Here is a 115,343-nt window from a genome sequence, read left to right on the forward strand (position 1 = left end):
TTGCTTGGCGACGTGTCGCTTGCGCTGCGCTGGCCGAGCAGCAAGTAGGGACCGGACAAGGTGTCTGGCGAGAACTCGAAAGGCTCGTTCGCCGAAAAGCCGGCTTCCTGCAATTGCTGTAGCCAGAAATGGCTGGGCCGTTGACTCGACTGCCAGCGACCGCTTTCCGCTTGCGACCAGCCCGCCCGTTGCGCGCCGAATACGAAGTCGATCCAGCGCGACGGGTGCTGGCCGACGACGATCAGCGAAGCGTCCGCAGCGAGGCGGCTACGCGCGTAATCAATGGCCTGGAGGGCCTGCTCGACGCTGTCGAAATCAAGCACGACGATGGCCAGTGCGCAGCTTCCGGCTCCCCCCGTGCCATTGCCAGCGGCTTCCGAGGCGCCGCCAATGAGCTGCGTGGCGATGGCTGGCGAGCATTCCTTGAGTTTGGCGGCCACCTCGTCCAGAGTGCTCGCCGAGGTAGTGGCGAAGCAATAGTCGGCACGGTTGAAGTCGAGGGCGGTGCACGCATCCATGACAAACGCTGGCCCGCCGGCGCTGATCTCGACGATGCCCAGGCGCCGCCCGGCGGGCAAATCCTGCAATCCCCGGCCAATCAGCTCGCGCAGCGCGTGGCCAATCTTCTGTTTGCCGTTGCTTCCGAGTACCTGCCGCAACAGCGTTGCCAGCGACGACTCTTGCGGGCAGAGGTCGCGCAGCGTCCGCTGGCCGGCCAGGAGTTCGCCGAGATGCATCCCGACCAGCCCGACCGAATGCACGATCTGAAAATAGTCCGGATCGTCGGCGACCAGGCTGTTCCAGATATCCTGCGCTGAGGACTGGTCGCGCTGATCCGGCACGATCTTCCAGCCATCGGCGGTAGCGGCCAGAGAGCGATCGTCCTCGGCCAGCGACAGCAGTTGCGCCAGATACGGTTCGAGCTCCGGGGTGGCGGTCGCGCAGGCGCGGAGGGTATGCGCTGGCAGGCTCTGCCCATCGGGCGAAAGTGCTTGCAGGGCCAGCCGGCTGAAGCGGCTGCACAGACTGTCGAGCAGCGGATCGACCTCTTCCGAATAGCGGCGATGGCTTCCCTTCAGCGCCGCCCGTCTGACCAGATCAGAGAGCGCAGCCCTGACGCTGGCGTAAGCGATGCTCGGGCTGGCAGCGGGCGTCAGCGGGTGTGGCCTGGGGGTGGCGTGGTAAGCGAGACAGCGTAGTTGGTCGGCAGCATTGCGGCTCAGACGCACACTGCGGAAGCGGACGTCGCTGACGACGGCGATGGTGCTCCCATCGGCCGCGAAAATCGCGAACTCCGCTTGCAGCGAACGTGCGCTCCGCCTGAGCAATGTCGCCCGCGCATGGCTCGGCCTGGCCAAGCCGCTGCGCACGGCGATGCGGCCCATGCGCACGGGCACGAAGGCCAGTCCCGCGTGGGTTTCGACGGCGTTTTTCAGCAGCTGGAAAATGAGTTGGAAAGCGCAATCCAGGAGCGCTGGATGGAGGTGGTGCGAGGCTAGTTGCCTGTCGACGCTGGCCGCGATGCGATACACCGCCAGGACCGAGCTCCCTTGTACCCAGCCGTGCTCGATGCACTGGAAGGCCGGGCCATAGGCGATACCAACGGCGCGCGTCAGTGCCGCGTGGCTGCGGGCATCGAAATCCGGGGTCCGGCTGGGCAGGGCGGGCCCTCTCTCGCGCAGCAGGATGTCGTCGGTGTCGTGCAGCAAGCGTGCCGTCGTGTGCAAGGTCCAGGGATCGCTGGCGAGTTGCTCCCGGCTGCTAATGGTCAGACTGCCGTCCTGCGCATCGATCGTCGTGCGCACGCTTGTCGAGCGCTCGTCGCTGAGCAACAGCGGCGTGCGGATTTCGAGATTCTCGATGACCGCGACCGCGTCTGGATGCCACGCCGCAGCGGCCGCCAGAGCAATCTCGGCGAAAGCGGAACCTGGGAAAACGGTGGCCTCACCAACGACATGGTCGGCGAGCACCGGATACAGTTGCGTATCGAGCTCATTTTCCCAGGTAAGTTCGTGCTGCGGCAGCGGATAGCCGAGCAGCGGGTGCAGCTTGCGCCGATAAATCAGTCCGCCCGATGCCGCAGTGACCGGATGCCAGTGGCGTTCTCGCTGCCAGGGATAGCTGGGTAGCTGCACGAAGCGACCCGGTTGCGGGAAGAACTGCTGCCAATCAGGGTCGCATCCGGCGATGATCGCCTGGCTGGCGGCACCCCAGACGCTTTGTGGCGAGTCGTCGGCAGGGCGGACGGTGCCGATCACGCGGCCCTCGATCGCCCGTTCTTTCAGGCAGTCGTTGAGGTAGCTGCGCAGGATCGGATTGGGGCCGATTTCGACGAAGATGTTTGCGCCGTCGTCCAGGATGGCGTTGATCGCCGACTCGAAGAGAACCGGTTTGCGGATGTTCTGCCACCAGTATTCGGCATCGAGCTGGCGGCCACTGAGCCGCTTGCCGCTGACCGTGGAGCAGAAGGGCAATTCACCTTCCCGTGGTTCGAGCTCTGCCAGTACGTCCTTGAGTTCGACTTCGATGCCGTCCATGGCCGCGCTGTGAAACGCGTAATCGAGGTCCAGTCGCTTGTAAAAGAGGTTTCGCCCTTCCAGGGCAGCTTCCAGAATGGTGAGCTGCTCGGGGTCACCGGCGATGGTCACGCCGCGCGCGCTGTTGACACCGGCGATGGCGAGCCGCGCTGCGAGGCCCAATTCGGCGAGCAGGGCCTGGGCGGCCTCTTGCCCGAGGGCGATGGCGCACATCTGTCCCTGGCCCTTGGTCGTTCCCTGCAGGCGGCTGCGCTGGTAGATGACGTGCACGGCTTCGGCGAGGCTCAGCGCGCCTGATGCCCAGGCGGCAGCGACTTCACCGACACTGTGGCCGGCGACGACGGTCGGCGCGAGTCCGCGCTGGGTGAGCATGCGCGTGATTCCCACCTGCATGGCGAACAGCACTGGCTGGGCGATTTCAGTCCGCTCGTAGCGGTTTTCTTCGCCGTTGACGCCGGCAAGTTCGTCTTCCAGCGAATAGTCCGCATGACGACGGAAGAAGGCGTCGACCTCGCGGACCGCGGCGCGGAACACGGGTTCTTCGCCCAGCAGGCGCTTGCCCATACCCGCCCACTGCGAGCCGTTTCCCGTGTAGATGAAGGCCAGGCCCACCGGCTTCGCCAAGCTGCTGCCGGTCTCCAGCGTAGCTGCTGCTGTGCTCGCGCTCACCGTGTGCGCTGGCGTCGCCGTGGTGATCTCCTTCCTTCCCTCGGCGAAGTCCAGCAAAGCCTCGGCGATGGTCGTCGCGTCCTGGCCGAAAACGAGGGCCTGCTGCGGGTGCCGCTCACGACGGAACGCCGCGCTATAGGCAAGGTCGTAGAGCGCGTGTTCCGGCTGTTCTGTCAGGAAAGCGGCGAGCTCGCGTGCCGCTGCCTGCAGCGCCGCGCTGTCCCGTGCCGAGACGATCAGCGGTAGCAGGCCTGCGGCCGATGTTTGCGGGGTCTTGGCGTCGGCCGGCTGATGGCTTTCGAGAATGACGTGCGCGTTCGATCCGCCAAAACCGAAGGAGTTGACGCCGATGATCAACCTGCCGGACTGCTTCAGCGCAAGCGGCCTGGTGACCACTTCGATGTTCCACTCGGCAAGCTTGATGTGCGGATTGGGGGTTTCGACGCCGATGGTCGCCGGGACCACTCGATGCTTGATGCAGTGCAGGGCTTTGACCAGGCCGGCAACGCCGGAGGCGGTTTCAAGATGGCCCAGATTGCTCTTCACCGAGCCGATCGGCAGTGGCTTGCCGAGGGCGCGGCGCTTGCCCAGGGCCTCGCCGATGGCCAGGGACTCAATCGGGTCGCCGACCGCCGTGCCGGTGCCATGCGCTTCGAGGTAATCGATCGCCTGCGGATCAATGCCCGCCTGCGCGTAGATCTGTTCGAGCAGCGCTGCCTGTACGCGTGGGTTGGGAACCGTCAGGCCCGATTTGCGGCCATCGGTATTGACCGCCGAGCCGGCCACGACGGCCAGGATCGGGTCGCCATCGGCGAGCGCCTGATCATAGTCCTTGAGAAAGAAGACGCCGCCGCCTTCCGAACGCACGTAACCGTCGCCGGAAGCATCGAAGACGCTGCAGCGGCCGCGCGGGGAAAGCATCGTGGCCTTGGCAAAAACCAGGAAGCCGTAGGGATGGAGATGCAGGCTGATGCCGCCGGCAAGCGCCTGCGTGCTTTCCCCGGAAAGAATCGAGCGACAGGCCTGGTGGAAGGCGACCATCGACGACGAGCAGGCGGTGTCGATGGCCATGCTCGGCCCGCGCAGATCGAAGACGTAGGAGATACGGTTGGCGGCAATGCTGGCGGTGTTGCCGGTGGCCGTCATCGAGTCGATGACGGCGAGATCGTCAGCCAGGCGATAGGAGTAGTCCGCGCTGGCGATTCCGATGTAGACGCCGCAACGGCTAGCGCGCAAGGAGGAGGGCTTGATTCCCGAGTTCTCGATCGCTTCCCAGCTCATTTCGAGCAGCAAGCGTTGCTGCGGGTCCATCAGCGCGGCTTCGCGCGGCGAAATGCCAAAGAAGGACGCGTCGAAAGTCGCGATGTCGCCCAATGAGCCGGCGGCAAAGGTGTAGCTGGTCCCCGGATGGTTGCGGCGCGGATGCAGGAAGCTGTCCTGCGCCCAACGCCCGGGATCGACCTCGCTTACCAGGTCGCGACAGTCGAGCAGGTCTTGCCAGTACTGGCTGGTGCTTGTACCCGGCATTCGGAAGGAATAGCCGGTGATGGCCACGCGCCCGGTCATTGGTGGTCTCTTCTCCGTTGCTGTCGGCGATGCCCGAAGTGCCCATTCTGGCCGCTCCGAGAGTCGGGGTGGGGACGGTCAGTGCTGGCGAGCTTCACACGCCCGGTTTGCCGGCAGAAGCGCCATACGCTCGGGGTGACCGGAGGACGGGCGCGAGCGACGAAGGCGTGCGGCGCTTCTCGGCAGAGTCGGAAATCCGGCCATGAGCGTTACCGCCATGACTTCCCGTATAAGCGTGAGGTGCGAAAGCGAAACCAAGTCCCGGCAAAGGAGTTGTCCGTAGTCAAGTGCCGTGCCTTCTGTTTGTCGCTGTGCCGAAAGCGGTGCCGCGAAAGGAGACGAGAATTGGCGACAAGTAACGATTCCCTGCTGGTTTCGACGTTTCGAGTTTTTGGGGCGATGTACGGGGCTCGAACCCGTGACCACTGGAATCACAATCCAGTGCTCTACCAACTGAGCTAACACCGCCACTGATCTGGCGCGCCCGGCGAGACTCGAACTCACGACCCCCGGCTTAGAAGGCCGGTGCTCTATCCGGTTGAGCTACGGGCGCCTGTACGAGGGTTCCTTTGCAGGACTTCCCGCGGGTACTGCCTTTTTTGACACTTGTACCACTGGTCGGGGCGGTGGGATTCGAACTCACGACCCTCTGCTCCCAAAGCAGATGCGCTACCAGGCTGCGCTACGCCCCGAGGAAGCGCGCATTCTACAAGCTGACATCACGGCGGTCAATGAGGTCCGGCATGAATTTGATGACTGTACAAGCCGCCAGGATTTTCGGCGTGCAGGCGCAGGATCTGTGCTGCTGGCTTTTCTCCTGGGCAGGTCGGCGTGGGCTTTGACAGTGCCCAGTTGGCGAAGATGATTTCGGCGAAGAGGCGGTCAAAACTTGACCCCGCTTCCCGGCTGCGGTATATCCCTGAAGCGGTGTCGATCGATGGGTGTTCAGCGCGAGCACCCTCTCTTTACTGGTGTGCCGGCAGACGGCGACCTATGAAAACTGAGAAACCTTGGGGAGCGGCAATGGAACGTGAAGCGATGGAGTATGACGTAGTGATTGTCGGTGCGGGGCCGGCAGGCTTGAGTGCGGCGATTCGTCTCAAGCAGCTCAATGCCGAGCTGTCGGTCATGGTGCTGGAGAAAGGCTCGGAGGTCGGTGCGCACATCCTCTCCGGCGCCCTGTTCGAGAGCCGCGCGCTTGACGAATTGCTACCCGACTGGCAGGCCCTGGGTGCGCCGCTGCAGACCCCGGTCAGCGAAGATCAGGTGTATCTGTATCGCAGTGCAACCGCGGCCGTCAAGCTGCCCGCGTTTGCCGTGCCGGCACCGATGCACAACACCGGCAATTACATCATCAGCCTGGGCAGCCTGTGCCGTTGGCTGGGCGAACAGGCGGAAGCCCTGGGCGTCGAGATCTTCCCGGGTTTCGCAGCTGCCGAGTTGCTCTATCACGACGACGCCTCGGTGAAGGGTGTGGCCACCGGTGATCTGGGACGTGACAAGCATGGCGAGCCAAAGGACAATTTCCAGCCGGGCCTCGAACTGCACGCCAAGTACACGCTGTTCGCCGAAGGCGCGCGCGGACAGCTGGGCAAGGAACTGATCGCCAGATTCGATTTGGCGGCTGGCGCTACCGCCCAACACTACGGTCTCGGGATCAAGGAGCTGTGGGAGATCGAAGCGGCGAAACACCAGGCTGGCCTGGTCGTACATGGCGCTGGCTGGCCGCTTAGCGAACATGGCGCTACCGGCGGCTCCTTCCTCTATCACCTGGCCGACAATCAGGTCGCCGTGGGGCTGATCGCCGATCTCAACTACGCCAATCCCTATCTATCGCCGTTCGAGGAATTTCAGCGTTTCAAGTCGCAGGCTCAGATCAAGAAGTATCTGGAAGGCGGCAAACGCTTGTGCTACGGGGCGCGCGCCATCACCAAGGGGGGGCTCAACAGCCTGCCCAAGCAGAGTTTCCCTGGCGGGCTGTTGATCGGCTGTGACGCCGGGACGCTGAATTTCGCCAAGATCAAGGGTATTCATACAGCCATGAAGTCGGCCATGCTGGCCGCCGAAACCGTGCACACCGCGCTGCAGGCGGACCCTGAAGGGCGCAGTGATCTGGTCGCCTACGAGCAGAACTTCAAGGCTTCCTGGTTGTACGCCGAACTCCACCAGGCGCGCAATTTCGGGCCGGCGCTGCACAAGTTCGGCACTTTTGCCGGCGGTGCCTTCAACTGGATTGAGCACAATCTCTTTGGCGGTCGCATGTTCTTCACCCTCAAGGACGAAAGCAGCGACCACGAACAATTACAGCCCGCGGCGAGTCATCAGCCGATCCAGTACGCGCGGCCAGACGGCGTCTTGAGCTTCGATCGCCTGTCGTCGGTATTCATTTCCAATACGGCGCACGAGGAGGAGCAACCGGTTCATCTGCAGTTGCTCGACAGCAGCAAGGCGATTTCTGTCAACTTCAATGAATACGCTTCGCCCGAGCAGCGTTATTGCCCGGCGGGGGTCTATGAAATCGTCGAAGAGGCCGCCGGCCCGCGTCTGCAGATCAATGCCTCGAACTGCGTTCACTGCAAGACCTGCGACATCAAGGATCCGACCCAGAACATCCGTTGGGTAGCGCCCGAGGGAGGCGGTGGGCCGAACTATCCGAACATGTAAGCGCTCTGTGCTCTGGTTGCTGCCAATCAGCTCGCTGGCAAGCGCTGCTGCGCGAGTGCCCAGGCAACATGCTCTCGCAGCAGCAGCGAGGGGTCGTCCTGCCGCGAGCACAGCGCCGCGATGATGGCCGGCGAGCGCGGTGCGTTGCCAAGGGCGACGGCGATATTGCGCAGCCAGCGCAGGTGGCCGATGCGGCGGATCGGGCTGCCGGCCAGGCGGCTGTTGAAGTCCTCCTCGCTCCAGGCGAAGAGGGTCGTCAACGGCGTCGCGTCAAGACCGTTGCGTACCGCGAAGTCGGGGTCGCCGATCTGCGCGAAGCGATTCCAGGGGCAGCACAGCTGACAGTCGTCGCAGCCGTAGATGCGCGTGCCGATCAGCGGTCGCAGGGCGATCGGGATGGCGCCGTGCAGCTCGATCGTCAGATACGAAATGCATAGCCGGGCGTCCACTTCGTAGGGGGCGACGATGGCTGCGGTCGGGCAGGCGTCGAGGCAGCGACGGCAGTCGCCGCAATGGTCGGCGATCGGCGTATCGGCGGGCAGCGGCAGGGTGCTGTAGATCTCGCCGAGGAAATGCCAGGAACCCTCGCGGGTCAGCGACAGCGTGTGTTTGCCGCGCCAGGCGATGCCTGCCTGTCGGGCGAAGTCGGTTTCCATGACCGGCGCCGAATCGGAAAAAACGCGGCAGGCAAAGGGCTCTGCCAAGTCCAGTGTCGCCACCTCCTGGCGGAGACGATCGGCGAGTTTCTGCAGCCGCTGGCGGACGGTCTTGTGATAGTCGCGGCCGAGTGCGTAGCGCGAGATGTAGGCCAGTTCGGCATCGTCGAGCACCTGCTGTGCATCGACAGCCGCGGGCCAGTAAGCCAGCCGTACCGAAATGACCGACAGGGCGCCCGGCAGGAGCAACGGTGGTGCCGCGCGCAGCGCCGCATGTTTGGCCATATAATCCATTTCGCCGTGCCGGCCCAGCGCAAGCCAGCGCATCAGCCACGGCGCTGCGGCTGATACATCGGCCCTGGCGATGCCGATCGCGGCAAAGCCCAGTTCCTGACCCCAGTTCTTGATTTTTTTCGCTACTGCGGCGTAAGCGCCTTGGCCATCGGCCAGGCCGCTGGCGGCGCCTGTTTGGGAGTTCACTTCTTGCATAGCAGCGATGATAACCAGTCGGCAGTCCGTCTGCATCTCTCAGACGAGGCCGCGACCGCCGAGCTTGGCCACCAACTGGCGCCCCTGCTCGCTCCGGGGATGGTGGTCTGGCTCGACGGCGACCTTGGCGCCGGGAAGACTTCACTGGTGCGCGCCATGTTGCGCGCGCTCGGCCATGTCGGTCCGGTAAAAAGCCCCACCTACACATTGGTTGAAATTTATGTGATTTCGAGGATATACTGGTATCACTTTGATTTCTATCGGTTCAACTTTCCAGAAGAGTTCGTTGATGCAGGGCTTGGCGAATATTTCCGAGACGATGCCGTTTGCTTGGTTGAGTGGCCCGAAAAGGCTGCCGGGCAGGTACCTGCGGCTGACATCGTCCTTATGTTCCATATCTGCGGGAACGGTCGGATGCTGGACGTCGTTGCGAGTACCGAGGAGGGACAAAAATGTTTGAACGCGCTGAAGAGAGGTTGGCAGGACGCCGGAGACTGATCAAGTTTGCCGGTGCTTCGCTGTTTCTAACAGTCAGTCAGGTATCGCAAGCGTCTGCCAGGAGAAGTCCAGCTGTTCTTGCCGTTCGCGTCTGGCCGGCAGCAGAGTACACGCGCGTGACGATCGAACTCAGCGCACCTTTGAAATACACCCAATTCACGGTCAAAGATCCTGACCGCCTGGTCGTCGACCTGGAAGGCATCGAGCTGACCAGCGTGCTCGACAGCCTTTCCAGCAAGGTGCTTCCCGACGATCCGAATATCAAGCTGTTGCGCGCCGGGCGCTACAAGCCGGGCGTCGTTCGTCTGGTGATGGAGCTCAAGACCGAGGTCGCACCGCAGGTTTTTGAACTGGCACCGGTGGGTAGTTACGGGCATCGTCTGGTTCTCGACGTTTATCCGTCGACGCAGCCGGATCCACTGCTCTCGCTGCTCGACAGCAAGGACTGGAAAGTCGCACCCGGTGAGAGCCGGCCGGAGATCATCGCCGAAAGCCGGCCCGAACCAGGCGCCGATGCCAGGATCGACGCCAAGCCCGAGCAACTCGCCGAGCACCGGCCAGTGAGCAAACAGCGGGGCCGGTCGGTCATCGATCGCCTGGTGACGATCACCCTCGATCCGGGGCACGGAGGCGAGGATCCTGGTGCGATCGGGAGCGGTGGCAGCTACGAAAAGCACGTCACGCTGGCGGTGGCAAAGCGTTTGCGTGCGAAAATTGCGGCCGACCCGAACATGCGTGTAGTCCTGACTCGTGACTCGGACTTCTTCGTGCCCCTGCGCGCACGCGTGGATAAAGCGCGTCGAATCCAGTCCGACCTCTTCGTTTCGATCCATGCCGACGCCTTTGTCAGGCCGGACGCCAATGGGTCGTCAGTGTTCGTTCTTTCCGAGAGCGGGGCCACGAGTTCGGCAGCGCGTTATCTGGCCCAGAAAGAGAACGCCTCCGACCTGATTGGTGGCGTCAATATCGCCGTCAACGACCCCGTCCTGGCTCGTACGCTGCTCGATCTCTCGCAGACGGCAACGATCAGCGATAGCCTGAAGCTCGGCAAAGCGGTCCTCGGCGAGATTGGCGGTATCAACCGGCTGCACAAGGCGCATGTCGAACAGGCCGGTTTTGCCGTTCTCAAGGCGCCCGATATTCCGTCGATCCTGATCGAAACCGCCTTCATCTCCAATCCTGAGGAGGAGAAGCGCCTGAACGACGACGCCTATCAGGACAAACTGGCCTCGGCCATCTTTGCGGGGATAAAAAAGTACCTGGCCCTGAATCCGCCGCTGGCCAAGTCGACCCTGGCCAGGCTCGATTAGCTTTCTCGCTTGCGCTCGCGGCGAGTACGCCGACGAGCAAGCGACAGCTTTTTGGGCCGCAAATAGAGGTTCCAAATATCCGCTGGCGCTGCTAGAATGCCGACCCTGCACGTGCTTCAAGAATCACCGTGCCGCTGTAGCTCAGTCGGTAGAGCAGCGCATTCGTAATGCGAAGGTCGGCAGTTCGATTCCGCCCAGCGGCACCAGTAAATCAATCACTTAGCCTCGGTCAAAAGCCGGGGCTTTTTGCTTTCTGGGTTTCTGGGAACGACTGGGGAACGACCAGATTGCAAGTGTCCCCGCACTCCGTCGGTGCCCCCGCCAAAGTGGAGCGCTACGCGCCGGCTGAAGTGGTCCAGGCGGTTCAGTCTGGTGCCTGTCACAACGCCATGTCGATGCCCGGCTTAACCGTCTTCCTCGACCGCTTCCGGGTTCGCCATTGGCCTGATCACGTTACCAGACAAATTCTTCATCACGTCGTCCAGCAGGCTCTTGTTGCCTAGCTTGGAGGGAAGCATCGACGTCTTGACCAGCAGCGCGTCCAGTTCCGTGCCGCAGTAGGTCACGCCCTTCTTGGTTCTCGGCCTCTCTGCCGGCTTCATCGGCACCAGCAGGATGAGAAAATCTCCACGAGCTTTCGCTTGATCAACCTGCCGCCGGTGTTCCGTCCATGCCGCGGCCGGGGCATCGCTCGCCGGCTCACTCAGCATGCAGACCGGTGGCCTGGGCTTCGGCAGCAGCACGTCTTCCAGTTTCTTCAGACGACGTTCCAGAACCATGCTCATCGTCTCCCGCCTTTGCCCAACAGAATCATGCGGCAAGGGCGGCGGACAGTGCCGGCCAGCGCTTCGACCTTCGACCGTTCCATGAAGGCGGCTTCGGCTTCGCCGGCGCGTCGGTCGACAACGGTGTTGCCGATGACGACGCGGACAACTTCATTGCCGATGACGCGACGGATGATGAAGTTGATCTGGTTCGCGTCCGGACGTGACGCCTCCAGCTTGGCCGTGCGACGTTCAAGTACGCTCATTCCAGTTACCTCTTCGGGTAGGAAAATCACGCGCCAGTGTCGGCGGTCTGTAGCGCCTCGTGCTGGTCAAAAATCGAGTCCCATTTCACGGACACCGCGCTATCGCCTTGCCACTTTCGATGGTGCGCGGATATTGGCACTCCAGCCTGATGGTCGGTCGCAGCGCTTCGCGTGGCCAGCCAGTCACGGAATGCAGTCAGTGTGCCGAAATCGGCCAGCATGGCGGCGCGGCTCGTTCCCATCTTTTCGAGCGCGTTGTCCACTTCTCTCCCCACGTCGTTGCGGTCCCTGTTCCCTTCCAGTTTGTTCAGCCGGCGTTGGATTGTGCTCATTGGTTTGCCTCCAGGGCGATGATGCGCGCTTCGATCTCGTTGACGTCTTCATCGACTTTCAAAGCGCCACCGCCAGTAATCAAGCGAAGGCGTGAAGTCACCTGCATGGTGCCAGGCTCAATTAGCTGGATGATGATGTCGATCTTTTCGCCCGCCTCGATCGGGCCTTCCAGCTTGCTGACCCGTTTTTGCAATGCGCTCATTTCTTCCCCTCCAGCGCGGTGATGCGTTGCTCAAGCTCCAGCGTCTCCACCGCCTTGCGTCGCGCTTCGACGATGCCGGCCAGAGTCGCGGCCTCGCCGGGCAGAAGGTCGCCGGCCGCCACCGCTTGCAGGATGGCAGCCTGAGCCTGAGCGACGCCCTCGGCCGATCCGGTATCCGGCAAGGCGAGGAAGATCGGGCGCTCCTTGGCCACTGGAACCAAGCGCTCGATCACCAGCCGTGCGGCGCTTATGTCACCTTCCTTCGCCATGTCCACCACCTTGCGGGCGATGGCGTCGGCGCCTTCCTCCATCGCGGCCAGGGCGACCAGGGTAACCCGGTTGCGGCTTCCCCTGGGTCGGCCCTTCGGGTTGCCGGACTGGCCAGGCTTCCAACCGGGGCGCAGGTGTTCGCCTTTCGTCATTTCGCTCATGCTCTGTTCCTCGACGGTGTATCTTCAGTGCTGCCTCGTTCTGTGACACTCACGAAACCATAGCGCCGTCCGATTTCTGCCCAAGCGCGCTGCGCAGAAGGCCGGGCTGGTTCCGATGCTTCGATCCGCCCCAGAACCGCAAGCAGCACCCGCAGTGGTGCGTTCTGCTCATCGCCGATGGCATTGATGGCCGCCCGCTTGTCGCGCGCCCGCTGGGCGCGCTTGCGCTCGGCAGCAGTCATTGGCCCCTCGCTCTTGGGCGGCCTTCCTCGTTTCGCAACTGTCACGATTTCGCCGCTCATCGTGCTCGTTTCTGTTTTACGTGATGGTCACAATAATACCAGGCGAAGCCCCATTTAGCACGCGGTTCCTCACTGAAGGCCTGTTGTCGTTGCCGATGTGGCACTGGCCCCAAGAAGCCTCGGTAAGAGAGTAGCTCAGAATTTAGCGTGACATTTGAGGGCGATGGCCAGTGCGCAATTACACTGTACGGCGTCCTGAAGCGGTAGGCGCCGTGAGACAGTCCGGAACTGCAACAAGAAGTCCAGCCGAGCGCTGGAGCGGGAACTGACACGCTAGACGGAGTGAGTCGAAGCTCAGCGAGAAGCAGCGTCGTGGTCGCCCAACGCAAGTGCGACGTACTCGTCGCGGACGGCATCAATGTCGTTCGCGTGACACCGGATACCTGACAGAGCCGCTGCGGCAAGCCGCGACTCGCCGAAGAGAACACCGCCAATTTCACCACTCGACCGCCCGAGGCACACGCCATCGGCGGTCTTTTTTCGTTCAGTTATTCATCATTCCAGAACCAACCAGTAGTGGAGTCGCCGGGATTGGCGGCCGGGCCATTGTGGTCCAGTACCTCCGCTGTAGTCTGCCGGGCTCGGAGATCGTGCGCTGAGTCTTCAACCTTATCGAGAACAACTGCAACGTCAGAATCGATGAGGTCGCACAAGAAGTGAAGGCGGTGTTGTGATGGGGCTCGGGCGCCGCGCATCTCCCTTGAACGTCACTGACGGAAGATATCCACCTTGGTCTCCAGGCACCGTCGCAAACTCAAGTCATTCGCGCCCACCTCGAACCAGCTGCAGGGCTTCTGGTAGAAATCCAGTCCCCGACCGATCTTGATGACCCAGCCGGTGTCGAGCCTGATTTCTCGGTCGTGCATGTTCGGGTTCAGCTTCACTTCCAGTTCGACATCCAGTTCCAGCAGGCTCTGCTTCAACTCCTCCAGCTTTTCCGCAATTTCGGCGAGTTGCGTCTTGTCGTCGTAGCCGGTGATCAGCCGGATCTTCTTGACGCTACCTACCTTCAGCAGCGTCTCGCAGAAACGGACGAAATTCTGGATCTGATGCTGCATTCGGATGTACGGGTCTTCGACGATTACCGCCTTCGCGCCTTTCAGATAGGGTGCCATGATCGACTCGTAGCTGTAACCGGTGTCTCCGTAGAGGATCGTGAAGTGCTGCTCCCTGAGTTCGGGAGGCGCGGGCGCCTCCGTGATGGCGGGCTGATCTTCTGTAGAGGCTTCCACCACCTTCACTTGGGCCGGCGCCGCAGTTGCCGTCGCGGCACTCTCTTTAGCCTCGCCCTCCATCTGACGCAAGCGGCGCCGTGGCGGCTGCTGCGTTGCCACGGCGTCCTTCGACTCCGGACAGAACACCACCACCTCCTCGCCGCCAACCTTGAAGTAGGAGAGGTCGATGCGTGCAAACTCGTCATCGGGTTTGCGCTTGTTCATCTGCTCCTTGACCCGGCGACGACATTCGGTGGCGTAGGCCACGTACTCTTCGAACTCTGCCTCGGTCGGCGTGCCACCGGGGTGGAGGATCTTCAGGAAGGCGCAGACGGTCTTCTTGATCCCTTTTTCATCACGCCCCTCGATCGACTTGCCGAGACGGATGCGCTTGCTGACTTCTTCATACCGGTTGTTGTGCTTGAACTGGTAATGGAAAGCCTCGGCCAGGTAGTCGGTGATAAAGCCATAGTGGCTGGTCAGGAACTCGCTGCTGTTCTTCGGCATTTCCCAGCCCGGGATGTAGGCGGCGAAGCGGTCCATCACCGCCAGGTCGAGTTCCTGTGGTAGGGGCTGGAACAGGTCGTATTCGGTCGAGTTGACGACCTGGCTGATCGACAGGTCGATGTTGCCGACAAAACTCAGGCTGGCGTCGGCAATCACCTCCGCACCTCGCGAAAATCGACCGTTGGCCATGAAGTCCTTCATGATCTGGATGGTGTCCGGATCACGGACCTTGATCCCCCCAACTTCGTCGAAGGCAACGGTATCCCAGTAGCCGACCAGGCCCACTTTGCGGCGCGCGTTGTTGTAGAACAGGGTCGCCTTGGTCGCCTGGCCGCCGGAGATCAGCGTTGCGTAGGGCGAGAACTCGCTGAAGAAGTACGACTTGCCCGTGCCGCGCGGGCCGAGTTCGATGTAGTTATAGTTGGGCTCGACCAGAGCCGCCAGACGCGCGATGAAGTGCATCCGGACCCGGTGCGTCAGCTTGCCCGGCTCCAGGCCCACCGACCGCATGATGGCGTCCAGCCACTCGTCACGCGTGAAGGCGGCACGTCCCTCGGTGTAGCGCCCAAAATCGAACCTTGAGAGCTGGATCGGTCGCATGTCTTCGATGTAGAACGCGTAATCGTCCTCTTCGATGTCGTTATGCGCCACCGTCACTTCGGCCCAGATACCGCCCTCCAGCAGGCGATCGTTGTCGCGGTAGAACTTCTCGCCGATCGCGATACGCTGCGAGTTGAAGTTTTCCAGTGAGGCCCAGTGGCGCTTTTCCTTCTCGACATAGCGAACGTGCACCTTGTCGATGAAGCGGTGCTTGCCTTTGGTCGCCACCCTGGATTGGGCCGCGTTGGCTTCGTCCGGGCGCACGTAGTTGTCCTGGAGCGTCGCCAGCACGGCTTCCATGCCCGCGTCCATTTCCGCTTGGTCGTCACTGGCGCAGAAGCGCGCCAGGAGAAACTCCAGGACGAAGGTGGGAACGTTGGTACCCTTTTTGATCCGATGCAGGAGGTCCTTGCGCAGCACTTTGCCATCGAAGCTTGCATTCAGCTTCTTATCGAGTTCGTCCATCGCGCTCATACCGTGTAGTCCGTTTCCAGGTTAAGCGCGCAGAAGCTTGCCAAGGTGGTCGGGTTCAGCGCCTTAACGGTGAACTTGCCCTCGAATTCCGGGTCCATGCGCAATGCTAGTTGCTTCAGCTGACCCGGCATCAAGGTCACGAGGCGCGTTGCGGGGTCCACATCCCCACCGGGCCGCGGTTCGCCTACCACGTTGCCCTTCTTGTCCTGGGCCTCCACGAGAATTTCCACACTCACTTCTCGTGAAAAGAGGTCATTGTCGAGCAGAGTGACCTCAACCACAGGAACCCTGGTCGTGATGCGCTTGGCCCCACTCTTGTACGATAGCTCGACCACCACCTTGCGCAATGCAGGTTCTGTCGCCGCGCCAAGCCGACACACCAGTATTGGCACGACAGCCTCGGCCAGCGAGGCGCCGCCATGAAAATACAAATGCCCGGCGCGATACGGAGCCATGCTGCGCGGTATCGCTGCCTGCGCGAAGTCGCCTCGAATGCCAACCCTATCAGCGCCAACCACCAGGCTGTGGCCATCGGTCGTACCGTTGCCCAGCATCATTCGGTCATGTGCAGTGATCGGCCAACTACCCTGCGGTTTGGTGCAGACATCACCGGCTTCGGCCTGGGCATTGAGGAAGAATCCGTGGTCAGTCACGATCACAGCCTCCTTGAAACCCATGCCACGCAACTTGTGCAGCGCCACCCGAATGAGCTTGAGCGTGCCGGGGATCAAGCCCAGTGTCGTCTCTGGATTGCTTTCCAGTTGGCTGTCGATCTCGGTTGAGCGCAACACCAACAGATCCACCGTTTCAGGAATCCTGGGTTTGCCGCGCACGAAGTCGTTCAACGGCATCTCTTCAAAGCGGTCGCCGAGACGTTTGCGCATCACCTCCATACGCTGGGCAACGTTGCCGACCGAAGCGCCGGCCATCTTCGGCATGATCGCGCCATTTTCGAGCGCCAAGCTCAAGCTGCCCCGCGCACCAGGGAGTAGACTCGCCATGCCGACTAGGGTGATGGTGGGAAGCTGTGCGTAGGCAGCCTGAAGTTCAACTGGCCCATCTTCGGACAACAACTTTTCCAGTGCCACGCCCAACTCATAGCGCAGGGCATCCACCATCAAGTAAGCCACCTTGCGACCGCTTTCCTTCAACCGGTCTGTCACCAAGCGATCAAATGCATCGGCGTTGGCCATGCGACCCGTTGGCGGCCATCCGGCAGTCTCGACGTATTTCACAAATACGCCCTGTACCTTCTCCGCCAGACGGCGATATCGGTCGCGGGCCTGGTGAATGATTTCGTTCATCAGGCCGTGCGGATCAAGAAAATCGCCTACCGCCTGTTCAAACTCACGCTGTAGTCGATCGGCCTCACGCAAGCTACCCAGATAAAAGTCCAGAAGATCGGCTTGCGAACGCGAATGCTCGGGTAGTTGGCGCTCGAAGTCTTCGCAGGATTCCACCAGACTCAGACCGGCACGGACCAATTCCCACTGCGCCTGGCTTTCGCCCATACCGAGCCACACAGAATTCTTGCGCCGAGACAGAATGGAACGAACAACATCTGTATCCCCGATAGAAATCCCCTTGATGGCTGTACGCAGGAAGGTACGTTCCTCAAATGGGAAGGTGTCACGCTCGCCCAAGTCGTCAATGTCACCACACAGCTGGGCCAGATTGAGTTCCGTCTCGACGATCTCCGCGCGCTCGATGTAGCTGGAACGAGTCTTCGGATCACTGCGCAAGCGGTCACAAACGTCCTCGACGATCGGCCTGGCTTCCATCGGCGCGTGCGGCACACCCTTGAGGGTTTCCGGCAACGCTACTGGCAAGTCGAAGACAAATTCGCTGAACAGCACGTAACGCCACAGCTCGTCGGCCAGACTCGTCCACGTCTTGCCCCGGGTCTTGACCGTCATGGCCAGTGTTGCCCGGAGGAAGTCACGGGCTTCTTGTACCCACCCTTCTTGCGCTTTCAGCGCCTCGGTCTGGTGTGCGTTGGGTGCTAGTAGTGCTGCCAAAATCTCACGGCCCGATACGGCATCCAGCGTGGCGCGCAATTGCGGCCAACTGACGCCACCACCGATTGCGTCGATCACCGCAAATACAGGGCCAGACGGAGTCTCGGAAAATACCCGGCGAATATCCGTAGCGTGATCGGGCTTGGCGCGCAAGCACAGGCTCAAGTACTCGTCGCCATCGTCTTGGGGAAATACTGCGCCGCACTCGGCATACAGAGCGAATGGGTCAATCTGCTTTTGCTCGTCGGTCTGTGGCCGCTTGCCGGGCACATAAATCAGCACCGCTTCGGTCGGTGCTTTGGGCTGGCCCACCTCGCGTAGTGCTTGCAAGGCAGCCTCGCGGCTTTCGATGCTGCTTTCGGCCGTATCGACCACGCGCACCTTCTCGGCGCCTAAGTCAAAACACTGCTCGCGATAGCGCTTGTCGGCGTCGTACACCACCAAGCAGCCCCACTGCTTCAAACGTGGTCGCAGCACACTTTCACGAATGAACTCTGCAATGCTCATGCTTCAGCCTCCACCTTGTCTTTGTTGGCATCGGCGAGGTGCGCTGACCACAAGGTTTCCAACGACGGGCTATTGCCTGCCGTGAGCGAGGCCATTGCAGCCACAACCAGCTTCGCCCGATCACGCAAAAAGCCGTTGAAGTCTTCGGCCAGCTTTCGCTTGAGTGACGGCCCGTCGAGGTTGGCGTAATGCGCCTTTGACAATAGATCGAAAGAGATCAAGTGGGATTTCAAGCGCTCGCGAACAACGCCTTCATCGGCCCATTGAACACGCTCCTGTAAGTATTCCAGCGGATCCTTTCGACCAATCATGCGATTGGTCTTACAGGTGATGAGGGCACAGTTCAACGCCAAGTAACTCGGAATCTCCACCTCGGAAAGCAGCGCATCTGGGAAGACGTGGTGGTACTCGCGTTTCTGGATGCTGTCGTAAGTTGCAGTCTTGTGGTCAGCAAAATCAATCGCACCAAGATAGGTGGTTACCGCAAGAATCGCTCGCGCCTCTATGCCTGCCGCTTTCGGCCAACCGGCTGCCATTAACGAATCAACATCCGCCAATGGGAATTCAGAGCGATTTAGTGCCGGCACCGTGGCCACGTCAACTTCTGTGAACCCCGGATTTTTGAGCAGCGCTTTGATTGCCTTGAAGTCGGCAAAGGCACGGGAGGCAGCGGTGTTCTCATAACGGTCAGTAAAGAACGCAGACCAAAGGTAGCGGCGCAACAGCTTCTCTGCCTTGGCCAGAAAATCCCCGTTATCCGGGATCAACTCATACGCGGCGGCAATGACGGCCAAGACAGCGTTCGTCGGCAATCGGGTTTCGTCGAAAACTCGCTGCCCCTCAAGGAATGAGGCCATGCGCTCCAGACCACGTTCCAGCTTCGGCCAGTTGGTAAGCAACTGCTTCTTGTCCATCTCGATCATGCCGCGCGTGTTGGGTAACTTCTCTTGAAGCAGGGCGGAGGTGGACAGAATGAGGTCGGACACGTTGCCAAACCGACTGGCAGCCGGGCATTTGTCGGTCAGGCTGGCTTCAAGCGCATGAAGTGACTTCTCGGCGACGTTTTCCACCTCGGCAACGATAATGTCGTAAAGCGACAGCGGCTTGCTGTTGGTGTTCATGTTGATGAACACTTGCAGCGCCACATCCTTGCTGGTTTCGGCGGGCAGAGAGAGATAAGGCAAGTTGAAAAACTTCACTCGCTCACGAAGGATGGTGACTTCCTTTTTGATCCTCTCCTTGGTTTCGTTAAACGCTTCGAGCTTGGCAAATGCATCCGGGTCTGTCGACAACGGCTTCAATGGTTTGGTGGCTTCGTTCACCCAGTCATCGACTTCATGCGAAATATCCTCCGGTCTCAGCAAAGAGACCGGAAGCAGGCCGCGCTCCAGACACTTGGCAGGCCCCTCAACCCAAAGCGGCATACGCAGTTGATTTTTGTTGACCCAGCGCGGAATGCAACGAATTTCCGCATCAGTCCCAGACTTGGTTTCTCCTCGATCAAGCTGCGGCAGATAGACGAAGAACGTTTCCCATTCGTAGTTGTTGTGCACCGAGCGCCAGAATGCTGTCAAGCGCTGCTGACCGTCCAGCAAATGCTGTGTCACAGGACCTGTCGATTTTGGCTCAGACGTGGCGATGTAACGAGACTCGAATTTCTCAGCGCCAGCGACCTCAAGGGCAAGTGTTACGCCAACGGGCAGGTTGTTAATGATGGTGTTGAGAAAGCTGGCGATGCGGCCACGATCCCATGCCTCAAAACGTTGGAAGCGCGGAAGCTTGATTCTTCCCTGCTGGATGTCCTGAAACCAAACACCCAAGGTGCGATCCTGGGCCTTGCTCGATTGATTCATGATGCTCATTTATTTTCTCCCCACGCCCATCTATTCTTGTTGGCCGGTGACGGTGGTTGATTGACTGCTATAAATGCACGATCTCTAGATCGCCCCAACGAGACTTCAGGTATTCCGCGACCAAGCGCCGGTGGCAATGCTCTGGCGTCGGCTCGCTACAGAGTAGGCAGCCCCCGTTGATGGTGTCCTTCGAGACCTTGTCCTCGACACGCCGCTTTTCCATCAGCACAAGAAACTTGCGCTCATAGGTCGCCCAGTCACCGCCGTTTTTCTTGTAGTCATCCAAGATGTCCTGGGATGGCGCAAGCTCGGGCATATGCAGGTAGTCGATATTTCTGATCTGACGCAGGAAGAAGCGAAGATCGTCTTTCTTGGTAAAGCCAGCCAATTGCGAAATGTTGTTCAAGCGAGCATCGACCAGTCGCACCAGGCCCGGCTGCTTCAAGCGACCAAAAAACTGTTCGGCATTCTTCTTCGTAAAGCCAATTGTAAATACCTTCATTGTTTGGGCCCTTCGCTGGTTTCTTCCCTGAGCATCGCGTCATCCTGATAGGCGATCCTCTCCCCATGAATCAGGTACGCATCGGCGACAACTTCGTCTCTGGATCGAAACATATCGGTCTCAGACATCTTGTGAAGCTGCAGCATGCGTGACTCCATCGCCGGATGCTCCTCAAGGTGGCCGTCAGCATGGATGTGCTGCACCGGTGTTCCCGCCTCGTACATTCTCCGCGCCACGAGTACGGCGCGGTGACATTCCAGCGGGTCTTTCTCAGCGCACATCAATGCGATCTGGAATTTCTGCATCCCCTGGCGCAGGCGTTCCAGGCCTTGTGCAAACAATTGCTCCTTGGCCAGCAATTCATATTGAACCTTGCCCTGTCGGTAGCACGCCGGGTTTCCACTTCGCGCGCCGAGTTCCTTCCCGAGAAACACATAGGTGATGCCGCTCTCTTGAAGAGCATCCTTCAGCGCATTCTTGGAATACTGGGGAAAGCGCCTGCTGTATGGGTGCGAGCGAACATCAACCAATGCTGTCACACCATGCATCTGTAGCAGGCTGACAAAGGCTTCAATGGGGTGGGTCGAATGCCCGATGGAGTACAACACGGTCATGAACTAGCTCTCTGCTGGGTAATGATTGATGCGACTACTTTGTAGGCATATCCATCGGTGTGCAATTCGGCGAGACTGATGCAAGCAAGTACCGATTTCAACTCGTAATCGCCATTGCCCTTGTTGAGGCACTCTTTTTCCAACTCGGGATCAGTTAGGTCCAGTTTGTAATGCTGGCCCGCGTAGTCAAAGCTGGCCCGAACTATTAATTTCATGTTTCCGAAATCAGGCGCCTTGGGGCCGGCATGCAATACGATCCGATCAAGCGGGATGAGTTTCAGCGACCCACCATTGAGATCCAGAAGACCCTCGGGCACGCGATTGTTCTGGTTGTAATAGGCGCTATACCCGTTTGCCCACAAAGGTCCAGGGGCGTCGACCATCGCCTGCAACTGCTTCCACGTTGGCCGACCTTTTAATTCCCAATAGAAGCGATCGTCAATCAGGGCGTTTTCCGTCTGGTGCAGCGTCGGACGAGGTTCGATGCAGGGGATCTCAATGATGTCCAGAAACTGCGCCGTGTGCCCGTCCAGACAGCGACGATCGTCTTCCGATATCGCGTGGCTCTGCTGGGAACTGATGGGGCGAATCCAGGTTCCGACTTTCGAATTGGAATCGATCCGTTTGCCGGCGATGCACCGGCCCAGCGGCTTCCTGGAATTGGCTAGGCAAACAATGCGCTCGATAAACTTTGGTTGAACCTCGGTCATTTTCCCACTCCCTTGGCAGCTCGAGTTTTCTTCGGTTTAGCCTCGGGCTCGACGTACAACGCTTCCATGTCGTGGGCGATAGCCAGTGATTTGTCGGTTTTGCACTTCTCCCGAACGCGGGCTGGCCAGTAGCTCATGGCCAAGTGTGCCCAGTCGTAGTCGCCTTTTTCGAGCTTGGCCCAGGTGTCCTTGAGCACTTTCTGCCACGGCTTGTGGCGGAACAGCGGCCACAATGGCGCGGCGGTGATTTGCACGCCGTCGTCGTGGTTCGGTTGGTAGCCTTGGGCGATCCCCAATAGCGTGTCGCGCAGTTCGATGAGTTCCAGCTCGAATGCTTGGAGGGTCTCGAACTGCTTTTCGTCATCTCGCGAACGAGCGGTGCCTTTGTTGCGAAGTGCGGCTACGTCGCCAACGACCTGCTTCAGCTTTGGTTCGACAAAGTCGTTAATCGCCGTGTAGAGCGTTTGACTAGAGAGGCTGGGGTAATAAAGCCAAAGTGCATAGCGGTTTGAGGATGTAGCAATAGGCCAATAGATCGGTGCCTGGCGACGACTTAGTGAGTATTGCGTAAGGTGGGCATCAAAAAATCCACTATCTCGGCGAAGGTATTCTCTAATGGACTGTGTCCCTAGCGCTTGGTTTATGTGATGTTCTTTTTCTGATGAAAATGAGCCGAAGATATTGTCAAGATAAGATGAAACCATTCGACAGATGTCGTTAGGGTGATCTTCATCCAGCGGAATAATTCCGGGCCACTCACGAGCGATGGACGAACTTGATACCAATTCTTGATGGCGCCCAGCACTATCGAAAAAGCTGGGGATTTTCTCAAATGGCGACAATTCCAGACCTAGGAGCATTTGTCCTGCTTCCGAAATGGGCCATAGAGGCCACCTTCCAAATGCACATCCAACAAGAAACGCTATTAGGTCGTGAGGTCTATCTGGTTCCAATTCTTTTAGATCGTCATAACCCGTAGCCAGCCAAGCTAAGTAATCCGGGCCTCTGAATCCATATATTTTTTCAAGTGCTGAATCCAGCTGCTTTCTCATTTGACGGATTTCGGATACTAGTACGCTCTTGTATTGCCCCCCCAACAATCCCGAAAATGTCCTCTTTGTCTCACATCCGCTATCAAGCTCTCTAAGCTTTCCGATAATTCTCGAAGCAATATTTTCGACTTCTTTGGGAACATCATCCAAATTTGGGGCTGGAGTTTGCGCAACTGCTTTTTCTCTATATGACTTCCGCATTGTGTCGCCACTTGTCGTGGTCAAATTCACCAATGCTCTGAAAGAGCTACTTGATATTATTGCCAATAACCGCAGGTATCGCTCTTCGGTAAACTGCTCGGAGGAGAGCAGCACAATTGGGCCCTTGCAGCCTATTACATTCCCGCTTGGAACGATGCGAGGACTGAATTCAACACGCGATGCTGGATAAACAATTCCAGGCTTCCCGTAATGATCTGAATTTGTGATCTGCTTAGTCCAAGTACCATAAATAGACGCACTGAAGGCTTTGACTTCACCCCCTTCGTTTTTCCAATTTACCGACACGTCAATGTCGCGCCACTGGGGGCCAAAGGAACCGCCCTTTGAATATGGCTTCCAGTAAGTCGCAAGTGGTGACGGTTCCCACCAAAGTCTTACAAACCTAAAATTATCTGAAGACTCCATTCCCTGTTTTACGATTACACCTTGCGATTCTAATGTTGGGAATTCGCTATAAGCAGCAAGCCATTTCTCTGGAATCCAATAGGAGAAGGGAAATCCAGGCAATTGAGAAAATGAGCGAACATCTATCTTGTATGTGGAATCAGTAGGTCTTGCTGCCCTATATGCTTCAATATGATGACCTACAGTCTCTGGAGCGTCAGATTCTTTGATAAAGACTGTCGGGGTTATGCCGTCGGACTTTCGGCTAACGCTGGCCATCGCTTCCACCATAGCTGAATCAAGGACGCCAAGTCCAAGATCAAGACAAACATCTAAGGTGCCATTCTCGATAAAAAGTGCTTTTCTCCAGTTCTCAAGCATTTGCCCGAAGAATATCGTCCGATTTGCTAGGCAACCAACGAGACCATTCTTGTTGAGAACTTGAGTTGCACGCTCCCAAAAAGTGGCAGCAAGATCGTATTTTGAAACCGGATACTTTTCGAAAACGTAGTCTTTGCTGTTTTCAGAAGGTTCGCCAAACGGCGGATTCATTACAACAACATCGAATCGCTCGCGGGTTAGATCAATGAGTCGCAAACCTTCTAGTGCGTCTTGTGCAAAGAGACGCCCTTGATAGTTAGATCTGGCAGCCTGAGTGAACTCAGTTAGCGCCATGCGTAAGCGTGCTTCGGCTTTCTGCCACTGCTCCAAGTCAGCTTCTTTGAATAGGCTGCCATGCTCACCAAAAACCTGCCGAATCAAATTCCGCAGTTCGCGCTCGATCTGTAGCAAGACCCCAAGCTCTGGCAGCCCCTTGAGCAGTTGCAGCGTTTTCTCGAACAACTCTGCGTCCAAGTGGTCAAGATCACCCACAAACTGCTGCCGCAACTCGCGTTCGGCGGGTGGGGCAATGGCTGCCACCACATGGCCGCGACCGATCAGCGGACGATCTTTGGCTTTGACATCCTCTTGATGCCAGGCGCGTTGAGCACGTAGCCACAAAGCCAGTGACGCGATCTGCGCGGCGCGCGGGTCAATGTCCACGCCGTAGATGTTGTGTTCGATGATGAGGCGCGGCACATCGCGCAGGAAGCTTGCATGGTCGGCGTAGGTCTGATTCAGCGGTTTGAAGTGGGCGGATGGCTGCGTCGAGATGTCCAGTGATCCGGGGCCGTGTTCCTGCTCCCAATCCCATGCCTCACGATAGATCTCCAAAAACAGGTCGAAGGCATAGAGGCCGAAATGCATCGAACCGCAAGCTGGGTCGAGCAGCTTCAGTGTTCGCGGATCACGCAGACGGCTCGCCGCAACAGGCTGTTCGTCCGGTTTCATCAGGAGACAGTGGCACCGTCCCGCCAGCGCCGACTTTCCGCCGGTGGCGTTGAACCACAGCCGCCCCAGCGTGTTGTCGACCAGGAACTCCACGACATAGCGCGGCGTGAAGAACTGATTGCGCACGGCCAGCTCGCGACTGTTGCGCGGCGCCTGTGACGCATCGCGCATCGCTTTGCGCTCTTCCTTGGAGTTGAAGTATTGGTAGATCCAGCCAATGGTTTCGTCTTCTGCCCACAGAGGCTCGATCTCGGCATCGTTGATCAGCGCCAGCAATTGCAATAGTGACGATTCACGAGGAAACAACCGGCCCTGCGGCGAATAGCGATCGAAAAGTCCCGGCAGGTCCTGGGCGAGTTCGTCAAAGACGCTGAACAAGTAGACGCGGTAGGCATCGCCGGTTTCCCCGAGACCCGTGCCGGCCAGTCGGGCATAGAGTTGAAAACCCTTGGCCTGGTAGCCATTCCCAACCGACTCGATCAGCAGCCCACGCGCTTCGGCCATGCGCAGTGCAGCCAAGCGGTTGAGCACTGTGAAGGCCTGCTCGCGCACGATGCGCTCAAGGCCCGTTTGGGCGTCGACTTCTTGGCTGGCACAGTAGTGGGCCAGTGTGTCGCGCAAAATCCGCGCGGTTTCACGCTGCGCGTCGTTGAGGTGGCGCAGGTTTTCTAGCGGCGTGATCGTACCGGAGGTTGGGTCCAGTCCGTAGTCGTTCTGGAGTTGCCGCGTGAATTCTTCTTCCTGCACCTGGCGCGCATCGTTGACGAAGCGCTGCAGGCGATTTCTTGTTGATTGATCAAAGGCCATTGTGAGCGTCCAGGAAAATATTCATGGGGCCACCCAGTCGGCGACGAACATCGGCCGCAGCGTTGAAATGGCGCTCGGCAACGCATCGTCGCAGGTCACCCCTAAATAAGTTGCTGCGCGCGTCGTGCCGACATAAAGGTACTTGTCGAAAAGCTGTGGGTGCAGGCTGGCCAGGCGGTCGATGCCAATGAAGAAAACCGCTTCGAACTCCAGCCCCTTGATGTGCTCGACATCAAACACTCGCACATCATTGTCTTGACCCATCACCTGCCCTTTGGGGCAGGCCACTACCTGGGTATTCTCGTCAGCTAGGGCGGCATTTAGCGCGTCGGCGATTGGCTGTACCTCAGCTTCGCTTTCGACAAAGATGGCAATCGACGGCAATTGACCGACGAATCGTTCTATCTCGCGAATGCGTTGCGCCAGCCAATCGACAACCGCAGCCGGGTCCGATGCACCTTCCAGCAGAGCAGGCGCGACGCCGTCGCTGTCTACATACTCTGGCAAGGTTGCGCCCTGGCCTGTGCCCCCTGCGGCCTGGATGAGGGCTTGCGCCAGCTCGTTGAGTTGCCGGCTCTGGCGGTAGGAGACCGTGATTTCCTTGACTTCGATCTCGGGAAATACCCATTTCATCTGGTCGACCGAGCGGCTCCCCCAGGTCGTCAAGCGCTGATTGAAGTCACCGCAAGCAAAGAAGGAGCGAATGCGCGGGTGCGATAAGGCCGCCATGCAGGCAATTTGTACCGGCGAGAAGTCCGTGGCCTCGTCCACCAGAATCTGGTTTTTGTAGAGATCAAACACGGGCCTGAGTGACGACCATACGGGCGCGTCGACATCTCGGACAATATTCGGCTTGCTGAGCAGGTCATTGGCGGCTCTAAGAATACCCAAGAGAATGACATCCAACTCCAGCGGATGCAGGTCTGTGGGGCTGAAGCCCTCTTTGCGATACCACTGACCTTCTTCCTGGCGCAGGCGACGGAAGGCCCGGTAGCGGCGGGGAATGCCATCGACGAAGCGCTTGACGGGATTCACGAAGCGCCGAGCGCTGGCCTGAACCAGAAGGCTGGCACCGACTTCGGCGCGATCCGCCTCGCCGAGGCCGCGATCACCCAACCACTCGATCACTTTACCGTTGCGAGTGTTTTTGCCGATGCTTCGCTTACTGGCTTGTGACCTGGCCTGAGCACGCGCGGCCTGCATATAGGCGGAGGCGGCGGCAGCCCGGCCGGTACGGGGAATATTGGCTTCCTCTTCGTCGCCGTCTTGATCGTCCAGCTCATCCGCTTCCGCGTCGGGTGCTTGCTGCAAGCCATCGATGAACTTCGCCAGCTCGTCAATGAACGTCTTGTTGCGGTTGAGCTGGAGGTTGAGTGCGCCGTGAATTTTCTTGTCAGTGATCTCCTTCATGCCAGCGACGAGGGTCTGAATACCTGCGACTTCAGCAGCGAGTGATGAGAACGTGGCAGAAAGCGAGCCGCTGCCAGCGCGTTGGATAATCGCCAGGAGGCGCTGACCAAGCGTGCTGATATTGGATGCTGAGTTTTCACTCAAACCTTGGGCAGCCTGACGAATCTCATTGATAAACGTTGACCGCTGCCATTCATTGAAGTCAGTAAACCAGGGAATCGGGTTGTCGATTGCGGCGGCGATCAAAATTTCGACTGCGTCCTTCAGTACATAGGAGCCACCACCGGTCGCGGTCCTGAGTACGCCGAAAGTATTTCTCGCCAGTTCTCGACGATAGTCGAACCAAGTGCGGATGCGCAGATCGGATGCTGGCACGCCCTCACGGGCGAATGCTTCCTTGAGATACTGTTTCAGTAGCTCAGTGGGCGTGAACATCAACCAGCTATTGGTGTGTGCCGAGCCGTTGGTGGTGCCAACGCTCTCGACAGTGCGCTGTTCATCCTCGTCCAGAAATGCGGTATCCAGCTTCTGGCCAAGGCGACGAATCAAGGTGGTGGTCTTGCCCGTACCGGGTGGGCCGAGTATCAACAAGCGCTTGTCGAGCGGTAGGCGAAAGATTTCGTCTTGGTATTGGTCAAGAACCGGCTGATCCCTGAGCCCCATCTTGGTGATGACGCTGCGACGCACGCCTTCGATGACGTTGGCTGTTTCGCTTTCTTCGGCGAGCAGTTGCTCAAGCAAGTCCTCGGTGATTTCCGCGCCCGCGACCTTGCTGAGAAACGCGCGCAAGGACTCGACGGTGATCGGCCCAAAGTGATCGCCTTCGACGACGGTGTTGCGCGAGTCCCAGCCCCGATCTGCCTGGCTTGGATGGAGTTGGGCTCGTTCAAGAACCTCAACTATCCTGCCGTTGGGTAGCGAAAATTCGGATCCGATCGGTAGGGACGCCAAACGACCAACTGGCGCACGATAACTGGCGAGATTGGAAACGCCCGAAATAGGCATCGTGCGGCAAATATAGTAGGTGCGTTGTTCGCCATCCTCATCGGCAACTACAACGCGCGCAATTGCGGGCTCATGCGCGAGTATTTGGTAGCTTTCTCTATTCGCCTGGCTGATTTGGTCGAGTTTCTGAATCGCCGAATTAGACGTCATGGTGTTGACGCTTGCGAGCGAGGCAGTGCCCAAAACAGATCCCGCACGAAGCGCGCTCTGTGCCACGGCAGCCACCTTCTCAAATTGACTGAGCGTATCGTCGGCAATCAGATCGATATGTCGCTTGGTGTCTTGTGCTAGATCCATAGTCACCTCCCATCCGATGTCTGTTCTTCGCCGACGACAAACGACACTTCAATTTCTGCATAGTGGCCGATCTGGGCCCTGATCTCGTGAAGCTGCTGGATCAGTGCATCAAGGTCTGCTGCGGTGGTGAGTTTGGCAGGCACGGCGACCGACTTGGAGAGCTTGGCGGAACCCTTTTCCCCCTTCTTGGCGCGTTCTTCTTCGATGCGCTGACGCAGCCGTTCTTGCCCCTGGCGCTGGATGGATCGCTTAAGATCATCGATCGTGCCGTTGATGTCGTAGTCGCGTGCCAGGAGCCTTTTCAGCCCAGCCAAATCTTGCGTTGTGGTCAGTGCCAAACCATCCAACTGGCTCACTGCGTTGCCGCGTTCTTCTTGGGTGAGTTCTTCCCACTCGGGAATGCGCTGCATGTCTTCAACGCCTTCTCTCAACCGCAGCTTTTGCTGTTCTGACAGCGTGATGACCGCATCGCGGACGCGACCTTTGAGGTGCGTGAGCTGCGAGTTGAAGTCAGCGGTGTGCTTGTAGAAGTCTTCCTTGCCCAGGCGCTCCGAGAGCTGAGTCAGGTTTTCCGCGACTTCGTGGCGAAGATTGCCCGGTATGCCAGTGTCCGGCAGGGCCCGGATGTCGCGACGGTGTGCTTGTAGCTCGCGCAGCGTGGCGTCGAGGCCGTTGTCGAGCACCCGCTTTACTTCGAGCGCCCATTTGAGGTTGTCGTAGATGGACGATGTCTCCGCACCCAAGCGTTGCGGCGCGTCCGACGCATCGATGAACAGCACGTCGGCAATATCCTGGTTCAAGGTGCGGACGCGATCACTGCCTGCCAACCCGAGGCCACTGAGCTTTTCCGCCAACGAGCCATAGTCATGCTGGAAGCGCGGGAAATTTTTCGCAGCGGCCTTGCTGATCTCTTGCTCCAGCGGGATGACCATGTCGCCCACCAACTCGGTCAGCCGTTCGGCGGCGCGTCCCAGAGTCTCGATGGACGGGCGCTCGTCGCGCAGGGCAACACCGATCTGCTTGAAGGAGTTGTTGGTCTTCAGCGCATCAATGGCCTGTTGGCCAGCGGCGGTGACTGCGCGGCCTGAAACCTTCAGTTTGATTTCGCCCGCCATCAGCATGGCAGCGATGATGTAGCGCGTGGTATCCGGCGACCAACCGAACGGGTCGCCGCTGAAGTCATCGAGCAGGCGTTTGCCATCAACGGTACCGCGCTTGTCGATGTAGTCGCGAATGCTGATCATCGCTTTGTGGTCGGTTTTGAACGATGCGCGACCAGCGACCGTCTGCACCAAGCCGAGGGGATCGAGGGCGCTGCCAATGGCCGCTGGGTTGGCAACCTTCAAGAATTTCTCGGCGGTATCCGTCGCTGCGCGAACAGGCGCTTCGACATAGCGATCGAACACCTGATCGGCAACATCGGCGAGCAGCTTTTTTGCAGCTTGCAGCAATTCGGCATCAAGCGCGGATACCGCGGTGGCTTGACCCCGGAAAACAAACGATCCCGACTGCAGGGTCTGCTTGATCTTGCTTTGGAGTTGGGTGGCGAGCTTGGCCGCACGGTCAATTTGTCCGGTGCAGTAATCCTTCACCTCCTGATCCGGCTCGTTGCGGTGAAGCTCGGCAATGCGCTGGCAGCGGTAGATTTCGTTCGCAATGTCGTCGAGTTCGGGGTTTGTCCTGGCGAGCAAGCCAATCACATTGCGCCCGGCGCGGCTGCGGGAGTCGTCCAGCATGCGGTTACGAGCGGTGTCGTAGTCGCTGGCGGCCACCAGTTCGACGATGGTCTGGATGGTGCTCTGATCGCCAGCAAGGCTGGTGATGGTGCTGCCCGCTTGAACCTTTAGGCCAGCGGCAACCGCCATCGTACCGTGGAGACTGACGCGTGGCAGTGGATCGAACGATTCGCGCAGGGCATCGTTGAAAATGCGTTTCACATCCACAGTACGCAGAGCAATGGAACCGCGCTCTTGCTCGATATCCCGCAGCTTTTCACTCAAGAAGACCAGGTTGCCGTCCTTCTCGCCGAGCGGAACATGCACATCGTTCAGCATTTCGTCGACGGCTTTGCGGATCGTCTCGAGCTGCGAGGACGCGGTGACGGACGGGTGCATCAAGCTGGTGACATTTTGCAGCGTCACCGGGAGGTTGCCGAGGATCTGCAGCACCGCGACCGACTTGGCGATGTTTTGATGGAGTTGTGAGTCAGGGAAGCGAATTTGAACCTTGCCGACGGCTTGGTGAATCGAGGTGAAGGCGCGGCTAATGTCCTTTTCCAACTCGTCGTAAAGCGTTACGGTGGTGGCAAGCCAACCCACGGGCTGGTCGGCCATCGCCTTGGAGCCGCCTTCGCCCTTGAGTACGTCCTGGATCACCTTGATTGCAGAGCGCAGGCCAATGCCGCCGGTCGACTTGGCCAGCGCACCAAGTAAATGCAGCAGGATGTCGAAGTGCGCCGGCAGGAATGGATACAGATTGGTGAAGCTCTGACGGCTGAAATCAGCGTCGTAGTACCTGGCGTCTTGCAGCTTGGTGTTGTGGCGTAGCGCCTGGCCCTGGGCATCGAAGAGTTTGCCGAGTTCCGTTTCACCCGCCGGCGATTTTCCGAGCAGACGCCGATAGCAGATTTCTTTGATGTCGCTCGATTCCAGGTCGATCTGGATCGGGAAGCGGTCTTTCAGCTTGTACAGCTTGTCGGAATTGAGTGCCGCGCGTGGGTCGTCTTCGGTGAGGGTCTGCTGGGCCGTGGAAATGATCCAGGCCTTGCCGTCACCCAGGCGCTTAAGGTTCTTGGCGAGCCCATCGAGGTTGAGAATCAAGTTGTCACGCGAGGCGACATACTGGCCGACTTCGTCAATGATAAAGATGATGTTCTGCTTGCCGCTCTTTTCGCGGACGATATCGATCATCTCCTGGACGCGCTGGTCTTCGAACTGGAAGAAGCCATCCGTGCTGGAGGAGAAGGACTTGGCTTCCGGGAACAGCGCCGGATACATCTCGTGGGCGATTTTTGGAATCAGCCCGTCAATGGCCAATGGATTGTTCTGTATGCGAACCCAGGTCGCACCAGGTAGTGCCGAAGCCACCCGCTCATGCAGCTCGGGCGTGCGCCCATCTTCTTCGATCATCCGCTCGAAGGCGGCGACCTTCAGGTTTCTGGAGTACCCAGCCCATTGGAGCACCTTGAAATACAGGACGGTGGAAACGTCTTCCATCGTGGCCCCGGCAAGCATTTCGCTGGCCAGGTCGAGCATGACCACGGCCGCCGGGAAGCGTTGCGCCACGGCACCCAGGAGCGCTTTGGTCTGCGGCTTGTGCAGACGATCCTGCAGATGCTTGATGAAAGGCGTGCCATCGATCGTGCGCTGGTCGTCAAAGGCCAGGCCGAGATACTTGGTAAACGAGCTCTTGCCGGAACCGTAGAAGCCCGATACCCAGACACCGACTTCGCTGGGGTTGCCACCGGGACCACCGGTCTCCATCGCAAGCTGCATCCGGTCGAGGAGCTTGCGGAATTGCTCCTCGATGCTCTCGGTAACCACGTACTCCGAGATCTCAGCCTTCAGGCGGCCTTCCTGAGACGCACCATAGCTGATGACCTTCTCAATGGTCCGGTAGATGTCTTTGTTTGGGTCGAAGAGAGATCGGATGGTCATCGTGTTATCCCCGGGTTCCTTGATTTTGCTTATTGGCTAATTAGCCGCCGACGTGGACGGAGCGATAGTTGCCGTCCTCGGGGTAGAAGCCGAGAAACTTCAAACGTGTCTTCCCGGTACGCACGCCCGGGTATAGGAAAACGGTCGGCACATGAAATTTGCCTTGAAGCTGGCTCTCGATGGCACCGATGCGCAAGAACGGATGCAATGCTTCAAGATCGGTGACCAAAAGCAATGCGTTTTGCCTTCCTTCCAGCGGCGCAAGTTCATCTTCGAGCCGCTTCAACAGGGCGTTGTCGGCTAGCAAAATGTCGGCCAATGCTTTGTTCGTTCTCGCCCAGTCCATCGGTGCGGATTTGTCCTCCAGCACGCAAAGGGTCCAAAGCGGGTCTTCCTTGAGCAGCGACCAGATGTGCTCGGCGATGGAGAAGGTGTGCACATCCCATCCCTCTTGATGAAGTTTGGATGCCCATGCGGGCGTCTGCCGCTTCACCGCAAGGATTTGATCGGGCGAAAAGACGAGGTAGTAAATTGGCTCGAAGCTCGCATGACCGAGCTCTCGCCCATGGCGAATACGCTCGCGCAATTCGTCAAAGTCAGCTTTGAGTGAGGACATCGCAGAGCGCCTCCATGTCTTGTAGTTTCCAGCTAATCCGGATGACGTCCCCGGCCGCCTGTACGATGAGCAGCCCCTTCAACGAAAGCCGCTTGATCTCTTCCAGTACATCTTCACGCGCCAGCCCGAATAGCTGCCAGTCTCCGTGTGTCAGCAGGGCGTTATCGCCAGCACCGGCAAAGTGAAGTTCGTAGGCAAGGTATGCCGCCACGGACGGAGAAACCCGGAAGGGGATGATTTTGCGGCTGGTTTTCTGCCCTCGTTCGAGCATGCCGTAGTCAGCGCAGCAGCCGGTCAGATACGCAGAGACGCGCCGCACCGTAGTTTCCGACCAGCGCTTGACCGTTTTGCCGTCGTCAATCCCTCGCTCAACAAAGGCTCGGGCATCGTCATTGCTGATTTGCGAATATCCGCCTGCGTAACGTGCCCAATAAACGTGTCGGACGAAATCGCCGAGAATCGGATTGGCCCGACTCGTAAATAACAGCATGATCTGAGTCAGGTCAGCCGTGGACATCTGCACCGATAGTCGCTTGAGGTGCGCAACAGGCGCTCCTCCTGAAACGAGATACCGTGGAGCAAAACATTCGACGACGATGTTGCGCAGGCGACGCGCCGTAACGGTAGGGAATCGGCCCGATTCGAGAGCGACCTGGTGCAACTGAACCGCTGACATGCCAGGCGACCACAAGTCGAGCAGGGCCTTGGTCTCATTCACGAGCCCAAGGCCGGCCTGCAACTGTGTCGTGTAAGGCTTGTTTTCCGCCACAGTTAACTCACCAGATACGGGTATGTTCTTGTGCTCTGGGAGAAAGCTGACCAGTAGGCGGATGCGATCGCCGTCAATACATCGTCGGAATCGAGTTCCTTGATGTTTCCGACAGCTGTCGGGCCCACGCTGTTAGGCGAACATGTGCCGGCCAAGCGCCTCAACGAATCCAGCGCGGGCTCTTTGCTCGTGGGAACCTGGCTAACAAGTCCGTCGGCAGCGCTGCTCTGCAACATCGTGTGCAGATCTTGCTCGGTCTCTTCGGGCAGACGGAACAGGTGGTAGGTCCCGACGCTCAAGTGTTCGTCGTGAAGCCGTCGGGCGGCTTCAAGGACGCCATGATACTGAGCCAGCCGAGAGGTCTTCGAGAAAACGGGTTCCAGGAAGAGGCGGCTTGACGGCTCGTAGAACGCTGTTGGCCACCAAGCAAACTGGGCGCGTTCACCGAGAAAGCCGACGAGCAGTCTTAACCGTAGCAGGGTAGGTAAGTAGGATTCTTTCAGATGGTCGCTCATCGTTCAGTCTTTGTTCGTTGAGGCTGAGGGCATCTGCGTGCTCGCCTTCGTTGTTGTATATCAGCGCAGTCGTGTGAATTGCGGGCGAAGGTCGCTGGCGATTGCTCAAAGCTTTCATGGGACAGAAGACAAAGCCATCTTGACGCGCTTCAACCCGCTGGCAACTACCTCCGCCAATTTGACCACATCGGGGTTGTCAAACACGTTCTCCATCGTCCATGCGCAGAACGCAGCAATGATGGCAGCGCGTTCTACCGTGAGTTTTGAGTCGGCCAAGCAAGACTCGATCAGCGGTTGGAGGAGGAATCTGCTTCGACATCTCAGCATTCTAGCGAGGACTAACGCCCCGGGATACAGCACCGCAGGATTGCTCCGTACCACCGATCCCGATTTGCGCTCTGAGCCTTCTACTCTTCAGCAACAAAGACTGATCACGGCCGAAGTAGAGCGTTTCCTGCAGCGCGCCGCTCGACCTGGAGGTGGCAGCCACGGCGCGTCGGCGTCAGTTCTCCAGTGACGACAGGCGAAGATGCCAGCGTCGCCGGGTCGCCGCCCTTCGCCGCTTGCAGTCCGCCGTTACCACGTCCCGCCAATCGTCCAGACTCACGGTATGAAGCAGCACGCTCATGTAATCGCTGTCGGTGCGCCGACGCGCGGCTGGACCGTGAATGAACGTTTCTTGCTTGCGCTTCGTCGTTATTTCTCCCTCTCGTGTGATTGGTCAGTCCCGGCCCTGCCGTTGATCGGTGTCACTGGCATTCGGTGAAAAGCCCGCGCATCGTTGCGGGATTTCCACCAGCGACGGCCTGTACCCGCTGTTCGCCAAGACGATACCGCCCGGCTTGGCGACGACGCAGGTGCCAGACCGCAGATTGCCACACTCGGTACAGCGCCTCCGGTCATCAAGATCATCGCGGGTGGTGCACTCGCGGGCCCGGCCAAGAAAGTATTGCCGCGCATCCTCATCGTGCCGACACTGCGCGAGTACCTCGCCGACAATGCCTTCGTCGAATTCGCCGACCTGTGTCAGCCAGCCGACGACCATAGCTTCCTGCTTGCCAGTCAGCATCGTTGCGGGATGTCGTCGGCCAGCTTCGATCGGTTCAGGCGCTAGCGCACTGGGGTAGCTGGCGAGCACCTTGCCATGAGTCACAGGGGGCGAGAAAACCACCGTCAGTGGCTTGCGGTCGGAGAAAAATAGCAGCCAGCGTGACGCCGCCTGGCAGGGCTTCCTGCTGGCTGCTTCCGACAGTAGCGTAATGATGTCGACCTTGTTCTCTTTGATCGTCGCCAGCCAAAGACCCACCGCGGCCTTTTCGCCCGTCGCCTTGATCATTCCGGCGGCCGACAGAGAGAGAGTTACTCCCGCGGCCGCCAACTCTCTGAGGATTGCCGCCGCGGTCATATCTCTACTTCCACCTGATCAACCGGCGTTTCCATCGCAGGACGCGAACTTGGCGAAAGTGGCGAACTTGGCCTATCTGCGGGCTTTCCGGCAGATTCGCACGCTTGCGAAGTTGGCGAAGTTGGATTCTTCGCAGCAATTCCAACTTCGCCAGTTTCGCAACTTCGCGGACTTGGCCGATTCCTTGCCGAATGGGCAACTTCGCCAGATTCGCCAGTTTCGCAGCAGCGATAGAATTTCGGCCGCTTGCCGTTTTTCTCGTCCTTTTCGCCCTCCAGCACCTCAATGGTTGGCGGGGTGTTCATCAGAAGGCTGTCTAGCGCCTCATCTATCCGACTGGCCGACAAGTGCCCTGAGAAGCATTTTTTCGACAGATCGGAGCGCGTGGTCTGGCCGTTCTGCTTCAGGTAGTCGAGAATCTTTGCAGCGCCGTCCGAAGATTCTCGCGCGGCCAATTCGCCGGCAGCGTCGTTGAAAATGAACCTCACCGAATCTCGGTGAAAGCGCACCCAGGCCAGCGCCGCGTGGATGTGGGGCAGATCGATCGTCAGCGTTTTGTCGGTCAGCGCGAAAATCATCGCCAGCCGGAGCAGCATCGGCGCGCGGCGCTCGATCAGCGCGGCAACTTTTTCGCCGTCCGCCAGTCGCGACAACTCGCCGCGATACAGCCGCGCATATTCCGTTCTGGCGTCAGCCGATAATTCCATCGGCCTGCTGTCCTTGTTTTCCGGGTAGCCTTCCGTCGCGAAGCGAATCACTGCCTTTGTACGCTCCGCCAGGTCAGTGACTACCGGTCTCGGTGTCGGCTTGGGGAATGGCTCGATGCGCTCGCGCTCTGCCCAGAAGATCAGGAAGCGATTCGCGAAACCATTGGACATCTCACGCGACTCCATCAGCCCAAGCAACTCGGATGGCGTGATATTGCCCGTCAGCGAAATGTGCGGATTGCTCGCCCATAGCCGAGAAGTCTTTGTTGCCGGCCTGATGCTAACGCCATCCCACGAATCACGCAGAGCAGAACTCAGCGTGTTCCCGTCCCGCTTGGCCTGGTGCAGCACGTTGGCAAACTCAGATTCGATGACCCACAACCGTTTATCCTCAATCGGTAGAACGTCTTCCTTGCCCACTCTGTAGCCGTCGTGGATCAGCAGCGCCAGCCCTTCCCGCGTACTCAAACCACCGTCGTGCATCTGTCCGCAGAGGGGGTCAGCAAGATTTCCGGTGTCTTCGCTGTGATGCTCTTCGATTTCCCACCTGATACGCTTCGTCAGCGAAACTGCCTCACCTTTGCGGCCTCGCCCACTGCGCCCAACGTGCAGCATGAAGATCCGCGCATGGTGTTTGACGTTGCCGACAGGCAGGTAGACGTTTCGACCTACCCCCGCAGACAGCAACGCAATATGTGCCGCTGCGACCGCGTAGCGGTTTGCCTCGGTAGTTTGGGCCGCCGCCCGTGCAACGTCACCGATCAACCCGTACAGCATGGTCGTGTCGGGCTTTGGTGCATTGCGATGAGGGTCGACAGAATCATCCGTCGATTCTTGCTCTCCCTTCCATCCGTGCGTCTTGGCCAGATCAAAGACGCTCGCTATCGTCACTGGTTTTGTGGCGCAGTATTCAGGGTCGGAAGTCTTGAATACCGTCAGCGACGCGCCGCCGGTCCGCTTGTCCCATCCAGCACACAGCGTCGCGCCTTCGGCCTCTTCAAGCCCGGAAGTCGAATGCCGCAGCGCCCAACCAATAACACGCTCTGCCGGGTGCTTGTCGTGCGTCACGTTGCGGGGAATGGCCGCCAGTGCGTGGGCCAGCTTGCGCCCGTCGTCGCTCAATGCAGCTTGATCGACTGGCTGATGCGTTCCCTCCGCCGGTGCTCTTGCTCTCGCTGTAGAGCCTCGCATGGATTCTGCCGCGCCGTCGAGAAACGATGTTCCGCGTGCCTCTCTCCTATCCATGACTCACCCCCGCTGCCGTCATTGCGGCCTGGATTCTCGATACGGCCAGTATCAGGCGATCACGGTCAATATCGTTGAACGGCTCACCGGCCAGCATCGCCACCGCAGCCGCCGCGACGACAAGCGCCTCAAAGCCAATGGCACGCAGCACGTCAGCCGCGGGAAACGGTCGCCGCTCCGGCTTGTGCCTGAGATCGACGGCACGAGGAGGGAAGAGGTCGGAAACATTCAGATCCACGGCGGCCAGAACGTCGTGCACATCGCATCCGGCAAAGCAATGAAGCAGAATGCGTCCATCATCAAGTTCCCGGACGGCGAGACTTGGTCCCCGGTCGTCGTGAGCAGAACAGCGTGCTGACCACGTGCCAGGCCCGGTACGCTTCACTTTGTCGAGGCGGGAGAGAAGGACGTCAACTGCCGAGTGCGTGATAATATGTGCCTTGTCGCGGGCGCTCTCGATTGTGGTTTGGTCGGGGGCGCTTTTCATTTAGCCACCTCGCCAGCGGTCACTGTCTGAACTTCGACGGATTTGACGGTCAGGCGCCTGGCCTTGGCAGCAGCCTTGCCGGCAGCCAGTCGTGCGGCAGAATCGCCGACTTCGGCGGGCGGCGGCATCTCGCCGGCCAGTAGGCGATTGACTTCATCCGCGGGCCACATCAGGCGGCCATTCGGAAGCTTGACGGGCTTGATTCCGCAGAACTCGCCACGGCGATAAACGCTCGTGTTTAGGCTCGCTCGCTTCCCGCCAAGCAAGCGGGCAAAATCTGCGTTTGGGATTAGTGCTTGTTGTTTCATGGCAACCTCCGTCTATGGAAGTCGCCAGTTCAAATTACGGCACTTGCTCTAGGCATTACCGCCGGTATTCAATCCCAGCAATGACAAGGGTTTCCGGCGTGCTTGCCGGTACTGGTGCCGGTACGTTGTGCCGGTATTGAGGCCGGAAGGAGGCTTACCGATACTCTTGGAGCCTCTCCCACTCGGGCAGCCACTCGGCAAAGTGCCGGCCAAGGAATAGGCCTATCGCTTTCTGATTGGCATATCGTTTACTGACAAGGCAATCCGCAAGTTTGGCGGGGTTCCAGAGTGCAGACGCCTTGCCAGGCGAGCCTAGTGCGGTGCGGGCAGGCTTCAGCCATTCGCGCACGTCAGACAGGGCAGCGGAAAGACTCTCTTGGTTGAACTGTCCATGTAGCGGCCAATCGACAGCGAGAACCTCCCTTTTGGATATGCCGGTAGGTGTTACCTCTGTCGCGATCTTCCCCTGCGATTCGGCCGATACCAGCGGGAGGGTATCGGTCGTCTGCTCGCTCTCGGTCATCGCCTGTCGAAAGACATCCGGTAGGCTGAAGCTATGACTTCCGGGCGGTGCTGCGTCGATGAACTGTATGAGATCCACTGGCGTGCAGGGGAATTTCAGGGGTATTGCCTCGTTATCGCGGTGCATATCGACTTGTTGGTCGACAGACGCTTCCGTGATTTCGGGCTCAGTCCAATTTCTAAAGGCGACTCCCTCGGTGGTGACGAGATGCGACCAATGCACGCCGATACCTATTCCGGTCAGCGAGGTCCAGTCCGCAATGCGCAGTTCATGCGAATGTGCAAGCTCAATGCACCTCGCGTCGGTCAGCTTGACGGCGGCAACTCTCGCCTCAAAGTTCCGTTCGCCGGCCTTCTCTCTCGTAACCTTGTTGAAGCCGCCTTCAATATGGCGTTGCGCAAATCGATCTGTCGCTGCATCTTCCCCGGCACTCAATAGCAGCCTCGGTTGGTCATTTCGTATCTTGTCCACCAGCAGATCGTCCGCCGAATCCTCAAACCCCTCCATGACCACGCCTCGCATTTCTGGCGGGGAAATTAGCGGCGAAAATCGCAACGTTAGGTCGCCGGGGCGCTCATCAAGCAAGCTAAAGCGCGGCGGAGAGTAGCTTCGGTGGAATGCCTGCTCGAATTCGTCGCGCCAGAGAAAAACTCCCGCGGGCAGTTGCTTTGTCGACTCGGTCAGCCAGACCGGGCGAGTCAGCTTGCGGTCATCGCTTATAGCATTGAGGCTGCTGTCGAGCCCCTGCAAAAGATCGTCAACAACATCCCAGTCTCCAGGCAAAACTTGAGAATATCCCCCATCCGCCAGCAGTTGGTAGGCATATATTCCCTCAAATCTGTTCATTGAATCAGTGTAGGCGAGTGATTTCGCAACAACATCGGGCGACATCCACCTACCGGTCACGTAAGGAATGGCGCGCACTGGAATAGCCTCGCGACCATTGATGAGAACTACGACATTCATGCTGGCGCTCCTTCAAGGGGTGTGCCGCGCCAGTCATGGGAAGGTGTCCCGGTTTTCTCTCCGTGTGGATAGGCGTGGCAAAAGTCGGTCAGGCCGCCGGATGTTCATTCCTTCGGGCCACTGCTAGGCGCAGGCCAGCGGCGGTTACACTCGGTCAGGCGGCGATTCGTGCCACCGGCGCCCGTCCCTTGGCGCGCTCGCCAGCGGTCCACAAGTCGCGCTGAGCTTGCAGGCGCAGCCAGTACCCAGGTGAGGTGCCCAGGGCTTCATGCAAGCGCAGGTCCATGTCGGCGGTGACGGCGGCGTGTCCGTGCAGGATGCGCGACAGCATGACGCGGCTGATGCCCACGTGGGCAGCAAACGCGGTCACGCTTATGTTGAGGTCTTCCAGCCAGCCGGCAAGCAACTCGTCGGGTGGCGCAGGGTCGTGCATGTCCATGAATCGGGCCTCAGTGATAGTCGATGTGGCCAAGTAGTTCCACGCTCGTTTCGTCAAACCGGAAGACCAGCCGCCAGTTCGCCTATACCGTCATGGCAAGAAAGCCCACGCGATCGCCGAACAATCCATGCAGCCGCCAGGATGGACGGGCCAAGTCGTCGCGGCTGGCGGCGGCATGCAGGGCAGTCAGCATTTCCCGCAGGCGCTTGGCGTGAATCGGCTGGATTCCGGCTTGCGTGCCAGAGCAAAAGAAGGCTTCAAGCCCCTTGTGTCGGAACGAGACAATCGTAGGCTGTATATCTGCGATTTACAATCCACTGCTCACGACTCTCAGGCGCGCGTCGGACTCGGCAGGCTGCTCGATACTTGCCTCGTTGAGAATCCAGCCTTCAATCTTGGTGTGCCACATGCGCAGCAGATCGAGAGGACGAACTCGATAATGCTTCTCGGCGGTCGCGCTCGGCTTGTGGCCCATGATCTGCGCCGAAACTCCGGCAGGGCACTCCACCCATTCCGCCAGAGTGCCAAAGGAACGACGCAGGCCGTGGATAGACAGCGCAGGCAGGCCGGCAGCGATCAGGGCCTTGTTGTGCATGATGCGCGGCTCCTGAAGCCTGCCAGATGCCGCGGTCGGGCTGCTGAATACCCACTCGTTACGACGCGGCAGGGCGGACAGCAAGGAAGCAACGTAGGGCGTCAGCGGAATAGTGCGCTCGCCGTCGACCTTGTCCTTGATGGTGATGGCCTTCCACCGAAAGTCGAGGTCTTCCCAGCGGATGCCAGCGACCTCTTCCCGGCGGGCGCCAGTCAGCAGCGCAGTTTGCAGATAGGCAGCGATGACGGGATTCTGAATCTGGTGAACGGCTGCGAACCACGCCAGCAACTGCTCGCGTTGCAAGCAATCGTCCTTGGCGATCTTCTTCGGTAGTTCGTCGCGGGCCGTGCGGGTAATGCAGGCGTCGGCGTGTGCTTGGCCGCGGTACTCGGGGCGATCTGAGCACCAGTTCAGGAAGGCGCGCAGGCGAACGAAGGCGTTATTGGCCTGGGTCGGGCGGCGCGTGGCTTCACCCTGCAGCCAGACACGAACCCGGTCGGCGTCGATCTGTTCCAGAGGAAGCGCCAGCAGCGGCAGGAGGATGCCGGCTTGCGTCGTGTCGCCTTCACCAGGTTTTCCGCCTCGCGTCTTGGGTATCCCGCCAGCGTCAGACAGTCTTTGATGGTCCAGCAGACTGCGCGGACTCCAGCGGGCGGCGCGCGCGACCAGATACGCTTGCCACGCTTCCGTTGCCGGCGCAGCGAAGCGCTCCGACTCGATCCGCTTTGCTTCGGCTTCGGCCTCTCGCCGGCTGAGTTCGGCGGCGCGGTCGGCCTCTTCCTGTTTCAGCACTGCGCGCGGATCTAGTCCCTCATCAATCATCCGCTGAAATCGGTTCGCCTCCTCGCGGGCCTTAGCGATCGGGCACGATTCGACGCTGCCAATGGTGACGCGGATGTCGCGGTAGTTCAAGGTGCCTTTGAAGATGAACGTCTTCGCACCAGAGGGCCGGGCACGAACTGCCAGTCGCGGTGCGACATCGTCCCAAAGGAAGCTTTCGGTCGCCGGCTTGAAGGCTGCAATGCTGGTCGGTGACAAGTGTTTGCGGGGCATATCCGAAGGTCTCCTTGGAAAACTCGGGGAACGACTGGGGAACGAATAAAAAGGATTCTAGTCGTTTCATGTCTATCGTGCAATTCCTGTGCATAGAAGACAAACTGCGTAAGTTCAATTAGTTAAACGTATTTTGCGTTTGTTGTCTATGCTTCAAAACCCCGTATTTTCCGCATTCGTAATGCGAAGGTCGGCAGTTCGATTCCGCCCAGCGGCACCAGTAAATCAGACATTTAGCCCGACTTGCAAGGTCGGGCTTTTTGTTGGGCTATCACCGGGCCAGCACTCGCCGGTTTTTCTTGGATTTGCAGCATGTCTTGCACTTCCGATCGGCAAATCCCGCCGGTCGCCGGCTGAGCCTTCGCCCAATCCTGGGCGCTGGCCGCCAATGCCTCGGTAATGGCAACCAAGCACCGCCACCGCAAAGCGCCGCACGTCGATTTCCACGCCCGCCGCCGCTGCCTGCTCGGCCTGCTTCAGCAGAGCAGCATTAACGGCGTCGTCATGTGCGCGCCTCGTCGCGGTCGGTGTTGGTTTCTTGGCGCCGGACGATCTGGGTGAGATTGGCCTCGGCCAGAAAGCGAAGCGGGGCACCCGGCTTGTCGTCGAGATACGCCGAGTCGGTTGCGAAGCGTTTGCGTGCGTCGTCAATGAATGCGACATCTGTTCCCGGACTCAGGATGGCGTAGCGAAGTTCCTCGGCGTTGAGTCCGCGCAAGATGTCTTTGAACGCCAGGGTATGAATGAATGCGCAGCGGGCAACGTACGATCCGTACTTCGGAAGGCCCCTGAACGGCCGTGCAGCGAGTTGTTCAGCCAGCGACGGCGTGGTTTCGACGGCAGCGATTTCGGCCTTGATGGCCGGCACGTAGATGTCCTGCTTGAGGCGGGTGACGAGTTGGAGACGGTTCGGCTCGAACCCGAGGTCGATGTGATGGGTGTGAATTGCGTAGGCGTCGGCGGAACGTGTCTGCCAAACGCGTGCAACCGTCCGGGCAAGCAGTGAGTGAAAGTCAGGCCTGCTTGTCGGCAAGCGCCGGGGCTGTGGCGAAGCTGACACCGTGTCGCAGCAGGGCCGCTTTGCCGCGAACGGTGAGGTCGCTGATGAAGCGAAACTGCTGGCGCGCATCGATCGGATAAGCCTTCAAGCGGTAGTGGGTGCCCCAGGGTTTCTCGTGCACGACGACCATGATCGGGTCGTCGAAATAGGGATAGGGGCTGGTCAGCGCGACGTCCTGAAGTACCGCTTTGGCCGCCGCCGCGTCGTGCGCGGGATGGAGATAGAAATCGGCAGCACACTGGAGCTGCGGGCGACCGCAGTTGGCATTGAAAATCGGATCGCTCCAGAGGCGCAGGTGGGGGATGCTGACCAGGGTATCGTCGGCGGTGACGATCTGCACCGTACGCATGCCGATATGCGTCACCTCGCCGTAGATTCCGTTGACTTCGATCCAGTCGCCGTTGCGATAGGGCATTTCGCCAACGGCGACGATGCCGGCGATCAGGCTGCTGGCGTAGTCCTTCATCGCGAAACCGAGCGCCAGTCCGATGGTGCCGAACAGGGCCACCATGTTCTGCAGCGAAGGCTTGACGATCAGCGGCACGATCCACAGGAAAGCGACCACCAGGATGCCGAGCCGTAGCAGCGGCACGATGGCCAGCAAGTAGAGACGGTGCTTTCCATGCATTTGCTCGGCAAGCCATGGCAGCAGTCTCTGCACGCTGACGATCAGCGTCGTCGTGAGAACAACGATCAGCAGTAATTCCAGCAGCGTACCGGTACCGAGGTCTTTGAAGAGTTGTTGCAGTGGTGGCACTTCCATGTTCGAGACCTCAGAAGTTATCCCGCAGAAAACCGCGCCGCCGCAAGAATTCGCGCACCACGGCGTAGGCCGATGCGCTGATCTGCCAGCGACCATCGGCCAGGGCGATGACGCCCTGGGTCTGCAACTGCAGCACGCTGGACGCGATGCGGTGCTCGGGTTGTGGCAGCAACTCGGGCAGTAGTGTTGCCGGCAAGCCGTTGTGCAACAGCAGCGCGTGCAGGATGAAAGCCAGGCCTTCGCCTTTTTCGGCCGGCAGGACGGGTTCTTGGCGGACAGCGGACACCCAGACAATTTCGGCGCCCCGATCCGCGCCAGCTTGGGTCTCGCCGGCCTGTTCCGTGCCGTCCTCGCCCTGATCCGGCGTTGCCCTTAGTGACGCCCGCCAGGAGTTCCAGGCACAGCCGATATTGCCGCGGCTGTAAACGGCAAGCTGATTGACTTCCGGGCTGAGCGCAGTGTTGTTTTCGCCGAGTTCCAGGTGTACTTCGTTGCCCGTCCTGGCGTTACAGAAGCGCAGGCGATCACGCACCGGGCACGGCATCAACTCGGCGAGAAAGTGCGACAGGCGCTGCCCATCGAAAGCCTGCAGGGTCAGCGCGCCCGGCTGCGGGAGCGGCCAGACTTCCTGCAAATATGCCCAGGCCCAACTGTCACAAGCAATCACGCCGCGTCCCAGAGCACCACTCGCCGCCCGTTCAAGGAGGCGCCGAACGAGTCCCAGGCCGTTGGCGTGACGCAGATAGCAATGTTCCAGATTCGCCAGTACCCACAGGCGATCGGTCGCTGGCCAGGCTTCCAGCCAGCGACCGTCGTCGCCGAGAATCTGCTCGCTGCTGGGCGCCTCGATCCGGAGCGCGTCGTGGCTGGCGGCCCAATGCGCAAGGATTTCCGGGTGGCCGCAATGCGGCTGCCCGATGACGAACTTGACCGCCGTGTCCGCATTGCTGGCCTGCAGCCAATCGGCCAGTGCCGCGTCCAGCGCTGCCGCCGCGCCGCGCCAGTCGATCGGCCGTGCCAGATCGTGCAAGCGCGACTGCGACAAGAGGCGCAATTCGTCCTCGGACTTGACCGGCGCCTGTTCGTCCCGTTGGTCGACTTCGTCGCGCCGGAAAAGCTGTCTCAGTGATGTCCATTTTTCCAGCGCCGCGCTCGCGCGGGCAGGGCTGGGAACACGATAGTCGGCGAGCTTGACAAACTCCCACAGCATCGGCGGCGATTCGCGATCCGGCTCGTGCAAGGGTGGGTTTTGTTCCATGCTCATGCAGCGATGGTACGCGAATGGACTCGCCACCGCGAGACCCCTTTGGCACGACGGGGGCAGGTCTTAACATTTGCCCAAGGTACGGGGAAAGACCTGAGCCGGGAAAGTGCGAGTCCGGGTCGGCAATTGATGCTGCCCTTTGAACTGCTCGCGTCGGATGAGGGGAAACTCTCACGTCCGGCTCCTTGCGGGCTGGGCGCGGGCCAGTTCGCCTGGCGACCATGTGAGCCGAAAATACCCGCTGTGATGCAGGGCCAATGGCTCCACTTGGGGGGTAGAATTCTCCTGTCGAATTGCACTTTCTGCTCTGAGCGGGGGCATCTGCCTGACCGCTCCTGCGAAGAAGCGCAGTTGCGACGCCAATCAAACGCGTGAAGGGGGCGATTATGCAGAGTTTCTTTGTCTATACGCAGCGCCGGCGGCCTGGGTTGCACGTTTGGCGGGTCGGGACCTCCACCAGGTTTTTCTTGTATCCGGTCGTCGCACCTGCAGGGCCGGGATGGGTAGAGTTCCAGTGCGATCTCGAAACATCGATCGGCAATCCCGTTCGATTCATGCTGTTCTCCTTCGACGATCGCGGCTCGCCTGAAGATTTCGAGAGCGACGTGTTTCAGCGGGTACTTCCACAGTTGCACTCGGGAGGCTTTCACCCCGCCGTTTGGTTCGTGTCCGAAGCGTCGCGGGTGGTCACGAAAGATCCCCGGGGTAAGACTGAGTCCAGCCTGCGGGTGCACTTGATATCCCAGTCCAGGTATCGACCTGGCGAAATGTACCTTTGGGATTCAGTCCAGGGTGTCAGCCGACGCATCTCCCAATCGGGACTCGATTCCTTGGGACCGTACTTTGATTTGAACTTGGCGCCTCACGAAAGCTCCTTTTTCAACTTCAAGTTCATCCGCGCAAATGATGGACAGTTCGTTGACTTCGAGCCGGATGCTGCCAACCGGTGGTGGGTCGCGGACGACGGCACCGAGATCTGGACGCATAGCGGTACCCCGGCAATCGCACAGCTGGTGCCAAAGAGCTGCACGCTGACACTGCATTGTCGTCAGGAGTTCAACGCTCCTGCGAAGCTGCACCTGTGGGCCGAGAACGGCGATTACGTCACCGAGGTCGATGGCGTCGATGCGAATGGCTGGACCACGTTTACCAGCCAGATTTTCACGCAACTGCCGTACAGCTGCCAGATTCACAACCCCGGTATCGCTGACGAGTGGGAACACGACGAAGCCAGGCGTGAGCACATCACCATCACAGACGACAAAGAATACTGGACGCTCGAAGGGGACAAGACCTTGTTTTCGTCCGCTCCCAAAGCCAATGTGCAACTCGACCTTTCGATTGCGAACTCGGACTTGAGCACATTGCAGGGTTCGCCGCTGGCTCATGTGTGGGTCAATCGGGCGCGCGGGCCGCTCGCCGTCAATGTCCCCGTCACTGCCAGCGGCGATGTCTCGCTACAGGTCTATCCTGAAGTGACCACGTCGTTCAAGTTCCATGATACTCAAGGTAACTGGGAGCGTTTTCGGCATGCGATCCAAGTACATGGCGTTGGTTCACCGGTACACCGATATGTCGTACTCGACCGTCCACCGCTGCTTTCCGCCAAGCCGCCGACCGATCTTGTAAGGGATCCGCCATTTCGGATCCGCCGTCCCGGCGCCTACGCCGAAGGGGACGAAATGCGCTTTGTAGTGCACACGCCTCACGCAGCCGATGTCAGCCTGATTGGCGAGTGGACCGACTGGACGACCAACCCTGTTCAAATGCGGATCACTCGCGACGGCACGTACTGGTGGGGCAGCGTTAAGATTGCGGATCTGCTTTCCGGCCTGGCCTGCGGACAAAGCGATTACCACGGCGTCAAGTACCAGTTCCTGTTTAACCAGGGCGATCGCAGGCAAGACCCGGCGGCGAATTGGGTGGAAACTTCCCGCATCGATGCGGCGTCACGGCTGGTGAATCACGCACGTTTCGATTGGGGAAGCCAGTCTTGGGAGCGACCCAATCTCGATCATTACGTCATTTATCAGCTGCACCCGAGCCGCTTCACCAATCGCTTTCAACAGGAAGCACCGTTGCGTCGCGTTGCTCAGGAAATCGCAGACAACGCCGCCTATTTCAAGGAACTGGGTGTGACGGCGATTCAGCTGCTGCCCGTCAACGAAGTGAGTAGCTCGAATTCCTGGGGTTACGATCCAGCCTATTTTTATGCCGTGGAGAACGGTTATTGCGGAGCCAATGGTCCCGACGATCTTAAACACTTAGTCCGTACAGCGCACGAACATGGCTTGGCGGTGGTGCTCGACGTCGTGTTCAACCATGCCGGCGGCGACAACATTTTGTGGGCCGTGGCGCGAGACAGCTTCTTTGACGGTGACACGCAGTGGGGCGCGCTGGTCAACTTCGACCATCCGCAGTGTCTTCATTTCTTTGCTCAAAACCTGGTATATCTAGCCAACGAGTTTCGCGTCGATGCCTTCCGGCTGGATCATACCGCGACGATTGTGCACTCTGCCGCTTGGGATGGCTGGAGCGGGTCGGTGCGGAAGTTGGGTTCCGGCGGCGGTTGGGAATTTCTGCACGGACTCCGGCATGCCGTGCGCACGCAAGTCGGCGGCAACTGTATCCTGATGGCCGAGCATTTGCCAAACGAGTGGAGCATGACGAACTACGGCGGGCCGATGGACTCACAGTGGGGCGATGATTTTCATGATCGCTTGATTGACGCTTGTCGCCGGCAGTTCGGCATGTCCCGTCTAGCAGACGCAATGAGGCTTACCCATACTCAGTGTGACCGCTGGTATAAGATCGTCAATTATCCAGAGAGCCATGACGAGGTTGGCAATGTGCCCGATCGAGTGGCGCGCGTGGCGGGTTATGGACAAGGCTGGCGGATGTCGAAAGTCGCGGCGGCAGCGACGCTCCTTTCGCGTGGCATACCGCTGTATTTCATGGGAGCGGAATCGGGTGAAGACAAGCAGTTCAGCTTCGGTAGCGATGAAAAGCTGGATATCGAGGAATACCTTGCCAACGCCGACCGCGGCCGCATCCGCGCTTGGTGGCGAGAGCTTGGCTGCCTGCGTAAAGATCAGTGCATTCAAGGGCCATCCCGCATCGACGTCTGCTTTACGGAAGAACAGCTGTTGGCCTTTACGCGCGGAGATAATGGGGACTACTTTGTCTTGCTTAACTTCGGCGCTTGGTCAGGCCACAGGAAACTCGCTGAACTCAATCTGCCTTGGGGACAGTATCGTGAACTTTGGAATTCGACTTGGCCAGCATTCGCGATTCATGAAGAACACGAGGGCGAGCACAGCAACGGCGGTCGCGACGCTCGCCTGCATGGTGGACACGCCCTGAATATTCCGGCTTACGGTGCAGTGATCTTGCAGAAGACCTGAAGTGATGTGGGCAAGGTCGACCAAAGGTTGAGTTTCCGACGAAGGATAGCTAACGGTCATGACAATCGAGACACCACAGATCATGAAAGTCATGACCGTTTTCCCCTCTTCCCCGACCCTTCTCCCGCGAGGGGAAAAGGGAGATTCGTGAGTCGCTTGCGCGACTTTCACATTAACGGTCATGACACGTGGAGACACCCCAAATCATGAAAGTCATGACCGTTTCCCTCTTCCCCTGCCCCTTCTCCCGCGAGGGGAGAAGGGAGTTTCGTGAGTCGCTTGCGCGACTTTCACATTAAGCCAAGACCTCCACGACGGGGTCACCCGACGGGGGCTGGCTTTGACTTTTTCCCAAGGCACGGGAAAGGCCTGGCCTGCGTTTCGCTTGATGATGAAGTGATGTAGGCTCAGTCCATTTCGTCATTTCTCGGCGCGGAAGGTGGACACTACTGAGACTTGCCAAGTGAAGCCGATGAAGGTCCATGCCGATTGTCCCGCCGTGCCGCTTGCCAGCTTCTCGCTGGCGGTCGTCTTGTCCTGGCTGGCTGTCGGCGTTTGCCGTGCCGACGTGCCGACTCCCGAGCAGGAATGCCGCCTGCGCAACGCGGCGATCTGCGAGCTGAACGGTGTGCAGTTCATGGTTGACGGAGCTTGCCCGCCGCCGGCGCGGACGTTCCGGCCGCCGGGTAGCGAGCGTTGCGACGAAGCTGGGCGGACCGAAACCCGCAGCCGACAGCCGTCCCCGGCGCGCATGCCTGCAGCGCAAGCGGCTGCGGCGCCCACCGTCGTGGCAGCAGCGCCAACACCAACTGGCGCCGCCGCGTCGCCGGCCCCGGTTCGCGATCTGGCGTGGGTCGGGCGGGCCGAGCGCTGGCTCTTGCCGCTGCTGCTGGCGTTAGGCGGCCTTCTGCTTGCCGCTCTGTGCCTGCTCCTCGTGCGCGCGTGGCGTGCGGCTCGCAAGCATGGGCCTACTGGTGAAGCGGCGCCTGAACTTGCTCGCCCGCTGCTGCAAGGGGTGGTCGCTGCCGTCTGCGCGCTGCCACTCGGCTACCAGGCGGCAGCGCTCACTTTTGAGCGTGTTTTCTCGAGTGCCAACAACCATGATACGGCGCTGCCCTGGCTGCTCGCCGCTCCGCTCGCCGTGCTGGTGTTCCTGCTGGTCACCGCTCTTTCCTTGGCACTGCTTGCATTGCTGCTCGGCTGCCTGTTCAAGGGAGCCGGAAAGCGCTCGCAGTAAGCGGGGGCAGGCGGCAAGTTGAGGTACCGCGCAAGTCATTGCAGGCACTTCGGCCGCTGTGTCATCTGCCGTCGAGGCTTGGCCAAGCGCCCGCGATTTGTCGGAGTTTCTTACATCTGCTGCGCGGGGATGTCTGCGCGATTCAATTAACTGTCGATTAAACAAGAGTGTGCGATTTCGTACACACTCAGGAATAGGAATTGCTTATAGTTCTAAAACCCGTCTTCCGCGATAAGCAGTCTTGCTTCCTGCTGCGAGAGCTGTGTTGCTGACGTCAAGATTGAGTGTTGGAACCGTAGGCTCAAGCATCGCGCGCCAAGGCCGAACCGTGGCCAGGGACGCGATGCCCCCAGCCGTGTTCGTGCCAGCTGGCCTGGAGGAGTGGAACAATGGATACCGAGATCGCACTACGGTCGTACTGCTGATGGATAGCAAAGCGCGCCCGGAGATTTTGCCGTCGCCGACCGGCGGGTCGGCAGCGAGGAAAGCACAGCGCAGTCATCGTGGTCGTGGTTTGGCGTGGCTGAGCGGGTTTCTGGCCAAGGCCTTCAGGCCAGCGGCCGGCGAGCTGCCGACAAGCGCCGGGCGCCTGAACTTCGAGGCGCTCGAACCGCGCATCCTGCTCGACGGCGCGCCGAGCATACCGGTCACCCAGATCGATGGCTCGATCGACGTCGCCGGCGAGACCGATCGCTACGGTTTCACGCTGAACGAAACGGTTCGCGTGGTGTTCGATTCGCTGACCAACGATGCCAGCATGCACTGGTCGCTCGAAGGACCGCGCGGCACGGTGGTCAGCGAGCGTGGCTTCAACGCTTCGGATTCCTACGAGCGGAGCGGCGATGTCGCCCTCGATCTGGGGGCGGGCGACTACACCTTGAGCGTCGATGGTGTCGCCGACAACATCGGCGCCTACAGTTTCCGCTTGATCGATATCGCGCAGGCGCAGGAGTTGACACCGGGAACGACGGTCGACGCACAGCTCGATCCAGGCAACAAGACCAACGCCTACCGCTTCAGTGTCGCGGCTGGTCAGCGCTTCTTCATTGACCGCTTTGCGAATACCGGCGACATCTATTGGCGGCTGCTCGATCCCTACGGTCGCACGGTCGTCGATCGTACGCACATGAGCAATGATCTCGGCGAGTTGACGCTCGCCGTGGACGGTAGTTACACGCTGTTGATCGAGGGCCGTGCCGCCAGCACAGCTCCCGCCAGCTACAGCTTTAACGTCGCCTTGCTCGACGAAACCGTGCCGCAAGCGATGGCCGTGGGTTCGCTGGTCACCGGTCGTATCGCGCAGGCTGGGCAGCGCGACATCCACAGCTTCACGCTGGCTGCGGATACCCGTGTCGTCTTCGACTCGCTGACATCCGACTACCAACTGCTGTGGTCGCTCACCGGCCCCAACGGCACGCTGCTTGCCGACCGCCGATTCCAGTATTCGGACTCCTCCGAGCTGGCCGGCAATACCAGCATCCTGCTGCGCGCCGGTAGCTACACGCTGAGCGTCGATGGTGACCGCGACCGCGTTGGGGACTACGCGTTTCGCGTGCTTGACCTGGCGGCAGCCTCGGCGATCGCGTTGAACACGACGGTGACCGGGAGCTTGAGCGACGCCGGTGCCGGCGGCGGCACGGCGAGCAATGCACCGGCCACGGAGACGCGGCTGTACAAGTTCACTGCGCTTGCCGGCGAGCGCTTCTTCTTCGACAGCCAGGGGCTGTCCGGCGACAACTTCTCGCTGCGCATCTTCGATCCCAAGGGCGGCCTGGTCTCCGGGCCGCAGTTCTCCACGGGTGACGTCGAGGTGTTCACTGCGCTCTACGATGGCGATTACGTGCTGGCGCTGGAAGGTCACATCTACAACACCCGTTCCAGCGACTACCAGTTCAAACTGCAGCGGGTCGTCGATGGCAGCGCGCCGCTGACGCTGGATTCTCGCGTCGACGGCACTCTCGACCATCCCGGTCAGCGACAGGCCTACACTTTCACGCTGGCGGCGCCGGCGCAGTTGCTCTTCGACTCGCTGACTTACGACAACGATTTCAACTGGAGCCTGGTCGGGCCACGCGGCAGCGAGGTCGCCGGGCGCAGCTTCGTGTACTCGGACGCCGCCGAATTCGGCGGCAATCCGCTGCTGAGCCTGGCCGCCGGGGCCTATACCCTGACCGTCGACGGCAATCTCGATAGCCTTGGTGCCTACGCTTTCCGTCTGCTGAACGTGGCCACTGCGAGCAGTGTCGTCGCTTACGACAGCGACGTCAGCGGCACGCTCAGCCCGGGCGGCATGACTCGGGTCTACCAGTTCACCGCCAGCGCAGGCGACCAGGTGCTGTTCGACCGTATCGCGCTCAGCGCCGGCAGCCCGTACTGGCGGCTGCTCGACGAGACCGGCTTGCAGCTCTTCGGGCCGGAGCCTTTCGCCGACCGGGAGAGTGCCAGCCTGCGCCTTGGCGGCACCTACACCCTGCTGGTCGAAGGCCGCAGCTGGGAAAGCAGCGCTATCGATTACAGCTTCAAGATTGCCCTCGAGGGCAATACCCCGGTCGCCGCGCTGACCGGAACGGCCATCACGCTGGGTGCCGCGGTCAGCGGCACGCTGAGCGCCGCGGGCGAGGTGGACGACTACGTCTTTGCCGTCGCCGGTCCGACGCGACTCTACTTCGACAGCTTGGCGCCCAGCAGCAGTGGCGAGTTTCACTGGTCGCTGCGCGGTCCGCGCGGTACCGAGATCGCCGATCGCAGCACCTATTACTCGGACTCCTACGAGTTCGGCAACGGCAACCCGGTGATCGACGTGCCGCTGGCCGGAAGCTATCAGCTACGCGTCTGGGGCAATGGCAACACCACCGGCAACTACAGCTTCCGCGTCCTGAACCTCGCCGACGGCGTGGCGGTGACACCCGGCACGCCGCTCACCGCGAGCCTCGACCCAAGCAACGAAACCGACGTTTACCGCTTCACCGTCAACGCCGGCGACCGGCTGTTCTTCGACCGCCAGACGTTCAGCCCGGCCAACTCGGGCTGGGTCAGCTGGCGCTTGCTCGACCCCTACGGCCGCCAGGTCTGGGGACCGGCGAATTTTTACGACGACGTCGACGTCAGCACGCTGGCATTTACCGGTGTTTATACGCTGCTCATCGAGGGGCGGATCTGGAGCACGGGATCGTCGGTTGCCCGCTTCGACTACAGCTTCAACATCCAGCCGGTCGCCGATGATCCGGTGAGTGCGCTGGCCATCGGCGAAGCCGTCAACGGCAACATCGACCACGCCGGACAGCAGGACAGCTACAGCTTCTCGCTAAGCGACGAAACCCTGGTCTATTTCGACAGCCTGAGCAACAGCAACATCGCCTGGACCTTGCGGGGCCCGGACGGCTACCTCCTGAGTCGCCATCTGCAGAACTCGGATTCCTACGAACTGGGCCAGACCAACCCGCTGCTGCGGCTGGCGGCCGGCGCTTACACGCTGACTCTCGACGGCAGTGGCGATACCACTGGAAATTATAGCTTCCGGCTTGTGGACGTGGTCAGTGAAGCCGCCGCGTTGATCCCCGGCACGGCGCTCAACGACAGTCTGAGCAGCGCACGCGTCACCGATTTCTATCAGTTCGACGCCCTTGCCGGCGAGCGTTACTACTTCGACCGCATCAGCTATGACAACTACTACAACACCACCTACCGCCTGATCGATCCGCAAGGCAGGCAGGTCTGGGGCGGTTACGTCTGGCCGGAAGACCAGGAGATGAGCGCCTTCACCCTGTCGGGCACCTATTACCTGCTGGTTGAAGGCCGGGTCGGAAACACGGCGGCGGCCAACGCCTACGGCTTCAACATCCACAAGGTCGTCGATATCAGCGACAGCCTTACCTTGGGTCAGGCGGTGAGCGGCAGCTTCGGCACACCCGGCCAGCGCGCCAGCTATCGTTTCACGCTCAGCGACGCGCGGCAATTGCTCTTCGACGGCCTGACGCCGAACAGCACCAATCCTGATATCTACTGGACGCTGACCGGGCCACGCGGCACCGAGATCAGCAATCGCCGTTTCTACGGCTCCGAATCGCACGAGTTGGGCGCCACCAGTCCACTGCTCGATCTCGTCGCCGGTGACTACACCCTGACCCTCGACCCGCAGGGTGATCAGACCGGCGATTTCAGCTTCCGGCTCCTCGACCTTGCCGCGGCGACCGCGTTTACCAGCAACAGCGTCGTCAGTGGTCAGCTCGACCCGGCCAACGAAACCGACGTTTACCGCTTCGACGCCACGGCCGGTACGCGCTACTACCTCGATCGCCAGAACCTGAGCAGCAGTGCCGACCGCCTGACCTGGCGCCTGTTCGATCCCTACGGTCGGCAGGTCTTCGGCCCCACCTACCTGAACGACGTCGACATTTTCACGCTCGCTGAAAGCGGCACCTACACGCTGATCATCGAGGGCCGTATCTGGCAGACGCAATACAGCGCCAAGATCGACTACAGCTTCAAGCTGCTGGAGATCACCGACGACATTGTCGACATCGTCCCCGGCGTCAGCCACGGCCTCGACCAGTTCAGTACCGATGGTCAGCTCGGTGGCGCCCTGAATGTCAACGGCCTGCGCTACGCACAGGTGGCCAGTAATGGCGACATTGATCTGACCGGCTCGCTGACACTTGAAGCCTGGATCAAGGTCGACGCCTACGCCAGCACCTGGCAGCCGCTCTTCTACAAGGGCAACGGCAACAGCAACCAGCGGACCTACACCCTGTGGCTCAATTCCGCGGGTTACCTGCACCTGTCGACCGGCAACGATTCCAACAACAACATCAACACCGCCGCCGGCAGCGTGGTCACCGGTCAGTGGCACCACGTCGCCGTGGTGCTTGATCGCGACAGTGCAAGCGGGGTGATGAAAATCTACCTGGACGGCGTCGAGGCCGCCAGCGGCGCTCTCGCCAAAGACGCGGCAAGTTCCAATACCAATCCGCTGCTGATCGGCAGCAGCCTGGAAAATTACCCGATGTTCCAGGGTGCGGTCGACGAGGTCCGTTTGTGGAACAGCGTGCGCAGCGCGCAGCAGATCGCCGATAACAAGGACCAGGCGCTGGTCGGCGATGAGGCCGGCCTGCTGATGTACCTGAAGGCCGACGAGACCAGCGGCGGGACGCTGGCCGACGCCAGCGGCCGGGGCAATGCGGGACAGATGGTTCATCCCTGGTCGAGCGTGCCCGGCGTCGTCGCCGGACGCATCGATTTCGGTCAGCAGGACTACTACCGATTCACGCTTGCCGATACGACGCGTCTGTATTTTGATTCGCTGACCGACCACAACAATCTGCGCTGGTACCTGAGCGGCCCGCGTGGCACGGTGGTTTCCGATCGTCCCTTCCAGAGCAGCGATTCGCAGAACGGACTGAGCGTCTTCGACCTGGTGGCCGGCGACTACACCTTGCGTATCGACGGCGTCGGCGACGCTACCGGCGACTATGGCTTCCGTCTGCTCGACCTTGCCGGCGCCCTGGAGCTGGACTTCGATACCGTGGTCAACGGTCAGCATACGCCGGCCACGGCCACCACCGCCTACCGTTTCACCGCCGAGGCGGGCGAGCGCCTGTACTTCGACGAGGTCTCGGCCAGCGGCGGCTATCCTTACTGGCGCCTGCTGGACCCCTGGGGTCGCAACCTGTGGGGACCCAACTACCTGCCCTCGGACGACGTGCGCTTGCAGACCCTGCCGTTTGCCGGCGTCTACACACTGCTCGTCGAGGGCCGCCGGGATGGTGGCAGTGGTAGCAGCAACTTCAGTTTCCGGGTGCAGCGGGTCCGGGACCTGACCCAGGCCATCACGCTGGACGGCGTGTACGGCATGCCAGCGCCCTGGGCCAATGGCCACTTTGGCGGCGCGCTGCACTTCAACGGCGTGCAGTCGGCCCAGATCGACCATGCTGCGGCTCTCGACCTGACCGACACCCTGACCCTGGAGACCTGGGTCAAGGTGGACCGTTTCGACAATACCTGGACCACGCTCTTCTACAAGGGCAACCCGGAGAACCCTGGCGAGCGCAGCTATAGCCTCTGGCTACACTCCAACGGTAGCGTCGCTTTCGATACCGGTGACGGCAGCAACCAGTCCACCCAGACCGGCAGCGGCCTGATCACCACCGGGCAGTGGCATCACATCGCGGCGGTCATGGATCGCACTGCCGGAACGGTACGCATCCTGGTGGATGGCGTGTTGCAGAAGAGCGGCACCAATATCCGCAAGAATCCGGCCAGCAGCAACAGCAAGCCCCTGTACCTGGGTAGCGCGCTGGAGCCTGGCAGCAGCTACGCCAGCCTGGTGGGCAGCATGGACGACATCCGGGTCTGGAACGTGGCGCGTAGCGACGCCGAGATCCTGGCCTCGATGAATGCCCCGCTGGTCGGCAACGCGGCCGGGCTGGTGGCTTACATCAAGGCTGACGAGGGCGTCGGCAACAGCGCTGCCGATGCTACTGGCCACGGTCATGTCGTCCGCCTGAGCGAAGCCACTGCCCCGGTCATCGTGGGCGCCATCGAACATGTCGGTCAGCTGGTCAACTACACCTTCACCCTCAGCGAAGCCAGCACGCGCGTCTACTTCGACGCCATGACCGATAGCTCCAATGTGCGCTGGAGCCTCACCGGTCCCCGCGGTACCCTGGTCAGCGGCCGTCACTTTCAGCAGAGCGATTCCGTCGACGCTCTGTCCTTGTTCGATTTGCCGGCCGGCGACTACCAGCTCAGCATCGCCGGCTATCAGGACTACACCGGCGAATTCCGTTTTCGCCTGCTCGATCTGGCCGCTGCCAGCATCCTCGCCCCCGGCACTCCGGTCAGCGGCCGCCTGACCCCGGCCAACCAGACCGATGCCTATCAGTTCACCGCCAATGCCGGTGAGCGCTATTTCTTCGAGCGCATCAGCGAGGTGGCCGGCGATATCTATTGGCGCCTGCTCGACCCCTGGGGCCGGACCGTTTGGGGCGCCAGTAACTTCAATGCCGACGCCGGCCTGTTTACGCTGGCCTACGACGGCATTTATACCTTGCTGATGGAAGGCCTAAAGTGGTCCCCTGAGTCAAGACAAATATCGATTCATTTTAAGTTGTGCATTTGACTTCGCTAGCAGCTGGACGGCGCTGCCCCGGTGTTGCCTTTGACTCTGCTTTTGATGCTGTCGTTGACTTTGCTTCTGCGGGTGGGGAATCGCCTGTGGAGCGTAGCGGAACAGGCGATTCCCCACCCGCGCGGCCAAACTTGTCGAGGATCAACGCTCCGCCACCTATGCCATTGCGATAGACGACCGCGGGTGCCGTGTTGCCCAGCGACTGGTGCGGACGCTCGCCGTTATAGAAGGCAAAGTACTCGGCGAGGCCGACCATCAATTCGCCCATGGTGGCATATCCCTTCAGGTACACGTCCTCGTACTTGACGCTGCGCCAGAGCCGTTCGACGAAGATGTTGTCGAACACGCGCCCCCGCCCATCCATGCTGATGACCACGCCTTCCCGCTTCAGCACTCCCGTGAAGGCTTCACTGGTGAACTGCGCGCCCTGATCGCTGTTGAAGATTTCTGGCGTGCCGTGGCTACGCAGGGCCTCCTCCAGGCAGTCGACACAGAACACCGCTTCCATGCTGTTGCTGATCCGCCAGCTGAGCACCTTGCGGCTGTACCAGTCGATCACTGCGACCAGGTAGGCGAAGCCGTGCGCCAGCCGGATGTAGGTAATGTCCGTGCTCCACACCTGATTGGGTCTGACCACAGCAACGCCACGCAGTAGATACGGATAGACCGGGTGCTCAGGGCGCGGACGGCTAGTGTTCGGCCCCGGCGCCATGCCCGACAGCCCCATCAGTCGCATCAGGCGTCGTACCCGCTTGCGATTGACCGTGTGCCCCGCTTGCGCAAGAAAAATCACCATCCGGCGGGTGCCGTAAAACGGGTGCCGCGTGTACTCCTCGTCGATCAGCCGACTGTGGACGAGATCGCTGGCATCGACCACCGGCGGCCGGCGCTGCGCATAGACCGTGGCTCGGCATAACCCTGCCAGAGCGCATTGCTGCACCACGGCGACGGGCTCGCCTGGGTCGATCCACCCATGCCGTATCACGGCAGGCTGATCCCAGACTTTTTTTTGAGCCAGTCGAGTTCCATCTTCAACTTGCCGATCTCGCTGTACAACAGCTCTGGCTCACGGTGCGCCGCCGCTGGCTTGGGGCCGCGCTTACCTTCAAACAGCGTCTTGGCATTCTCCTGGATGGCCTTCTTCCATTGCCCAACCTGGACAGGATGCACGCCGTACTCCCGCCCAATCTCGTTGATCGTCTTGACCCCACGTACAGCTTCCAGACCAACCTTGGCCTTGAACTCCGGCGTATGTACCTTCCGCGTCGCTACTTCACTCATCGCTTCTTGCTCCCTATGACCGAGCACAGCTTAAACCACTGTCTGATTTCCAGGGACCACTATAGCCGGCGCAGTGTCGCCGGAAATGCCTCCTACTCCTTCAATGTCCAGCCGGTGGCTGATGATGTGGTCAATCTGACCCTGGGCGCTGCGGTCAGCGGCAGTATCGAGCACGCTGCCCAGCAGGACTACTACGACTTCCGCCTGGAGGCCGGTAGTGCGCTGTATTTCGATTCCCTCACCAACAGCACCGACTTCACCTGGACGCTCAGTGGTCCGCGCGGCCCGGTGGTGTCGGCCCGGCAGTTCGCCGACAGCGACTCCAACGATTACAAAAGCAACCCGGTGCTCAGCCTGGAGGCCGGCGATTACACCCTGATCGTAGGCGGCAAGGATGCCACGACCGGCGCTTACGGCTTCCGACTGGTGGATCTGGCTGCGGCCACGCTCATCGACGTCGGCGATACGGTCACCGACACCCTGAACCCCGGCAACGCGACGCATCTGTTCCGCTTCGCTGCCAGCGCCCGCGACCGTTTTAATTTCGAGCTGCTCAGCGAGAGCGCAAACAGCCCGTACTGGCGGCTCATCAGTCCCGATTACGGGGTGCTATTTGGCCCCGGCGCCACTGATGACGTGGTGTCAACCATGCCCTTCACCGGCACCTACTACCTGCTGCTCGAAGGGCGGGTCAGCGAGAGCAAGGCCGTCGACTACAGTTTCCGGATAGCCGACACCGCCTTGCCGAATAGCGGCGGTCACAGCAGTCAGGATTTCGACGCCGACGGCCTGCCGTGGGTAGCCGCCAGCTTCAGCAACTCGGCGCCGGTGGTGATCCCCGGTGGGCCGTCGGGCAACTTCCTGCGCCTGCTGCCGGGCAGCGTTACCGGCTACAACACGATTGCCTTCAACAATGCCGGTGTTGGTGTGATTCCGGCGACGGTGAGCGTCGATTTCGACTTCCGCATCGGCAAAGTCAGCAATCAGGGTGACGGCATTGGCTTCGCCTGGTTGAACGCGGACGTCTGGGGCATCAGTGGCCCGGCACCACAGTTTGGCGAAGAGGTTAACCTGGCCGGCAGCTTCGGCGTCGGCTTCGACCCGGTGAACAACGGCGAACTCAGCGACAACCACGTCTCACTGCATTTCAACGGTAGCAAGCTCGCCGAGTTCAACCTCCCTGGCTTCCGCCTCGACAGCGGTGATTTTCAGCACGCGCGCGTCGTCATTGCCGCGGTCACCGGCGGCAGCAAGGTTTCCGTCTACCTGACACCCAATGCCGGCAGCGAAGTGGCGGTCGTCGAGGACTATTTCATCAGTGGTATGCAGGCCTACGACGGGCGCATGGCTTTCGGTGCGCGCAACGGCGGTTGGCGCGCCGACAACGACCTCGACAATATCCGCGTCGCCGTCGTCGCCGGTACGGCCGAGACCCTGCCGGTCCTGACCCTGGGTACCGTGGCGGTGAGCGGCACGCTGTCCGCCAGCGGCGAGATAGACCGCTACCGCTTCAGCGTCACCGACGCTACGCGCACCTATTTCGACTCACTGACCAACAACAGCAGCCTGCGCTGGAGTCTGAGCGGGCCGCACGGCAGCGTCGTTGCCGACCGCAGCTTCACCGCTTCGGATGGCTACCAGGGCCTGTCCCTGCTGGACCTGACAGCGGGTGACTACCTGTTGTCCGTTTTCGGTAGCACCGGCGCCTACAGCTTCAAGCTGATGGACATGGATCAGGGCGAAGTGCTGACTCCGGATACCCCTACCAGCGGTACGCTCAGCCCGGGCAACGAGACCGACATCTACCGTTTTGATGCCCTTGCCGGCGAGCAATTCTACTTCGACCGCGTCAGCTTCAGCGGCGGCTACTACATCGATTGGCGCTTGATCGATCCCTTCGGCCGCCCGCTGTGGGGGCCGACGCACATGTACACCAACGACGTCGACCTGACGACGCTGCCGTACTCGGGGACCTACTACCTGCTGCTCGAGGGCCGCTATCACGAGGATACGGCGTCGAGCTACACGATCAACGTGCGCAAGATCGACAACAGCGTCAGCACGCCGATCGTCGTCGGCGACCGCGTCGATGCCGAACTGAGCAAGCCGGGCGAGGTCGACAGCTTCAGCTTCGAAATCGCCGGCAGCGAGTCGAAACGCGTCTACTTCGATGTTCTTACCAACACCAGCCAACTCAGCTGGACCTTGAGCGGGCCGCGCGGCAGCCTTGTCTCCGGGCGCTTGTTCAGCGCCACCGACGCCGCCAACGGGCGCTCGATCATGGATCTGGCGCCGGGCAGTTACACGCTGATCGTCGACGGCAGTGGCGATGCCACCGGCGCTTACGCTTTCCGCCTGCTCGATCTGGCGGCCGGGACGCAGATCGTCCCCGGAACGCCGCTGCTCGAGCGGACGCTGACGCCCGGCAACGAGACCGACGTCTACTGGTTTGACGCCGTCGCCGGCGAGCGTTTCTACTTCGATCGCGTCAGCTTCAGCGGCGGTTATTACACCGACTGGCAGTTGCTCGACCCGGCGGGGAACACGCTGTGGGGCTCCACCCACATGTACTACAGCGACGTGGACGTCACGACGCTGCCGCGCAGCGGTCGCTACACCTTGCTGGTCGAAGGTCGCTACCACGAAGACGCGGCCACTTCGACTTACACCATCAACGTCCAGCCGGTGGTCGACCATGTCACGCCGATGACGCTCGACAGCGAGGTCGCCGGCTCGATCGACAGCGTCGGCCAGCGCGGCCTGCATACCTTCACGCTCAGCGAGACCAGGCAGGTCTACGTCGACGTTCTGACCAACAACGGCAATTTCTCGTGGAGCCTCAGCGGTCCGCGCGGCAGCGAGGTGGCGAACCACTCCTTCAGCAGCACCGACGGCGTGCATGGGCTGTCGCTGCTCGAACTGCTGCCGGGCGATTACACGCTGAGCATCGACGGTAGCGGCGAGGCAACCGGCGCTTACGCCTTGCGCCTCCTCGACCTCGCCGCTGCGCCGCTGATCACCCCGGGTACGCCGGTCAGCAGCCAGCTCAATCCGGCCAATTCGACCGATATCTTCCGCTTCAACGCTGCCGCCGGCGATCGTTTCTACTTCGACCGGGTCAGCTTCAGCGGCGCCTACTACACCGAATGGCGCTTGCTCGATCCCTGGGGCAAGACGGTGTGGGGGCCGACGCATTTCTACACCAATGACGTCGACGTAACGACACTGGAATTCGACGGCCTGTACACGCTGCTCGTCGAGGGGCGCTACCATGAGAGCGGCATCTCGAACTACACGCTCAACGTCTCGCCGTCGCCGCTTGCGCAAAAAATCATCCTCACCGGGCTCGGCAGCGTTCCGGGTGCCGACCTCAAGGTCGAGAATCTGGTGTTGACGCCGGTCGGCGGCGGCCTCACCGCCGGCGGCCAGGTGCTGGTCAGCTGGGAAGTGAGCAATACCGGCAATTTACCAGCCGATGCGCCGTGGAAAGATCGCATCCTGGTGCGCAACATGGACCGTGGCGGCGAGTTGGTCGTCAACCTGCTGGTCGACTACAGCGACCTCGGTGGCGCAGCGACCGATCCGCTGGCCGTCGGCGCGCGTCGCGCCCGGCAGGTGACGGTGAGCTTGCCGCCCGGCAACAGCGGTGCCGGCAACCTGCGTTTCGAAGTCGCCGCCGACGTCACCAACGTCGTCGCCGAACCCGGCGTCGCCGAGCTGAACAATGCTGCCAGCGTGAACGCGCTTGCCGCGTCGACCCCGTATCCCGACCTGCAGGTCGATAGCGTCGTCGTGACGCCGAGCAGCGGCTGGGCGGCGGGTAGCAGCGTGACCGTCAGCTGGCGGGTTAATAACGGCGGCAGTGTTGGCGTCGACGACGCCTGGAACGATCGCCTCAGGGTGCGCAATCTGAGCACCGGCGCGATCCTGCTCAACGCCAGCAGCCGCTACCTGCCGGCGGTCGGTGGCGCGCTCGCCGCCGGCGGCTCGATCGACCGCCGCTTCACCTTTAACTGGCCGGCCGGCGCCGTCGGCAGCGGCCAGTTCGAATTCCTGGTGAGCACCGACGACGATGGCGAGATTTTCGAGAGCAACGCCAGCGACAGCGCGGAGACCAACAACGCGGCGACTGTGGTCGTCGCCTCGGCGCCTGATCTGCTCGTCCAGAGGCTGCGCGTCGACGCGTTCACGGCCACTGCCGGCGACAGCGTCACCGTCTTCTGGGACGATCGCAACGACGGCCTGATCGCCACCCCGGCGAGTTGGCACGACCGCCTGATCGTGCGCAACCTGAGCAGCGGCGAAACGCTGCTCGACGTCGCTCTGCCCTACAACATCGCGCTGATCGGCAACGCCGCGCTGGCGCCCGATGCCAGCGTCGCGCGTTCGTACACCTTCCAGTTGCCGGAGGGCCTGCGCGGCAGTGGCCAGATCGAAGTCGAGGTGCGTGCCGACCAGAACGCCGCCGGCCAGGGGAGCCTGGTCGAATATACCGCCGCCGGCGACGGCGGCGAGAGCAACAACAGCGCCCGCCTGGCGTTCACCGCGGCGGCCAGACCCTACGCCGACCTCGCGGTCGGCAGCTTGAGCGCACCGAGCAGCGGCCGCGGCGGCGAGACGATCACGCTCGAGTGGACGGTGCTCAACCAGGGATCGATTGCCAGCGGCCCGCAGTGGAGCGACCTCGTCGTGCTCAGCAGGGACGACGTGATCGGCAACGCCGACGACGTGACCCTGGCCAGCGTCGGGCACTACGGCGTGCTGGCGCCCGGTGCCTCCTATCAGCAGAGCCGGCAGCTGCTCCTTCCCGAGCGCCTGGATGGCGCTTTCCGCGTGGCGGTCGTCGCCGACGCGTTTGGCGAGCTCAGCGAGCCCGACACGCGCGCCAACAACAGCGCGCTGGTGACGATCGACCTGTCGACGCCGCACGCCGACCTGCAGGTCGAGGTCGTCGCCGCGCCGGCCAGCGCGCGCAGCGGTGAAGCGACGCCCGTCAGCTGGCGGGTGCGCAATGCCGGCGACCGGCCGACCGACGTGACGCAATGGCAGGACCGCATCTACCTGTCAAGCGACGCCGCGCTCGACGCTGGCGATACGCTGCTGGCGCAGATCCTGCACAGCGGTGGGCTCGGCGCTGGTGAAAGCTACAGCGGCCAGAGCAATGTCTTCCTGCCCTTCGGGATCACTGGCGACTACCGCATTCTGGTTAGGACCGACGCTGCCAGCCAGGTTTTCGAGAGCATTTTCGAGGACAACAACGTCACTGCCAGCCATGCGGCAGTGCAGGTGCTGGCGCCGACACTGGCCGATCTGAGCGTCAGCGAGATCGTCGTGCCGGTGCCGGGTGCTCCGGGGCAGACGCGGATCGTTGCGTGGACCGTCGCCAATAGCGGCAGCGGCGCCGCGCGTGGCAGCTGGAGCGACCGCGTGTACCTCAGCGCCGACGGCAGTCTCGGCAGCGCGCGTCTGCTGGCGACCGTGCCGCACAGCAGCGAACTGTTGGCGCTGGCCAGCTACACGGCGAGCACCGAGATCACGCTGCCCGACGTCGCCGACGGCGATTATTTCATTGTCGTCAGCAGCGACGTCGGCGATACGGTTTTCGAAGGCAGCCAGGAGGGCAACAACAGCAGCGTTTCGACGGCGACTCTGGGCGTCGTCCATCCGGATCTGCGGCCGGTGTTGGTGAGCGCGCCGGCCGGCGCGTTGTCCAGCGAGGCCATCGTCGTCGCCTGGCAGATGCGCAACGCCGGCAGCAGCGACGCTTTCGGCGCGTGGACCGATCGCCTCTACCTGTCGCGCGATGCGACGCTTGGTGCCGACGACACACTGCTCGGCGAACTGGCGCATGGCGGCCCACTCGCCACCGGCGCCAGCTACGACGCGCAACTGCAGGTCAATTTGCCGCTGGCGGCCAGCGGCGACTACTTCCTGCTGTTGGTCGGCGACGCGCTCGGGCAGGTGCACGAGCTCGGTGCCGAAAACAACAACGTCGGTTCGACGCCGTTCGCCGCTGCGCTGGCGCCCTACGCCAACCTGGTCGTCAGCGCCGTCAGCGCCGAAGCCAGCGTGCCGTATGCGCCGGCACCCGAGGTGGTCGTCGGCGACCCGGCGCAGATCACCGTCAGCTGGACGGTCGGCAACGACGGCAACGGCGTCGGCCAGACGACGCAGTGGACCGATACCCTGCTGGTGTCCACCGATAGCATCGTCGGCAACGGCGACGACCGCGTCCTTGCCAGCTACGAGCACCTCGGCGCGCTGGCGGTCGGCGAGAGCTACACGCGCAGCGAGACTTTCCTGCTGCCGGCCTACTTCCAGGGGCGCTACCATTTCTTCGTACGCAGCGACGCTGGCAACCAGGTCTTCGAGAACGGTCTCGAGGCCGACAATGCCGCCGAGGCGGCGCGCATCTTCGATGTCGTGCGCATTCCCTACGCCGACCTGATCGTCAGCCAGGCCAGCGTACCGGCCACCGCCCGTTCGGGGCAGAGCATGAGCGTTTCCTGGCAGGTGACCAACCACGGCATTGGTCCGACCGATATTCCCGGCTGGAACGACGTGGTCACCCTCGCCGACGCTGCGGGCAAGCCGGTTGCCGTGCTTGGCAGCTTCACGCACCTCGGCGTGCTCGCCGCCGGCGACAGCTACAGCCGCACGCAGGAAGTAACGATTCCCAACGGGCTCTCCGGCAGCTACTTCGTGAGCGTGCGCACCGCTGGCCCCGAAGAATTCATCTACGTCGACAACAACAGCCGCGTCGCCGGGCTGGTGGACATCGTCCTGTCGGACTCGCCGGACCTGCAGGTAAGCGACATCATGACGCCGGAGACGGCGTCCGAAGGCGATACCATCGACGTTCGCTGGACGGTCACCAACAAGGGACTGGCCAAGGCCGATGGCGCGTGGACCGACGTCGTTTCGATGCGCAAGGTCGGCCAGCCCAATGACCCCGGCATTTACCTCGGCACTTTCACCTACGACGCCGGCGGCCTCGAAGCCGGCATTTCCTACACCCGCACCGAGCGCTTCCGCCTGCCGGCGCGCACCGAAGGCGTCTATCAGCTGGTCGTGCTGACCAATTCCAGCCGGCAGGTGTACGAGTACGGTGGTGCGGCCGCCAACAACAGCGCTGCCGACGACCAGGTGCTGCAGGTCGCGCTGTTGCCGCGCTCCGACCTGCAGGTGGCCAATGTCGTTGCCCCGGCGCGGGCCTCGGCCGGCGCGACGGTGTCGCTGCGCTTCTCGATCATCAACCAGGGGACCGTGCCGACGACGACGCCACGCTGGCAGGACCGCGTGTACCTGTCGCTCGACAACAAGCTCAGCGGCGACGACCTGCTGATCGGCTCTTACGACAATGGTGCGGCGCTCAACCCCGGTGAGCAGTACGCCACCGACAGTGGCAGCCTGCAGATCCCGATCCGTTTCCGCGGCGACGTTTTCCTGATCGTTCAGGCTGACGGCAGCGGCTCGGTCGACGAGTACCCCAACGACGCCAACAATATCGCCGCCGTGCCGCTCTTCGTCGAGCCGTACCCACTCGCCGACCTGGTCGCCGGCAGCGTCGTGGCGCCGGCGCAGGCCGTCGAGGGCGCCAGCATCGAGGTCCGCTACACGGTCGCCAACCGCGGCAGCGGCACCACTGCCGGAGCCAACTGGACGGACACCATCTGGCTGTCGCGCGACAAGACGCGGCCCAACGCCAGCGGCAACAGCGCCATCCTGCTCGGCGCGCTGCAGCACCAGGGCGCGCTGGCGGTGGGCAGCAGCTACGACGTCGTCACTCAGGTCGCGCTGCCGGCGCACGTCGCCTCGGGCTCTTACTACATCACCGTCTGGAGCGATTCCTACGATGTCATCCTCGAGGATACGCTGGCCAGCAACCTCAATCCGGACGACATCAACGAGCTCGACAACAACAACTACAAGGCACGGGCGATCGACGTCATCGGCGGCTTCGCACCGCCGCCGCCGGACCTGCGCATCAGCGCTCTCGCGGCTTCGCCTCTGGCCTCGACCAGCAGTGCGCTGAGCGTCACCTGGACGGTGGCCAACAGCGGTGCCGGGGAAGCGGCCGGTAGCTGGAACGATGTCTTCTGGCTGTCCGACAAGCCGACCCTCAACGCCGCCGGTGCCAAGCAGTGGTACCTCGGCGCGGTGGCGCACGACGGCGGTGCCGCGCCCGGCGCCAGCTATACCCAGAGCACCAGCTTTGCGCTCAACCCGGCGGCCAGCGGCCAGTACCTGATCGCCTACACCGACTACAACCCTGCCAAGGGGAAACCCTACGACGTCGCCGAAGGCGACGAGGAGAACAACCCCCGCGTGCAGGACACCGGCGTCGTGCCGAGTCCGGCCGACCTGCAGGTGCTCACCATCGCCGCGCCGGGCGAGAACTTCTCGGGTGAGAAGACGACCATCAGCTGGACCGTCAAGAACTTCGGCGCAGCGGTCTGGGAGGGCACGCGCTACTGGCTGGACAGCGTCTATCTGTCGCCCGACCCGGTCTTCCTGCCCGAGCGGGCGACCAGCCTCGGCACTTTCGTGCACAATAATGCTGGCGGTCTGGCGGCGGGAGCGAGCTACACCGAGAGCGCCGAGGTCACGCTGCCGCGCGGCATCGGCGGCAATTTCTATATCTACGTGATTACCGACGCCAACCGCTACGACCCGCGCTATCCGGCCGGTGAGGCCGACGTTGGCGTCAACGCCTATTATCGCGATGACTACTACCCGACGTCGGTGTACGAGGGCGTCGGCGGGCAGGACAACAACCGCGGCGTCGGCAGCATCCCGGTCACCTACCGCGAACCCGATCTGAAAGTCACCTCCTTGCTGGTGCCGCCGCTGGGCGGGCAGTCGGGCGGCACGGTCACCGTCAATTACACGGTGACCAATATCGGTAACCGCGACACCCGCGAGATCAGCTGGTGGGACCGGCTGTTCCTGTCCAAAGACGTTTCGCTCGATACCTTCGACCTGCAGGTCGCCGAGGCCCGCCATTACGGCGTACTGAACGCCGGCGACAGCTATACCGGTACGGCGACCGTCAAGTTGCCCGACGGCATCGCCGGCGTTTTCAGCCTGCTGGCGTTCACCGATTCGGAAGCCGACAGTCGGCTGGCGTGGTGGAACAGCAACATCGTTCCCGAGTATCGCGGCGTCGGCATCGACGCCAACAACGACGCCGTGCCGGAGTTCCGCGGCGAGGGCAACAACATCACCGTTGCGCCACTGCCGGTGACGGCGGCGCCGCTCGCCGACCTGCAGGTCACCGCGGTCAGCGCGCCGAACCACATCACCGTTGGCAACGACTTCACCGTCACCTACACCGTCGGCAACCTCGGTGGCGCCGACACGCTGCCCGAGCAGGAACGCTGGGACGACCTGATCTACCTCTCACGCGACCCGCTGCTCGACCTCGACAGCGATCGCTACCTGCTGACCGTCGAGCACCGCGGCGGCCTGGCGCAGGGCGACAGTTACACGGTCAGCAGGACGCTGCGCGCGCCGCTCGACATCAGCGGCGCCTACTACGTCTTCGTGGTCACCGATCCGGCGCGCGGTAGTGGCCGCGGCAAGGTTTTCGAAGGTGGCTTCGAGCGCAACAACGCGACGCCGAACGCGCCACCGTCGATCTTCGAAGTGCCGCCGCCGGCCGACGTCCAGGTCGACGCGATCACTTTTGCCGGCACCGGCGCGGCCGGCGAAACGTTGCGTGTCGAGTGGACCGTTGCCAACCACAGCAGCAATGTCACTTCGGCGGCCTGGACCGACGCCGTCTATCTCTCCGACGATAACCTCTGGGACATCGGCGACCGCCTGCTCGGCAAGCTCGCACACAGTGGCGTGCTCGCCGAGAACGACAGCTACACGGCGAGCCTGGAGGCACTGGTGCCGCCGATCAAGATCGGCCAGTATCGCGTCATCGTCCGCCCCGACATCTACAACGAAGTTTTCGAAGGGCCTTACCGCTCGACGGGCGAAGCCAACAACTTCAGCACCTCGGCCAACGCGCTGAGCATCGCCGTCGACGAACTGCATCTGGGCGTCGCCTTGAGCACCACTTTGTCCACCGGCCAGAGCCGGGTCTACAAGCTCACCGTCGGCCAGGGCGAGACGCTCAGGCTGAGCCTGAGCGCTGTCGACCACGACGCGGCCAACGAGATCTTCGTTCGTTACGGCGATGTTCCCGACGGCTTCAACTACGACGCGACCTACGAGAATCCGCTGCAGGCCAATCAGACGGCGGTGATTCCCTTCACCAGGCCGGGCGATTACTACGTCCTGATTCGTGGCCACAGCGAACCGAAAGAGAACGCGCAGGTCAAGCTGCTCGCCGAGGTGGTGCCTTTCGCGATCACCGGCGTGCAGGTCGACCAGGGCGGCGACAGCCGCTGGGTGACCATCGACGTGCGCGGCGCCAAGTTCGCCGACAACGCGATCCTCAAACTGGTGCGCCCGGGAGTCGCCGAGTACGAGCCGGTCAAGTGGGAGGTCATCGATTCGACCTGGATCCGCGCCACCTTCGATTTCCGCGACGCGCCGCTCGGCCTCTACGACCTCAAGGTCATCAATCCGGATGGCCAGCAGGCGGTGGTCGCCTACCGTTTCCTGATCGAGCGCGCGCTGGAGACCGACGTGACCATTGGTCTGGGCGGTCCGCGCGTCCTCGCTGCCGGCGAGACCGGCACCTACGGCGTCGCGCTGCAGAGCCTGAGCAACGTCGACACGCCTTACGTGCGCTTCAGCTTCGGTGTTCCCGAGATGGGCGCCAACACCTACGTCTACGATCTGCCTTTCCTCAAGTATTACAACAACCTGCGTGGCCAGCCCGAGAGCGGCGGCGAGGACGTGCCGTGGGCCAGCCTCGATTCGGCGACCAACAGCAACGGCCAGATCCTCTCATCGGGCTACGCCTATGACGTCATCGCCGGCGGTTACGTCGGTGCCACTTTCAATGTCCAGACCTACCCGCTGCTGAAAGCGCTGTCGACGCTCAACTGGGACGCGTTGCGCGTTGGCCTGTACGAAATGTACCCCGATCTGGAGCCGATCCAGGCGCTCGCCGGCGGTCCGCAGGCGATGATCACGGTGCTGCCCGAGTTCTGGGAGCTGTGGCTGCTGGCCGGCTCGGAAGAAGGTTTGCCCGACAAGTGCGTGATCCCCTTCATCCCCTACCGCTTCAACGTCGTCGGCGCGGCGACGGCAATGACCCGTGACGAGTTCATTGCTGACCAGACTGCCGAAGCGCTCAAGTTGCGCGCGGCGATCCTTGCCGACGCCGATCTCGACGCGCAGATCGCAGACACGCGTAGCGACGACACGTCGCTCGCCGAAAAGCGCGCGGCGATCGCGCTGCGCGTCCTCGCCGCCGACGCCACGACCTGGAGCCAGGCCTACCTGGCGGCGCTCGAAGAGGTCGGTATCCTGCGTCCGGTCGACGAAGCGCCGCCGATCCGCCAGGACATCAAGGTGATGAGCCTGATGAGTACGCTGGCGACCGGGATCCTGATCGGCCCTGCCGGTGAGCAAATCCGGACCACTGCCGACCTCGCCGATTTCTTCGCCAAGATCAAGGAATGGTACGGTGACGAGCCGGGCACCAAGGCCGCCATCGACCACTACGAGGCGCGCGAGAGCGATTGCTTCGAAGGGGGGATTCCCGTGCCGGCCCTGCCGGTATTCGACGACTACGATCTCGGTCTGTCGCATCCGACCTACTTCCAGACTTTCAATATCTTCGTTCCCTACGTCGGCTTCGACAAGGATGGCGCGTCGGCGGCAACGATTGCCTTGCCCGACTACGCCTCGGTCGCGGCGTCCAACGAGCTGACCGCGCTCGATTTCTCGCGTCTCTACGAGCAGGCGATCGGCGACGGCCAGCTGGCGTCGATCGCCGGTCCGCAGGGTTACGGCGTCGATCAGTTCCTGCCGGTGGCTCAGGCGCTGCCGTACACCATCAAGTTCGAGAACCCGTCGGCGGCAGCGACTTCGGTAACCGAAATCCGCGTCGTCAGCGAACTCGATCCGGCGCTCGATCCGAGTACCTTCCGCCTCGGCGACATCAAGCTCGCCGACCTGACGGTGCACATTCCGACCGGTCGCGCGCTGTTCCAGGGCGACTTCGACCTGCGCAATGCAAAAGGCTTCATCCTGCGCGTCTCGGCGGGGATCGACCCGAGCACGAATACCGCTTCCTGGGTTTTCCAGGCCATCGACCCGGAGACCGGCGAGGTGCTGGTGGACGCCACGCGCGGCCTGCTGCTGCCCAACGCCGCCGACGGTCGCGGCGTCGGCCAGCTCGGCTACACGGTACAGGCGAAGGACGGACTGGCCTCGGGAACGCTGGTCAAGGCGCGGGCGGTGGTGCGCTTCAACGCCATTGCGCCGCAGGAGACGCAGGAACTGGTGCAGACGCTCGACAGCGGCGCGCCGCTGACGACGCTCACCGCCACGCCTGTACAGGCCGGGGGTTCCGACTATGAAGTGCGCTGGACGGCCGTCGACGAAGACGGCGGTTCGGGCGTCGCTCACGTCACCGTCTATGTCGCCAAAGATGGTGGCGATTTCCGGATCTGGAAGCGGCAGACGAGCGACAGCTTCGACATCTACTCCGGCGAAGCCGGTCACCGCTACGAATTCCTCGCTTTGGCGACCGATCGGGCCGGCAATCGTGAAGCGGCCCCCGGTGGTGTGCAAGCCCCGGACGACGGCTCCGGCGCCAATCTCGGCGGTCTGCCGAGCTTCGGCCAGACTTCGCAGGATCTGCCGCCGCCACCGGCGCCAGTGCTGCCGCCGACCAATCCCTTGTTCGTCGCCGCACAGCAGCAGATTCCGGCGGCGACGCCGCTGGCCAAGCTGCCCGAGTTCACCGAGACCCTGCGCCCGTTCACCGCGCAGTCCTACGCCACCGACTTCGTCGAGAGCCACGCGGCGATCGGTCCGTTGGCGATCGTCGAGATGCCGGATGGTTCGACCATCATCAGCGGCGGTCCGAACCGTGGCTGGCTGTACCGCATCGCGCACGATGGCGGTCGTGCGCTGCAGCCTTTCGTCGAACTCGACGAACCGATCTTCGACCTGGCGCTGGACGAGCAGGGACAGCTGTGGGCGACCACCGGCGGTGGCGCCTTGCTGCGCCTGGACGCCGACAGCGGCGAAATCCTGGCGCGCTTCGGCACGGGTATTACGCAGGCGCTGGCGATCAAGCCGTCGACCGGCGAGATCTACCTGTCGTCGGGCGATGGGATCGAGATTTTCGACCCGAGCAGCGGCAACTTCCGGCATTTCAGCGACCTGCGCGTCGACGACCTCGCTTTCGCGCCCAACGAGACGCTGTGGGCGACCTCTTGGCCGGCGCGTGGCGACGTCGTCAGTTTCGACCAGCGCGGTCGCGCGACGGTCATGGTGCGTCTCGACGGCGAAGTCGACTCGCTGGCTTTCGGCCGCGCCGGCACGGATCTGGCGGGGCTACTGTTCGTTTCCAGCAACTCGACGCATGGTGAAGTCGGCTCGGCGCTGACCATGGTCGACTTGACGACGCTACGCAGCGTCGAGATCGCTCGCGGCGGCTCGCGCGGCGAGGCGGTGGTGGCGACCAGCGACGGCCGCATCCTGCTCGGCCAGTCGCAGCAGGTCGACGTGATCAGTCCGATCGTCGCGCCGCATGTGCTTGCCACCAATCCGCCCAACCGGGCGGTGGTGTTGCTGCCGCTGAGCGAACTGACGATCACTTTCGACCAGGACATGTTTGCCGGGCCGGCTTCGGCTTCGGCTTCGGTGCTCAATCCGTTGAACTACCAGGTGGTGCGTCAGAACGGCGGCCTGGCGACGATCAGCGGCGTCAGCTACGACGCGCCGGCGCGTACCGTCACCCTGACCGTCAGCGACCTGGAAGCCGACCTCTACGACCTGCGCGTCCTCGGCAGCGTCGGCAGCAGCGCCGGCATGGCGCTCGGCTCGGCCTTCATATCGAGCTTCGTCGCCGCCCAGGACTTCTCGTCGGTGGTCCGCCTGGACTTCGATCGCGTGCGCAGCGACCGCGGTAGCGGCATCGTTTCCTACGACGTCACGATCACCAACGAAGCCGACTACGACCTGCTCCTGCCGGCGTCGCTGATCATCGACCCGGCGCGCTACTTCCAGGGCCGGCCGCTCGCTGGCGTCGCCCCGCAGGGCGCCGGCAGCCTCTGGTACATCGACCTTTCCGGCAAACTGCCGAACGGCAAGCTGCAGGCCGGCGCGTCGCTGGCCACTTTCAGCGTCTCGATCAGCAACGGCGCGGCGCAACAGATCGGTATTGGCCACGGTATCTATGCAGTGCCGTATGCAAACCAGCGGCCGAGCTTCACCTCGACGCCGCTGAGCGTCGCTGCTGCTGGCCAGGCCTACAGCTACCAGGCACTGGCCGTCGACCCTGACGGTAGTGCGCTGGCCTACCTGCTGCTCGATGGACCGGAGGGCCTGCAGCTCGATAGCCACAGCGGCGTCCTCAGCTGGCTGCCGGCGGCGCTCAGTCCGGCCACTGCTTCAGTGCTGTTGCGGGTCTACGATACGCGCGGCGGTTTCGACAGCCAGGCCTTCGTCATCGAAGTCGCCGGCGCCAATCGTCCGCCGGTGGTTTCCGAACTGCCGGGCGAGATCGAGGGCCAGGAAGGCCAGTCGCTGCTGGTCGGTCTGTCGGCGCAGGACCCCGACGAAGACTTCCTGCAGTATTTTGCCAACAATCTGCCGCCGGGAGCCGTTTTCGATCCCGAACTCAAGGCCTTGCTGTGGACGCCCGATTACCAGTCCGCCGGCACCTATCACAACGTCGAGCTGGTGGTCAGCGACGGCAAGACCTCGGTGACCCGCTCGTTCACGCTGCTCATCAAGCCCGACAACGCGCCGCCCGAAGTCAAGCCGCTGGCCGAGCGGACGATCCGCGAAGGCGATTCGCTGCGCCTGCAGCTGCAGGCTTCCGACGTGGACGGGCAGCAGCTGGTCTTCTTCGCCAACATCCTGCCGGTCGGTGCCTTCCTCGATCCGCATACCGGCGTCTTCGAATGGACATCCGGCTTCACGCAGGCCGGCGATTACCTGCTCAAGCTCGGCGCCAGCGACGGCGCCAAAGCGACCGAAACCGAGTTGCGCGTGCATGTCCTGAACGTCAACGCCGCACCGCGTTTCGACGAACTCGGGTCGTGGATCAGCTTCGAGGGACAGGTGCTGAGCTTCCGCGCCTTCGCTTTCGATGCCGACAATCCCGGTTTCATCCCGCAGGATCGCCAGAGTAGCGGCACGCTCACCTTGCAGGAAGGTGCCGACGCCAGCGTCAGCTACGTGGTCAGCGGCCTGCCCGCTGGGGCCAGCTTCGATGCGGTGACGGCGATGTTTAGCTGGACGCCCGACTTCAGCCAGGCCGGCGACTACAACGTGCGCTTCACCGCCACCGACGACGGTGACGGCGGCGTGCCGCTGACTTCCGAGATTGTCGTGCCGATCAGCATCCGCAATGCCAACCGCACGCCGGAAATCGCCGCGATCCTGCCGCAGAGCGTGCAACGCGACAGCGTCTTCGAACTGCCGGTGAGTGCCAGCGACGCCGATGGCAATCTGCTGCAGCTCACCGTCAGTGGCTTGCCGGCCTTTGCGAGTTTTGTCGACTACGGCGACGGCAGCGGCAAATTCGTTTTCGCACCGCACTCCGGCGACCGCGGCGACTACGAGATCGCGCTCACCGCGACGGATGACGGCGACGGCGGCGGCGCGCTGCTGGCGCAGTCGTTTACGCGGCGCTTCATCCTCAGCGCGCTGTCCGCCTCCGAATCGCCGCTGCTGGCACCGCTCGGCGACAAGCTGGCGCTGGTCGGCCAGCGCCTGAGTTTCACCATCGACGCCCGCGATCTCGATCAGGATGCGCTCGCTTTTGCCATGCTCAACGCACCGGCCGGAATGACCCTCACGCCGCAGCCGACCTACGGCCGGGCGCTGGTCGAATGGACGCCGACCGCGGCCAGCCTCGGTCAGAGCTTCGACGTGCGTTTCGAAGTCAGCGACAACGGCAACCAGGGCGCGACGGCACCGAACAAAGTCTCGCAGGTGGTGCGCATCAAGGTCCGCAACGCCAACAGCGCGCCGGTGCTGGCGCCGGTCGGCGACCTGACGCTGCTCGAGGGTCAGGCTTTCCGCCTGCAGCTGGCAGCCATCGACGCCGATGGCGATGTGCTCAGCTACGCGGTCAGCAATCTGCCGGCAGGTGCCAGTTTCGATACTGTCAATGGCGTCCTCAACTGGACGCCGCATCTCTTCAGCGCCGGCGACTACCCGGATGTGCGCTTCTCGGTCAGCGACGGCAGCGCCGAGAGTTCTGAGAGCGTGCGTCTCACGGTTCAGAACAGCAATCAGGCGCCGATCGTCGTTGCCCTGCTGCCGCAGAGCGGCCGCGAGGGTGCCCAGCTGCAGTTCCAGCTGTCCGTCGGCGACGTCGACGGCGACCCGGTGGTGTTCAGCGCCTTGACGCCGTTACCGGCGGGTTCGCGCTTCGACGCGCGCACAGGTGAGTTCCGCTGGACGCCGAGTTACGAGCAGGCGGGTGACTACAGCTTCAGCTTCTCGGCGCGTGACCCGCAGGGCGCGAGCAGCGAGACGACGGTCAGCGTGGCGATTGCCAACGTCAACCGGGCACCGCAGTTGAGCGTCTCCAATCACGCGGCGCTGCTCGGTCGGCCACTCGCCTTCCAGATCGTCGCACAGGACGCCGATCAGAACTCCCAGCTCAGCTACAGTGCGAGCGGTCTGCCCGACGGAGCGACGCTCGACGCGGCGACCGGCTTGCTGCAATGGACACCCGGCGCCGGCCAGGCGGGCGACTACCTGATCATGGCGCAGGTCTCGGATGGTCTCGCCAGCACGACGCTGCCGCTGCTGATCCGGGCCGCGCTGACAGCGCCGGCACCAAACGTGATCATCGAGAACACACCGAGCTTCCCGGTCATACCAGGCCAGCAGGTGTTGGTGCACGTGATCGCCGAGAGCTTTGGCGCGATCGCCCATCTGCGCCTCTACGCCGATGGCGTCGAAGTGTCGCTCGACCAGGATGGACGAGCGCTGCTGACCACCGCCACGGTCGGCAAGATCGCCCTGCGCGCCGAGGCCAGCGATGTAGACGGTTTCGTCGGCAGCAGCACGTCGGTCATCCGCGTCCGCGATCCGCTCGACAAGAGCGCGCCGACACCGTCCTTCGCCAGTCAGCTGGCGTTTGCCCGGATCACTGCGCCGACGGCGCTGATCGGCAGCACCGGCGAGGACAACGTCGACTCGTGGACCCTGGAAATCGCCCGTTACGGCGAGGAACACTACTCCTTGCTGGCCAGCGGCGACGGCGCGGTCGATGTCGCTGCTTTCGCACAGCTCGACCCGAGCAGCCTGGCCAATGGCTTTTATTCGCTGCGCCTGCGGGTCGTCGACCTGGCCGGCCGACGCGGCGAAGCGAGCATCGCGATCGAGGTCGATGTGGCGAGCAAGCAGCCGCAGCTGCTGCGCTCGGAGACCGACTTCGTGCTGACCGTCGCCGGCCACGACCTGGCCTTCGCACGCCGCTACGATTCGCTGGCGCGCTCGATTCCGGGCAGCTTCGGCGAGGGCTGGCGGCTGGCCTTCCGGGACGTCGATCTGCAAACCGACGTGTCGCTGACCGGTCGCGAGACGGCTGGCGTGCTCGGCACTTTTGCCGATGGTCAGCGGGTCTTCCTGACGCTGCCAGATGGCCAGCGCGTGGCTTTCAGCTTCGCCCCGCAGAAACACTCGATTCCGGGTCAGACCTGGTACCTGCCGGCCTTCGCTGACAATGGCAGCGGCTGGTCGCTGGAGGCGCCAGCGACGCTGCTGCAGCGCGCCGGATCCAGCTATTTCGACCTGCTTACCGGGAAGGGCTACAACCCGGCCAACGCCACAGGTACCGACTACGTTCTGGTCGCTCCCGACGGCACGCGCTACCACATCGGTGATGGCGAAGTGCGCGAGATTGTTTTCACCGATGGCGTTCGCCTGCTGCTCAGCGACAGCGGCATTGTCGCCAGCAACGGCCAGCGCGTGCAGTTTTCGCTCAACGGCGATGGTTTCATCGAACGCGTCGTCGCCGACGACGGCCGCCAGTTCCTCTACGAGTACGACGCGCAGGGTCGCCTGCGTGCCGTTCGCGATCTCGAAGTAGCGCGTTCGCTCCGCTACGGCTACGAGGAGGGCGCCCTTGGACGCCTGGCGATGGTCGCTACTGCCGGAGGTGGCAGCCTGTTCGATTACCGCGGCACGGGCGTCGCAGAGCAGGCGATCACCGCCGACCTGGGTTCGTCGCTGGGCTATCTGGCGACGCCGGTCGCCGGCCATCTCGCCGCCGGCGAGAAAGCCAGCTTCGCGTTCACCCTGCGCGAGTCCGAACTGGCGTCGACGGCCAGCGGCTCGGTATACCTGGGGCTGATCGTCGAGGGCAGCGGCGGGCTGTTACCGCTGCTGCCGGTGCTGCCGGGACTGACAGCGGTGGCCTCGTCAGTGCAGGGCAACCGCGCTTTCGCGCTCTACAAACTTGATCGCGCCGGCCTGAAGCTGATCGAGGTTGGCGGTGGCAGCGCCGCCAGTGCCGGCAGCTACCAGCTGTCGCTGTTCGTTGCCGGCGACGCCAACCGCGATGGCAAGGTCGACGGCAGCGATGCCGTGCTGATCGCTGCTGCCGCCGGGCTGCGCAGCGGCGACGCTGGCTACGCGCTGGCGCTCGACGCCGACACCAATGGCGTGATCGACAGTCTCGACCTGCAGCTGCTGATGCAAAACACCGGCTTTACCCCGAACCAGGCGCCGGTGGTGGTCGCGTCGACGGTTACCACGCACGAGGATCTGGATGTCAGCGCACCGGTAGCGAGCTTTGTCACCGATCCGGAAGGCGACCGCAGCTTCTTCTCCATCGTCGGCGCCAGTCATGGCACCGCGCGCCTGTCGGGCGACGGCCGGGCGGTGATCTTTGCGCCCGAAATGGGCTTCGTCGGCAGCGCCGACTTCACCATCCGCGCCGACGACGGCTTCGGCCACACCCTCCAGACCATCGCCGTGACGATCAGCAACGCGGCGCTGACGCGTATCGACTTCGTCGAGCGCGTCTTGCGACTGGACGTCGGCGAAGGGCGGCAGATCAGCCTGATCGGTGATTTCGCCGACCAGAGCGGCGTCGAATTGCCGGTTTCGTACGTCAGCCTGAGCAGTAGCAACGTTGGCAGTGGCACGATCGCCAGCGGCGGGCGGATCAGCGCCGTCGGCAAGGGCTCCGGCGTGCTCGTCGCCGAACGTGGCGAACTGCGCGCGGCGACATCGTTCACCGTCGGTACGCCGACCGAGACGGTTGCCGCCTACGTTTTCGCGATGGGCCTCGACGTCTATCCGGGGGCCGTCGCGCTGACCGAGAACGGTGGCCGTCGCCAGATCGTCGCCAGCCTTGCCGGCCAGATCGACCTGGCGCCGGCGAGCAGCGGCACGCGCTACTTCGTCAGCGATGATCGTGTCCTGAGTGTGTCGGCCGACGGCCTGATCACCGGCAAGGCGGCGGGAAGCGCCACGGTCACCGTGATCAACGGCGGCGGCGAGGTCGTTCTGTCAGCGATGGTTGAGGCGCCGATCAGCGGGCCGGCGGTGCTCGGCAGCCGCGGTGGCATCGTCGAAGGCGCCGACGGGTCGCTCGTGGCGGTGGCGGCGGCGGCCTTGACCGACAATACGCCGGTCTCGATCGCCGCCCTCACGGCGGCGGAACTGCCGCTGGCGATGCCCGAGGAGATGCTCATGGCCGGCGCCTTCCGGCTCGACATCGGCGACGGCAAGCTGGCGACGCCGGTACAGCTGGCGATTCCGACCACTGGTCTGGCGGCCGGCACGACGGTGGTCTTCATGCGCTACGCGGAAATACCGACCCCCGAGGGGACGCTGCTGCCGGTCTGGCTGCAGGAGGAGACCGGCATCGTCGGCGAGGACGGCATGGCGCGTACGTCGTCGCCGCCTTATGCCGGGGTCGCGATCTCGGGCGTCTATATTGCCGGTGTCGCCGGGGAAGCCGAGTTCGGGCAGGTGCGCGGGCGGACCTACGCCACTTTCCCGTCGGGGATCAACGACGGCGGCTCGTCGTTCGCGATGCTTTCGTCACTCGGCGGCGGCTCCGCCATCGGCGCGGCTTTTTCGCTGACCTCGGGTTTCATCATGACCGCGCTTTTTGGCGCACGTGAACTGCAGATCATTTCGGTGCCGGCGCAGGGTCTGCCGCAACGGACGACGCTCGGCGTCGAAATAGCCGCCGGCAAGGTCAGCGACTACGTCATCCAGGTGGTCAATCCCTACACCCCGAGCACGTCGCCGGCCAGCGAGCCCTTCATCTCGGAAGCGCGGCTGCTCTTTCGGGCGGCAGGCGCTGACCTCTTGGCGCCCTTCGTCGAGATCCAGGGCGATCGCTTCATTTACGACAACCCGTCGGCGCCCGCCTCGGCCAAGGACGGCAGCGTCATCGCCGACCTGTTCGTCATCTTCGAGACGCCCGACGGTCGTCGCTACGAGGTCCATCCCGATGCCTCGAGTACCCCGGAGCAGGTCTTTGTACAGGTGCCGCAGTCGGTGGCCATCGGTACCGCCAAGGTCTTTGTCAGACGGCCGCAATATCTGAGCAACGATGGCGCCTGGGATCTGTTGGTCGGCAAGGAGAGCAACCGCGTGCAGCTGTCCTACGACGCGCGTTACATCTTCGGCGGCCTCAGCGGCAACCAGTTGCTGGTGATCGACAGCCAGAGCAAGTATCTGGCCGCGCGCATCCCGATCGGCGGCGACTACCCGGCGCCGCGCTCGGTGGCGATCAGCCCCGACAACACGCGCGCCTACGCGACGCTGCGTTACGAAAGCGCGGTCGCCGTCATCGATACAGTCGCCTTGCAGCAGCTCGACGCCGATGGCAATCTGGCCAACGGCGTCAGCAATATCGAGCTGCTGCCGGGTGCCAGGCCGTTCTGGATCGCGGTCAGCAAGAATGGCAACAAGGCCTACGTTTCGGACGAGGTCGCCGGGCGAATCTACGTGCTCGACATCGATCCGTCATCGGGCAGCTACAACAAGCTGGTGCGCACCATCGATGTGGGGCCGGCACCGTCCGGTCTGCGCGGCATGGCGATCAACGCCAACGGCACGCGCTTGTTCGTCGCCGCGCCGGAAAAGATGCTCTTTGGCAGCGGCAGCGGCGATGGCCGGGTCTTCGTGATCGACGTGGCCGAAGGCAGCGAGACTTACGGTGAGATCGTGGAAGTCCTGCTGGCGGGCGGCGAACCCTACGGCGTGTCGGCGACCAACGACGCCAACGTGATGCTGTACACCAACCGCCTGTCGGATTCCAAGGGCGTGGTGATCGTCAAGGGTGACGTCGGCAGCTACACGCAGACCGCCGTCGGCATGCATCTGGGTTCGTTCACCGATTACTTCGACGTCAACAATGCGATCTCCGTGGTGCTCTCGAAGGACGGCGAGTACGCCTTCGTCTCGGGCTTCAACGTCTTCATTCAGGACAATCCGTCGCACGACCCGAACTACGATCCCTTCCATCCGGCGGGCGGCAACGTCGGCATCATCCGCGACCCGCTGGGTGCGGCGCCGACTCTGGTCGCGGCCACCCGCCCGGTGCCGATGTCCTGGCCTGACAATCTGGTCCTCTCGCCGGACGGCGACACTCTCTACGCCGCTTACCGCGGCCAGCGGGTGGTGATGGGCTTCGACGTGCAGGCGATGATTACCGCGGTCAATAACCCGGACTTTGCCGGGCAACTCGAGCGCAAGCCGATCGACGACCTCGCGCCGTCGATCAACGTCCGCTCGAACTTCAAGATCATCAAGCCCGGCAGCTTCCACTCGGACCCGGTCTTCGGCGTGCCACCGGGCGAGGAGTTCACCGGCCCGATCGGTGTCGGCGGGCAGGCCAACGGCCTGGTCGCGCAGGGCGGCGCGTCGCTCGAACTGCTGGCGCCCGGCAAACTGAGCAGTGAGCTGCTACCGACGTTCTCATGGCTGGTAAAGGGCTTCGAGAATGCCAAGAGCCGGCTCTACGTGAGCACCTACCGGGGCAGTGAAGGCCTTTTCCCGAGCGACCTCGGGAAGCCGGATCTGAACGCCGACCGGATCTTCTCGTCCGCGCTGCTCGATGCGAACAGCATCGACGCGGACGGATCGCTGATCTTCATCAAGGCGCTGACCGAGAAACTCAAGCTCACCGCCGGCCAGCAGTATTTCTGGGGCGTCGAGGTGGTGTCGCCGTCGGGCACGGTGATCGCCCGCGACTGGCGCGTGTTCAAGACCGAAGCCTACCGCGATGCTTCGCAGCCGTTCAGCAGCGTGACGCTGCTGACGCATGGCTTCCAGCTTTCGCCGACGGCGCCGGCCAACGTCGCCGACAGCATTGCCGCATTCATCGAAATGGCCGAGAACATCGCCCGTGCCGGCGGTGAGGGCGTCGCCGCGCTGTACCAGAAGACGACCGGCCGCTGGCTGGTCTTCTATAACGGCGCCACTTTCGAAACCAGCGTCGATCTGGAATCGGTGCTCGCCTCGCCGGCGATGGCCGGCAAGCCGGTGGTGTTGGTCAGCGACTGGTTCAACGAGTCGGATTTTCCGACCAACGGCTTCAGCGAGGCGGCCGCCGACGCGCTCTATTCGGCGCTGGCCAGGCTCAACTTCAACCTCGGCGACAACAAGCTGTTCGACTCGCCGATCCACCTGATCGGTCACAGCCGTGGCACGGTGGTGAACAGTGAAATCGCCCAGCGTTTTGGCATTTACGCCAAGGCCGTGCGGCTGACGATGACCTCGCTGGACGTCCATGATTTCAATCAGCCGTCCCTCGACATTCCCGTTGGCGAGTACATCGACTTGTTTGGCAGTAGCCTCAGCGCGCTGGGTCTGGGCGCGCTTGGCACGCTGACGCAGTTATGGGGGATGTTGCCGACCAACGAGATCATTCCGACCGGCAACTTCCTCGATCCGGACGTCCAGCGCTGGAGCAACATTGATTTCGCCGAGCACTATTACCAGACTCTGGCCAGTCCGACGGCTCTGCCGCTCGGTGGCGGCATCGTGTCCACACCGAATGGCCGCTTTGTGCCGAATTTCGATGTCAGCATCAACCTCAACGGCCGCGCCGGTTTCACCGTCGACGACGGGCTGGCGACGCTGACCGCCCTTAGCGATGGCTCGCTCAGGCCGGGCGGTCCGCACAGCCGCGTCTGGCGCTGGTACGGCGCGACCACGGATCTGTCGGCGGTGAACTTCGACAAGGCCGGCGAGCCGGTCTACCGTCGCCTGGCCGACAAGGAAGCGATCGAGTTTCAGGGCGTTAGCATCCCCTGGTACAACGCGCAGTCGTTTGCCCTTGGCGTCGGTCCGTCGGAGGGTATCGGCACCGGCTGGGCGTTCTCGCCGCAGGGTGGCGTGCCGTACGCCGGCACGCCGAGCACGATTCGCATCCCGGTGAGCTTCGACAACAGCGAGACGATCAATCCGTCGGGCCTGCCGGTACCCTCGGTGTTCAACGGCGACTTCGAGGAAGGCGCGCTTAACCGCAGCTGGCTGCTCGAATACTCGGCGGGCGGTCTGGCGACGAACCTCACCGGCGATCTGCCGGGCTGGTCCTTCCATGGTGGTAACTTCGCGGCACTCTACGCTCCCGGCGACCGACTGGTTACGCTGACCGAGGGCCAGCACGCAGCGATGCTCGACAACGACAATTCGTGGATCCAGCACAATCGGATGGTCGTCCCGGATTGGGCGGAGTACCTGAGTTTCGACGTCCAGGTAGTCGACGCAGGCGATGGCGAGACGCTGCGGGTGTCTGGCTACCTGCCCGACTCGGACAGCTGGATCTTCCTTGGTGCGGTCGCGGTCGACAGTGAGGGGAGCGGTTTCGTCAACCGCTTGCTGGAAGTCCCGGTCGAGTTCCGGGGCGCCGAACGGATGTTGAAGTTCTCGCTCAGCGCTGGCGGCTCGGCGGACGCCGAGATCCTGCTCGACCATGTCCAGTTCTCGCACGGGCTGATTACCGACAGCACGACCGACGAAAGCGACCGGGGCGTCTTCTTTACCGATACGGCGGGCGGCTTCGATAGTCAGTGGGTCGAATTGACCAATGGCTTCACGGAATCGTTCACGGTCACCGTGACCACCGACCCGAACGACTTCCTGGTGTTCGTCGACGGCGCCTTCGAAAAGGCGCTAAACGACAACCTGGCCCACGCGCCGCTTTATGAAAACCTGCTGCTCAATCCCGGCGACAGCCTGCACCTCGACCTGAAAGCGAGGTTCAGCGACGATTTCGTCAAGACCTACGCCGATGCCGACCTGCCGATCGAGAAGACCGCCTTGTACTTCACGATTACGCTGAGCAACGGCAGCGTCCGCGACGAGGTGGTCGACCTCTTCTACCTGCCGGACTTCGCCGACGGCGACGCGGGCGACGGCGTGTGGACGATGATGGACACGCTCGACGGCAAGACGCGAACGCTGGCTTTCGACAATGCCGCGCAGGTAGAGGTCAAGCCGCTGTTGAATCCGAGCGGGCAGTTCTCGGTCGAGATCAGCGGCGACATCGCGCAGGGAATCAAGTACCAGGCGGTGAATCCCAGTGCGATCGACGACTTTGCCGATTATCAGGTCGAGGAGGGTGGCCGCAATCTGGGCCAGATCAGGGTCTCGGCGCGCGCGGTCGAGAAGCAGACCGTCGGCGTTTCGCTGTCGACCCTGCGCACCATGGTGCAGGCGATTCGTACCGAATACGAGCAGTGGCTCGCCGACCCGACGACGCCGGTGCACGACGCGAACGGTTTCGCCACCGGCAACTACGGCACTTTCGTCAGCCTGTTCTCGCCGCTGATCACCGACGCCGAATGGGCCGAGGTGCTGACCGGTTTCCACAATGTCTTCGGCAAGGATCCGGCTGCCCTGGGGCCGGTGTACCCGGCGTCGATCTACCTGCCCAGTATCGAGCGGAGCGAGTTCGCCTACGGCGAAATTGGTCTCAATCCGATCGTGATGATCAACCGGCCGTGGCTCGACGTCGCCGACAACGAGTCGCGCAGCTTCGCCGGGATCGACTTTGCCTACAGCAGCTTCGAGAGCAATCTCACCGAAGCCGGCGGCGGGGCCGGAAGCTTCGGCGGCAAGCTCCTGCGCGACGACATTTCGATTCCTGCCAAGCGCTTCCTGCTCTCGCAGGTGGTCAATCCGCTGCGTAGCGGTGCGATGGCTGGCGGTAAGCCGATGACTTTGGTCGTCGATGGCATCCTGCGTGCCTATTTGAACGTCGGCGACACGCGCCAGGATGTCGGCGAGTCTTTCGGCTGGGTGGTCGGCCACGAACTGGCGCACAACCTCGGCCTGTTCGACGAGTACATCTACAGCCCCTTCCAGTCGGTGCCGCGCAATGGCGGCGACAACTTCATGTCCACCGCCAACACGATCACCGTCGCCGATCGCCAACGCGAAGCGCTGCACCTGGCGATGGACAATCCCGAGACGACGGTGTCGCTGGCCGGCACCAACGCCCTGGCGACCTGGTATCTGGACCTCGACGCGCTCGATGCCTCGAACCGCCCCACCCGCATTGCTCTGGCCTTGGCTCCCGGCGCCGGTGACGGCGACCCCGAAGCCGATCCACTCACCGCCTTGCTGGCTTTCGTCGGCATGCAGGGCGCGGCAACAGCCGACGTGATTTCGCAATCGCTGCTGCTCAACGGTGAGGTCCATGCCGGTATCGTCAATGGCGCTTTCGACGTTGCCGACGTGACGGCGACCGATTACGGCTGGATGGCTGTCGGTCAGGCTGGCGTCGCCAACGGCCAGGGCGTTCTCGGCGAGGACCCGCGGCTGGCGTCGCGGCTGGTACAGACCTTCACCGTTCCTGAGCAGGCGCAGTTGCTGCGTTTCGAACTGCTCGGCGCCGATTTTGTCGCCAATGACGGCGGTCCGTCCGACGCCTTCGAGGTGGCGCTGCTCGATATGGCCGGCAACGCCGTCGCCGGAAGCATCCCGGTGGCCAACAGCGACGCGCTGTTCAACCTGCAGGCCGGCGGCAAGGTGTTTGCCGCGGCGTCGGTCAGCGCCAGCGGCCTTAGCGACCGCAACGGCGGCACGCTAGCGGTTGATCAGCCGGTGACCGTCAGCATCGACCTCAGCGGTATCGCCGCCGGCACCGTGCTGACGCTCTACTTCGACCTGCTCGGTTTTTCCGGCGCGGCGAGTCGGCTGCGGATCGACAACGTCAACATCGTGAGCGCCGCTGACAGCGGCAATCTGCCGCCGGTCGCCAGCAGCCGCGCGATTGCCGCCAGCGAAGAGGGCGCGGCGGTGGCGCTCGGTCTGAGCGCGCCGACCGACGTCGATAGTCCGCTGCTGTCGATCCTGGTCAGCACTCTGCCGACGATTGGCGAGGTGCAGTACGCGGACGGCAGCACGGTCGGCGTCGGGGACTCGCTGAGCAGCGCCCAGCTGCTCGGCTTGAAGTATCTGCCACCGGCCGAATACAAGGCCAGCGATGCCGTCGGCCGCTTCTCCTACAGCGTCAGCGATGGCGTCAGCACGGTCAGCGGTGAGACAGTGATCACGCTGACGGCGGTCAACGACGCGCCGCTCGCCAGCAGCAGCGCGATCGTCGCCAGCGAAGAGGGCGCCGCCGTGGCGCTTGGGCTGAGCGCGCCGACCGACGTTGATAGCAGCGCGCTGAGCATCGTCGTCAGCGCTTTGCCGACCATTGGCGAGCTGCAATACGCCGATGGCAGCGCGCTTGGCGACACCGCTACCCTGAGCAGTGCACAGCTGCTTGGCTTGAAGTATCTGCCACCGGCCGAGTACAACGGCAGCGATGCCGTCGGTCGCTTCAGTTACCGCGTCAGCGACGGCAGCCGCACGGCGAGCGGCGCGACGACGATTGTCGTGACGCCGGTTAATGATGCGCCGCTCGTCAGCAGCAGCGCGATCACCACCGCCGACGGCGCCGCCGCCGTGGCTCTCGGTTTGAGCGCACCGAGCGACGTCGATAGCCCGCTGCTGACGATCGTTGTCAGCGCCTTGCCGACGCTGGGCGTCGTTCAGTACGCCGACGGCAGCACTGTCGGTGCCAACGACACGCTGAGCAGTGCACAGCTGCTCGGACTGAAGTACCTGCCGCCAGCGCTAAGCGACGGCAAGGATGCGGTCAGCCGCTTCAGCTACGGCGTCAGCGACGGGAATCGTTCGGTGATCGGCCAGACAACGATCACCGTGACCCCGAGCAACTACGCGCCGCTCGCCAGCAGCAGCGCAATCAGCGCCAGCGAAGAGGGCGCCGCGGTGGCGCTCGGCCTGAGCGCGCCGAGCGACGTCGACAGTGCCGTATTGAGCATCGTCGTCACCGCCCTGCCGACGCTGGGCGTCGTTCAATATGCCGACGGTAGCGCAGTCGGTGCAAACGACACCCTGAGCAGCCTGCAACTACTCGGCTTGAAGTATCTGCCACCCGTCGAGTACAAGGGCGGCGATGTGGTCGGTCGCTTCAGCTACCGCGTCAGCGATGGCCAGCGCTCGGTGAGCGGCGAGACGACGATCAGCGTGACGCCGGTCAATGACGCGCCGGTCGCCGTTGCCGACAGCGCCAGCGTCGATGTGCGCGGGTCGCTGCTGATCGACGTCCTGGCCAACGACACCGACGCCGAGCATCAGGCCTTGACGCTGATCAGTGTCGGTGGGGAAGCGCGCGGCGGGGTGCTCATCGAGAACGGCAAGCTACGCTATACGCCGGTGGCCAACGGTTTCGGTGCCGACCGCTTCAGCTACCTGCTGGCCGATAGCGAAGGCGCTACCGCCCGCGGCACGGTCGACGTGCTGGTCACCGGCAACCACGCCCCGACTCTGGCGGCGATGGCCGACGTCAGTGTCTCGGAAGGCCAGAGCTTGACCGTCAGTGCGCTGGGCAGCGATGTCGATCCGGGCGACGCCCTGAGCTATTCGCTGGTTGCCGCGCCGGCAGGCGCGAGTATCGACCCGAGCAGCGGGGTCATTGTTTGGCAGGCGCTCGACGGCGGCAGCTACGATTTCAGCATCCGTGTCACCGACCGGGCCGGCGAGGTGGCCAACCGCAGCTTTACGGCGAAGGTGCTCAACGTCGCACCGACCTTGCGTCTTTCCGGATCGCCGTCGATCGTCGTCGGCGAGGTGTACAAGCTTGTGCTGAGCAGCAGCGACCCGGGTCACGACAGCATCAGCAACTGGCGAATCGACTGGGGCGACGGGCAGGTCATCGACTATGCGGGCCAGCCGCGTCAGCTTGAGCATCGCTATAGCGGCGTGACGGGCGCGTTGCAGATTCGCGCCACGGCGACCGACGAGGATGGTAGTTACCTGCTTGATCCACTACCGCTTACGGTGCTTGGGAGAGCGCTGCCGGTGATGCCTTCCAGTGCCGACGGCAATGGCTTGGCGGTGCGTTTCAATGACATTCTTGATACCTTCGCCGGTTTCGACGGTTTCGATGTCTTCGCCAGCGGTGTGACCAACGCCTACGCTTCGCTTGCTGGCAGCGCAGGGTCCGCGCCACAGCCACGCGCCATCGATCTGCCGTTCTCTCTGAGCACGCTTGGCAGCTTGCCGCCGACCTTGCTCGCCGAGCAGCTGCGGCCAGCGGCCGACGACGCCGCCCGGGCGCTGCCGCAGATCGACTTTCGTCCGCGGCCGGCTGGCTTCCGCTTCCCGGTGGGCCATGCGCGCGGCGCGGCTGACGACTGGCGGAAGTCCTTCGTGACCAATATGGCGAGGAAATCGCATGATCCGAACCATGACCTGCGGGTGAGAGTGAGGGTGAATGTGGAGCCGCCAGGCCAGCTTCTGCCTCTACCTGAAGAACTCCTGGACGATCTGCCGGACTCTGCGCAGGAGGGTTCGCCGAATCGCGCTCGCCAGGGTGTGCCGAGCGGCAAGCCAGTGATTCGGCCGGAAGATGCGCAGGAGCTTTCTCTGGAGGACGCGCAGGACGCCAACAAGGATCTAGAAAGCGACGAAAACCGGGAAAGCCGCGGGGCACTGGAGCGCTTGATGTTGGCGCTGCCACTTTTTCCCTTCGGGCCGACGGTGTCTCGGCGTAGTCCAAGAACGCGGAGGTCGCAGACAAAGGGTCGCTAAGCGCAGAAAATGGCCGCTGATGGTCTTCAGGTTTATAGTGTGGCGATGACCTTCAGGCTGGGCCTGGTCGTTCGCTGATCGTCAGCTGTTTTATGAGCTTGGCCAAGGGCCAGCGTAGTCCGTGCTTTCGCCCCGACTCTGGAGAGAATTGTCGATGAACAGCCCGCCCGCTTCAGCGCCAAAAGCCAAGGCAGAAGCTCCTGCCAGGCGCACGAGGAAGAAAACGCCGGCGTCAGCAAAGACAGTGGCGACGCCGGCTGTGGTCGCGTCCGGCGCGACCGGTCTGGTCGGTCAGGTGCGTGCCGTGGCTGACAGGCTGCTCGCCGTCAGCTCGGCGGCCGGCGTTGCCGGGCGGACGCTGGAAGCAGCGGGAAAGGTCTCGCGAGCGCTCCTGGACGGGCAGGCCATGGAAGCCGCTACTGAGGTCTTGCGCGTGCTTCTGCCGAGTGCGGCTGATTCTGCCGCCTGGGCCAGGACCGGCGCTGCGGTGCGCAAGCTGCGTGAGAGCGCGGGCCTGACGATCACTGAGCTCGGCGTCGCCATCGACCTCCAGGACCCGTCGCTGGTCGAAGCGCTGGAGAATGGTCGCCTGGCGGTGTCCTTTGAGCTGATTCTTCGTCTGGCGGCGGTTTTTGGTCGCAAGGACCCGGTCGGTTTCGTCATGGGCCTGACGCGCACCGCCAACCCGGAGCTGTGGAAGAGCCTTGAAGACCTCGGCGTCGGCAAGCTGGTGCTGCAGTCGGTGCGCGAGCACCAGTTCGTCAATATCTACCGTAGTAACGACGACGCGCGCAGCCTCAGTGACGAGGAGTTCACCGAGATCCTGAGCTTCACCCAGGCTGCGTTTGCCATGGCGATGGCCCAGCGGGCACGCTACAAGCAGCACTCTGGCGGCTCCGTGCCGCCTGTAACTGAGTGATCCTGTGGGCTGTAGTGCGCATTCTGGTGAACTGCCGGCTTGCCAGAAAGCGGCATTTCTGATATCTAGTCGTCTCTTTTGAAATCAGGGTCTTTGAAAACATGGCTGACGACTTGACGTACAAGCATTTCACCCCTTACGCGGTGCAAGCGGGCGAGGAGTATATGGACAGCGGTCAGCTGGCTCATTTTCGCGCCATCCTCGAGGCGCTGAAGCACCAGTTGATCGACGACATCGAGCGTACCGTGCATACCATGAAGGATGAGGCGACGGTCTTTGCCGACCCCAATGACCGCGCCAGCCAGGAGACGGACATCGCCATCGAACTGCGCAACCGCGACCGGGAGCGCAAGCTGATCAAGAAGATCGAGGAGACGCTGGAATTGATCAACAGCGGTGACTATGGCTTCTGCGCCGCTTGCGGGGTAGAGATTGGCATCAAGCGCCTCGAAGCGCGTCCGACGGCGACGATGTGCATCGATTGCAAGACCCTGGAAGAAGTTCGCGAGAAGCAGATGGCCAAGTAGCTGGCGGCTTGGGGGCGTGCTGCGGGGCTTCGCGAGGGGGCACACGGTCGGCAGCTGCGCAGTCGCACGCTTGGCCCACCAAGCGACAAAAAAGGACGCCGTGGCGTCCTTTTTGCTGTCCCCTCAAGAGCGGCTTGACTGCCGCTGCCCGGAGAGGATGGAGGGTTATCAGGCGGCCGGTGGCACGCCGCCTTCTTCGACGGTCAGCGCCTTCATCGACAAGCGGACGCGTCCCTTCTCATCGGCTTCGAGGACCTTGACGCGAACTTTCTGGCCTTCCTTGAGGTAGTCGGCAACGGCATTGACGCGTTCGTTGGCAATCTGCGAAATATGCAGCAGGCCGTCGCGGCCAGGCAGGATGCTGACGATGGCGCCAAAGTCGAGCAGTTTCAGCACCGTGCCGTCATAGACCTTGCCGACTTCGACATCAGCGGTGATCGACTCGATACGCGCCTTGGCGGCGTCGGCGGCCTCGCCGCTGACCGAGGCGATGGTAATCGTGCCGTCGTCCTTGATGTCGATAGTGGTGCCGGTTTCCTCGGTGATGGCACGAATGACAGCGCCGCCCTTGCCAATCACGTCGCGGATTTTCTCCGGATTGATCTTCATCGTGTACAGGCGAGGGGCGTAGGTCGATACCTCCTCGCGATGGCCGGACATCGAGTCCTGCATCTGCTTGAGAATGTGCAGACGGGCTTCGCTGGCCTGGGCCAGAGCAATCTGCATGATCTCCTGGGTAATCCCCTGAATCTTGATGTCCATCTGCAGTGCGGTGACGCCGTTTTCGGTACCCGCGACCTTGAAATCCATGTCGCCAAGGTGATCCTCATCGCCGAGGATGTCGGTCAGGACGGCGACCCGATTGCCCTCCTTGATCAGGCCCATGGCGATGCCGGCGACGTGTGCCTTGAGCGGTACGCCCGCGTCCATCAGTGCCAGCGAGGCGCCGCAGACCGAGGCCATCGAGCTCGATCCGTTCGACTCGGTGATTTCGGAGACGACGCGGATGGTGTACGAGAAGTCTGCCGGCGACGGCAGCACGGCGAGGATGGCACGCTTGGCCAGGCGGCCATGGCCGATCTCACGACGCTTCGGCGTGCCGACGCGGCCGCATTCACCGGTCGCGTAGGGCGGGAAGTTGTAGTGCATCATGAAGCGCTCGCGATACTCGCCGGCCAGCGCGTCGATGATCTGTTCGTCACGACCGGTACCCAGGGTGGCGACGACGATGGCCTGCGTTTCGCCGCGCGTGAACAAGGACGAGCCGTGCGCACGTGGCAGTACGCCGGAACGGATGGCGATCGGCCTGACTGTGCGCGTGTCGCGACCGTCGATGCGCGGCTCACCGGCAAGGATGCGGCCACGTACGATGCGCGCTTCGGCGTCGGAAACCATCCGGCGGACGGCGCTGGCGTCGGGGGCGTTGTCATCGGCGCTCATCGCTTCGACGGCGTAGGCGGTGATCTCCTTGAGGCGCTGGCTGCGCAAGCCCTTGCTGGTGATCCCATAGGCTTCCTTCAGCTCGCCTTCGACGAGTTGGTCGAGCTTGGCGTGCACGGCTTCGTTGCGGGCCGCGGCTGACCAGTCCCATTCCGGCTTACCGGCTTCTTCAACCAGCTCGTTGATGGCGGTGATCACCGCCTGCAGCTGCTGGTGTCCGAACATCACGGCACCGAGCATCACTTCTTCAGACAACTCCTGGGCTTCCGATTCGACCATCAGCACCGCGGCCTCCGTCCCGGCGACAATCAGGTTGAGCTGGCTTTTTTCCAACTGGCTGGTGCCCGGGTTAAGCACATAGTCACCGTTGAGGTAGCCGACGCGGGCGGCACCGATCGGCCCGTCGAAGGGGATGCCGGAGATCGCCAGCGCGGCCGAGGCGCCGATCATCGCCGGGATGTCGGGGTCGATTTCCGGGTTCAGCGACATCACCATGGCGACGATCTGGACTTCGTGGTAGAAGCCTTCGGGGAAGAGCGGCCGCAGCGGCCGGTCGATCAGGCGCGAGGTCAGCGTTTCCTTCTCGGAGGGGCGACCCTCGCGCTTGAAGAAACCGCCGGGGATCTTGCCGGCGGCATAGGTTTTTTCGATGTAATCGACAGTCAGCGGGAAGAAGTCCTGCCCGGGTTTGGCGGTCTTGTTGCCGACCGCGCTAACCAGGACGACGGTGTCGTCCACCGAAACGATGACGGCGCCACCGGCCTGGCGGGCGATTTCGCCGGTTTCCAGGGTCACCTGATGGGCGCCGTAGGCGAAGCTTTTCTTGACGATATTAAACATGGTTGCCTCTCTCAATAGTCTGCTACGTGCCTGCCCACAACTCTGGCAGGGAATTCAACAATTCAACAATTCAATACTTCAATATTCAACGCCCCGACTGACCTGGCAATTGGTCAGCTGCGGGTCAGCTGCGGGTCAGCCACGGCAGCAAAAACAGCGGCGCAGCCCGGTGGGCTGGCCGCTGCTGGCTCTGGGAATGGCCGGCGCCTGAGCGCAGGTCAGTTCGGCGAGCAGGCCTATTTGCGCAGGCCGAGGCGTTGCAGCAGGTTGCGGTAGGAATCAGCGTTGGTGCGCTTGAGGTAATCCAGCAACTTGCGGCGCCGGCTGACCATGCGCAAGAGACCGCGGCGCGAGTGGTTGTCTTTTTTGTGTTCTTTGAAGTGACCGGTGAGGTCGTTGATGCGGGCGGTAAGCAGCGCTACCTGGACTTCGGAAGAACCGGAGTCGCCAGCGGCACGCTGGTACTCGGTCATGATTTGAGCTTTCTGCTCAACAGTGATCGCCATGTCAAACTCTCTTTCGTAAAAACGGCGCAGCCCCAGTTTGATAGAGCCGACACCAGATGGATGAAGGGATGGATTCGCTCGGCGAAGCGAACTCGGGATTCTAACGGCTGAGCAATCCGGGGGCAAGCGACAGTTACCCTCGCCAAGCTCTCCCCAGTCCTGAAGCACGAACCCGTGATCCCGGGAAGTGCCGTCGTCGGCTCATCGCGCTGCCGCTCCACGGGCCCTTGTGAAACACAAAAACCCCCGCGCCTCGGCGCGGGGGTTTTTCGCAGCGCGTCGGTCTCAGGAGCGGCGGCGGGTGCCAAGCATGGCGGCGAGTCCAATGCCCAGCAGCGCGAGCGTAGCCGGAACGGGAACAGGGCTGGTGGCGATGGCAGCGGACCACTCACCGGTGACGGCGTTCGTGCACTCGCCGGCAGAGCCCTCACAGAAGCCATTGGCAGTCCAGCTTCCCACGAATGGGGTAGCGTCAAAACCAGGGTGGGATACGACGCCGGCAATGCTCAGACCGATGGCGTCCTCGCACCGGCCCTGGTCGCAGCTTAGCGGCTTGTTGAAGCTCTGGGTCGCACTGACGAGCGTGAAGATGAAGTCAGTCGTCGTGAAGATAGCCTGAAAAGGTTCTTGCAGGGCGGTGATGTCAAAGGTAAAGGCATTCGCGAGGAGCGGTAATTTTTCGAAAGCGCCGGTCCCGCTGTTTTGGGTATCGGCGACTGCTTTTACGCCAAACGTGGTCAGGCCGCTCACAATGGAGTGGGTCGGTGCGCTGGGCAAGGCTGAGAGAGTGAAGCCGTCGAAGAAGGCAACGGTCCCATCGATAAAGGCCGCACTTGCGGCGCCAGCGTGCACTGCCAAGCCGACAGCGACGACCCCCGACAATAGCGAAACTTTTTTCATTATTGTGACTCCTCTTGAGCTTGTCAGGAAAACTGGCTTTATCGATCTCGCAGTATTCAGGCTCACCTGACCGTGCCTGTATGCCCTCTATGCATGAAGTATAGAAAATTAAGCGCAGATTTACAAAACAGCTGCTTGCTGAAATATTTGATACTTGGGTCGTGCGAGTGGTGCGGATGTAAAAAAACCGCCAATGTCGTGGCTGCGAAAGCGGCTCGCTTCCTCCGTCGCTGTGCAGGAAGCCTGCAGGCGGCTGCCGGCCTGCGCTGATCAGCGCTGATCAGCGCCGAGCGCTGCTCCGGGTGCTCACGTGCTGCGTCCGAACTTTTCGACCAGCTGGCCGAGTTTCGCGGCGTGCTGACGAGCCTGGGCTTCCGCCTCGCGCTGCATCTTGCGTTGCTCGGCCTGTTTCTTGAGGCGCTCCTTGACCAGTTCCGAGGCATGCTGGCGCTGTTCGGACGTGATTTCGCCCGCCGGCTGGCCGTCGAGGTCGACGCGGGTCGCCGCCTTTTCGCTTGCTTTCAGGTAGCGCAGTGAGTGAGTGTGGATTCCCAGGGCAATACGCAAGGGTTTGCGCTCGAGGCCTGGCAGGCGCGCCATGAGTTGCTTGTCGATGCCGATGGCCAGCGGCTGACTGTCGCGGAAGACGGGGAATTTTTCCTGCAAGTCCTTGAGCAGCTGGCGAGCATTCTGGCTGGGAATGGGTTTGTCCGTCGGGTTTATCGGTGGGCTGCAGGCTTCCGGCTTGGTTTCCGGGCCAGGGGTGGATGTAGTCATGAATGGTGTGCTTAGGTGTGTTTTGCGCAAAGGCGAAAAAGGGAAAAGGGAAATCGGAGAGAGCAGGGGAGCGAATCACGATTTCCAGGGGCTGTGCAGAGTGGCTTGGCCGATGTCAATAGGGAAGTCGCGTACGCGACTCACCAGGTCATGACCATCAGAAATGAATGCCGCGCATCATTTGCGAGAAGGCGATCTGGTCGGCTGTTTGCGGCGCCGAGTCGCCTTTCTTGTGCATGGCGGCGCTGGAGTCGCTGAACATGCGGAAGCTGGTGTTCATCATGATCTGCGCCGCTTTCGGCGTCAGCGAGTGCAGCAAGGCGCCGAAGATTCCCAGACGGGTGGCGATACGCACCGGTTTGTGGATGATCGCTTCGACGATCAGGTCGGCGGCTTCTTCGGGTGACAGTGTCGGGACCTGTTCGTAGATCTTGGTTGGCGCGATCATTGGCGTGCGCACCAAGGGCATGTTGATGGTCGTGAATTCGATACCACGGTCGGTAAACTCGGAGGCTGCGCAGCGCGCCCAGGCGTCCATCGCCGCTTTCGAGGCGACATAGGCCGAGAAGCGTGGGGCGTTGGTGAGGACGCCGATGGACGAGATGTTGATCACCTGCCCCTTGCGCTTGGTCAGCATTCCGGGAAGTAGGCCCATGGTCAGCCGCAGCGCGCCGAAATAGTTCACTTCCATCGTCCGTTCGAAATCGTGGAAGCGATCGAAGGAGTTCTCGATGCCGCGGCGAATCGAGCGTCCGGCGTTGTTGACCAGGATGTCGACGCCGCCGTGCTCCTCGTTGAGGGCTTTCACGAGTGCGTCACATTGTTCCTTGTTGGCGATGTCGACGGCGTAGGTGATCAGTTGCAGGCCAGCGGCCTCGAACTCCGCGCGGGTTTCGTCAAGGGTCTGCTGATCGCGGGCAATGGTGACCGCTATCGCGCCGGCCTCGGCCATCTTGCGGATGGCGGCCCTGCCGATTCCGGACGAACCGCCGGTGACCAGTACCACTTTGCCCTCAATATTGCCGCGCAAGGTGCGATCGATGAACAGGTCGGGGTCAAGGTGACGTTCCCAGTAGTCCCACAGGCGCCAGGCGTAGCTATCGAACGCTGGTACGGCAATGCCGGTACCTTTGAGTGCGCGCTGTGTTTCGCGGCAATCGAAGCGGGTCGGGTAATTGACGAAGTCGAGGATGTCGTCAGGCAGGCCGAGGTCCTTCATCACTGCGTTGCGAATACGTCGAACGGGCGTCAGCGAGAACATCGCCTTGCGCACCGAGCGCGGGATGAAACCGAGCAGTGCGGCGTTGATGCGCATTGCCATTTCCGGTGCGTGCGCCGCGCGAGCAATGGTATTGAGCAGGTCGCCAACGCGCATTGGCGTCGGATCCGTGAGGTGGAAGCACTGACCATCTTCGCCCTTGAGGTGCGCAATGTGGTCCATCGCGGCGACCACGAAGTCGACCGGTACGACGTTGATGCGCCCGCCCTCGATGCCGATGGTCGGCATCCACGCCGGGAAGGTCTTGCGGATCTTCTGGATCAGCTTGAAGAAGTAATAGGGGCCGTCGATCTTGTCCATCTCGCCGGTACGCGAGTCGCCAACAACGATCGCCGGACGGAAGACGCGCCACGGGATCTTGCATTCCTGACGAACGATGGCCTCGGAATCGTGTTTGGTGCGAAAGTAGGGATTCTCCAGGTTCTCGGCTTCGTCGAACATGTCTTCGCGAAACAAGCCTTCGAAGAGTCCGGCGGCGGCGATCGAGCTGGCGAGGTGGAAGTGCTTGGCGGCGATTTCCTCCGCCAGCTGCACCGTGTTGCGTGTGCCGTCGACATTGGCCCGCTGTTGCTCCTCGGCGCTGGCCTTGAGGTCGTAGACGGCGGCCAGATGGAAGAAGTGATCGACCTTGCCTTTCAGCTTGCGAATATCGGTTTTCGAGATCCCCAGCTTGGCTTGTGTCAGGTCGCCGACGATGGGGATGACGCACTTTTCGTCGCTCTTCCAGAACTCGTAAAGTTCCTGGATCCGGTCGGCTTCGACGCTGCGCACCAGGAAATAGACGACCGCGTCTGGGCGGGCCAGTAGCTTGGTGATCAGCCGCTTGCCGATGAACCCAGTGGCCCCCGTGACGAAGTAATTCATTGCTGTCTCCCGAAATTCATGTCATTTTCTTGCCTAGACTATCAGTCGCTAGAGCTTGCAACCCAGGCCTTTAGTGTGCGTCCTCTAGATATTGTCACTAGACTTGGTTTCCAGGGCAAGCGAAAAAGCTTGTCACCTTTTGATTAGTACCTTCAAGGAGATAAAGATGGGCAAGAAACTCAAAGAACTGGCGGGTGACGTCAACGAGAACCAACTGGCATCGACGGTCAAGGAGTCTGCCCAGCAAATCTGGCTGGCGGGTCTTGGCGCCTTTGCCAAGGCACAGGAAGAGGGCGGCAAGGTGTTCGACGCGCTGGTCAAGGAAGGCGAGACCATTCAGGCCAAGACGCGCAAGATGACCGATGAAAAGATCGCCGATGTGGCCGGCAAGGCAACCGGGACCTGGGATCGCCTTGAGCAGGTTTTCGAGGATCGCGTGGCGCGCGCCCTGGGAAGCCTCGGCGTGCCGAGTAAGCAGGATATCGACAAGTTGTCCAAACGCGTCGTTGATCTGAGCGCTGCCGTGCAGGCGCTGACGGAAGGGAAGCCTGCCGCCAAGCCGGCCAGTCCCAGGACCACGGTCAAGTCGGCCACTCGGCCGGCTGCGAGCGTTGCACAAGCGGTTACCGCCGCCGCCAAGCCCGCTGTCCGCAAGCCTGCGGTACGGAAAGCAGCGACAGCCAAGCCGGCGGTGCCGGTAACGCCTGCCGACGTGCTGAATACGCTTCCCAAGAGTGGCGCCGAGTAATCTGGTCGCCAGCTTGCGGTGCCAGGTTTCTGAACGACTCTGAACGACTTCTGGCTCCGTAAGCTGCGCGCAAGGTTTTCTGGGGCGCAGCAGGCTCAATACGGGAGGGCGGGTCTCGCCTTGTGCACCCTGTCGGCGTGCCTCGCGGATCATCGGCTGGCCTTTCGGCGCTGCCTCTGACCGCGCTTTCTCAAGTAAAAGGGCTATTCCATGACTGCGACAAGCAGGCCTGCAAAGATCGCGCTGGCGCTCGCCGGCGGCGGTCCGGTGGGTGGAATCTACGAAGTGGGCGCAATGGTCGCCTTGTCCGAGGCGCTCGACGGCGTCGATTTCAACGCGTTCGACATCTACGTCGGTGTCAGTTCTGGAGCCCTGCTTTCCGCTGCGGTCGCCAACGGCTTGGGGCCTGCGGCCCTGGCCAGGATGCTCGTCGAGAACGACAACAACGAAGTGTTCGACCCCGGCATGCTGTTACGGCCGGCTTTTGGTGAATACATCCGGCGCGCCATGTCGGTGCCGGCTATCTTCTGGTCATCCTTGCGGCAGTATCTGTCCGACCCTTGGCATCTTCGTCTGGTGGAGGCTTTCCAGGGCCTCAGCCATGCCATTCCGACCGGCGTTTTCAACAATGCGGGAATCGACAAGCTGCTCTGCAAGCTTTTTTCGACGGGTGGGCGAAGCAACGATTTTCGCCAGTTGAAGCACCAGCTTTTTCTGGTGGCAACCGATCTCGATACGGGTGAGTCGGTAGCCTTCGGCTCGGCAGGGTATGACGACGTGCCGATTTCCGTCGCCGTGCAGGCAAGTGCGGCTTTGCCGGGTTTGTTCCCACCGGTCAGGATCGGCGAGCGCTATTTTGTCGATGGCGCCTTGATCAAGACTCTGCACGCTTCCGTTGCGCTGCACGAAGGCGCCGATCTGGTGATTTGTGTCAACCCGCTGGTCCCTTTTGATTCTCGGCTAGCGGCTCGGCGACCGGCGCACGAACGTTCGACGTCGGCGCCCACACATCTCGTCGAGGGCGGTTTGCCGGTCGTCCTGGCACAGACTTTTCGCGCCATCATCCACTCGCGAATGCGCACCGGCATGGACCGCTACCGGCTCGAGTTCGCAGGGGCCGATGTGCTGCTCTTCGAACCGACACGCGACGATGCGGACATGTTCTTTACCAATGTCTTCAGCTATCGTGGCCGTAGTCGCCTTTGTGAGCATGCCTATCAGCGGACCCGCAAGGACCTCTATCAGCGCCGCCACGAACTGCAGCCCATTCTTGCGCGCCATGGCTTCCAGTTGAATCTCGGTGTGCTCAAGGATCACACGCGCTCTCTCCTGTCACGCAAGCGCCGTCCGGATCTGGCGAGCAGCGCCAGCGCGCTCGATTCGTCCCTGGCTGACCTGGAACGGTGGTTGCAGGCGCAAAAGGCGTGACCCCGTTCTCCCGCTCTCGGGAACACGGCGAGTGGCATTCCCTGCGCTTGCCAGCGGTGCTATCCTGACCCGCGTCGACAATCTGGCTCACGATGGGGGACGGATGGAAAAAAAGCCGAAGAGGCGTACTCGCGAGAGAATCGTCGAGACCAGCCTGCGCTTGTTCAACGACTTTGGCGAGCCGAACGTGACGACGACGGTCATTGCCGACGAGATGAACATCAGTCCCGGCAACCTCTATTATCACTTCCACAACAAGGACGAGATCATCGAGGAGATTTTCGTCGTCTTCGAGCGCGAGATCGAGGAAACGCTTGCCGCGCCGACGCGGCGCCTGGCCGATGTGGAAGATATCTGGCTGTTTCTGCACCTGCTCTTCGAAACGATCTGGAAGTATCGCTTCTTCTACCGTGATCTGAACGATCTGCTGACCCGCAATCGCCTGCTCGAGATCCATTTCAAGCAGATCATGGCGCACAAAGTGCATACCGCAACCAATCTCTGCGAGGGCCTGGTAGCGACGGGTGCCATGCGTGCGACAACTCTGGAACTACGGGCTCTGGCGACGAACGTGGCGGTGATCGCCAGCTACTGGCTGTCGTTCGAGTACGCTTGCGATCCACGCGGCAAGATCGAGGGCGGTCGCATCGGGCGCGGTGTGTATCAGGTGATGGCGATGCTCTCACCATTTCTGCTTGACGAATCGAAAATGCTGCTCGAAAAGCTGTCGCGTGAGTACGTCACGACGTAGCAGCAGGTTGGTGGAAATTTCTCACGCATCTGGAGGAAGATCATGGCTTGGAACAAATTCCCCTATCCCGAAAAGGCCTACGCCTATCCCGGCGCGGCGCTGCAGAAGAGTTGGGAGCGCCTGCATCGTGGTGACTGCGAGCCGTTTCCCGAGGACGCCAGGGTCCAGGATGCCTGGCGCAGTTATCACGCGGGTGACTTTGGCAAAGCGGTCGAGTCTGGCCTGGCCTGTGGTATCGCCGGCTACAACGCCGCCAACAAGGCTGCCGCCATCTATGCGAATTACCTCGATAGCGATGACGAGCACAAGCGTCGACTACTTCTGGAGGTCGCTCGGCGCTGCGAGGAGCAGCAGGGGAAAACGCCGGCTGACGCCAATTGCTGGTACTTGCACGCCTATGCCCTTGGCCGCTACAGCCAGAGCATCTCGGTGGTCAAGGCGCTGACGCAGGGCCTCGGCGGCAAGATCAAACACAGCCTGGTGCAGGCTCTCGAACTGCAACCCCGGCACGCCGACGCACGTGTCGCGCTGGGTGCTTATCACGCCGAGGTGCTCGACAAGGTCGGAGCGCTGGTCGGGGGAGTGACCTACGGAGTGAAGAAGAGCACCGCCAACGAACTCCTCGAAGCGGCTCTGAAGCTTAACCCCGATTCTGCGATTACCCGCATCGAGTATGCGAATGCCCTGGTGATGATGTTTGGCAAGGCGAAAATGAAGGATGCCGAGCGCTTCTATCAGGAAGCCGCGGCCTTCACGCCGATGGATGCGATGGAGCGCCTCGATGTCGAAGCGGCGCGGGCCGAACTGGCTGATTGAGGCTTCGCCGTAGCCGTGGCGCGTTGCTCGTGCGGGCGACGCGGGTCAGCTTGGTCTGCTGGTGGGGGGGCTGCGGGCCAGGTCTTCGGCAACGGCGTCGGGGTCGGCAAGCCGATCGCCGGGTTGCAGGAGGACCAGCCAGAGAAGTTTTTCGAACTCATCGGCAAAGCGGTCGACGATGTTCTGCGGATCGTCGACCATGCCTTTGTCGGTGATCACGCCCAGTTGTACGCGCTGGTTATAGGAGAGGATGCTGACCCCCATGCCGATGTCGCCAGCCTGCGGAACCCAGACCATCTGCTGGTCGATGCTTTGGCCGGCTAGATAGCGCAACTGCTGCGAGCCCGGGACATTGGTCATCACCGCCGTCGTCTTCCCGGCCAGCAGGCGGAGCAGTTGCTCTTCGACGAAGCCTGGTGCCATGCCCGCCGCGCCGAGCAGGGCGTAGGTCAGCAGCGCCTGATAGGAGCTCTTCAGTGCGGCCATCCGGGCGCGTGTCGCGTAGAGGCGGGCGAGTGGGTTCTCGATACCGACCGGTAGTTCCAGTGCCACCAGGCCGAAACGGTTACCGAGATCGCCGCTGTCATTCGGTGCGCGCAGATTGACCGGGACCATGACGCGAATCTCGGCGCCGTTTACCACGTCGCCCTTGGCCATCAGATAGCCGCGCAGTGCGCCTGCCGCCGCCGCGAGCAGGGTGTCGTTGACCGAGCAGCCGAGTGCCTTGCCCGTGGCCTTGATCTCGGCCAGTGAGATTGGCTCCGACCAGGCGACGCGCTTGACCGTACCCGGCTTTCCCTTGAAGCGTGTTGGGCTGTCCGCCGGCATCAGCGCCAGTTTGCCGATTTCTCGGGCAACGGCGCCGCCGATGCGGGCAAGGTCGCCGATTGGCGCCGACTCCTTGCGCAGGGCGAGGTATTGTCCCCAGAGCTTGCAGCCGACGCTGAGCACGCTCGCCGTGACTTCGCTGAGCGGTTCAAGGACCAGCTCCCAGAAGAACTCGCCTCTATCGCTTGCGTCGCCAGCCGTGCCGGGTCGATCAGCGCTGGCGCCAGTCGCGGTGCTCCGCTCAGACTCTTCCGGGGCATCGATTTGCGCGTCGGTCAAGGCGTTGGTGACCCCGATGAGGGCGATGCCGTCGGCAATCGCGTGATGGATGCGAACGACCAGGGCTGAATTTCCGTCGGCGATTTCGACGAGGTTGAATTCCCAGCGCGGCCGTGCCGGATTGAGCGGTGTGCTGGCCATTTCGGCGACGAACTTCTGCAGTTCCAGTTTGCCGCCGGGAGCAGGAAGCAGTGAATGGCGAAGGTGGCTGTCAATGTCGAAGTCAGGGTCGTCTACCCACCACACGCCATCGGCGTCTACCGTCGCGATCTGCCGGAAGCGTCGGTAACACAGCAGGCGATGGACAATGGTGCGTTTCAGGCGCTCGCTGTCGATGCGGCCAAGGAAGATCATGACGCCGATGATTTGCATCAGATTTTCAGGTCGGTCCATGCGTAGCCAGGCGGTGTCGACGTGGGAAACTTTTTCGCGCGCGGTCATCCCAACTGCTCCCGGAGAAAATGGCCAAGGCATATAATGGCAAGACGATTCATCAGTTTATCGACCGGAGAGATCAGCGTGAGTGATTTACAGACCCAGTTCGAGGCCGCCGTGGCCGCTTCCAAGACCCTCAGCGAGCGGCCGGACAACGCCTCCTTGCTGAAGCTTTATGCGTTCTACAAGCAGGCCACCGATGGCGATGTCGAGGGCAGGCGCCCAGGGTTTACGGACATGGTTGGTCGCGCCAAGTATGACGCCTGGGCAGCGATAAAAGGGACTGTGTCTGACGATGCGATGAAGCAGTACATCGCACTGGTCGAGAGCTTGCACGCGAGCTGAAGAAGCCCTGTCTGCAGGCCGCAGGTGGGAACGCCAGCCTCAGGCTGGAAAATTCTCATCGAAGAAACGTTGTACTTCGCGCTCGATGCTTGGCTTGAGCGCGAAGAGCAGCAAACCAAGCGTGATTTCGAGCGCGACCTCCTTGCTGTCGAGCGACAATTCGCCGCTAACGCCTGGCCTCTTGAAGTTCATGACATCGCCGTCCCAGTCGTAATCCAGGTCGAACTCCTCCTTCAACTCGGCAGCCATGTGTTCAGCAGATTTACGGGCCTGGGCGCGCGTTTTTCCATGGTTGCGGCGAATACTGATGTCGCTCATCGTAGAGACTCCTGTGGGGTTAGCCGATTTCGGCGCAGAGTGAGCGGAATACCGCGTAGCGGCGTGGGTCGATGTCGCCGTGCCCGAGCGCAGTATGCACGCTGCAGTGGGGTTCACGGTCGTGCCGGCAGTTACGAAAGCGGCACTTGCCGAGCAGCGGGCGAAGTTCGAGAAACGCCAGTGCGATGTCCTCCGACGACAGGTGCTGCAGGCCGAACTCGGTCAGACCCGGCGAGTCGATCAGCGCCGCGGCCGTGCCGAGACGGTAGAGCCGGGAATGCGTGGTGGTGTGCTTGCCGGTGTTGAGCGCTTCCGAGATCTCGCGCGTGGCTGCTCGGGCGTCAGGGATCAGGGAATTGATCAGGGTTGATTTGCCCATCCCGGATTGGCCGATCAGCAGGCTGAGATGCCCGGCAAGATGGGGCAGGAGGAGGGCGCTGTCCTGTGTCGCGGAGAGCATCATTACCGGGTAGCCGAGCTTTTCATACTGCGCCAGCGGCGCCCGGGCTGCTGCCACCCGCTCGCTCAGGTCGCACTTGTTGAGAACGATCAACACCTTGATATCCTGGCTCTCCGCAGCAACGATGCAGCGCGTGATCAACTCGTCCGAAAAAGCGGGTTCGGTGGCGACCACAACAATCACTTGCGTGACGTTGGCGGCAATCAGTTTCTGCTTGAAGTGGTCCGAGCGATAGAGCAGGGTTCGGCGCGCTTCGATCGAGCTGATCACGCCCTGGTTGGCGCTGCTTTGTTCGACGATGACCCGGTCGCCGCAGGCGATGGCGCTCTTCTTGCCGCGCGGGAAGCAGAGCAGGGTCGTGGTATCGGCCAACTCGACCCGGTATTGCCGGCCATAAGCTGCGACGACGGTGCCGGTCAGCTTCAAAACCCCGTCAGGGCCTCAATTTTGGCAGCGCAGGTGAAATCGTTGCGCGACAGGCCACCGACATCGTGCGTGCTGTAGCTGACCTTGACACGGCCGTAGCCGACTTCCAGGTCGGGGTGGTGGTTTTCGCGTTCGGCGAGGGCAGCGACGGTATTGACGAAGAGCAGCGTCGCGGCGTAGCTGGCAAAGGTAAATTCCTTCTGCAGCAGGCCACCGCCAGAAATCTGCCAATCCGGCAGGCAGGTGAGCAGACTGTCTGCCTGCGCCGGCTCGAGCAGGTGTTCACTGCCGCGCAGGGGGCGGCAATGTTCGCGGGCAAGTTCGTGTGCGGTAGTCATGGCGGCGAGATCCTCGGGTTGGCTGGGTTCACACCTGCTGCAGGCGTGCAATACGCAGCGCAGCGGGTGGGTGAGAATCGTAGAACAGCGAGTGCAGCGGGTCGGGGGTCAAGGTGGCTGCGTTGTCTTCGTACAGCTTCACCAGCGCGGCAACGAGATCGCTGGCGGAAGCCTTGTCGGCTGCGTAGCGGTCGGCCTCGAACTCGTCGCGGCGTGAGAGCAGGCTCAGCAGCGGGGTGAGCAGAAAGGTGAACACCGGCGCGGCGAGGAAGAACAGCAGCAGCCCCAGGGCCGTATTCTGCGTTTCGACACCGAGGCCGTTGAAGAACCAGCTGGCGTCAATCAGCTGCCCGAGGATGGCGAGAAAGCCGAGCGACAGCGCGAAGAGCATGGCGATGCGCTTGAGCACGTGGCGGTGCTTGAAGTGACCGAGTTCGTGCGCCAGCACGGCCTCCACCTCGAGAGGTTGCAGGCGGCCGAGGAGGGTGTCGAAAAAGACGATGCGTTTGCTTTTGCCGAAACCGGTGAAATAGGCGTTGCCGTGGCTGGAGCGCTTTGAACCGTCCATCACGAAAAGGCCCGAACTGCTGAAGCCGCAGCGGCTCAGCAAGGCTTCGACACGCGCTTTCAGAGGCGCGTCGTCGAGGGCGACGAACTTGTTGAAGAGGGGCGCGATCCAGGTCGGGTAAAGGAACAGGATCAGCAGGTTGAAGACGCACCAGAAGAGCCACACGTAGAGCCACCACAGGCTACCCATTCTATCCATCAGCCAGAGCACGGCGAGCAGCACCGGCGTGCCGATGGCGACGCCAAGGGCCGCCTGTTTCAGGAGGTCGGCGAGAAACAGCCCTGGCGTCATGCGGTTGAAGGCGAATTCTTCTTCGATGACGAACTGTCGATAAAGCGCCAGTGGCAGATCGATGATGGCCGAGATCGCCAGCACACTGAAGATCAGGGCGACGCCGTAGGGCAGGCCGTCGAGTCGTGGCGACCAGAAGTCGTGCAGGGCCTGCAGGCCGCCTCCCAGCGTCAAGGCGAGCAGCAGCGCGACTTCGACGACCAGGTCAACTCTGCCGAAGCGGGCCCGCCTTACCGTGTAGTCAGCGGCTTTCTGGTGTGCGGCGAGTTCGATGCGGTCGGCGAAGCTCGCGGGAACTGCTGCGCGGTGCGCCATGACATGCGAGATCTGGCGTTGAGCCAGCCAGAGGCGCAGGATGAAGGTCGCCAACAGGGCGGCAAGGAAGGCGAGAGAGAGAGGATTGAGCATACGAGTGTGACACAATAGTCGTTTTATCGGTTCAGGCGGATTATATGGCACAGGATGCAAATCACCTCGTTTGGCTGGACATGGAAATGAGCGGCCTGGAACCTGAGCGCGATCGCATCATCGAGCTGGCGATGATCGTCACCGACAGTCAGCTGACGACGATCGCCGAATCACCGGTGTGGGTCGTGCATCAGGACGACGCCTGCCTGGAAGCCATGGACGAGTGGAACCAGAAAACGCACGCGCGCTCGGGCCTCATCGCTCGCGTCAAGGCGTCTACTCTCGACGAGGGGGCAGTTGCAGCGGCCGCGCTGGCCTTCATGCAGGAGTACGTTGGCCAGTCGGTCAGCCCGATGTGTGGCAATTCCGTCGGTCAGGACCGGCGCTTCATGGTCAGGTACATGCCGCAGCTCGAGGCCTGGTTCCACTACCGGAATCTCGACGTCAGTACCCTCAAGGAACTGTGTCGGCGCTGGAAACCCGAGCTGGCGAAAGGCTTTGTCAAGAAGGCCGATCATACCGCGCTGGCCGATATCCGCGAGTCTGTCGAAGAGCTGAAATTCTACCGCGAGCACTTCATCAGGCTGTGAGAACACCGCTGCCGACAGTTCACTGCTGATCGCCGCCTGCTTGGCGGTTGGCGGTCGTCTTCGCTTGGCGTCGGTAGAGCTGCAGCTTTTCGTTATCGCGACGGTCACCGGGTCGTCCACCCTCCCACACTTTCTGCCAGCTGCCAGCGCCTGGCGCACCATGCGTGGTCAGCAACAGATCACATTTCTTTCCGGCGGGGCTGGTCAACGCCAGCGTGCGTATGCCGTTAAAATAGTCGAGCGAGGCGAGCAGGGAGTCGGCGAGGTTGAGTCCGGCGATGCACCCGTGCTTCTCGGGTAGTGCTTTGGCCAGCGCCGCCGACACCGGACGGTAGGTTTTTCCGTAATCGATCCAGGGCATCCAGAGGGTCGCAATCAGCAGCCAGAACAGGGTCAGGCCGGCCATCCAGTGCATGATGCCGCGCATCGGCGAGCGTGGACTGGTGACGATCAGCCAGCACCAGATCAGTGTCCCGAGCACAGCGAAGCTGACGCCCAGCAAGTTGAACTGACCGACGAAGCCCGGTTCGAGCCGAAGGGCCTGCTGTCCCAGCCTCTCCGGCCAGCCGAACACCAGTGCCGACCAGCCAATCCAGGCCAGAATGGCAAAGAAGCTGAAGGTGATCATGTTGAACCAGTCGAAGGCGTTCGCCGCACCTCGGCGCAGCGATGAAACGCCCGGGACGGCGAGCAGAACCAGCGGCGGCAGCAGCAGCAAGGCCGTCGTGCTACGTGCGCCAAGGTAGGTAATGATGGCCAGCAGGGTCACCAGGAAAGCGAAAATCGGCAAGGCCAAAGGAAGCGTGCGCAATTGCCGGCGCTTTGCCCACAGGGTCCAGCCGGCGAGCGGCAGCGCCGGCCAGGCGTACCAGGGGAGCAAACCGGAAAGGCGCGTCAGATTGAGCAGTGGCTGATTGCCGCCAGCGAACACGGCCAGCTCGTCCTGCCAGAAAGCGGCCAGGAAATCGGGTGCATCACGTTGCAAGGCACCTAGCCAGGCGCCAGCAAGCAGAGCCGCCATGAGCAGCGCGCCAAGCAGCATCACGATAGCACGCCGGCGGTTTTCGGCGCGCCAGGCGGCAAAGGCGGCCACGGGTAACAGCGGCAGCATTGCTGCCAACCCGTTGGCGAGGAAACCGAGGCCGAGAGCGGCGCCGAAGCAACACGCGCCACGCAGCGCCCGGCCGTTGAGCTGGGCAAGACCCCAGTAGGCGGCGGTGTGCGCGGTCAGTGTTGCCAGCATCGGTTGCGCTTCGTGGGCGTGGAACAGGAAGCCGATACTGCCCGCCAGCAGCAGCGGCGCTGCCGGGGCTTGCTCGCGGCCGTGCAGTTCACGTGCCGCGAGATAGATGAAGGTCAGGGCGAGGAGCGTAAACACGCCGCTGGCCAGTCGCGCCGCTTCATGTAGCGGCAAAAGCCAGGCAAACAGGTAGCTGGTTGCTCCCGCCACCCAATAGTGCAGGGGCGCGTCGGGGTAGGGAGCACCCGCCAGGCTCAGGCTCAGCCAGTGGCCGTTGCGGACCAGATCGTGGACCACGCCGATGGTCACCGCATCGTCGTTTTTCCACGGGTCGTGGCCGATCAGCCCGGTAAAAATGTACAGGACGAGCAGGATCGCCAGAGTCCAGCCACTCGGCGGTAGCGTGATCCCCTTGAATCGTTTCTGCTCCGGCCGAGCTGACATCGCTGAACTGGTGCTCATCCTCGTCTTCTGCTAACGGTCATGACATGCCGAGACACTCCAGCGCATGAAAGTCATGACCGTCCCCCTCTTCCCCCGGCCCTTCTCCCGCGAGGGGAGAAGGGAGGTTTGTGAGTCGCGTGCGCGACTTTCACATTAACGGTCATGACACGTGGAGACACCCCAAATCATGAAAGTCATGACCGTTTCCCTCTTCCCCTGCCCCTTCTCCCGCAAGGGGAGAAGGGAGTTTCGTGAGTCGCTTGCGCGACTTTCACATTAACCCACATGAAAAAGGCAGCCTTGCGGCTGCCTTTTCTGCCGACTCCAGTCGACCCTTTGGCGTGGCTTAAGCCGACTTGCGCATCGCACCGTACTTCTGGTTGAATTTCTCGACCCGACCAGCGGTGTCGATGATCTTCTGTTTGCCGGTGTAGAAAGGATGACAGGCCGCGCAGACCTCGACGTGCAAGTCTTTCTTCATTGTCGACTTGGTGGCGAAGGTGTTGCCGCAGGAGCAGGCCACCGCGAGTTCGTTGTATGCTGGATGAATGTTAGCTTTCATCGGGTGCTTCTCCTGTGTGTTCGTGCGGTCTGGCCATCGCCGGAAGAGGCGATCGGCACGAGAGCATTTTTTTGAAAGAACGCGATTATCGGTGATTTCTTGATCATCTGCAATCGGCTGATGATCGCAGTGTCGATCAGCGGCGCATCGAGTCGAAGAACTCGGCGTTGTTCTTGGTCGCCTTGATCTTGTCGAGCAGAAACTCCATCGCGTCGAGATCGTCCATGTTGTAGAGCAACTTGCGCAGGACCCACATCTTCTGCAGTACATCCGGCTTGAGCAGCAGTTCCTCACGGCGGGTGCCCGAGCGGTTGACGTTGATTGCCGGATAGACGCGCTTTTCGGCCATGCGGCGATCGAGGTGGATTTCCATGTTGCCGGTTCCCTTGAACTCCTCGTAGATCACGTCATCCATGCGGCTGCCGGTGTCGATCAAGGCGGTGGCGATGATCGTCAGCGAACCCCCTTCCTCGATATTGCGTGCGGCACCGAAGAAGCGTTTCGGCTTTTGCAGGGCGTTGGCATCGACGCCGCCAGTCAGTACCTTGCCGGATGCCGGCTGCACGGTGTTGTAGGCGCGCGCCAGGCGGGTGATCGAGTCGAGCAGAATGACCACGTCGCGCTTGTGCTCGATCAGGCGTTTGGCCTTTTCGATCACCATCTCGGCAACCTGTACGTGACGTGTGGCGGGTTCGTCGAAAGTCGAGGCGACCACTTCGCCACGCACCGAACGTGTCATTTCGGTGACTTCCTCGGGGCGTTCGTCAATTAGCAGGACAATGACCGTGACGTCCGGGTGGTTGGTGGTAATAGCGTGTGCGATATGCTGCATCATGACCGTCTTACCGCTCTTCGGGCTGGCTACGAGCAGGCCGCGCTGGCCTTTGCCGATGGGCGCGATGATGTCGATGATGCGACTGGTAATGTTCTCTTCGCCACGGATTTCACGTTCGAGTTTCAGGTGCTCGGCCGGGTGCAGCGGCGTCAGGTTCTCGAAGAGGATCTTGTTCTTCGACGCTTCGGGCACTTCACCATTGATCTTGTCGACCTTGACCAGGGCGAAATAGCGTTCGCCGTCTTTTGGCGTGCGAATCTCGCCCTCTATGGTGTCGCCGGTGTGCAGGTTGAAGCGCCTGATCTGGCTGGGGCTGACGTAGATGTCGTCGGTGCTGGCCAGATATGACGTGTCCGGCGAGCGCAGAAAGCCGAAACCGTCGGAGAGCGTTTCCAGCGTGCCATCACCGAAGATGGTCTCGCCTTTTCGCGCCTGATTCTTGAGCAAGGCGAAGATCAGTTCATGCTTGCGCAGGCGGTTCGCGCCTTCAACATTGTTGGTGACCGCCATTTCAAGTAGCTGGCTGACGTGGAGTGCTTTGAGTTCGGATAGATGCATGCGCTGGAGACGAAGAAGGGGGACACCGGGAAGGGGAAAACCAGAAGCGCCACGCGTTGTCGCGAATGAAGCGCGTACTGAACGCAGTGCGGCGAAGGCGGGAGGGGGCTACGACGATCAGGAGAGGACGTTTGGAGGATCCGCTGACGGTTCCACTGAAGGTTCAGCGCTGAATTGACTCAGCGCGGATTCTTGATTTGCTATGGGCCAGAGCTTGCACCCATCGAACCTTCGGACGCAGGGTAACGGCTTCAGAGATTGTTGTCAATGAAAGTGGTCAGTTGCAGCTTCGACAGGGCGCCCACCTTGGTAGCTGCCGGTTGGCCATTCTTGAAAATCATCAGCGTCGGAATGCCGCGAATTCCATAGCTGGCAGGCGTCTTCTGGTTGTCATCGATGTTCAACTTGACAACCTTCAGACGGCCAGCGTAATCGTGGGCAACGTCGTCGAGGAGGGGGGCAATCATCTTGCAGGGACCGCACCACTCGGCCCAGTAGTCAATCAGAACCGGCTGCTCTGACTGAAGGACATCGGCGCCGAAGCTGGCGTCGGTAACATGGTGGATGTGTTCGCTCATTAAGAAGCCTCTTGCAGGGGACTGTTGACTTGGATGGGGTGCGTAACGGAAGCGGGCCGCATGCTTGGCGGAAGCCACGAGCCGAGGGTCAGCTAGCCTGCTCATGCTAGCGAAAAAATCCCGGGAAGGGAAGTAAAGGACGCCGCCAAGCTGTCTCGCCCTCGGCAAATGGGCTATAGTAGCGCGCATCTCAATTTCCAGATCAGAGACAATGACCTACGTCGTTACTGAGAACTGTATCAAGTGCAAATTCACGGACTGTGTCGATGTCTGTCCCGTGGACTGCTTTCATGAAGGTCCAAACTGCCTGGTCATTGATCCGGATGAGTGCATTGATTGCACGCTGTGCGTCCCGGAGTGTCCGGCGGAGGCCATCTTCGCCGAGGACGATGTGCCCGACTCGCAGCGCGCCTTCATCGCGCTCAATGCCGAGTTGGCCAAGAGCTGGCCGGTCATTGCCGAGCGCAAGGAACCTCCGGTCGATGCCGACGAGTGGAACAACCAACCGGACAAGCTGAAGCTCCTCGAACGCTGAGTCGCAAGCGGAGCTGGGCAACGCTTGCCGTTGCAAACCCTGTGGTGCCCGTGGCCCGTGCGCTGGAATCTTGCCTGCTTCCTGCGTGCGTTGCGCTGCGGACTGTCGTCCGGCGGCTGTATCGATTCGACATTCCAGATTCCGATGCCGGTGCCGCTTGCAGTGCAGTTCATCAGGCTGTAAAAATCCCTTAGAATTAACCTGGATGTTGCATAAAGAGGGCGAGTAAGCACGTAAACATTTGATACAATTGGAGTTCTATAGAAACCAGTTCGTAAAAAATGCCTACCACTACTCGCCCAGCCTTGGATTTTACCCCGGAACAACTCCACCTCCCGCCCGCTGCGGGCTTCACGGTTCGCGCCGATTTCAGCGCCGGTGAGGTGTCCTCGGACCTGGGCGCCTTGGTGCTGAGCGCCGTCGATCGTCGCATCGGCCTGATCGATCGCCTGACCGGGGCGATTGCCGATTCCCGCGATCCTCGTTACATCACCCACCCGCTGCGCGATTTGCTGACGCAGCGCGTCTTTCAGATTGCCTGCGGCTATGAGGACGGCAACGACGCCAACGCCCTGCGTCATGACCCGCTGTTCAAGCTGGCAGCCGGGCGGGCACCGCTCGATGCCGAGCAGGCGCTGGCCAGCGGTGCCACCTTCTCGCGTCTGGAGGGCGCCGTGCGACGAAGCGACATCTACCGACTGGCGCAGGCTCTGGTCGAGCAATTCATCGCTGGCTACGCCGAAGCGCCGCGCACGATCACGCTGGATCTGGATCACACCGACGATGCCACCTATGGCCAGCAGGCCCTGTCTTTCTACAATCACCACTACGGCCACCACTGTTACCTGCCCTTGTTGGTGTTCGAGGCCCACTCCGGCGCTCTGGTGAGCGCCGTCCTGCGCCCCGGCAAACGCCCGACCGGCGCCGAGAACGCCATGATCATGAAGCGGGTGCTCACCGTGTTGCGGCGCCACTGGCCGCAGACCCATATCCTGCTACGTGGCGACGGCCATTTCTCCAATCCCGAGTTGATGGCGTTGATTCAGGCCGATGGCAATGCAGATTTCATCTTCGGCCTGGCCGGCAACCCGGTCCTCACGCGCCAGGCCGAGGGCTTGATGAAGAACGTGCGCGCACACGCCGCCTTGAATCGGGCGCTGGCCGCCCGGGGCCTGCGCCCGGCCGCCGCGGCGGTGCGCCATTTCGGTGAATTCGACTACCAGGCGCGCTCCTGGCCGCGCGCCTTCCGGGTGGTGCTCAAGGCCGAAGTCCTGACCGGTAGCGCGATCACGCCTGCCAAGGACAATCAGCGCTACGTGGTCACCTCCTTGCGTGGCCCCTCGCCGCGGACGCTTTACCAACAGGACTACTGTGGCCGCGGCCAGGCTGAGAATTTGATCAAGCAAGTGAAAAGCGATCTGAAATCGGATCGGACATCCGCTTCGTCCTTCCTCGCCAACTTCGCTCGCCTGCTGCTGAGCGCCGCGGCCTACGTTCTGCATCAGCAACTGCGCCACCTGGGGCTGCAAGGCACGCCGTTGGCGACGGCACAGCCCAAGACCGTCATCCTCGCGCTGTTCAAGATCGCCGTCCGCGTCAAACAGTACAAGGACCGGGTGCTGCTGCAGCTACCCAGCAGTTGCCCGCTCAAGGGGCTGCTGGCACAGCTCTGCAAGAGGCTTTACCCCGCCAAGCGGATGCGCCCCATGCCGGCTTCGCCATGAACACGCCACGTCTGGCCCACGAGAGGCAGCCACCCACCCTGACCATCAACCACTTCTCACGCTTCTCCCCGCTTGCGGGGTCGGGGGAACTATCGCCTGGAAATCGAAAAATGCGTAGTCAAGCCCCGGGGGAGGCACAGGGCAGCGTTTGTGCAACATCCGGGCTAGCGCTCTTCGCAGCGCTCAACAGCGGATGGAAAAGCGCCGATCCGTGAGGGCCCGGCGTTCGGCTGTCCAATAATCACCCTGGGAAGCCGAGTGCAGCGCCCGGAGTTGCGAATCGACACCCGCAATCGCCTGGTCAATCGCTGCACACTCACGACTCCTCGACTTCTGCACGGGCTTCTCAAGCTGACTCAGACGCGATCTTTGTTGCGCCTCGCCACGCAAGCTTGCGGCTTCCATTTCGTCGGCGATCGCTTTGCTCTGCGCAAGACTGTAGCCGGGTCTCGATGGCGGACCGGCAGGCCAGACCTGCACTTCGCTTTCATTGTTGGCGCAGGGATGGTCGCGAAAGGCGCTACCGTTCGGCCCCTTGCATTGGTAGATGAAAGAAACGGCAGGTCGTGCATGATCGTCTGCACGAGCGGTCGGCTCCGGTCGTGGGCGGCTTGATGATGGCGGGGCGACGAGCGGCGATGGCGAGTTGGTGGGCGGCGTTTGGTACGGGCTCGCCGCCTGCCGCTGGTTGGTCGTTTCGCCATACTCGAAAAGCAGCCAGGCAGCGACGACGACGCCCAGAGCCAAGGTCAATGCGACGATTCGCGCCGGTGCAGCGGACAAGTGTGTCTCCACGGATGAGGCAGGGGTATGGCGATCGTAGGCCTGGCGACACGAACGCGCAAGCTCTGCCGACGCGCGCGAAACGCTCTTCTGTCGCCGCTTGCCGCCGTTAGCGATGGCGATCGGTCGCCGGGCTCGAAAGCTCAAGCCTCGTACCTCGACGACGAGCCGATGATCGCGGCGTCGATCGTTTGCATCGGCGAGAGCGAGGCTTGTTGCTCGCTGCGCAAGCCATCTTGCTCTTCGCGCCAGCCTCTATTCTGCGTTGCTCAGCCCGATCAGCGTGGCGGCGAAGCACTTTGCTCGAAGCGCGTCACAACAAAGCGTCCCGGCAAGGCTCCGAGCTGCGCGCGCCAGCAAAAAAAGCTGGCCCGCCAGCCGCTTTGCTCGACAAACCGAGCAGCGAGCTTCGCACGGCATGATTTTTAGTCTGGCGCGCCAAGCAGAAAGGCTCGCGCGCGTCGTCGAGAAGCTCAAACCTGAGGCTATTTTTGCTGTGCATTGAAGATCGACGCCTGGCCTGCGGACCATTTTGCCTTGCGGCCCGTGCTTTTCTGCTTGCCCAGCGAAGCTCATTCGCTTGCGCTCGGCAATCTGAAGCTTGCCGTCGAAGCTCGGAGCCTTGCGCCTGAAGCTCCGATGCTTGCATGCCGAGCGCGAAGCCTGGCGCGGCTCTCAGGGAGCAGCGACCGGGCTCGGTTTGCGCTTGCGGCTATAGCGAGCGGCCACCGTCTCTTTCAAGGCATCGAGCCCGGCGCCCTTGCCGAAGACCTTGGCCAGCGCATAACCCTCGAGCGCGACGTTCAGGATGTCGCTACCGAGCGCCATTTCGGTGTCGTCGGCGCGCGCCACCAGCTGCCGCAGGCTGGACAGGTGTGGTCGCAAGAGATCAAGGTTATAGAGATCGCGCTCGGCTTCGGCGAGATCGAGTTCCGGCGGGATAATCTGCTTGTTCTGCGCCAGGACCATCAAGGTCTGCCGGCAAAACGCTTCCGACCTGTCGCCCATCTTGGTCAGGCGGCGCCGCTGGTCGACCGAGAGTTCGATCAGGCCGCCGAGTTTCTCTTGCAGGGTATTGATCGCGGCGGCTATCGCCACCACGTCGTCGTGGCTGATATTCAGTGATACGAGGTTCTGGCTCATGAGATTGTCTCCTTGATAAAAAGACGAAAATCAACGGCGCGCCGGCAGTATCCCGCGCTCCCAGTGGGGGCGTCAACAGGCTGTGCTCCCAAGCGCGGCGGCGAGGCGGCGTCGTGGCTCGAGGACAGGCGCAGCGGCGCTAGAAAAAGGCAAGTACCGGGCTTTGGCTCCAGTGACTCGTGATTGACCAGGGCGGACGGGCACCCGGCAAGCTCGCTTGCCGGTGGATGGCCGCGTTGTCGTAGGATCGCCGAATAGCGTCTTTCGGCCAACTGCTGCCGGTCGTCGTGTCTGCAGACCACCCATTTGCGAGGCTGGTTCGCTCGGAAGCCTGCCGGAGAGCCTAAGCGTACAACTCGGCCGAAGCAGCTGACCGAGGCTTTTCCGAACACATAAAGGGTAACGCTCGTCGCGATCCCCATGGCATGCCGCAGAGTATGCGCTATTGCAAAATAGCGTGCTTCGCGGGCACTATACGAAAATCCTTTGAGGTATGATTCTTACGCTTATGAATCTTAGCGCACCTTTACACAGTCTTGCTTCAGACGCTGCAGCAACCCTGGAGGGCACTACAGCTCGCTGTGCAGCAGCCAATTTCCGCTGGGAACAGGCGGTTTCCATTGAGCGCGCGGACGAATACAACGCTTATGCCGGCGACGTGACCGCCCATAAGGAGTGGCAGGGGGAGCACAAAGGCTACCTCCGTTCCTTCGTCCAGGTTGCCAAGGATCACCCAAGGGCTTCGGAGTCCTTCATGGCCGTCAGCAGCATGGCGCATCTGAAGGAGGACTTGGATAACACGTATCTGCTGCGCCTGGAATCCCTGGATCGTATGGTCAATAGCGCGCTGCTCGGCTCGGCAATCGGCGAGAACTTTTGGCTGCGCTTTTTCAATTCACAAAAGGATCTGCGCAAGGACAAGCTATCCGGTGCCGACGAGAACTTGCGCAGTGAGTTCGTGGATCAATGGAATGAGCTGCGCGAGCAAGCCCGCCCCATGTTTGCCACCTTCCTTAACGACTTCGGTGGCGACCTGAATGCCTTCGTCAAGACCGACTGGCCCCATACTCTGCGCGACCGTCTGGGCTTGACTCATTGGCCCAGCATGCCGGCGAAACCGCTCCCGGTCGCCTTGCTCTGCTACACGCTGGACGAGGTGCGTCAGGCGCGGTTGGCCGTCACCAAGAAGGGGGCTGTTGCCAGCTTTTCCCGCCCCACGGTGCTGGATACGGAAATGTCCGCCGCCTTCGTCCCGGCACCTCTGCTCGTGGGGGGTGAAAGCTACGGCTACACGCTGGATTTGGCGAACACCGGGGCTCCCGCCGCCTTTACGCCGGAATTGCTGACTTTCCCCATCGACTACTTGCCCAAACACATCAAGGCCTTGGGTTTCATCTCGCGCGCCCATGCGCTCCAGACCGATACGGCCGTGCTCGATGCGCGCAACCGCCATGTACGGGGCTTGCAAGGTCTGCCCGATTGCGGTGGCTACGGCGAGGTGCTGGCGTGAGTTGGCAAGACTGGGCAGAGCAACTGCGCCAGGCACCCGAGCAGGCCGTGGCGGACCTGCTGCGCGGCGCGGCGGACGCAGCGCCTTTCGAGCGGCTGGAACCGCACGAATTTCTGCTCGCCGTGTTGCCGAGAACCAGCCGTCTCGTATCGCGCGCCCTGCTCGGCGAGCCGGCCTCATCTTCGCCTGACCCTGATCCCAGCGCCGACCTGCTGGCCCTGGTGGATGCCGGTTTGTCGGCCTGGCTGCTCGCCCAGCGCCAGGCCGCTCCACCGCCCACGAGAAAACTCGGCGCCTACACGGCCCAGGTCTGCGAAGCCCTGCAATGGCCGTTGTACTTCTCCTTGCCGCGAACTCGCGCCGCCTTGCTGACCGAGCGCGCGCACTGGCTCCATTGCCTCGCCTCGCTCACCCTCTCGGCTTACCGCGACCCGGAATACGACTACTGGCAGGTGCTGGCCGCGCACCAGGACGACGACGGATTTCAGTTTTTCTGGCAGACCTTCGTGGTCGAGGCCGGGCGCCTGCGCTCCCGGCGTTACCTCAACTTGGGCCTGCTCGCCTTGGCCCGGCTGCCCCTGTCGGAAGATGACAGCCTCCGCAATCTTCGCCTGCAAGTACAGGCCCTCGTCAACCGCTACCAACGCCGCAAGGGTTGGGGCATGCCGGCCCTGGAAGACCTGGCGGGCAGCCTGCGCGCCGTCATGGCACGCAATCTCAGCATGGGTGCCGACAACTACCGGGCCTTCCTGACTGAGTTGCTTTCCCCGCTGGGCGACGACAAGACCGCGTCGGTGCTGAGCTTGCTCGGGCTGGCCCAGGCCACGCGACGGTATGGCCCTCCCACGTCCAGTTCCGTCTACAAGCTCGAGCCGCCTAGCTTAACTGATGCGACCAACGACGCCGTTCAAGCCGTACGCCGCTCCGGCATTCTGGCACAGGCCTGGAAGGCGATCTATCCCCTGCTCAGCGCCCACGAGGACTATTTGCACAAGACCGGCGATGCCTACTATTTCGTGCGCACTCTGGACTGCTGCGCCCGTGCCCTGTGCGCCAAGTACACGCTGCGCGATCCGGAAATCCAGGCCCGCCTGTTCCAGTGGATTCACCTGGCCCTGCGCCTGGACGCTGAAGATCCCCGACTGTGGATGCTGTGGCAACTGGCTTTGCGCCAGGCCGGCCAACCGCAGCGCGCCGCGTGGGTGCTGTGGGAGATGACACGGCGTTTTCCCGAACAGTTGCCCTGCCGGGTGGAGCTGGCCCGTTTGCTGGCCGACTCTCAAGCCCCCGACGACCAGTCCCATGCGCAGCGCCTGTTGCAGCAAGTGCTGCTGTCGGATCCAGACAATCTCCATGCCCACTCCACCCTGGCCCAGCTAGCGATCCGCCGGCAGGACTGGGAGCAGGCCCTGAAGCACGCCCGGCAGGGCTTGCGGATTGATCCCAGCAATCAACCTAGTGCCCTCTTGCTGGCGACCGCCCTTGCCCGCCGCAATGGGCCGGACGATTTGCCGACGGCCATTGCCCAGTTGCAGGGTTTCGTGAC

At 61.9% G+C, this 115,343-nt stretch carries 67 protein-coding genes, 4 tRNA genes and 1 pseudogene (2 of these 72 cut by a window edge); 20 read left to right on the forward strand and 52 right to left on the reverse strand.

The annotated features are described in order from the left end of the window. The 4 genes from QZ648_RS05245 to QZ648_RS05260 all read right to left on the reverse strand — a co-directional run. Window positions 1–4,772, reverse strand: partial view of a type I polyketide synthase gene (locus tag QZ648_RS05245; protein ID WP_291996318.1) — the 5' portion only. The gene continues 2,947 nt to the left of window position 1, outside the view; only the first 4,772 of its 7,719 coding nucleotides appear in the window; it begins with the start codon at window positions 4,770–4,772; its stop codon lies off the left edge, out of view. Window positions 4,773–5,164: 392 nt separating this feature from the next. Next, a tRNA-His gene (locus tag QZ648_RS05250) sits at window positions 5,165–5,240 on the reverse strand. Between the two features lie 8 nt (window positions 5,241–5,248). Beyond that, window positions 5,249–5,325: transfer RNA gene (locus tag QZ648_RS05255), tRNA-Arg, on the reverse strand. A gap of 62 nt (window positions 5,326–5,387) precedes the next feature. Continuing rightward, window positions 5,388–5,464: transfer RNA gene (locus QZ648_RS05260), tRNA-Pro, on the reverse strand. Window positions 5,465–5,795: 331 nt separating this feature from the next. On the opposite strand from QZ648_RS05260, the gene QZ648_RS05265 reads away from it, so the two are divergent. Next, window positions 5,796–7,436 carry an electron transfer flavoprotein-ubiquinone oxidoreductase gene (locus QZ648_RS05265; RefSeq protein ID WP_291996319.1) on the forward strand — a complete coding sequence of 547 codons (1,641 nt, stop codon included), beginning with the start codon at window positions 5,796–5,798 and terminating at the stop codon, window positions 7,434–7,436. Between the two features lie 26 nt (window positions 7,437–7,462). Here the strand turns inward: QZ648_RS05265 and queG are convergent, their stop codons facing one another. Further along, entirely contained in the window at window positions 7,463–8,581 is a 1,119-nt protein-coding gene (queG, locus tag QZ648_RS05270) for a tRNA epoxyqueuosine(34) reductase QueG (protein WP_291996320.1), read from the reverse strand. Here queG and tsaE point away from each other — a divergent pair. The 3 genes from tsaE to QZ648_RS05285 all read left to right on the forward strand — a co-directional run bounded on the left by tsaE (window position 8,576) and on the right by QZ648_RS05285 (window position 10,595). Further along, window positions 8,576–9,079: a tRNA (adenosine(37)-N6)-threonylcarbamoyltransferase complex ATPase subunit type 1 TsaE gene (tsaE, locus tag QZ648_RS05275; RefSeq protein ID WP_169067771.1), complete on the forward strand. Its 504-nt coding sequence runs from the start codon at window positions 8,576–8,578 to the stop codon at window positions 9,077–9,079. The genes queG and tsaE overlap by 6 nt on opposite strands. After that, window positions 9,034–10,389, forward strand: a complete 1,356-nt coding sequence (locus QZ648_RS05280; protein WP_291996321.1) for an N-acetylmuramoyl-L-alanine amidase — start codon at window positions 9,034–9,036, stop codon at window positions 10,387–10,389. The genes tsaE and QZ648_RS05280 overlap by 46 nt, the downstream gene beginning before the upstream one ends. 130 nt (window positions 10,390–10,519) lie before the next feature. Continuing rightward, window positions 10,520–10,595 (forward strand) — tRNA-Thr (locus QZ648_RS05285). Window positions 10,596–10,793: 198 nt separating this feature from the next. Here QZ648_RS05285 and QZ648_RS05290 read toward each other — a convergent pair. From QZ648_RS05290 to QZ648_RS05435, 30 genes are all read right to left on the reverse strand, one after another. After that, the gene (locus QZ648_RS05290; protein ID WP_291996322.1) at window positions 10,794–11,174 is read right to left on the reverse strand and encodes a hypothetical protein; all 381 of its coding nucleotides are present in this window, start codon (window positions 11,172–11,174) and stop codon (window positions 10,794–10,796) included. Next, complete coding sequence (locus tag QZ648_RS05295; RefSeq protein WP_291996323.1) at window positions 11,171–11,419, reverse strand: hypothetical protein; 249 nt, start codon at window positions 11,417–11,419, stop codon at window positions 11,171–11,173. Before QZ648_RS05295 ends, QZ648_RS05290 begins: the two co-directional genes overlap by 4 nt. Window positions 11,420–11,445: 26 nt before the next feature. Beyond that, window positions 11,446–11,751: a hypothetical protein gene (locus QZ648_RS05300; RefSeq protein ID WP_291996324.1), complete on the reverse strand. Its 306-nt coding sequence runs from the start codon at window positions 11,749–11,751 to the stop codon at window positions 11,446–11,448. Beyond that, complete coding sequence (locus QZ648_RS05305; RefSeq protein ID WP_291996325.1) at window positions 11,748–11,954, reverse strand: hypothetical protein; 207 nt, start codon at window positions 11,952–11,954, stop codon at window positions 11,748–11,750. The genes QZ648_RS05300 and QZ648_RS05305 overlap by 4 nt, the downstream gene beginning before the upstream one ends. After that, entirely contained in the window at window positions 11,951–12,385 is a 435-nt protein-coding gene (locus QZ648_RS05310; protein ID WP_291996326.1) for a DUF5681 domain-containing protein, read from the reverse strand. Before QZ648_RS05310 ends, QZ648_RS05305 begins: the two co-directional genes overlap by 4 nt. Then, complete coding sequence (locus QZ648_RS05315) at window positions 12,382–12,627, reverse strand: hypothetical protein (RefSeq protein WP_291996327.1); 246 nt, start codon at window positions 12,625–12,627, stop codon at window positions 12,382–12,384. Before QZ648_RS05315 ends, QZ648_RS05310 begins: the two co-directional genes overlap by 4 nt. Window positions 12,628–13,394: 767 nt before the next feature. Continuing rightward, complete coding sequence (gene brxL / locus QZ648_RS05320; protein WP_291996328.1) at window positions 13,395–15,473, reverse strand: BREX system Lon protease-like protein BrxL; 2,079 nt, start codon at window positions 15,471–15,473, stop codon at window positions 13,395–13,397. A gap of 5 nt (window positions 15,474–15,478) precedes the next feature. Beyond that, on the reverse strand, window positions 15,479–18,007 hold the full coding sequence (locus tag QZ648_RS05325; protein ID WP_291996329.1) for a PglZ domain-containing protein: 2,529 nt from the start codon (window positions 18,005–18,007) through the stop codon (window positions 15,479–15,481). Then, window positions 18,004–19,869 carry a DUF262 domain-containing protein gene (locus QZ648_RS05330; protein ID WP_291996330.1) on the reverse strand — a complete coding sequence of 622 codons (1,866 nt, stop codon included), beginning with the start codon at window positions 19,867–19,869 and terminating at the stop codon, window positions 18,004–18,006. The genes QZ648_RS05325 and QZ648_RS05330 overlap by 4 nt, the downstream gene beginning before the upstream one ends. Before the next feature lie 58 nt (window positions 19,870–19,927). Beyond that, on the reverse strand, window positions 19,928–20,362 hold the full coding sequence (locus QZ648_RS05335; RefSeq protein WP_291996331.1) for a DUF488 domain-containing protein: 435 nt from the start codon (window positions 20,360–20,362) through the stop codon (window positions 19,928–19,930). Further along, window positions 20,359–20,976 carry a DUF488 domain-containing protein gene (locus QZ648_RS05340; protein ID WP_291996332.1) on the reverse strand — a complete coding sequence of 206 codons (618 nt, stop codon included), beginning with the start codon at window positions 20,974–20,976 and terminating at the stop codon, window positions 20,359–20,361. Before QZ648_RS05340 ends, QZ648_RS05335 begins: the two co-directional genes overlap by 4 nt. Continuing rightward, entirely contained in the window at window positions 20,973–21,686 is a 714-nt protein-coding gene (locus QZ648_RS05345) for a hypothetical protein (RefSeq protein WP_291996333.1), read from the reverse strand. The genes QZ648_RS05340 and QZ648_RS05345 overlap by 4 nt, the downstream gene beginning before the upstream one ends. Further along, window positions 21,683–25,483 carry a BREX-1 system adenine-specific DNA-methyltransferase PglX gene (gene pglX, locus QZ648_RS05350; RefSeq protein ID WP_291996334.1) on the reverse strand — a complete coding sequence of 1,267 codons (3,801 nt, stop codon included), beginning with the start codon at window positions 25,481–25,483 and terminating at the stop codon, window positions 21,683–21,685. Before pglX ends, QZ648_RS05345 begins: the two co-directional genes overlap by 4 nt. Before the next feature lie 21 nt (window positions 25,484–25,504). Further along, the gene (locus QZ648_RS05355) at window positions 25,505–28,195 is read right to left on the reverse strand and encodes an ATP-binding domain-containing protein (protein ID WP_291996335.1); all 2,691 of its coding nucleotides are present in this window, start codon (window positions 28,193–28,195) and stop codon (window positions 25,505–25,507) included. A 2-nt stretch (window positions 28,196–28,197) separates the two neighbouring features. Next, a complete protein-coding gene (brxC, locus tag QZ648_RS05360) occupies window positions 28,198–31,851 on the reverse strand; it encodes a BREX system P-loop protein BrxC (protein ID WP_291996336.1) in 3,654 nt (1,217 codons plus the stop codon). A gap of 40 nt (window positions 31,852–31,891) precedes the next feature. Beyond that, a complete protein-coding gene (locus QZ648_RS05365; protein WP_291996337.1) occupies window positions 31,892–32,467 on the reverse strand; it encodes a BREX protein BrxB domain-containing protein in 576 nt (191 codons plus the stop codon). After that, window positions 32,448–33,236 carry a DUF1819 family protein gene (locus tag QZ648_RS05370; RefSeq protein ID WP_291996338.1) on the reverse strand — a complete coding sequence of 263 codons (789 nt, stop codon included), beginning with the start codon at window positions 33,234–33,236 and terminating at the stop codon, window positions 32,448–32,450. The genes QZ648_RS05365 and QZ648_RS05370 overlap by 20 nt, the downstream gene beginning before the upstream one ends. A gap of 2 nt (window positions 33,237–33,238) precedes the next feature. Further along, the gene (locus QZ648_RS05375; RefSeq protein ID WP_291996339.1) at window positions 33,239–33,751 is read right to left on the reverse strand and encodes a BrxE family protein; all 513 of its coding nucleotides are present in this window, start codon (window positions 33,749–33,751) and stop codon (window positions 33,239–33,241) included. Window positions 33,752–33,865: 114 nt separating this feature from the next. Next, the gene (locus QZ648_RS05380) at window positions 33,866–34,027 is read right to left on the reverse strand and encodes a hypothetical protein (RefSeq protein ID WP_291996340.1); all 162 of its coding nucleotides are present in this window, start codon (window positions 34,025–34,027) and stop codon (window positions 33,866–33,868) included. Between the two features lie 445 nt (window positions 34,028–34,472). Continuing rightward, a complete protein-coding gene (locus QZ648_RS05385; protein ID WP_291996341.1) occupies window positions 34,473–35,156 on the reverse strand; it encodes a hypothetical protein in 684 nt (227 codons plus the stop codon). Continuing rightward, window positions 35,153–36,985, reverse strand: a complete 1,833-nt coding sequence (locus tag QZ648_RS05390) for a DUF3987 domain-containing protein (protein WP_291996342.1) — start codon at window positions 36,983–36,985, stop codon at window positions 35,153–35,155. Before QZ648_RS05390 ends, QZ648_RS05385 begins: the two co-directional genes overlap by 4 nt. A 115-nt stretch (window positions 36,986–37,100) precedes the next feature. Further along, entirely contained in the window at window positions 37,101–37,595 is a 495-nt protein-coding gene (locus QZ648_RS05395) for a DNA primase (RefSeq protein WP_291996343.1), read from the reverse strand. Next, window positions 37,592–37,903, reverse strand: coding sequence for a hypothetical protein (locus QZ648_RS05400; protein ID WP_291996344.1), 312 nt, complete (start codon window positions 37,901–37,903; stop codon window positions 37,592–37,594). The genes QZ648_RS05395 and QZ648_RS05400 overlap by 4 nt, the downstream gene beginning before the upstream one ends. Before the next feature lie 154 nt (window positions 37,904–38,057). Continuing rightward, window positions 38,058–39,392: a hypothetical protein gene (locus QZ648_RS05405; RefSeq protein ID WP_291996345.1), complete on the reverse strand. Its 1,335-nt coding sequence runs from the start codon at window positions 39,390–39,392 to the stop codon at window positions 38,058–38,060. A gap of 154 nt (window positions 39,393–39,546) precedes the next feature. After that, on the reverse strand, window positions 39,547–39,831 hold the full coding sequence (locus QZ648_RS05410; RefSeq protein ID WP_291996346.1) for a HigA family addiction module antitoxin: 285 nt from the start codon (window positions 39,829–39,831) through the stop codon (window positions 39,547–39,549). Between the two features lie 82 nt (window positions 39,832–39,913). Then, window positions 39,914–40,138 (reverse strand): type II toxin-antitoxin system RelE/ParE family toxin, encoded by a 225-nt coding sequence (locus QZ648_RS05415; RefSeq protein WP_366144075.1) that lies wholly within the window; start codon window positions 40,136–40,138, stop codon window positions 39,914–39,916. Continuing rightward, entirely contained in the window at window positions 40,139–41,479 is a 1,341-nt protein-coding gene (locus QZ648_RS05420) for an integrase family protein (protein ID WP_291996347.1), read from the reverse strand. Between the two features lie 502 nt (window positions 41,480–41,981). Continuing rightward, on the reverse strand, window positions 41,982–42,512 hold the full coding sequence (locus QZ648_RS05425; RefSeq protein WP_211203812.1) for a hypothetical protein: 531 nt from the start codon (window positions 42,510–42,512) through the stop codon (window positions 41,982–41,984). Then, complete coding sequence (locus QZ648_RS05430) at window positions 42,493–43,302, reverse strand: mechanosensitive ion channel domain-containing protein (RefSeq protein ID WP_169067788.1); 810 nt, start codon at window positions 43,300–43,302, stop codon at window positions 42,493–42,495. Before QZ648_RS05430 ends, QZ648_RS05425 begins: the two co-directional genes overlap by 20 nt. A gap of 10 nt (window positions 43,303–43,312) precedes the next feature. Then, a complete protein-coding gene (locus QZ648_RS05435; RefSeq protein WP_169067789.1) occupies window positions 43,313–44,566 on the reverse strand; it encodes a hypothetical protein in 1,254 nt (417 codons plus the stop codon). Between the two features lie 467 nt (window positions 44,567–45,033). Between QZ648_RS05435 and QZ648_RS05440 the strand changes: the two genes are divergently transcribed. From QZ648_RS05440 to QZ648_RS05450, 3 genes are all read left to right on the forward strand, one after another. Next, window positions 45,034–47,970, forward strand: coding sequence for an alpha-amylase family glycosyl hydrolase (locus QZ648_RS05440; RefSeq protein ID WP_169067790.1), 2,937 nt, complete (start codon window positions 45,034–45,036; stop codon window positions 47,968–47,970). 463 nt (window positions 47,971–48,433) lie between these two features. Next, window positions 48,434–49,207 (forward strand): hypothetical protein, encoded by a 774-nt coding sequence (locus QZ648_RS05445; RefSeq protein ID WP_169067723.1) that lies wholly within the window; start codon window positions 48,434–48,436, stop codon window positions 49,205–49,207. A gap of 424 nt (window positions 49,208–49,631) precedes the next feature. Beyond that, on the forward strand, window positions 49,632–56,324 hold the full coding sequence (locus QZ648_RS05450) for a LamG-like jellyroll fold domain-containing protein (RefSeq protein WP_291996348.1): 6,693 nt from the start codon (window positions 49,632–49,634) through the stop codon (window positions 56,322–56,324). A gap of 127 nt (window positions 56,325–56,451) precedes the next feature. On the opposite strand, the pseudogene QZ648_RS05455 reads toward QZ648_RS05450, so the two are convergent. Beyond that, window positions 56,452–57,614 (reverse strand): annotated as a pseudogene (locus QZ648_RS05455) (IS3 family transposase); the annotation flags it as partial. Window positions 57,615–57,629: 15 nt separating this feature from the next. Between QZ648_RS05455 and QZ648_RS05460 the strand changes: the two are divergent. The 3 genes from QZ648_RS05460 (at window position 57,630) to dksA (ending at window position 88,250) form a co-directional block, all read left to right on the forward strand. Further along, window positions 57,630–86,804 carry a CARDB domain-containing protein gene (locus QZ648_RS05460; RefSeq protein WP_291996349.1) on the forward strand — a complete coding sequence of 9,725 codons (29,175 nt, stop codon included), beginning with the start codon at window positions 57,630–57,632 and terminating at the stop codon, window positions 86,802–86,804. Window positions 86,805–86,958: 154 nt separating this feature from the next. Further along, entirely contained in the window at window positions 86,959–87,723 is a 765-nt protein-coding gene (locus QZ648_RS05465; protein WP_291996350.1) for a helix-turn-helix transcriptional regulator, read from the forward strand. A gap of 101 nt (window positions 87,724–87,824) precedes the next feature. Then, window positions 87,825–88,250, forward strand: coding sequence for an RNA polymerase-binding protein DksA (gene dksA / locus QZ648_RS05470; protein WP_291996351.1), 426 nt, complete (start codon window positions 87,825–87,827; stop codon window positions 88,248–88,250). Window positions 88,251–88,418: 168 nt separating this feature from the next. Here the strand turns inward: dksA and pnp are convergent, their stop codons facing one another. The 5 genes from pnp to QZ648_RS05495 all read right to left on the reverse strand — a co-directional run bounded on the left by pnp (window position 88,419) and on the right by QZ648_RS05495 (window position 94,856). After that, the gene (pnp, locus tag QZ648_RS05475; protein WP_291996352.1) at window positions 88,419–90,530 is read right to left on the reverse strand and encodes a polyribonucleotide nucleotidyltransferase; all 2,112 of its coding nucleotides are present in this window, start codon (window positions 90,528–90,530) and stop codon (window positions 88,419–88,421) included. 236 nt (window positions 90,531–90,766) lie between these two features. Beyond that, window positions 90,767–91,036 carry a 30S ribosomal protein S15 gene (gene rpsO, locus QZ648_RS05480; protein ID WP_291996353.1) on the reverse strand — a complete coding sequence of 90 codons (270 nt, stop codon included), beginning with the start codon at window positions 91,034–91,036 and terminating at the stop codon, window positions 90,767–90,769. Window positions 91,037–91,321: 285 nt separating this feature from the next. Next, a complete protein-coding gene (locus QZ648_RS05485) occupies window positions 91,322–91,936 on the reverse strand; it encodes a PEP-CTERM sorting domain-containing protein (RefSeq protein WP_291996354.1) in 615 nt (204 codons plus the stop codon). Window positions 91,937–92,242: 306 nt separating this feature from the next. After that, the gene (locus tag QZ648_RS05490) at window positions 92,243–92,713 is read right to left on the reverse strand and encodes a ProQ/FINO family protein (RefSeq protein WP_291996355.1); all 471 of its coding nucleotides are present in this window, start codon (window positions 92,711–92,713) and stop codon (window positions 92,243–92,245) included. A gap of 157 nt (window positions 92,714–92,870) precedes the next feature. Continuing rightward, on the reverse strand, window positions 92,871–94,856 hold the full coding sequence (locus QZ648_RS05495; RefSeq protein ID WP_291996356.1) for an SDR family oxidoreductase: 1,986 nt from the start codon (window positions 94,854–94,856) through the stop codon (window positions 92,871–92,873). Window positions 94,857–95,022: 166 nt separating this feature from the next. Between QZ648_RS05495 and QZ648_RS05500 the strand changes: the two genes are divergently transcribed. The 4 genes from QZ648_RS05500 to QZ648_RS05515 all read left to right on the forward strand — a co-directional run bounded on the left by QZ648_RS05500 (window position 95,023) and on the right by QZ648_RS05515 (window position 98,599). Continuing rightward, on the forward strand, window positions 95,023–95,604 hold the full coding sequence (locus QZ648_RS05500; RefSeq protein ID WP_291996357.1) for a phasin family protein: 582 nt from the start codon (window positions 95,023–95,025) through the stop codon (window positions 95,602–95,604). 210 nt (window positions 95,605–95,814) lie between these two features. Beyond that, window positions 95,815–97,032, forward strand: coding sequence for a patatin-like phospholipase family protein (locus QZ648_RS05505; protein ID WP_169068163.1), 1,218 nt, complete (start codon window positions 95,815–95,817; stop codon window positions 97,030–97,032). A gap of 103 nt (window positions 97,033–97,135) precedes the next feature. Beyond that, a complete protein-coding gene (locus tag QZ648_RS05510; RefSeq protein WP_291996547.1) occupies window positions 97,136–97,783 on the forward strand; it encodes a TetR/AcrR family transcriptional regulator in 648 nt (215 codons plus the stop codon). A gap of 42 nt (window positions 97,784–97,825) precedes the next feature. Next, window positions 97,826–98,599 carry a hypothetical protein gene (locus QZ648_RS05515; RefSeq protein ID WP_169068161.1) on the forward strand — a complete coding sequence of 258 codons (774 nt, stop codon included), beginning with the start codon at window positions 97,826–97,828 and terminating at the stop codon, window positions 98,597–98,599. Window positions 98,600–98,644: 45 nt separating this feature from the next. Here the strand turns inward: QZ648_RS05515 and QZ648_RS05520 are convergent, their stop codons facing one another. Next, on the reverse strand, window positions 98,645–100,147 hold the full coding sequence (locus tag QZ648_RS05520; protein ID WP_291996358.1) for a wax ester/triacylglycerol synthase family O-acyltransferase: 1,503 nt from the start codon (window positions 100,145–100,147) through the stop codon (window positions 98,645–98,647). Between the two features lie 78 nt (window positions 100,148–100,225). Between QZ648_RS05520 and QZ648_RS05525 the strand changes: the two genes are divergently transcribed. Further along, window positions 100,226–100,486, forward strand: a complete 261-nt coding sequence (locus tag QZ648_RS05525) for an acyl-CoA-binding protein (protein ID WP_169068159.1) — start codon at window positions 100,226–100,228, stop codon at window positions 100,484–100,486. A 39-nt stretch (window positions 100,487–100,525) separates the two neighbouring features. On the opposite strand, the gene QZ648_RS05530 is transcribed toward QZ648_RS05525, so the two are convergent. From QZ648_RS05530 to QZ648_RS05545, 4 genes are read right to left on the reverse strand one after another with little or no spacing between them, the layout of a single operon-like run. After that, window positions 100,526–100,804 (reverse strand): polyhydroxyalkanoic acid system family protein, encoded by a 279-nt coding sequence (locus QZ648_RS05530; RefSeq protein ID WP_169068158.1) that lies wholly within the window; start codon window positions 100,802–100,804, stop codon window positions 100,526–100,528. A 19-nt stretch (window positions 100,805–100,823) separates the two neighbouring features. Next, entirely contained in the window at window positions 100,824–101,690 is an 867-nt protein-coding gene (gene rsgA, locus QZ648_RS05535) for a ribosome small subunit-dependent GTPase A (RefSeq protein ID WP_169068157.1), read from the reverse strand. After that, entirely contained in the window at window positions 101,687–102,028 is a 342-nt protein-coding gene (locus QZ648_RS05540; RefSeq protein ID WP_291996359.1) for a 4a-hydroxytetrahydrobiopterin dehydratase, read from the reverse strand. The genes rsgA and QZ648_RS05540 overlap by 4 nt, the downstream gene beginning before the upstream one ends. Before the next feature lie 28 nt (window positions 102,029–102,056). Continuing rightward, entirely contained in the window at window positions 102,057–103,295 is a 1,239-nt protein-coding gene (locus QZ648_RS05545) for a M48 family metallopeptidase (protein ID WP_291996360.1), read from the reverse strand. A 44-nt stretch (window positions 103,296–103,339) separates the two neighbouring features. On the opposite strand from QZ648_RS05545, the gene orn reads away from it, so the two are divergent. Beyond that, window positions 103,340–103,885 carry an oligoribonuclease gene (gene orn, locus QZ648_RS05550; protein ID WP_169068155.1) on the forward strand — a complete coding sequence of 182 codons (546 nt, stop codon included), beginning with the start codon at window positions 103,340–103,342 and terminating at the stop codon, window positions 103,883–103,885. Window positions 103,886–103,904: 19 nt separating this feature from the next. On the opposite strand, the gene QZ648_RS05555 is transcribed toward orn, so the two are convergent. The 4 genes from QZ648_RS05555 to trxA form a co-directional block, all read right to left on the reverse strand. Further along, entirely contained in the window at window positions 103,905–105,587 is a 1,683-nt protein-coding gene (locus QZ648_RS05555) for a glycosyltransferase family 39 protein (protein WP_291996361.1), read from the reverse strand. A gap of 328 nt (window positions 105,588–105,915) precedes the next feature. Further along, on the reverse strand, window positions 105,916–106,131 hold the full coding sequence (gene rpmE, locus QZ648_RS05560) for a 50S ribosomal protein L31 (RefSeq protein WP_169068153.1): 216 nt from the start codon (window positions 106,129–106,131) through the stop codon (window positions 105,916–105,918). A gap of 136 nt (window positions 106,132–106,267) precedes the next feature. Beyond that, window positions 106,268–107,524, reverse strand: a complete 1,257-nt coding sequence (gene rho, locus QZ648_RS05565; RefSeq protein ID WP_169068152.1) for a transcription termination factor Rho — start codon at window positions 107,522–107,524, stop codon at window positions 106,268–106,270. A 251-nt stretch (window positions 107,525–107,775) separates the two neighbouring features. Continuing rightward, window positions 107,776–108,102, reverse strand: coding sequence for a thioredoxin TrxA (gene trxA / locus QZ648_RS05570; protein ID WP_169068151.1), 327 nt, complete (start codon window positions 108,100–108,102; stop codon window positions 107,776–107,778). Window positions 108,103–108,313: 211 nt separating this feature from the next. Here trxA and fdxA point away from each other — a divergent pair, with 211 nt between their 5' ends. Together fdxA and QZ648_RS05580 are read left to right on the forward strand one after the other, a co-directional pair. Next, the gene (gene fdxA / locus QZ648_RS05575) at window positions 108,314–108,637 is read left to right on the forward strand and encodes a ferredoxin FdxA (RefSeq protein WP_169068150.1); all 324 of its coding nucleotides are present in this window, start codon (window positions 108,314–108,316) and stop codon (window positions 108,635–108,637) included. 281 nt (window positions 108,638–108,918) lie between these two features. After that, window positions 108,919–110,361 (forward strand): IS1380 family transposase, encoded by a 1,443-nt coding sequence (locus QZ648_RS05580; protein WP_169068687.1) that lies wholly within the window; start codon window positions 108,919–108,921, stop codon window positions 110,359–110,361. A 183-nt stretch (window positions 110,362–110,544) separates the two neighbouring features. On the opposite strand, the gene QZ648_RS05585 is transcribed toward QZ648_RS05580, so the two are convergent. Both QZ648_RS05585 and QZ648_RS05590 read right to left on the reverse strand, forming a co-directional pair. Then, complete coding sequence (locus tag QZ648_RS05585) at window positions 110,545–111,144, reverse strand: hypothetical protein (protein ID WP_291996362.1); 600 nt, start codon at window positions 111,142–111,144, stop codon at window positions 110,545–110,547. Between the two features lie 675 nt (window positions 111,145–111,819). Beyond that, entirely contained in the window at window positions 111,820–112,287 is a 468-nt protein-coding gene (locus QZ648_RS05590) for a hypothetical protein (RefSeq protein ID WP_291996363.1), read from the reverse strand. Between the two features lie 508 nt (window positions 112,288–112,795). On the opposite strand from QZ648_RS05590, the gene QZ648_RS05595 reads away from it, so the two are divergent. Continuing rightward, the gene (locus tag QZ648_RS05595) at window positions 112,796–113,797 is read left to right on the forward strand and encodes a hypothetical protein (RefSeq protein WP_291996364.1); all 1,002 of its coding nucleotides are present in this window, start codon (window positions 112,796–112,798) and stop codon (window positions 113,795–113,797) included. Further along, window positions 113,794–115,343: the 5' portion of a tetratricopeptide repeat protein gene (locus tag QZ648_RS05600; protein WP_291996365.1), read on the forward strand. The gene runs 601 nt beyond the window's last position; only the first 1,550 of its 2,151 coding nucleotides appear in the window; it begins with the start codon at window positions 113,794–113,796; its stop codon lies off the right edge, out of view. Before QZ648_RS05595 ends, QZ648_RS05600 begins: the two co-directional genes overlap by 4 nt.

The organism is Candidatus Accumulibacter sp. ACC012 (assembly GCF_907163155.1).
In the GTDB taxonomy this organism is placed as follows: domain Bacteria; phylum Pseudomonadota; class Gammaproteobacteria; order Burkholderiales; family Rhodocyclaceae; genus Accumulibacter; species Accumulibacter delftensis.

Excerpts from the sequence above, each read along its gene's own strand:
- QZ648_RS05265 (WP_291996319.1), top strand. The coding sequence starts at position 5,796 with ATGGAACGTGAAGCGATGGAGTATGACGTAGTGATTGTCGGTGCGGGG.
- queG (WP_291996320.1), bottom strand. The coding sequence starts at position 8,581 with ATGCAAGAAGTGAACTCCCAAACAGGCGCCGCCAGCGGCCTGGCCGAT.
- QZ648_RS05280 (WP_291996321.1), top strand. The coding sequence starts at position 9,034 with ATGTTTGAACGCGCTGAAGAGAGGTTGGCAGGACGCCGGAGACTGATC.
- QZ648_RS05290 (WP_291996322.1), bottom strand. The coding sequence starts at position 11,174 with ATGAGCATGGTTCTGGAACGTCGTCTGAAGAAACTGGAAGACGTGCTG.
- QZ648_RS05295 (WP_291996323.1), bottom strand. The coding sequence starts at position 11,419 with ATGAGCGTACTTGAACGTCGCACGGCCAAGCTGGAGGCGTCACGTCCG.
- QZ648_RS05300 (WP_291996324.1), bottom strand. The coding sequence starts at position 11,751 with ATGAGCACAATCCAACGCCGGCTGAACAAACTGGAAGGGAACAGGGAC.
- QZ648_RS05305 (WP_291996325.1), bottom strand. The coding sequence starts at position 11,954 with ATGAGCGCATTGCAAAAACGGGTCAGCAAGCTGGAAGGCCCGATCGAG.
- QZ648_RS05310 (WP_291996326.1), bottom strand. The coding sequence starts at position 12,385 with ATGAGCGAAATGACGAAAGGCGAACACCTGCGCCCCGGTTGGAAGCCT.
- QZ648_RS05315 (WP_291996327.1), bottom strand. The coding sequence starts at position 12,627 with ATGACTGCTGCCGAGCGCAAGCGCGCCCAGCGGGCGCGCGACAAGCGG.
- brxL (WP_291996328.1), bottom strand. The coding sequence starts at position 15,473 with ATGGACGAACTCGATAAGAAGCTGAATGCAAGCTTCGATGGCAAAGTG.
- QZ648_RS05325 (WP_291996329.1), bottom strand. The coding sequence starts at position 18,007 with ATGAGCATTGCAGAGTTCATTCGTGAAAGTGTGCTGCGACCACGTTTG.
- QZ648_RS05330 (WP_291996330.1), bottom strand. The coding sequence starts at position 19,869 with ATGAGCATCATGAATCAATCGAGCAAGGCCCAGGATCGCACCTTGGGT.
- QZ648_RS05335 (WP_291996331.1), bottom strand. The coding sequence starts at position 20,362 with ATGAAGGTATTTACAATTGGCTTTACGAAGAAGAATGCCGAACAGTTT.
- QZ648_RS05340 (WP_291996332.1), bottom strand. The coding sequence starts at position 20,976 with ATGACCGTGTTGTACTCCATCGGGCATTCGACCCACCCCATTGAAGCC.
- QZ648_RS05345 (WP_291996333.1), bottom strand. The coding sequence starts at position 21,686 with ATGACCGAGGTTCAACCAAAGTTTATCGAGCGCATTGTTTGCCTAGCC.
- pglX (WP_291996334.1), bottom strand. The coding sequence starts at position 25,483 with ATGGCCTTTGATCAATCAACAAGAAATCGCCTGCAGCGCTTCGTCAAC.
- QZ648_RS05355 (WP_291996335.1), bottom strand. The coding sequence starts at position 28,195 with ATGGATCTAGCACAAGACACCAAGCGACATATCGATCTGATTGCCGAC.
- brxC (WP_291996336.1), bottom strand. The coding sequence starts at position 31,851 with ATGACCATCCGATCTCTCTTCGACCCAAACAAAGACATCTACCGGACC.
- QZ648_RS05365 (WP_291996337.1), bottom strand. The coding sequence starts at position 32,467 with ATGTCCTCACTCAAAGCTGACTTTGACGAATTGCGCGAGCGTATTCGC.
- QZ648_RS05375 (WP_291996339.1), bottom strand. The coding sequence starts at position 33,751 with ATGAGCGACCATCTGAAAGAATCCTACTTACCTACCCTGCTACGGTTA.
- QZ648_RS05385 (WP_291996341.1), bottom strand. The coding sequence starts at position 35,156 with ATGACCGCGGCGGCAATCCTCAGAGAGTTGGCGGCCGCGGGAGTAACT.
- QZ648_RS05395 (WP_291996343.1), bottom strand. The coding sequence starts at position 37,595 with ATGAAAAGCGCCCCCGACCAAACCACAATCGAGAGCGCCCGCGACAAG.
- QZ648_RS05400 (WP_291996344.1), bottom strand. The coding sequence starts at position 37,903 with ATGAAACAACAAGCACTAATCCCAAACGCAGATTTTGCCCGCTTGCTT.
- QZ648_RS05405 (WP_291996345.1), bottom strand. The coding sequence starts at position 39,392 with ATGAATGTCGTAGTTCTCATCAATGGTCGCGAGGCTATTCCAGTGCGC.
- QZ648_RS05410 (WP_291996346.1), bottom strand. The coding sequence starts at position 39,831 with ATGGACATGCACGACCCTGCGCCACCCGACGAGTTGCTTGCCGGCTGG.
- QZ648_RS05420 (WP_291996347.1), bottom strand. The coding sequence starts at position 41,479 with ATGCCCCGCAAACACTTGTCACCGACCAGCATTGCAGCCTTCAAGCCG.
- QZ648_RS05430 (WP_169067788.1), bottom strand. The coding sequence starts at position 43,302 with ATGGAAGTGCCACCACTGCAACAACTCTTCAAAGACCTCGGTACCGGT.
- QZ648_RS05435 (WP_169067789.1), bottom strand. The coding sequence starts at position 44,566 with ATGAGCATGGAACAAAACCCACCCTTGCACGAGCCGGATCGCGAATCG.
- QZ648_RS05450 (WP_291996348.1), top strand. The coding sequence starts at position 49,632 with ATGGATAGCAAAGCGCGCCCGGAGATTTTGCCGTCGCCGACCGGCGGG.
- QZ648_RS05460 (WP_291996349.1), top strand. The coding sequence starts at position 57,630 with ATGACCGAGCACAGCTTAAACCACTGTCTGATTTCCAGGGACCACTAT.
- QZ648_RS05465 (WP_291996350.1), top strand. The coding sequence starts at position 86,959 with ATGAACAGCCCGCCCGCTTCAGCGCCAAAAGCCAAGGCAGAAGCTCCT.
- dksA (WP_291996351.1), top strand. The coding sequence starts at position 87,825 with ATGGCTGACGACTTGACGTACAAGCATTTCACCCCTTACGCGGTGCAA.
- pnp (WP_291996352.1), bottom strand. The coding sequence starts at position 90,530 with ATGTTTAATATCGTCAAGAAAAGCTTCGCCTACGGCGCCCATCAGGTG.
- rpsO (WP_291996353.1), bottom strand. The coding sequence starts at position 91,036 with ATGGCGATCACTGTTGAGCAGAAAGCTCAAATCATGACCGAGTACCAG.
- QZ648_RS05485 (WP_291996354.1), bottom strand. The coding sequence starts at position 91,936 with ATGAAAAAAGTTTCGCTATTGTCGGGGGTCGTCGCTGTCGGCTTGGCA.
- QZ648_RS05490 (WP_291996355.1), bottom strand. The coding sequence starts at position 92,713 with ATGACTACATCCACCCCTGGCCCGGAAACCAAGCCGGAAGCCTGCAGC.
- QZ648_RS05495 (WP_291996356.1), bottom strand. The coding sequence starts at position 94,856 with ATGAATTACTTCGTCACGGGGGCCACTGGGTTCATCGGCAAGCGGCTG.
- QZ648_RS05500 (WP_291996357.1), top strand. The coding sequence starts at position 95,023 with ATGGGCAAGAAACTCAAAGAACTGGCGGGTGACGTCAACGAGAACCAA.
- QZ648_RS05505 (WP_169068163.1), top strand. The coding sequence starts at position 95,815 with ATGACTGCGACAAGCAGGCCTGCAAAGATCGCGCTGGCGCTCGCCGGC.
- QZ648_RS05510 (WP_291996547.1), top strand. The coding sequence starts at position 97,136 with ATGGAAAAAAAGCCGAAGAGGCGTACTCGCGAGAGAATCGTCGAGACC.
- QZ648_RS05515 (WP_169068161.1), top strand. The coding sequence starts at position 97,826 with ATGGCTTGGAACAAATTCCCCTATCCCGAAAAGGCCTACGCCTATCCC.
- QZ648_RS05520 (WP_291996358.1), bottom strand. The coding sequence starts at position 100,147 with ATGACCGCGCGCGAAAAAGTTTCCCACGTCGACACCGCCTGGCTACGC.
- QZ648_RS05530 (WP_169068158.1), bottom strand. The coding sequence starts at position 100,804 with ATGAGCGACATCAGTATTCGCCGCAACCATGGAAAAACGCGCGCCCAG.
- QZ648_RS05540 (WP_291996359.1), bottom strand. The coding sequence starts at position 102,028 with ATGACTACCGCACACGAACTTGCCCGCGAACATTGCCGCCCCCTGCGC.
- QZ648_RS05545 (WP_291996360.1), bottom strand. The coding sequence starts at position 103,295 with ATGCTCAATCCTCTCTCTCTCGCCTTCCTTGCCGCCCTGTTGGCGACC.
- orn (WP_169068155.1), top strand. The coding sequence starts at position 103,340 with ATGGCACAGGATGCAAATCACCTCGTTTGGCTGGACATGGAAATGAGC.
- QZ648_RS05555 (WP_291996361.1), bottom strand. The coding sequence starts at position 105,587 with ATGAGCACCAGTTCAGCGATGTCAGCTCGGCCGGAGCAGAAACGATTC.
- rpmE (WP_169068153.1), bottom strand. The coding sequence starts at position 106,131 with ATGAAAGCTAACATTCATCCAGCATACAACGAACTCGCGGTGGCCTGC.
- rho (WP_169068152.1), bottom strand. The coding sequence starts at position 107,524 with ATGCATCTATCCGAACTCAAAGCACTCCACGTCAGCCAGCTACTTGAA.
- trxA (WP_169068151.1), bottom strand. The coding sequence starts at position 108,102 with ATGAGCGAACACATCCACCATGTTACCGACGCCAGCTTCGGCGCCGAT.
- fdxA (WP_169068150.1), top strand. The coding sequence starts at position 108,314 with ATGACCTACGTCGTTACTGAGAACTGTATCAAGTGCAAATTCACGGAC.
- QZ648_RS05580 (WP_169068687.1), top strand. The coding sequence starts at position 108,919 with ATGCCTACCACTACTCGCCCAGCCTTGGATTTTACCCCGGAACAACTC.
- QZ648_RS05590 (WP_291996363.1), bottom strand. The coding sequence starts at position 112,287 with ATGAGCCAGAACCTCGTATCACTGAATATCAGCCACGACGACGTGGTG.
- QZ648_RS05595 (WP_291996364.1), top strand. The coding sequence starts at position 112,796 with ATGAATCTTAGCGCACCTTTACACAGTCTTGCTTCAGACGCTGCAGCA.